The sequence below is a fragment of the Bythopirellula goksoeyrii genome (genome assembly GCF_008065115.1).
In the GTDB taxonomy this organism is placed as follows: Bacteria; Planctomycetota; Planctomycetia; order Pirellulales; family Lacipirellulaceae; genus Bythopirellula; species Bythopirellula goksoeyrii.
The window spans coordinates 5650050-5765392 of the sequence record NZ_CP042913.1 but is presented as its reverse complement, the minus strand read 5'-3'; the positions used below and the strand labels follow the sequence as shown (position 1 = coordinate 5765392).

The following is a 115343-nucleotide window of genomic DNA, read 5'->3' as shown; positions in this document are numbered from 1 at the left end:
AACGATGCGAAAACCAAGTTATACAATTCGAATGGTGTCTGTTCTCTTGACGCTGTTGCTTGCCAATCGTGCCAGCGCCGAAGTAGCGATCGACATTGAAGTTGCCATGGTCCCTGGGGTGCCGATTACTGCGCCGCAAGAATGGGCCAAGCGACTAGGGAAGCTAGGGCTCGCGCGGGTGCAGATTCGCTCGGCTCGCGGTCAGGAAGAACCAGCGGCGACGCTCAACGAGAGTGGCACGCAAGTGTCGGTGGTGGCGATCCTTACTCCGCGCGATGAGTTGTTTGTGCCTCAACATCGTTTTCGGGCCGGTGATGTTGCCAAGTTGCGGGCCTATTTCGAGGGACTGCCGCATGAGTTGGCCGAAGCAGGCATCGATCGAGGGCCGTTTCGCTTGACCGAAGAAGAATTCGGCAAAGTGTTTGTCGATATGGAGAAACCGCTTTCCATTTCGACGAAAGGAAAGACTGCTGCGACTGTGCTTGCGCATTGTGAGCGAGCGTTTCGCTTGCCCACCAAGAAGAATGCGAGCGTTGAGCCATTGCTGGCCACGACCCCCGTGCTGGCGATGGAACTCGAAGGGCTTTCGACGGGGACTGCGCTGGCAATCGCTTTGCGAAGCGGGGGGCTCACTGTTAGGCCTGTCAACGAGCCGGCTGACCAACTGCATTTGGAAGTTGCCGCTTACGAGCGGGGAGCCGATGTGTGGCCCGTTGGTTGGAAGACCGAAGGAAGTCCGCGTTCCTTGGCGCCGCAGTTGTATGAGGCGGTTAATATTGAGATCGAGGGCTACACACTTGCTACGGCACTTGCTGCCCTGGGGCCCCGATTGCAAGTGCCAATCGTCATGGACGAATGGATTCTCGATCAGCAAGAAATCGACCCAGCGGAGATTCAGGTCAAGCTGCCGCGGAAGAAGACTACGCTCAAGAGTGCCGTGGACCGGATGCTAAGTCAGGCGCGTCTGGCAGGCGAGATTCGCACAGATGATTCTGGGGCGCCTTTTCTATGGGTGACGCAATACGGGCCCGATAGTCGGCCCGTGAAGTAGAACGAGAGCGAGCCGGGGCGTCCTCGCCCCCGGTCAGTTTCGGGGGCCGGGTCAAGATCGGGGGCGGGGACGCCCCGGCTCGCTCAGCAGACTCCAGGGGCTTACGCTTCTGGACGCGCCTTTGGTAGGATGAGGGGCTTTCCTGCCGCTTGCTTTCCTACCACTCCAACCGCGCGAAAACCCTGCTATGCAAAAGACGCTTCCCTTTGATTCTGCTACTCTCCAACGCATTTTAGACGAATATCCAACTCCGTTTTATTTGTACGACGAAGCGGGAATCCGAGAGCGGATGCGGGATCTAGTGCAGGCTTTCTCCTGGAACAAAGGGTTTCGCCAGTATTTCGCGGTGAAGGCGACGCCCAATCCTCGGATCGTCTCGCTATTGCGCGACGAAGGGAGCGGAGCGGACTGCTCGAGCATGGCAGAGCTTGTCATCTCGGAGCGTATTGGATTAGAAGGGGAGTCGATTATGTTCACCTCGAACAACACGACTGCCGAGGAATATAAGTATGCTTTGGATTTGGGAGCGATCATCAATCTCGATCATCCCAACCTGATCGACACGCTACTAGCCGCGGGTGACATGCCGAAGACAATTTCCTTTCGCTATAACCCGGGTCCCGAGCGGACAGGCAATGCCATTATTGGCAACCCACAGGAAGCAAAATTTGGCTGCACTCGGAAGCAGCTCTTGGAAGGGTACAAGCGGTGTCAGGAGCTGGGGGCGACGCACTTTGGTCTGCATACGATGGTGGTTTCCAACGAGTTGGGAGTGCAGTCGTTGTTGGACACAGCTCAGATGTTGTTTGATCTGGCGATACTCATCAAGGATGAACTGGGGATCGAAATCAAGTTCATCAATCTCGGCGGGGGGATTGGGGTGGGCTATCGACCCGAGGATGATGAAGTGAACCTGGCCGACTTCGGTGCGGGAGTTCATCAATTGTATGAGAAAGTGCTGGTCCCTGCGGGTCTGAGTCCACGGATTTTCATGGAAAACGGGCGGACCATCACCGGGCCATTTGGTTTCTTGATTTCACGAGTCATCAACCAGAAGCAAACTTACAAAGATTATGTGGGAGTCGATGCCTGCATGTCGAATCTCATGCGGCCTGGAATGTATGGCGCATACCACCACATCACGGTGATGGGCAAAGAAGGTCAATCTGCGACGAAGTCTGTCGACGTGGTGGGTGCGCTCTGCGAGAACAACGACAAGCTAGCGATCGACCGGCAACTTCCAGAGGTGGTAGTGGGGGACGTGCTGGTGATCCACGACGCTGGAGCCCATGGCCACGCTATGGGTTTTCAATACAACGGGCGACTGCGCTGTGCGGAACTCTTGCTGAAACCAGATGGGGAAGTAGAGCAGATTCGCCGAGCGGAGACGCTTGAGGACTATTTCGCCACGGTCAAATTCTAATTATTCGAGGACATCAAGATTCTGAATCCACAGAACCGTGATCCTCAGACACAGCTTGGGTGACTTCAGCACCAAAAAAGAGGACGCACATCGCATAGTAGGCCCAGAGCATGATCGCCAGGAAGGCTCCGAGGACGCCATAGGCACTATACTTCTTGCCAACCACGAAAGCAGAAAGCACCATGCGGCCCAGTTCCCATATCAGCGCCGCCCACAAACCTCCCGCGGCGGCTGCTTTCCAGGAGACTTCTGACTTTGGAACGAAACGATAGATGCAACTAAAGACAGCAAAGTTTAATGCGACTGACACGCCGAGTTGTGTAGCCCAGCGAAGCCATTCACTTGCCTCGGAGTCACCGGCCATGCTCAACATGGTGGTCATAATCATTCCGCTTGCAAAGACCGCCAGCACAACGACCCCCAATGCCGTCAACATAATAAAAGCTCGGGCTCTTTTGAGGACCACATGTGTTATCGACTGCCAGATGCTCCGTTTCTCGATGGGGACGTTCCATATCCGATCGAATGCGGTCTCGATTTGGGCAAAGACGATGATCGCAGTTGCCAATAGCACTAACAATCCAATCGGCCCCCCAATCGAGGCCTTGTCGCGAACTTGTGAGAAGACGGTTTTTACCTGAGAACTCAAACTGGGTGACAACTGCTCTTCGATGATCGTGAGCAACTGGGCTTCGGCGTCCTGACCTGACGCGGTCCATTGGAAAAAGAATCCCAAACCAGACAAGAGCACAATCAGCAAGGGGAAGAATGCTAGCGCCAAGTAATAGGACACCGCCGCAGCTAGAAGCGATCCATCGTCGCGAGACCATCCCTGAAAGGCTTTTCGGAGTGTCTCAATCATGGTCGACCATTCTGTTCGGAAGTGAGACTACTTGTACCAATTTCTTAATGATCTCATTGCCACATTCATCCTGACAGCTACCCCCATGATACCCCTTCCTTACGGGTGCCACAGACGGCGACTTCCATTCCGAGCGACTGGGCCATAGCAGCCTTTGCGAGCATCGCTTTGTCAGCCTCTTCGGCAGAGTTCGCATAGGCAACTTGGATATGGTTGCTCTTGTGGCGTGCCATCATTTGATCACGGGAGACGCCGTAGGTGACTGCATGCATGATGGGCCATTGGGGAGTCGTCTCTTGCCAACGCCGCTCTGTTTCTTCGAGGGGAAGTTCTACGACACCGGCACGCCCCAGGTCCATCTTCAGTCGATTGTCTTCGACGTAGATTCGCGACCAGACGATCTCACCTGGCTTGGAAATCCCTTTGATGGTTCCTCCGCCATTGGGAAAATACATGGCCGGCTGGCGAACGCTGGTCGCACCCTTCCAGCCTCCACTGAAATGAGCCGGGGGCACACTTCCGCTGATCTCGAAGACCCACACATAGTCGTCGACCGTTCCCGAACGATCCCTGTCCCCCCAGCGGAGGTCATGCAGTGTGTTCTCAGGGGGTTGCCCCATCGCCTTATGGAGTCGGTAGGTCATCAGTCCGTCGAGCCCCGCACATTCGTCAACCTCATTGAAGTGTGGGATTGGCTCCCCTTCATAGAGGACTCGCTGACCGTCTCGACTCACGACGGGGGGACGATCGCCGTTGTTGAGCGTTCCCTCAACCAAGTCGCTGGCGGGAAGCAAGTCTTTCAGTCCCTGTTGGTACTGAATCCCGATCGTGTCACAACCGAAATCGTCGGCGATTCGCACCGCAGCGATATACATCTTGCATTGCTTTAGGATTTGCTCGTCTGTGAGATCTTCGGAATGCTTGGGCCCAGTTTGGAAGGTCATGCCCCGGTCTTCCATCCACTTCCGCACATCACGAGCCTGCTCGTCGGAGACTTGAGTTGTTTCGTAGTAGAGGGCCGATTGGCTGAGTCGTTCCTTGAAGACACCGGTGGGGTTAAGCAAATGGTCGGGGATAATCGCGTTGAACATTCCCATGCAACCTTCGTCGAAAACCCCCATAATTGCCTTTTCGCTCTTCAGTTGATTCGCCAGCGCCTCCCCAAGCTCTTTCTCAGGCGAATCGACAGAAACCTTTTCCAAGGGAATGACATGCTCAAGGGGGTGACGAATCGTCTCTCCAGAGAGCCAGCTTGCCAGTTGTTGCTTGAATTGGGCATCGCCAAAGTCCTCTGTCCAAAGTGTGCTGTATTCGGCGCCCGCCTTTGTCAGGGATCCATTCAAGTTCAACATGCCAACTAGCCCTGGCCAGGTGCCTGACCAATTGGCCAAAGTGAGAATCTTCCCGCGATGAGAAATCAATCCTGAGAGAATATGATGGGAGTACTGCCAGACCGCTTCTGCCACGATGATTGGGGCGTTGGGGTCGAGTTGCCGGAAGACATCCATCCCTTCTTTTTGAGAGCCGATGAATCCGTGTTTTTCGTCTTCTTTGTAGGGATGCGCGCGGATGAGCGTCCAACCGAGTGCCTCAACTGCCTGGCGAATTTCCTCTTCCATCGCCTGCTGAGCCGCCCAGCAATTCTGATTGGCCGACAATCGCAGATCGCCGTTGGCCATGAGGTAGACATGCTTGCTGGAGAGTGGAGTAACTGTGCGGGCCGCAGGAATCTGATGACTCATAACGAAATCCTTGCAAAGGTCTGTGCTTGGCGAAAACCAGGCTGCGAACAATTTTGAAGTGAGTGAAAAAAGCGAATTAGCTTGAGGAATGGAGCTCAGAATGTAGCCCAAAAACTGTCGCCGGCTTTCTCTAGGAGGTTCCAGCAGGGGCGATGTACTTACCGACCATGATAATGACTGGCGATCGGATCTACAAGAATAGGAGAGAATCAGTTGCAATGCAGGAAGCAGCTAGATTAGATTGTCTGAATGTGGTCTTGTAGCCACTATGCCGAGTCCCAGTTGTTGGAAGAGACTCCAAGGGTACCTGACCGATGCCAAGTGGAAAGCAATTAAAACGACCTCGGCGCAGTGCATCGACTGCAACGGTAGACGATGTGCTGGCAGATGCCATTCTACGTGCCATTCGTCGAATTCTTCGCAGGACGGCGGAGCACTCCCAGCATGTGTTCAATGAGTCGGGACTGACCGTTCCACAGCTATTGTGTTTGCGACTGATTGGACAAGCGCCTGCCAATGGTGAGCTAACCGCTGTGCAACTGGCGGAGATCATACAGCTTTCGCCGGCTACAATCTCGCGCATTCTTGACCGACTCGAATCCCAGGAGCTTATTGTACGCAATAGAAGTCAGGAGGATCGCCGTCGGGTAAGTTTGAAGCTGACCCGGAGCGGGCGAAAGAATCTCGACAAGCTACCGACGCCGCTGCAAGAAGAATTCTTGCAGCGACTTCAAGAACTTCCCGAGAAAAAAAGGACAGCATTACTCAATTCGCTGGAGCAGATTGTTGAAATGATGGGAGCTGGGGAAATGGACGCCGCCCCGGTGCTTGCGACAGGGGTTCACGTGAAACCAGAGCGATGATGTCCTGAGCCCTGGGGCTATCCTTCCAGGGGAGTGAAGTCGCGTTCGGCAAGAAACTCCGGTCGAGGTGGCCTATTTCCAAATGGCTCCTGCACGGCATTCTCCACACTGTTGAAAACCATAAACAAGTTTGAGCGAGGGTAGGGGCTCAAGTTGCCTGACGATCCATGCATCAGATTGCACTCAAAGAAAATTGCGGAACCGGCTTCTCCCTTAGGAGCCTGAATGCCGCCTTTGTCGACGAGCATCTGCAGGGCCTCTTGATCGGGTACGCCATATTCTTGCTTCTTCAGTGATTGCTCAAAATGTTTCTCCGGCGTCTCGCCGACGCAACGGACAAACCAATGATGCGAACCGGGGACTACCATCAAGGGCCCGTTGAACTCGTTGTTCTCCGTCAACGCGATTGAGACGCTCACAGCTCGCATACGTGGCATACCATCCTCAACGTGCCATGTTTCGAAATCGGAGTGCCAGAAGAACTCTTTACCGTTGAACCCTGGCTTGAAATTGACCCGAGTCTGATGGAGATACACATCACCACCCAGGAATTGTCGAGCAACTTTGACTATTCTTGGATCGCAGCATATTGAGCGAAAGAGATCGCTCTTTTGATGAACGCGAAACACGGAACGTACAGCCCGATTGTTCGGTTCAACAACGACTTCGGCATCGGCAGGATCTGCCAAGTCCGCCAGGCGATTTGCTTCGGCTAGCAGTTCTGAAGACTCAGTTGCTGAGAAGAGATCCTGATCGAAATAAAATCCGTTTTCGTGGTATTGGTCAAGCTTCGAAGTGGATAGCGGTCCATCGGCTTTTCCCCACACAACGGGATCTTCGCGCTCGACACATTCCCAGAAACTTCCCTGACGCGAGTGATAGGGGTCGGCAATAGCTATTGAAGTTGTCATGTTCCTTTCTCTCGAAGAATATAAAATGCTCATGTGAAGGAATCTCTACACCTTTCTAAACGCTAGCCTCACATGGCGTAGCTGCAGTCAACAGAGGATAGGCACCTTCGTCATCGTGGGACTCTGGTCCAACCAAAGGGGGATTGAAGACACATATCATCCGCATCGTCTTCGTTGCGGTTAGCACATGCTTGTCGTTCTGATCGAGTGCATAGATGGTTCCCGCCTGAATCGGGAAGTTCGTCTCTGTCAAGACTGAGAAGACGTTACCTTCACCCTCGACACAGTACACCGCTTCCAGATGGTTCTTATAGTGCATTTCCAAAACAGCCCCTGCCTCGATGATCGTGTCGTGCATAGAAAAACCCATGCCATCTTCTTGCAGCAGAAGACGTTGGCTCGTCCATCCTTCGGCTGATACTACACGTCCCATATCTTGCAAGTCATTGAGTGACCGCACAATCATTTTCTGACTCCTTGAGTAGACGAAGTGGTTTTTGTCGGACTCTCAATTTCCAATGCTGACCAAGGCTTCCTCGACGCTCTCTTGCAAGATTTCGAGTCCCTGGGTCAATGCACTTTCTTCAATTGTCAGTGGTGGCAATAGCTTCAAGACTTCGTCACTGGCACCTGAAGTTTCGATGAGCAGGCCACGGTTGAAGGCGGCAGCACAAATTGCTCCTGCTGTGGCGGGGTCTTTAAATTCAATTCCTTGTATCATCCCTCGGCCGCGAACCTGCTGGGCTTCCTCGGGCACCTGCTCGGCAATTTTGTCGAGCACACCTCGCATTATGTTTGCCTTTTTCTTGATTTGATTGGTCAACGCATCGTCTTGCCAGTACTCGTGGAGTGCGGCAGTGGCCGTCACAAAGGCTAGGTTGTGGCCGCGGAACGTGCCGTTGTGTTTTCCTGGCTCCCACTGATCGAGTTCACGCCGAAACATGGTGACTGCCATGGGAGTTCCATACCCGGAGAGACTTTTGGAGAGACAGACGATGTCTGGATCAAGCCCGGCGGATTCGAAGCTGAAGAAGGTGCCCGTCCGACCACATCCTGCTTGAATGTCGTCCACGATCAGCAACACGCCATGTTCCTTTAGCAGTTTCTCCAAGCGTCGCAGCCAGGGGTTGGTCGCTACATTGACTCCCCCTTCGGCTTGTACCAGCTCCAGGATCAATGCCGCGGGCATATCGACGCCGCTACTCGTGTCTTCCAGATGTTTCGCCAACAGATCGATTGTGTCGGTGTCGTCCAAGTAGCGATGGTAGGGCATGCGTGTTACGTTGCCTAAAGGGACGCCGGCCCCGTCGCGTTTGCTGCCATTACCTGTCAAGGCTAGTGAACCGAGAGTCATGCCGTGGAAGGCGTTGGTGAAAGCAATGACGTTCGTTCTTCCCGTGATTTGTCTTGCCAGTTTGAGCGCCGCCTCCACCGAGTTTGTGCCCGTTGGCCCGGGGAACATGACTTTGTAGTCCAAGTTGCGAGGCGATAAAATTCGTTCGTCCATCGCTTCCAGGAAGTCGCTTTTTGCTTCGGTCATCATGTCCAGCGAATGAGAGATTCCGTTCCCGCTGATATAATCCAGCAGCTTCGCTTTGAGGACCGGGTTGTTGTGTCCATAATTGAGCGCCCCTGCACCTGCGAAGAAGTCGATGTACTCTCGTCCCGATTCGTCAATTACTGTGTGACCATACGACTCTTCAAAAACGACCGGCCATCCACGGCAGTAAGATCGGACTTCAGATTCAAGACGCTCGAATATATTTTCAGTATGCTCCATGGAACAATATCTCCTTAAGAATTAATAGAATCTAGATCAGCCCGAATGGGGCCGATCCGAAAGAGGGATTCCTCTTCGTGGGAAGGTGTGTCGAAGTGCTCGCTCTCAAACCCGGTCACTATTTCGAGCGGAGCATGAACTTCGTCAGCAAAGGACTTAAACAGTCGTTGCGAGGGAACATTCGAAGGCGTTACTGTTGCCTCCAAGAAACGAACACCCTCAGTTGCTGGCAATGCCAACAGGTGACGTAAGAGGTACTTCGCAAGGCCATGTTTTCGGCTGCTCAATGCCACGCCGATTTGCCAGACGAACACGCTTTGAGGGCGGGTAGGAGGACGATAGGCGGCAACAAAGCCCGCAATTTTTTCCTCCAATTCAGCGACCAGGCACGTATTCCGAAAATGGTCACAAAGCAGCAAATAAGCGTAACACGAGTTCTCATCCAGCGTGCCCGATTCGCGCACCAGATTCAGAATCTCTTTTGCATCCCTAGGCGTGGGATTGCGCACAGAGTAATTCGAGAGCCTGGGAGTCGAAGTTGAAGACAGTTGGTCCGTTGGCACGGTTCTTTACTGGGAACTGGGAGGGTAGGAAATCAGAGCGAGATGGGGTGGGAAAGCGCAGTTGCTACAGACAAATCTGCCGCAACTCACATGCTCCAACTACGCTGGAGCCAAGAAATGGCGACAGTAATGTTCGCCAGGACCGCCATTCGCCTAGATACTTGCATATAAAATAGTTACGCTTGCAACTATATTACTATAGGCAGTGCCTGGAGGACGATCAACCCCTGTTTTGCCTGCTTGCTAGCGATTTCTTGAATCAAGAAAATGAATTATTGCTCTCACAATGAAATACATCATCACAACCGTTTCGTCTCTACTTCAAAAGGTTGAAGCGATTATTCTGTCATCCGCGATTCTTGGAATTGCCGTGCTGACAATCGCGAATGTTGTAACTCGCACATTGTTCGGAACGAGTATTGCTTTGGCAGAGGAAGTGTCTCAGTTTCTCATCATTGTCGTGACTTTCGTTGGCCTGAGCTACGCTGCTAGTTTGGGCCGTCATATTCGTATGACCGCTCTGAGCGATCAATTGTCCAGTCGCGGACGGATGAGGATGGCAAATCTTGTCCAAGCGACAACGGCGCTGTTGATGTTTGTACTCTGTGGCTACGCCTGCACCTATGTGCATGCCGTGTACAGGCTAGGGGGCGTCTATCCGGTGACCCGAATTCCCTATTACATGGTCTATCTTATCGTTCCCCTCGGTTTCCTGCTTGCTGGTTGCCAGTTTGCTTTATCGGCAATCAAGGGGTTGACCGGACAAAGCGATGAGCTGCCAGTCACACCTCCCAATCCCCTTGAGCAGAAAGCCGGAGTCTAAGTGTTTGGCATGGCTATGCTCATCGCGGGGCTCTTGTTGGTATTGCTCTTCATGGGTTTTCCAATGATGGTTCCTCTCGCGGCTTCAGCCTTAGCCGTGTTGTGGTGCTACTTTCCGGGGGACATCACTCCGGCGATCCTCATTCAACAGTGGATCGGTGGCGTGACTCCCGCTGCTCTGATTGCCGTGCCCATGTTCATTCTGGCTGCCGACATTATGACTCGTGGTCAGGCCGCCGACCGTTTACTCGACATGGTGATGAGCTTTGTTGGCCATGTTCGGGGCGGCTTGCCGATGACCACGGCCGTTAGCTGTGCGTTATTTGGTGCGATGTCCGGCTCGACCCAGGCTACGGTCGTTGCAATCGGAGGTCCGCTTCGGCCACGGCTTCTTCAGGCGGGATACTCCGAATCCTTCTCAACCGCATTAATAATCAATGCCAGTGATATCGCCTTGTTGATCCCCCCTAGCATCGGGATGATCGTCTATGGTGTCGTCTCGGGCACCTCCATAGGCGAGTTGTTTGTTGCCGGAGTGGGGCCAGGCTTGCTGATACTAGCCATGTTTTGCGCCTATTGTTATTTCCTCTCGGATCCGAGCGTTGTCGAGTCTGCGACCAAAGCCAGCGCAGAGCAAAAGATTCGTGCGGTCCGACGCAGCCTTCTGCCTTTGGGTTTCCCGGTAATTATCCTGGGAGGGATATATACGGGAATCTTCAGTCCCACCGAGGCAGCCGCCGTGTCGGTGCTCTATGCAGCCTTCCTGGAACTCGTCGTCTATCGCGAACTTTCCTGGCGAGATCTGCCGAATGTTGCCCTCTCGACTGGTCTGGTTACAGGGGTTGTTTTCGTCTTGGTCGGCGCAGGGGCCGCCTTTTCGTGGGTCATTTCTTTCGCACAGCTTCCTCAGGACCTGTTGGCAGAAGTTGGCCTGAATGCCAACTCGGGCTATTGGACCATCATGCTTTCTATCTGTGTGGCCTACTTTGTTGGCTGCATGTTTGTCGACCCGATCGTGGTCATCTTGATTCTCACCCCGATTTTTCACCCCATCGCAGTCGCTGCGGATATCGACCCCGTGCTAGTTGGCGTTGTTGTCACGTTGCAAGTGGCCATCGGTTCGGCCACGCCTCCCTTTGGATGTGATATATTCACCGCGATTGCCATTTTTCGACAGCCCTACTGGCAGGTCATCCGTGGCACGCCGCCATTCATCGTGATTTTACTCTCCGCGGCGTTTATTCTGCTTACATTTCCAGGCGTTGCCCTACTATTGCGGGACTTGGCTTATACTCAATAGCTCGCCGAAAGATTTGCTCCAGCTTCACTTCGCATTGTAATTGAACTTTATGGAAACGTTGTTTATTGATTCTGTGGTTTTGATGGCCGTGCTGTTCAATCCATTCTTTATGAGTGCGTGCCTGCGCGACATCATGTCGGAGTTGTCTTTAAGAGAATTCTTTGGCGTATTGCTGCGAGCATTCGCCATGAGTGCGGCAGTATTCTGCCTCTTTGCCTTTGGAGGAGACCAGTTATTTTCACACGTGCTTCAGGTGAGATTTGCCGCGTTCTTGGTTTTCGGTGGAATTTTATTTCTGATCATCTCGCTTCGCTACATGGTGTTCGGTGCCAAGATGATTGAAACTCTTCGCGGCCCACCAGAACATCTGGCCGGCTCGCTGGCAATGCCGTTCATGATTGGCCCGGGGACAGTCAGCGCGAGCGTACTGATCGGAAATCGACTGCCATTAGGGCTAGCCTTTCTGGCAATCGTGGTAGCTATTGTGATCAGTTGCCTGTTCCTCATGATAGCCAAAGTGCTGTTTGACTACGTAAAGAAGCGCAACGAGGCGATTGTCCAAAGATACATGGAAATCAGTGGTCGCGTCGCAGCGCTCCTCATCGGCTCCATCGCAGTCGACATGATCATGCGCGGCATCGAAATGTGGCTGCAAGAGAGTTCGATTCTATAAGGACAATATGTCGAGTTCCAAGCACATACTTCCGTTTCAGTTGGCAATCCTCTTGCTGGCAATTGTTAGTGTGAGCATCGGTTGCGGTCGAACTGCACAGCACCCACCAGAGTCGGATCACCAGATCTGGCGATTTGCCATCGAAGAATCGGAGGGAAGTGTCCAGCATGTGTATGCCACGCAGTTCAAGCGACAGATTGAAGCTGCGACGTCAGGTGGTGTCGAAGTGGTCGTCTACCCCTATGGTACGCTCGGCACCTCGACTCAAATCACAGAGCAGCTCAATCTGGGTGCGTTGGAATTCGCCATGGCTTCACCGGGATCGATCGGCAAGTTTATTCCCGAGACACAGGTGTTTCTGCTTCATTTCGTCTTGTCGAACAGCGACATCGTGAATCAACAAATATTATCGTCGCCAGAGGTGTTGGAAACATTCGATACGCTCTATAGGGATAAGGGATTGAAGCTGCTCTCCATTTTTCCCGAGGGCGAGATGGTATGGACGACGCAGAAAGAAGTCCGTTCGCCCAAGGATTTTCAAGGCGTGAAAATCCGGGTGATGACCTCACCGATGTTGATTGATGCCTATGCAGCCTACGGTGCCAGCCCCACGCCGCTGCCTTATGCCGAGGTTTACAGTGCCCTCCAACTAGGAATGGTCGACGCTCAGGTGAATCCGATTTTTGCCATTGAGCGGCAGAAATTCTTCGAGGTGACCGAGTGGCTCATCTTCCCGGGACACGCTCACTTCGTTACCACAGTCGTCGCGAATCAGGAATTCTACGATAATCTCTCTGAAGAAGATCAAGCTATCGTTGACCAAACGATAGCCGATCTCAACGACTACATATTCGAGCAGCAAGTGCAATTCCAGTCGGATCGACTCAAGGCAATCGTTCGCGAGATGCAGCAAAAACGGGCGAAGCTCAATATCTGCGGCGATCTGTCAGATTTTATTGAAAGTCTATCCACGCAGGAGCGACAGGAACTCATTGACGACAATCCGTTCTTAAACATCACTCCCGCATTAACGCCAGCAGAGCGCGAAAGATTTCAGCAAGCTAGCAAGGAAGCGAGAAAAACGTTTCTCCAAATCGGGGGACCCAAGGCAGACGAGATCCTAAGCCTCATTCGCCAGGTCAAGAACCGTGTGCTAGATAACGCAGCACAAGTTGAGCCTCAGAGCGAAAGCCGCTTACCAGGGCCAGAATAATCCAAAAAGTATCCCCGGCTGGATTCGAACCAGATTGAACTATCCGGGCTACGCCCAGATGCGATTCGATTCTCGCAATAGACTGGATCAGTTACAGGGGGGAAGCCCAGTATTCCAGGTCGGCACCTGCCGAAGTGCGGTAGGTGAAGTCGACAGACTTCGATTCGCGGTGGTCGTTCGAGCTGGTGGTTGGACAAGCCGCCCGCTGGAACGGTTCGGTGCTATCTACGCAGGGCCCACTTAATGCAAAAAAAGGCTGGTCACAGAAGTGACCAGCCTGTGTCATCAAATGAGCTATCGAACCTAGCCGCTTAGGCTACTTGGTTCTTACGCCTTAATACGAGTGCCAAAGTACCGAGACCAAGTAACAACACGGAAGCTGGTTCAGGAACTACCGAGATTTGAACAAACGAGACATTCGTGTTGCCGTCAAAGCTGGGGACCGTGACCAAAAATGCCCCCAGTTTCTTAGGTGCTGGCTCGCTGGTAGTGAAATGAACGCCTTCGGCAATAAGATCACGTGCTGTGCCGAGGCTCAATTGGCTGATAGGACTGCTAGGACCGCCGCTTTCTTCAACTTGAAAGAGGCCAGAGCCATTAATTTCTACTTCACCACGAAAATCGGTGAGCAGCCCATCAACTTCTACTCCAAACTCATTGCTGCGCACGAAACCATCGTTGATCGTCAGCTTTCCGCTGAAGCTGTCATCATCGTCGAATCGAAGCTTGTCATTCACAATCATTGAACCGCCATTGACGGTGATTTGGGAGTTGCCGAAGAAGAAGAAATCGTCATCGGCGAAGATGTCCCCATTACTTAGCACAATCCCAGCATTATCCTCCGTAACCAGTCGATCGCCGATATTAATAGCACCACCGGTCATGGTGAGTGAGCTGTTAGAGTTAATGACGAAATCATCTCCGGTACTTGCTGTACCACCTGACATCGTCATCACACCCACAGAACCATTTCCCAGAGTGATATCGTCGCCGGCCGCTAGAGTGCCTCCAGACATGGACAACAAACCAATATTAATTCCACCAGAATCACTGCCAACATTCATGTCGCGAACTGTTAAGTCTCCACCTGTAATGAAGGCAGAACCATTCCCAGCAGAAGTACCAATGTTTACGTCCAGCGCGGTTTGACCTGGCTGTGTGTTATCAACTAGAACAACGCCTAGTAGTGGAATGTCCGCCGATGTGGTCGGACTCGGGGGTGTAGCAGGGTCACCACTGATGGGATTGCCGAAGGCATCCAGTTTTTGCTCCCAGTTGGCTGCGTCATCCCAGGAAGTGCCATCGCCACCTCCGTCGAATTCATAGAGGCCATCCAACTGGCCATAACTGGCGGTCGTCATAAGAGCGCAAGAACAAAAGAAAATAGAAGCTAAACCAACAATTTTTCTACACATTAGCAAGTCTCCTCTAACGATGAGTGAAGGAACTGATCCAACAAAAAAACCTAATTCCTGGAAATTAGTATAAACTCTTTACAAGCAACTTCCAAGCTTTTTCTACTGTTCTTGGGCATATTCATCATTTAATTCTTGACTGGCCCTCGTTGCATAGGCGTTGTATGGAATCGGGGAAATATCCTCTGAAATGAACTCCACATGGCCATCGGCGAAGAAAAAATTCGCACCCCTCGAATGCCGACTTCCAAATGCGCATGCTGCAAAATACGGTCTGTCGGGCGGGACTCTCTTCCGATGCATCTTGACGAAATCCACAAAATCTGGTCCCGCGGGCGTATTTACGGGATTGTCAGTCGTTCGCATGCCGTCCAAATGACGGACGGCAGAGGACCAAATGTTGCTACTATCGATCACGTGACTATCCAAGGTCTCTCCACCAAAAAACGTATTGCTTGTTCCGTCTTCGATTTCTCGCAACTCGATTTCTCGAATATAGAAAAACAGGCCGGAATTATCCGTTTTCACTCCAAAGAAATCTCTGCCCCAACTGGGACCCCGGTGACCCATGTTGAGGACATAGTCTCCGGTGGCCGGAGGAAGCTCCGCGTTCTGATAAACCAGTGAATCAGTGATGGGTTCAGAACCAGCACTCGGACAAACGAACATATCCGGTCGCGTGTTCAGGGCTTGTTGAATCTGCGGAGTTGCCCAAGAGGTGTAACCGTCGGCCTCTTCGGAGGAGGCTCCAATTGGCCAGATAATTCTATTTTGACTGCTTAGATCAAGTGCGTCATAAATCGCTTGTTGCTCCAAATAGGGGAGTATCTTTACAAACCCACTCATTGACGATCGCAGAATACTTGAGTCTTGCTCACAGCCACTCACCGAAGGCTCTACCGCTCCGTCGCAGCCATGACGCCCGGCGGGTAAATTTCCATTCGTGCCTTCATAGTTCAACAGCGCTAAACCAATCTGCTTTTGATTGTTGACGCACTGAGTTCGCCGGGCAGCCTCGCGCGCAGCTTGGACTGCTGGCAGCAAAAGTGCAACAAGCACTCCGATAATTGCGATCACGACCAGAAGTTCTACTAAAGTAAAGCCCTGGTCTTTGCGTCGAAGTAATTTCACGCCACTGCCAATCCAGCACATCCGCATCTCTCCATAAACTAATTCATGATCTTTAATTAACTGTTGCTGGCAAGAGTCTTAATAATCTTTACCTAACGTGCACGGAGAATCACTCTTACTGGAATTTATTTACCGGACAGGATAAATCAGCGGAGTCGCTCCACAAAAGGTTTCCCCCCATCCCATGTAAGGTTGACCACGAGCGAATCAGTAGGTTCGGTGATACTCTGCTTCAAATCGGATGTTGAGTATCGAAAGTACTTTTTTGGTGCATGCCACTTTTTCTTTTTGGCGCTGAGTTCCTCCGATGCATCTACCTCGACTTTATATACTCCAGGTATGACACCATCATGTTTCGCGTAGGTGGAGAGCGTAAATCGGCCTTCCTCATCAAGCCTAGCGGCTGCTTGGCGTCCCACTTCAGGTACGAATCGGATGAAGCCATGTGTAAGTGGCTGTCCGTCAATTAACACCTGCCCCGACACCGCCAGTCTACCTGGCCGACCGTCACTGCAACCAATTGTTGGAAGCAGGAAGAGTCCTGTCAGAACGATTCCAATTGTGAAAAACTTTTCAACACTTCTAAGCTGATGGAACACACAACGCATATACTAAAATTAATCAATAATTCCTGCAGTAGAGATAGAAAACCTAGTTTCAAACCGATTTATTCAAAACTAATGTGGAACGGGATAGCAGTGCTAGGCTAAGAAAAAAAACAAATACGCCCGCTGCTGGCTCGGGAACAGCGACGACTGCAGTGAGCGGCGGTGCCCCGTAATTGCCTTGCCAATCGGTCAAATCTGCCGCTGATACAGAGACACCTGAAACACCATTAGGTGAGTCACCTCGCTGCCAATGCAGGAAATCACGGCCGTCCACGTCACCGTCGTTGTCGAAGTCACCCAGCAGGCCAGGTGCAGCGCTCGAAACCTGGGTGTAATCGGTCCCGCCAACGTCTACAACGGATACTGACAATGGAGAAGCTCCACTCGTCGTGAAGAACCCGCTGGTGATCAGCCCTTGCACAGCTGCAACACTCTCTTGAGCATTCTTAAATTGTAAAAGGCCATTGCCGTTGATCTCAATGGTCCCCACACTTAAGGCTTCATTAAAACTGCCTGCCCTCAAAATACCGCCATCGACAACGACTGACCCTTGCACCCGGAGAGCATTATTCGCTTGCAGTAGCCCACTCAATATGTTGGCAGACACATTTGGGGTCTGAGTAATATTGGCGTCGGTAAACCCTAAATTTACAGTGTTGGCTACGATAATCGTGCCGCCATCTAGATCAAGGGAAGAATTGCGATACATGCGAATATCACTGCCCACATTGATCGTCCCGGCGGTCATGTTTAGATTGCTGCCTGCATCGAACGTCCAGTCGAAAGACAAATCTCCGCGCGTGTTCAAAATCCCCCCACTCATAGTCACTTGGCCCTTTGAGCCACTACCGATCCACAAAGAATCGGTTGTTACTGTTCCCCCACTCAAATTGAAAGTTCCTGGATGGCGATCGATGTCCAAGGCAACATCGGCAGCACCCACACGCAACCTTCTATTGCAAGTAAAAGGGGACATCGAACAGCTGTTCACCGTGGTGAGAGTTCCGCCGGTCATGGTCAGTAAACCTTCGCCGCCGAAACGAGCAATACGTAGTTCGAATGCTTCAGCAGTATCCCCAGGACCGATGACAGGTGCATTGACGCCAAAAGTAGAGGTCTGAATCTCAACTCGAGTTCCAAAATCGGGAATCGCTGGCCCAAAGGGGGGAAGCGGATCGGCTCCTGAATCACTCCAATTCTCGCTGGTCATCCAGTCGGTGGGATCCGCTGGCTGCGGATCCATATCGGCGACACCATCAAAATCATAGGTTTCGTCCTCCTGGGCAGACGACCGTTGTGGAGATGACAGAATAGCGATAGCAATCAGCGAAGCGATAACAGCAAATTTCCAGTGCATGTGCATCAACTCCCTGGGCTTCACAAGTGGAAGATCTAAAATAGAAGAGATTTCTTTGGACATTGATAACCTGCATTATAAGACTCTGAAGTAATTTTTGCAACGAGAAAGGCCCTTTTTGCCAACAGGCGGAAAAAGTTGGCCTGCAGTGGCTGCAATCTTAGATGAATCGTGCACTACTTCTTCCTGGAATCGTTTCTTCTCAATAAACAGATCGCTAGTTTCTGAATTCACATTTGCGGACAACACCCAGGGTTGGAGAAGCCCGCAAAAGAGATTTATGATAGGATGCGGGAAAGGCAACTATTCTTCAGGCTTCGCTCCCAAACGTCGATTTTGATTACTATTGTCTGATAAGCCGTCTAATGCTCCATACCTTCTAAGGGGGAATGAGTATGCACACGATAAACCGCAGATTATTCCTGGGTGCCGCCTCTGCTTCTGGCTTGGCAGTACTTTCCAGCAAAGTCCAGGCTTCTGAGACAAAAGACATTCGCGTGGCAGTCATCGGAGCAAGAGGCAGAGGCAATGAGCATCTTCAAGCACTTGGCAAGCACGTCGTAGCAATCTGTGACGTGGATGAAAAAATCCTTCACGAGCGGAGCGCAGAAACAGAGCAGAAGCTGGGGCGGAGCATCGAGAGGTTTGTCGATTATCGCCGCCTGTTGGACGAAGCGGACATCCACGCTGTTTCGATTGCCACGCCGAATCATACACATGCTCTTATTGCCATCGCAGCGATTCAAGCCGGTAAAGACGTCTACGTCGAAAAACCCATCAGCCATGATGTTTGGGAGGGACAGCAACTAGTCGCTGCCGCCGAGCTCTACGGGAGAATTGTTCAATCTGGAACACAGGCCAGGTCCAGTTCAGGGATTGCCGAAGCGGTCGAGTGGGTTCAGCAAGGTGGCTTGGGAAAAATTCTCTATGCAGTGGGTACCTGCTATAAGCCAAGAATGAGTATTGGCAAGCTCAGTAGTCCACTAAAGATTCCAAAGCACATTCACTACGATCTCTGGTGCGGCCCTGCCAAGAAGCAGGAGATTTTTCGACCGGAGTTGCATTACGACTGGCATTGGGATTTCAACACCGGAAACGGCGATATCGGCAATCAGGGTATCCATCAGGTGGACATTGCGCGGTGGTTCTTGGGAGAGAATCAACTGCCGCCACGAGTACTTAGTATCGGTGGAAGATTCGGCTACGACGATGCGGGAAATACGCCCAACACTCAAATCGCTTGTTACGACTATCCGCAAGCACCTTTGCTGTTTGAAACTCGTGGTTTGCCACGTTCCCAGCAAGCCCAGGCCGATTGGAAAGCCTCCATGGATTCCTATCGAGGAAGCAGAATAGGGGTATTGATTCAGTGCGAACAGGGGCATGTCCTTGTGCCGAGTTATCACGAGGCAATCGCTTTCGATCTTGATGGCCATGAGGTGAAACGTTGGAAGAAATCCAGCGATCATTTCGCCAACTGGCTCGATGCCGTCGCACGTCAAGACAAGACCGTGCTGAACGCCGAGATACGAGAGGGACATGTAAGCAGCGCACTTTGTCACCTCGCTGGAGTTTCTCATCGAGTCGGCGCTGCGTCCACCTCAGATGCAGTAGCTGAGCAAGTTATTGGCAACGAATTGTTAGCAAATTCCTTTGATCGCATGGTTGGTCATCTCCGCGCAAACGATGTACTGCTTGATGAAGACAATACGAAATTGCGCCTAGGGAAATGGCTAGAACTTGATCCTGCCGGAAACGAAGTGATCAATAATTCTGAGGCGACAGCCCTGCTGCGACCAGAATCGCGTCCACCTTTCGCGATACCCGAAATAACGTGATCGCTGCTTCGGACATAAGGGGCCTCGTCCTGATCGACCAGATCTCAAACTGGCGGTCTCGGATAGAAGTGTGAGCTGTCTATGCCAATCAATCCACCGTAGTTCGTTCGCCGATTGATGTGAGTTCTAGTTCCAGTAACCTCTGCGCAGGCAACTCGACAGAGATACGTTGGCCATGGTTTTCGATGTTTACAGGCTCTTCCTTGACCGGTGAGCCCGAGGCCTTGGTTCGGAAAATGTAATTACCTGGCTTCGCTTGCCAGACACGCATTACGACTGTTTGCTTCTCATTTCCGTGAGAGAACAGTTGAGCTTTCAATCCTGTCTCATGCGTGTCACTTACAAGGGCGGTGAAATGTTCGTCAGTTTGTTCCCAGGAGACAGCATAATAAGGCGAGGTGTTGTTTTGCATGCTATCTCCCGTTAGCATCCCCTTGAGAGTCTCCCACTCGGTTATATACACTCTATCTGTGTAATAGGCTTCGCTTGTCTTTAAAGGTGTGTTGTAGCGCAAATCATCTAGCAGCGACTCGAGCCCATTGATCAGGTAACGTTCGTCTCCGCTTATACGGTATTGTCCGTATGGAGAACCATAACGCATGATCAGTTGATCAAAAGTCTGATTATTTGACACGAATCTCCATTGCTCCACGACGTCCCAGAAGAGATCGCACTTCCTTAATATCTGTGCAGCCCAGGCTGAGGAGCCTTCTCGAGGGATAGCGTCGGTTTGTTGAATTTCATTAGACTGGATCAGCTCTAACGTTAATAGCAAGGGCTGCAAGAGTCGCTCGTCTTTTGTCAGCAAGTAGGTAAAGAAAAACTGATCAAGAAGCAAGCTTCCTGCTGAGTGGTGCCAGTCAAAATAATCCCAGTACATGTCTGCTTGATACCAGTTTTCTCCATCTCCATTAATTGATTCGTCAGTAAAGCGAACAGAGGCTGGCAGAATTCCGTGCGGCTTACCCTTTTCGGTTTTCAAGGCAGCAGCAATCCAAGCCAACGACCATTCGTGGAGAGTCGAGATGACTTCAGGATCGGGCCGACGCCAAACCAAATAGCGGACTGCCTTCACAGCCCGGCAATTGAATTCAACGTCACGTCCTTTGGGTTCTGTGGTCACCATATCCGTGGCGCTAAACCAGGAGGATCGAAAAAAGCGGTTGCCTCTGGGAGTCATGCCCGTCCACAAATCGCGAAACAGATCGGCGGAAGGCTGCAAACGCTCCAAATACTCCGGATCATCGGAATAGACCGCCATCAAAGGGGCCGTGTCGGCGATGAATTCGGAGGCGTGCTCCACGTCGGCCAATTTCCGAGCATACCCTTGGTGAACATGTTTGCTGTGCCACACGCCATCAGCCAAACGTTTCCAACCCTTTATTGCGTTTTGATCGCCAGCCAGGCAGAGGGGGGGCCACCACCTAAGCATTTCCACATCATCACCAAACTTGCCTCCCAATTCTCCATTGGCAAGTTGACGGTGCGAGGTCCACCAGCGAACAATCGTGCGCAAACGGCACAAGGCTTCGTGTTGCAATACTGACCAGGCGGGAGCGACAGAACTTGGCTCAAAACAATCACATTCGTCCTGTAAATCAATTTTCTTGTCAGCATACATCGCCAGTAGGTCGTCTTCCGGAAATTGTTGGTAAAGCAAACTCAAGTCGCGCTCTGCGTTAGCGATTATTTCGCTTCCTCCTCGCTCCTTGCCGAGCCAATAGAGCATTCGACCCCGCAAAAATCGGCCACGATTCAACAAAGGTTCGTCGGCCTTATTTTCTCCAGCCAACAATGCGTCTAACAGCATGATCGCCTGATGATGCCGATCAAACATACTAAGACCGGTTTCTTCTTCAGCCCAGTCCCAGCCGCGCATGTGATAGTATCTCTCAGCCTCGGCTAAAAACTCTATCCGTTGCAGCCAAAGTGCGAAGACACTATCCCCAGGATTGGCAAGAGCTACAGCCTTAGTCTCCTGTTCCAACAAAGCGAGCGATGGAGGGTTGCTTAGTCCAACATTCGAGTTAAGAGTTCTTAAGTGTTTGCGTTGATCAGGAGAGTAGTCATTTACCCCACACAACAGGGTAACACCAAGTAGCCGAACTTCAGATTTTTGCCCGTTGAATTTGAGGATCAAACCATCGCTACCTACTTGGGCTGTCGTTACAAAGACCCGGTATAGCTTAGGCAAGTCCTTACTTGGCTCCGCGGGGGGCGGAAAATCTTGCCAGTCTATCGGCTTCAGTTCTCCTTGAACGTACACCTGAGTGGCATTGCTGTCGAACTCACCAATTTCGAGCCATACAAATACTTCCCACGTGCCGGCATTTACATCAGCTCTAAATTCAAGCGAACTCCCTGATACTCCGTCGATAGTTAAGGGCGAACGTGTTGGCGCCAGGTCATCTCTCACAAATGAAGCAGAAGGGGGCGTTAGCCAACCGAAACCAGTCGTTGACTGATAAAGAGTCTCTTTGCGTAGAGCGATCGACTGGGTAGCAAGCAAAGAATGTTGTGGTCCAGCATCGAACCTGATAACGCCCAATTCTGAAATCGAGTCAATTGCAAAACAGGCTGAGCTACTAAACGCCAAAACGCAGAAAATGGTTCGCTCCCATAGAGCAACACCTTTTGAGGATAAACTGAACAATTGCCGGACCTTTGTGTAATTATCGAGCGTTCCAAAGTATCTCGATACTATTCGAGAGGCGTTCTCATTGCTAATTTGGACTCCGATGGTTTTCTCGCATCCAATTAATGTAGTGTGCAGCGTAGGAATCCAGGTTTTCTATTTTGCCTCCACCCCGAATAGGAGAGCACATTTCGTAGTTGGCGATGCCGGAGAATCCCCCTTCCTGCAGACCACGGAAGAAGGCGGAGTAGTCGATAAAACCTGTTCCAAACTGTACTGCCCGCACAAGATCGGGATGGGCACGCTCGTAATTTATAAGTTCGGGACGGTAGTGATACCGAGGTAACCGAACGTAATCTGCATTTGTTGTTATCACTGTATGGTGAGCCATCTTTTTTGCGCAGTCATAGAGATCCTCTCCGCGCAAAGCAGGTGACCAGGCATCGTATCCCAATTTACAGTTGGGACGATCGATATCGTGGAGCACCTCAAGCAGAACGTCGCTATGTACTCCCACATCGTGATGATTCTGAACTGCCAGTGTAACATCATACTCTGCTGCCCTATCGCACATTTCACGTATTGAGGAAACTACAGATTGCCAAACCTGTTGTGGACCTTGAAATGAGGATTCATAAGCAGTGAAGATTCGTACGTAACCTGCTCCCAATCGATTAGCCATTCTTGCCAAATTAGTAATGTAGTCAATTTGCATTTCCAGGTAGGGTACTTCAGAAGCTGCCAAGGGAGAGAGGTCCGTGTAGCCGGCGATCACTTCGCAAGAGATATTGTTCGCCGACAATGCAGAACTAATCGCGGCGACATACTCTTCGTTCGCATCCAAGGGAGAAAGATGAGGACGTTTTCCAGCGAGCATGACAGATTCAAACCCAAGCTTGGCGGCTTTAGCGATAAAATCAGTCACATTGAGTCGGTCTTGTCCCCAGTAGCCCGCATAGCTTACAGAGAATAGGCTTAGTTTCATGTCAGGATATCCACAAGAAGAAATTGCTTAAACGAAGGAAGAAATGTGCTGACGACTGGTCATTATGGCATGACAGACCAGCTTTCGAACACACTACAATTCCATAATCTATATCAGAAAGTTCAAGCCGAATCACCTACTGACGTAAGGCCTGTGCATCTGCGGCTATGTTGCCATAAGCATTTTTGGCGAGTAAAATGCTTAAAGAATTTGCCCTTGAGCCAGGATTGCCACCTATGAATTTCATAAGAGGAGTTTGGATCGCTTGTTGCCTGATGCTTGGGGGGTTCTTTCACACAGGTTCAGTGAAGTCGGCGGAAGAGTCTACATCACCTTCTACGAAGTTAACAGCTGGTGTAAACGAGACAGACGTTCTAGTCGATTATCTTCAAGACATCCGCCCGATCCTCTCTGACGCTTGCTACGCATGCCATGGCCCTGATGAAGCCAGCCGAGAATCGGAGTTACGGCTTGATCTCCTGGATCAGGCAATCTCAGCAGATGGCCCTGACGAAAAAGTGGTCGTTGCAGGAAATCCCGAGCAAAGCGAATTGCTGCGTAGGATTTCGTGTGAAGATCCTGGCGAAGTTATGCCACCGCCAGAAACAGGGAAGTCACTCACTAATGAACAAGTTTCGCTAATTCGTCGCTGGATTGAGCAAGGTGCTAAATGGGAGCAACACTGGGCCTTTGTAACTCCAAAGCGTCCAGAGTTACCCAGCGTGAGTAGCTCCACTTGGCCTCGCAATGCGATCGATTTTTTTGTGCAGGCAGTTCTCGACCAAAAAGGCTTGAAGCCTTCCCCTGCGGCTCCAAGAGAAGTGATTATTCGACGGGTCACTCTCGATTTATCGGGATTGCCCCCTACGCTTGCTGAAGTCGAAGCATTCTTAGCAGACGAAACTCCCCAGGCCTATGAGCGAGTTGTCGATCGGCTGCTCCAGTCGCCGCAATTCGGAGTTCACATGGCGCGCTTTTGGCTCGATGCGGCCCGTTATGGCGATACGCACGGGTTGCATTTGGATAATTATCGCGAGATGTGGCCGTTTCGCGATTGGGTAGTTAATGCATTCAATTCAAACCTTCCGTACGACCAGTTTGTTATCGAGCAATTGGCGGGTGATTTGCTGCCGGATCCGAAACTAGATCAACTCGTTGCCACGGGCTTCTGTCGTGCCCATGTTACTACCAACGAAGGTGGTTCGATTGAAGAAGAGGTGCATGTCCGGAATGTTGTCGATCGAACTAGTAACACGGCCACAGTTTTTCTTGGATTGACTATGGGCTGTGCAGTTTGTCATGACCATAAGTTCGATCCTGTCACGCAGCAAGAATTCTACGAGTTCTCTGCTTTCTTCAATAGTCTTGATGGACCTGCTTTAGACGGAAACATCAAAGACCCTGCACCAGTGATTAGTGTACCTAGCGAGGACCAGGCTTCCACTCTCGCTTCCCTACGTGACCAGATTACACAATTGACTGAGGAACGGGACGCACGAGGAAAGTCGAGCGATCTTGGTTTTCTCCGTTGGATTGAGCGGCTAGGGGAGCATGATTCATTAATCGCCAAATCAGAGCTTCACATTGACGACCAGTTGGTCGTCCATTGTACTTTTGACGATGAATCCGGCGATCAGATCATGAACCAAGCCGATCCAGCCCGACAAGGCAAGTTGATCGGTGCCAATCGAGTCGCGGGACGCACGGGCAGCGGAATACAATTCCCTGAAGGTGCAGTCGCAGATTTAGGAAATGTGGCCAGCTTTGACGATGATGACTCGTTTAGCTACGGAGCGTGGGTTAAAACCGCTAACGGACGAAACAGCGTCGTCATGGCTAAGACTGATCCAGCACAACTTCATAAAGGCTACGAGCTCTCGATACAAGAGGGCCAGGTCAAGGCGATCATCAGTCGCCGCCGACCGGGCTATATTGTGAAAGTTGTTGTGAAGGAACCTTTGATTACACCTAATGAGTGGCATCATGTGTTTGTGACATATGACGGCTCGAAGTTGGCAAGCGGCGTAGTGATTTATGTTGACGGGAAACCCCAGCAAGTCGACGTTTGGTCCGATGCTTTGAAGTTTAAGGGAGGAATCCGTAACTCGGAACCCTTGTTGCTGGGTCGCCGCGATGCAGATTCTCACTTTCTCGATGGGACGATTGACGATGTGCGCGTGTACGGCAAGCGACTATCAGAATCAGAAGTCCGTGCAGTTTTCTTGGAGAGTGAACTCTCTTTTCTTGCCGATCCTCCCGAGAGCTTGAACGAAGCTCAACGTCATATCCTTCAGCATTTCTATTTAATGCACCACGACGACGAGTTCATTTCCTGCTCGAAAAAACTCGAACAGTTGCAAGATCAATTACGCAAAGTAACACAGTCGGTGCCTACTACTCTCATTTATCGAGAGAGCAAGAATCCCCGTGAAGCTTTTGTTTTGATCCGTGGCGAATACGATAAGCCTAGAGAACAAGTCCAGCGTTCAACACCTTCAGCACTCCCACCCATGTCGGCTGAATTCCCACGAAATCGTTTGGGGCTTGCGCGATGGTTAGTGTCTCCTGAAAATCCACTCACTAGCCGAGTTGTAGTGAATCGATTCTGGCAGCAACTATTTGGCATTGGACTGGTAGAGACGAGTGAAGATTTTGGAAATCAGGGAACAGTTCCTTCTCACCCAGAGTTGCTGGATTGGCTAGCAGTAGAATTCCGTGAAAGTGGCTGGGACATCAAAAGGTTAATGAAGCAGCTTGTGCTCTCAGCAACTTATCGCCAGAGTTCCTATGTTTCACCTACACTTGCGCTGAAGGATCCCAAGAATCGATTTCTGGCCCGTGGGCCTCGTTTTCGTCTTGACGCCGAGACATTGAGAGATCAAGCCTTGTTCTTGGGTGGTGACTTGGTGATGGACTTGGGAGGTCCAAGTGTTAAACCCCCTCAGCCAATTGGACTTTGGAAAGCAGTGGGGTTCTCAAGCTCTAATACCGTTGAATTTGTGCCTGACCAGGAACCGGACAAGATCAATCGCCGCTCTTTGTATGTTTTCTTAAAACGAACTTCTCCTCCTCCCGAGATGAGCACGTTCGATGCCCCCTCGCGTGAGTCGACTTGTGTTCGGCGCGAGCGTACCAACACTCCCCTGCAGGCATTGTTGCTAATGAATGATCCTCAGTACGTTTCTGCAGCACAAGCATTGGCTACCCGTGCCCTATCCGCACATAGGCTTACTCCTGCTGAGCGAGCAGCTTTTATTTACCGTCTTTGTACGGCGCGCGTACCTTCCGAAGCGACCGTGGCCGAACTCGTAGAATTATTCGATGAGCAATTGGAAGAATACGAGCAAAATGATGAGGCTGCTCAGAAGCTGCTGGCTGTACGTTTTGGGAAGTCCAATCGCAAAGAGTTTGATACGCCGCAGCTTGCTGCTTGGACAGTAGTTGCCAATCTTGTGCTGAATCTGGACGAGGTAGTGAACAAGAATTGATTGTTTCTTGGAAGGAAAGTTTATGGAACCAATTCGCGAATACTTGTTGGGAACGACCCGTCGACATTTCTTCAAACAGGGTGCTATGGGTCTAGGTTCTGCCGCACTTTGTTCCCTCCTTCCTTCAGTCGCCTCACCCAGCTCTGCTAACGCATCGCCAACTATCGGATTGCCAGGATTGCCACATTTTGCCCCGAAAGCCAAACGGGCTATTTATTTGTTTATGGCAGGTGCCCCATCGCAAATGGACATGCTTGATTACAAGCCTGCAATGCACCGGTGGTATGACAGAGACTTACCCGAGTCGGTCCGCCAAGGCCAACGGCTGACCACCATGACCAGCGAACAGACCCGATTTCCGATCGCTCCCTCGAAGTTTAGGTTTCAGCAATACGGGCAGCACGGTGCATGGGTGAGTGAACTATTGCCATTCCATGGCCGATTGGTCGATGACATAGCTATCGTCAAATCTGTCTATACCGAAGCGATCAATCACGATCCAGCTATCACTTACATCTGTACGGGGAACCAATTGCCTGGTCGTGCCAGTCTTGGAGCATGGTTAAGCTACGGCCTCGGTTCGCTCAATGAAAACCTGCCCTCCTTTGTCGTGATGACTTCCTCATGGACTGGACCAGTTGAGGCACAAGCTCTTTACAATCGTCTGTGGGGTTCTGGCTTTTTGGCTAGCAAACATCAAGGTGTCGCTCTGCGTAGCCAAGGCGATCCTGTCCTGTTCCTCTCTAACCCGCCTGGCATAGATTCTTCTACTCGAAGGCGAATGCTCGACTCGTTAGGTCGATTAAACCATCAAACGCTTGGTGACTATGGAGACCCGGAGACCGCCGCCAGAATTACTCAGTATGAAATGGCATTCAGGATGCAGAGTTCGGTACCCGACTTGGTGGACCTGAGCAAGGAACCGCAGCATATCCTGGACATGTACGGTCCTGACGTCATGAAGCCAGGTACGTTTGCCGCAAGTTGTCTTATGGCCCGGCGAATGGCGGAACGTGACGTGCGTTTCGTACAAATTTTCCATCGTGGTTGGGATCAGCATAAAAACATTGCAGTCGATTTACCGAACCAATGCCGAGACATTGACCAGCCATGTTGGGCACTGATCCAAGATCTCAAGCAGCGCGGCATGCTCGATGATACACTTGTAATTTGGGGCGGGGAATTTGGCCGAACAATCTACTGTCAGGGAGAATTAACACATGAAAACTATGGACGCGATCACCATCCGCGGTGCTTTACCGTATGGTTGGCCGGAGGGGGCGTCAAACCTGGTATTGTATACGGCGAAACTGACGACTTCAGCTACAATGTTGCTGACCGTCCGGTACACATTCACGATCTGAATGCGACGATTCTCCATTGCCTGGGGATCGATCATCGTCGGCTAACTTATCGATTCCAGGGGCTCGACATGCGACTTACCGGCGTAGAAGAACAGCGCCCTGTGCATGAGATTCTGACCTGAAACAATTTAGCAAATCTCAAACAGTCATGATTTTAGCTAACAGATAAGTCAGAAAAGAGATTGATGAAGAAAAGTGCCCTCTTTTCTGCGAATCAACATGACACAGGTCAACCGGAAGATCTCTCTTTCGATCTTCCCCAAAATCTCAACAATCTAAGTAAGTATTTTTGAATCTCAATAAGGATACTTGTTTTCTTGACCGAACTAGTTGCTGTGTCCAAATGACTCAGAAAAAGTATTCTTTGGGATCTCGGCATCTGGTTATTCCGCCCGGTCTTAATGTGTATTTGTGCAACTAGAGCCGATGGATGCATTTTTCTTGCTGATTCTATCTCCAAAATGGAATAATACCTGATGCACGAAGGTCTTCACTTTCGAAAAGTAGCCTTGGCCTTTCTAGCCCACCCTGACGACGCAGAGTTTCTATGTGCGGGCACTCTATTACGCTTGGTGGAGCACGACTGGGAAATTCACATTGCAACGGCAACACCCGGTGATTGCGGCTCGACTACTCTGTCCGCGGGCCAGATTGCAGAAGTTCGCAGAGGTGAGGCAGCGAATAGCGCTCGGTTGCTTGGCGGCACTTATCACTGTCTGGAAGAGCACGATGTAAACGTGATTTTCGACAAAACGGCCAATCGTAAAGTGATCGACTTGTTTCGCAGTATTGCGCCGTCGATGGTCATCACCCATCCTCGATTAGACTACATGCTAGATCATGAGCAAGTACATCTGTTGGCGCGGAGTGCAGCGTTTGCTTATTCGATTCCTAATGCCTCGAAGTTGCCATTAGTCCCTGGGTCCAAGATCCCTTGGCTCTATTACTGTGATCCCATCGAGGGATGTGATCCCTACTCAGGTGAAATTGTGTGTCCTACCGTACACGTTGATATCACCCGAGTGATCGATCGCAAGAGCGAGATGCTTGCATGTCATGCCTCACAACGCGAATGGCTCCATGAGCACCATGGAATGGATGAGTACATCGAGTCAATGAAGCGTCTTAGCGCAATGCGTGGTCACCAAGTGGGAACGGAATTCGCTGAAGCCTTCGTGCAACACCGTGGACATCCTTTTCCACAAACCGATATTCTTTCTGAAATTTGTGGCGTCATTTGAGTTCACCCAATCAGACTCCACAGCGCCTCCTCCTCAACCGCCACGTGCGGGTAGATGCTGGTAATCCTCACATTTGAGTTCCCGGCGGCATTCCCACCTCCGCCAACGTCCTCCCTCCAGCCAGTGCGTGGTTAAGAACGTATGCCGACCATATGTTAAGTATCCCCGGCTGGATTCGAACCAGCAACCTTCGGCTTCGGAGGCCGACACTCTATCCAGTTGAGCTACGGGGACTAAGGGTTTTTTGGAGCCTTGCACTACATTTCTTGAAAATCATGCACTACAATTGCTCTTGCGTTGACGTACTCCGTAAGGGCTCGTCGTCCAGATTCTTCAATTCTAAGCTCCGAACGCCTTATTGTATCGATGCCTGACAATAGCCGCAAGAAACGGATTCCACAGCTCAAATACACGGCAAACCGGGATATCGGTTGGCATGTCTCCTTTCGTGACCCGAAAACTGGCACTCCCAGGAAACATCGTTTCGCAGCTACGAGCCGAGCCGAGGCGGAGGCAGCTTACCATGAATGGGTAGCCGCCCACTTGCGTGGCGAGACTCCTACATCCAAACCAAAGCGGAGCCGGAGAAAACTGGTCGAACAGATAGCCACTCCCAAACCGAAGCCAACCGGAATTGCCACAGACATCATAGTCGGAAGCCTTCTACATGTCACTTCTGGATTTCTTAGCTACGAAGAGTCACGCGTTGGGGCTGATGATAAAGTTCGCCGAAGAGGGACCATTACACGCAAGACGTTCGAATCGAGGAAACAATTTGCTCAGGAGTTTCTACAGTTCCTGAATTCACGCTACGGCCAAGGAGCGGTTGGTCGAATGAATTTGTCAGAACTCACCATGCAAGACGTGGAGGCCTACAACCGATTGCTAGTGACTGCCGACTACTCCTCTTCCCAAGTCAATAAGCGAATGCGGCTCCTGAAAGCAATCATCGACCGAGCCGGTCGTCCGGAGCATGGGGGCCAGTTGCTCAGCTGGAACTGGGGGTCACGCGATGTGAGCCATGGGAAGCCCGCTGAGTCACGAAAACTTCCCACACTTACCCAACTCAAACTGGTGCTGCAACATTGCGACGCACAACGAACTGCCATGGTGTGGATGGCCATTGGCTGTGGGTTTGGGCAGCGTGACCTCGCCCAAGTGCGAGTGAATCAGTTCGACAAGAAGAGCTACGATTTGCGGCGTGGTAAGACTGGTATCGAGCGATATGGCGAAACGCCTCCAATGGTCTGGCGAGCGATACAAGCTTATCTTCGCGAAGCAAAGCGAAGCGAGCAGGAATTACTGTTTATTACGGAGAAAGGAATGCCGCTTGTGCATGGCAATTGCGATGCAGTTGTACTCTGGTGGACGAGATTGCGAACCAAACTAGGTGTCGATTGTAAGAGCATGGGCGGTTTTTACTCACTTCGCCATCTAGGGGCAACCGAATTCGGTTCACGTCCTGGTTGTTCAATTGGTGAGATGAAAAGATGGCTGGGGCACTCGGCGAGTTCTCAAGTGGCAGACGTTTACATGAAACCTGTGTCCCCGGAGGACCGACCCGTCGTAGAATGGGTCGGCAAAGCACTCAAGTCCGGGAAGGCTAGCCTCGCTATAACTGCCAAGCGTAAGAAGAAGTAATTGCGTTCAATCGTATCAAGGTTGAACTAAAGCTTGGGAAGCCGATGCTGAACACCACTATTTCCCGTAGTTCAGTGGCCTCTGCACTACATTTCCGGGGTACCTTGCACTACAATTCGTGTAACTAAGGCAGCTTCAACGCACGTATTGTAAGGCCCCTAGCCATGCCCAGCAACCAACGCAAGCCACGCGTACCGACCCTCAAGTACACCAAGAGTCGCAACATTGGTTGGCACGTCTCCTTTCGTGACCCAGTGACGGGGACGCCGCGAAAACACCGCTTCGGAATGGTCAGTCTTCAAGAAGCGGAAAAGGCGTACCACGAGTGGGTCGCGGCCCATCTTTGCGGTCAAACGCCGGGCGTCAAGCCAAAACGGCGAAAGAAGCTGGACCTTCATTCGATAACGGCCAAACCAAGTGCCGAAGGGGTTACGGCTGAGATTCTAGAAGGCAGCCTATTGCACATTACGTCAGGACTTCTCCGCTATGAAGAGTCGCGTGTTCGGGGCAGTGGAGAAGGCCGTCGTCAGGGAAGTATTACCAGAGCCGTGTACGACCAGCGAAAGGTTTATGCACAAGAAATACTTGAATTCCTCAACATTCGACATGGGCAAGGAGCCGTTGGTCGGATGATGCTGGACCATCTCGGATTGGATGACGTGGAGGCGTACAATCGAGCGATATTTGAGGCCGGTTATTCATCGTCACAGGTCACGAAGCGATTGCAATTTATGAAGGCGATTATCGACCGTGCGGGGCGGCCTGAGCACGGTGGGCAGGTGCTAGGTTGGAATTGGAGTTCGCGAGACGTTCTTCACGGCAAACCAGCCAAGAAGCGAAAGCTTCCGACTCTCAAACAACTACAGCTCGTTTTAGAAGAATGTGGTCCACGCGAGACAGCGATGGTTTGGACCGCGATTGGCTGCGGATTTGGGCAACGCGACCTGGCCGCCATTCGAGTTGGCCAGTTCGATAAGAAGGGCTACGACCTAAGACGAGGTAAGACGGGTGTTGAGCGATATGGCGAGACACCGCCCTTAGTTTGGAAGGTAATGCAAGATTACATAAAGCAGACGAAGCGAGCTAAAGGCGAATTGCTGTTTCGCACGGTGAAAGGAATGGCAATTGTGCATGAGCACGCAGACTCGGTCACGCAATGGTGGTCGAAGCTTCTCAAACGACAAGGAAAGGCGTGCAAAGGAATGGGCGGCTTCTATACGCTTCGACATCTTGGGGCAACCGAATTTGGGGCACGGCCAGGATGCTCCATTAGCGAAGTGAAACGCTGGCTAGGGCATTCTGCAAGTTCAGACATGGCTGATGTCTACATGAAACCTATATCGCCCGAGAATCGCGAAGTTATAGAATGGATTGGTAATGCCCTCCGTACTGGCAATGCAGACTTTCCGGTCAAAGGCAAAACTTAATCTCTTAGAGAGCGGGTGAAGGGAATCGAACCCTCGTATCTTGGTTGGGAACCAAACGCTCTGCCATTGAGCTACACCCGCTTGGGTAGGCTCTATTTTATCACTGTCCTGCATATTCGCAACGGACGCATTAGTTCACTCTTCGAAAAGAGCCGGGCCGAGCGGCCTGGTTGGGCCGCCCGACTCGGCGAGGCCGACTTAGGTGAACTCGGCGAGGTCCGGATGAACCAAGAAGGTTCCAGGAGTTTGAACGCGACTATGTAGTCGCGATTTCTCCCACGCCTCAACGTCGGATACTCGGGCGTAGCGGATACGACCACGCTGCTCATAGGGGAGTTCTCCCGAGAGCATGGCATTGACTACGACCTGACGACGCATGCGTTGTTGTTTCCGAATGTCCTCTACCGTAAGCCAGCGAACCGGTTGCTTTTGGCACCCGGCGGCGGCCATGAGCCCTCCACAACAAAGAGTGCCTTCAACGCTAAAGCATCCGACGCCGAACGCGACCACCAGGCCCGGATGCAAGCCTACTGTTAATCATCTTATGTGGTACTGTCTTACTAGGTCAAATCCTGGCAGCGCTTATTGGCACGGCGTAGGATTGGCGTTGGCATCCAGGGATCTCAAGCCGAGCCAACACTTTCTAGTTCCGAACTTGCTTACTGACCTATGAATGGCAAGATTTGCCTACTGGAGCGGCTCCAACTAATTGGTAGCTGCAGAGGTGGTGCAACCTCAGCAAGTTAACGGTACGTCGGAACTTTCATCGGACTGGTACTCTGTGCAGTTTAGCCAGTCGCGTTTCGACGCTCAGGAGGGCGTCACCCGTGCGGATTCGCGATTTACAAAAACTACTGAGGTGAAAATCACCTCGTGCAATTCGTGCAGCTCTGGACCGCCGAAGTCTATCCGACCGCCCTCAATTCGAAGAATCACTGGTCAAACGAAGTCTGGTACCCCTCATTCAATTGGCGAGTGGCTTTCGTGTAGTCGGTGATACAACCTCTGCCAGGGGGAAACTTGCGGAACACGCAGCGGTTTCTTGCTTGGACTGCTTGAGCGAGGTAACTCGAATGCATTCGATAGGTGCATGACGATCGTTGGCAATTCCAGCTCCGTCAAAAATCGGGAGGTGCTTTCGCGCTCGACTCCGGAAGCAGGAGCATGTCATCGAATTGATGGCGAATGTACCCCCTCTGTTGGCAGCACATCGTCTCTTGGGCATCGCTGAGAGGAAATTCTACGGTTCACTTTCCAGCGTAGGAGAAACCAACCTCCGCTAGATTGGGCGCAAACGATCTGCAGTGGGAGCTCTCGACATAAGGAGGGACGCCATTACAGCAGCAAACCTACCGAACCACTGTGATTTCAGAGACTTGCGAAGGTAGGATCGGAAACAGCTGTTCTGTCCGTACTGCCGAAGGACCTTCCATTTTGGTTAGACAACAATATCAAAAATGTCGAGCGTGTTGTTGTAGTGGTCCGACCAGATATCGAGGTCATCCCCGTCGACGTCGCCATCGTCGTCCGCGTCGGCGGAATAGGTGCCACCGATAGAGCCGTTTTGCTGTTGCCAAATAAAGTAGTATCCGCCATCGACGTCGCCGTCGTAGGGACTCGAAATCCCATCGTCACTAAAATCACCTAGCAGATCGAATATCGCATCGACCACACCTGGCGTCCAGGCAACACTTGTCGCGCCCGTCACTCCGCGAATGATGAGGCTCTCTTTGCTGTCGAGATCACCGTATAGCACATCTTGACGAGTTTGTCGGCTGGGTCGTAGCACGCGCCCCCACTAAAGGGGGCAGCATACATTCCTGCTGTGTCTTCCTCCGGTGTGATCACCGGTTCCTTGTGGTACTCGGGCTGGTGAAACTTGCGACTTAGGGTGGACTCCTCGACGAGGAAATCATCGACAAAGAGCTGACATCCCACATCGATTGAGATGATCGCAGGCACCTCATCGAGATAGGGAACCGGTATCGGGTCCCACGTTATCTCAGGGTACTTCGGCGGCCATTCGTCTGGCAGCTCGATGCCATTTTAAAGCGTTTCACCCCGACGCGCGGCGCCCGTGAAGCCCCACAGGACGGTGGCGATTGAAATCAGCACTTCCACTTCATCATGAAACTTCGTTTCGGTTTCATTTACAGCAAGATGCACAAGGAGTTCGCTGAAATCAACGATTAGCCGCGTCCTGCATTGGCAGCTGCTTAAGATTTCGCAGGTACGCGAACAAGTTGATGACTTCAGCGTCAGTCAGGTTATTAAGCAGCCCTTCGGGCATCATGGAAAGTTTGGTGATTTCACGATCTAAAATCTGTGACTTGGCAATGGTAATTGGCTCTGCGACGCTGGCAGTACGCATCTGGAGTTGTTGATCATTTTCGCCAATGACAACTCCAGCATAAACTTTCCCGCTGTCGGTAAGGACCATCGTCATCAAATAGTCTTTCCCGATAATGGCACTCGGTGTGAGGATATTGCCGAGCAAGTATGCGAGGTCCGTGCGGTTCGCGCCTGTGAGATCTGGTCCAACCAGGCCGCCTTCTCCATGCATTTGATGGCACGCCGAACACGTTTTCGTGTACAGTTTACGCCCTTTGGCCAGGTCACCCTGGGCGATGGCTTCCTCTGTTAGCAGCGTACGTAATCTTACGAAGGACGCTTCCGTCTCCGACGACAACCCCTCCACGGGCCCCCAAATGTCGAGAAAGCGATTACCGACAACGCGCTGCAACAGCCGCGCAACATAGGCAGGGACATCGCGCCGGGGAACGTCGCCGCGCCCGATGGCTCTCGTAAGGGCCCAGCCAGAACCTGGACGTGATGCCAGGGCGTGAACCACTTCCAGTTTTTCCTTGTTAGAAAAGTCGGCATAGCGCTCAAGGAGCGTTTTAGCGAGTGATTCATCGTCGAAGGAGGACATCGCGCGAATGGCCTCGGTTCGAAGGAAATCATCATCCAGCAACGCGACCAGTTCCGACCTCAGTTCGGGATGTTCGAGTCCGGCTAAACCCCGAATCGCTGCCTGCCGATCTTCGAGGCTATTCTCGCCATCCTGCAGCGTTTCCAGCAGCGCTTGTGCCACATTCAGATCGCCAAACCTGAGAGACAGTTGCATGGCGATAGGCGTGGAATCATCATCGCGGACGCTCAGCTCGCCGAATACTGCCCTCCAGTTCTCGGGTGGTTGGAGGTCGAATCGCCCCTCGAGACCGTCGCGCATGCCCAGCAGCAGTAGCTGCCGAGTCTTGGAATTGCGGCCAATTTCTTCTACGAGTTCCGTGAGCTGGTTTCCCACCGCGAGTCGACGGCCAATAAATTGGGTAAGCATCGGGATGCGCGACTGGTCGGCCAGCTTGAGTGCTTGTTTCGGATTGTCAGTGACAAGCGGCTCCATGCCGAACCAGATTATCTTCGGTATGTTGTGATCCTCGGCATCTTCCCCATGCAAAACAAGATTCATTGCGACCGGCCAACGATATTCGGGAAGCATGCGTTGCAAGGCAGACGCCAGGTAAAGCCGCACGACAGGGGACGCATCCTCCTTCGCCATTGCCGCGAACTGAGTGCGCGCCGCGTCTGTCGGCGTCTTGTCTTCACACAACAATTGAATGGCCCACGCGCGAATGTATTCATCTCTGTCATGCAGGGCTTCCAACAGGCCGGCTTCATCGATACCGCCCGAGACGTGAAGCACCCATAGTGCGCGAAGGCGATGATCGCCGTTCGTGTTCGTCTCGAATATTTCACGCAGCGCTGCCTGCGACTCTTCTCGGACCTGTCCCTGCGCGGCGCGATGCTGAAGCACGACTCGCGCACGGCGGGCGTGCCATTCGCTTTTGCTGAGCTGAAGGTCGACGAGTTCGGCGTTGCTCAGCGACCGAATGTCATCGTAACGACCTTCCCAATCTTGCGCGTTGGATTCCTTGGGGAGAATACGATAGACACGCCCCGTCTCTTTGTTCCGAACGGGACCGCTGCAAATCTCCGCATCATGCCAATCGAGCATGTAGACAGCCCCTTCTGGCCCAATTTCAGTGCTGAAACCAACAAATTGAGCGTTATTGGCCTTGAGGAAATCGTCTCCATGCCTACCCACAAAACCGGAGCCACGCGGCTCAAGGATATCAGTCAACACGGCATGGTCATGAATGTTCCCCATGAATAGTCGGCCCTGGTACGCTTCCGGAAAGGCGTCGGATAGGTAGACGCGGGCTCCGCCGTGGGCGGAGCGGTGTCGGTGGTCGCTGATGGTGCGAATTGAACTGTAGACGTTCTGATTGAAATGACTTCCCGATTGGCGATGGTAAATACCGCCAGGGACGAGGTGCCACAAGTGAGGAATCACACACGCGGTAGCAAAGAGCTGTCCCTTTGCGTTATAGTCGATGCCCCAGGGATTGCTTAGGCCGTGCGCTACAATTTCGAAGCGGTCCTTGATAGGGTGATAGCGCCAAACACCCGCATTGATTTCTGTCGGCTCGTCTGCATATTCAATAACATCCGGGTAGGGCGCGTTCTGACGGAAGATGCGGCTTTCTCCTGCCGGTTTTCCCACGCGCGAATGAGTGAAAACGCCCTGTAGTCCATAGAGCCATCCGTCGGGTCCCCAATTGAAACTGTTGAAGATTTCGTGGAGGTCATCGCGGCCCCAGCCCGTTAGGCGGACTTCAATATCCTCGACATCTGCCCGGTCGTCCCGATCCCGATCAGGAACGAACAGCAAATTCGGTACCGCACCGAGCCATAGTCCGTCGAAACCAACCGCCATCGCCGAGGGGAACACAACACCATCAAGAAAGACTTTCTTGCTATCCGCGACACCGTCGCGGTCGGTATCTTCCAGGATCAGAATCTGGCTTTCTCCTGACAATTCAATGCCGTTTTCGATTCCGTTGTATTCACGGTTCTGGGCGATCCACAGACGGCCGCGGTCATCCCAACAGAACGCCATGGGTTGCGTGATCATCGGCTCGGATGCGAACACATTGACTGCGAATCCGTCGGGTACAGTCATCGCGGCGACGGCTTTCTCAGGTGTCAGAAACTTCGCGCGGTAGGCCTCCTCGACCGTTTCTAGGTCTGCAACGTTTTGCTGGCCAAAGAGATCCAGATCGGTTTGGTCCCATTGAGAGTAGGATAGGACTCCGCGTTCACGCGTATAAGAAGACCACGCCGAAGCGACTCGCACGTTGTCAAATTCTCCTGTGTAAGCGAGCAACCGATGCTGAAGCTGCGCGGTTTCACCTTTGGGGATCTTCCAATCGCCAAGCCGTGCCCGCACAGGGCCTACGCCCATCGCACCATCGACGCGCCAGGGTTGCGGAAAGCCTACATTTTTCGGGTGATCAAATATCGCCAAGTGCGCGAGATCCTCGCGTCCCTCCACTTGCATGCCGATATCCAGCCAGGGGGCGCGCTGGCCCTCAGCCCCATCTTCGTTGACTTGTCCATGACTGTTGACGGCTTGCCCGTTCATGTCGTCCCGCCAGGGCATACGCAGAAACAGACCGCCATAGTCGAACTCGCCGATGGTGATGTCCCGCATCGCCGTGCCGCTCCACTGCAAATCGAGGACGTAGGTGCGGCCGGGATCGTTCATGGTCCACGTTAGCGTCTCGCGCATCACGACCTCGCCTGCTTCGTCAAGCAAGTCATAAATGGTTTGCCACTGAACACGGGGATCCTTTTTCGTTGCCTCGGGTTTTAAAATCGTCGCGGAAACACGACGCCAGTAATCGCCGTTGTAATGATGAAAAAAATCACGCCCGTTGACACTCGTAAAGCCCCAATACAGACCGGTCTGGTGCGGGTGGTTCCCAGGGTCGTACTCGGTCAGAAGGCCCCGGCGATCCGGCGCTACGATCGGGTGGATGTAGGGACGAAAGTCGGGCCGCACGTTTTGGGTCAAGATTGGTTCATTAAAACCGACTTGGAAGACCGATATCGTGTCGCGATCGGTATCGTGCCGAACATACAACTGTTCCGCCAGGGCGGATGGCGCGACGAGAAAGACGAAAAATGTGAATACACAAATAAGGATAGTCCGCTGCATAATGTGCCCTCGGATTTGTGTTGTAATGTGGTAAATCAATACGGGAGATATCACCCAAAGTTGTTGATTGGAGGTTGCAAAAGTCAGCGTACTTTAAGTGAATTGTTTTACTTTTAAACCATCAACTCAAGGAGTACGCTACCAAGCACGTAGTTAGCATGAGAACGGTTGAGTTTCGATCCAACGAGTCGTAAGCACCAATAAACCAACTACAAACAGCGATGTGATGCTGTAGGGAACTAGCTTGCCTATCTTTCGAAGAGTATTCATGCACGGCCACGAAGAGAAGGATTCGAAAAACATCAACTTGGGCGACGATTATACCAGTGTGAATTGAGGCAGCTGCACGATCTCACCACCTTTTTGCGCAGACTCGTGGGCACAGATGCCTACGCATGTCCAGTTAGCGCTGGTCGTTGCATTGGGCCATGGATCGCGATCTTCGTGCAGGGCACTTAGGAATTCGTGCACCAGATGAGGATGGGAGCCGCCATGACCTCCCCCCTGAATAAACGAGAGATGACCGGCGTCTTCAATGGATTGGGTGAACTTGCGAATCGACTCGGGCAGCAAATGGGCATAGTCGGGAATCGTTATCCGCTCAGCGATCTCCGGCTCGGGCTTTTTAGCCGTGTGCAGAACATGCTCTTCACCTTCCACCAGGGTCCATTCGAAACTCTTTTTCGTTCCATAGACGTCAAAGCTCTCACGATACTGACGTGCCGTATCGTAAAGGGTTCGCCACAGGTGAGCTGCCACGTTACTCTCGGCGATTTTGAGATGACACGATTCGACAGCAAACGAGCAGCCAGATTTTTCGCGGATGTCGTCTCGAACTTCACCCGAACCTAGACATGAAACGTATTCAGCGCGTCCGTTGAGCAATCCCAGGACTGGGCTGACAACGTGGGTGGCGTAGTGCATCGGCACCATTCGCTCCCAATAGTCGGGCCAGCCGTCCATGTCCTGAGGGTGCGACGCCTGCATGTATTGAATCTTTCCCAGCTCGCCCTGTTCGTACATCTCTTTTAGGAACAGGAACTCGCGGCTGTAGACTACCGTTTCGGCCATCATGTACTTCAGGCCAGTTTCAGCGACCAGTTCGCAGATCCGTTGGCAGTCTTCGACGCTGGTCGCCATAGGGACCGTGCACATGACGTGCTTCCCTGCCTTGAGCGCTTCGATTGACATCCAGGCATGGTCCCCAATCGGACTATTGATATGCACGAAATCAATTTCTGGATCAGAAAGCACTTCTTCGTATTTTGTATACCGGCGATTGATTCCAAAGGCGTCGCCAATTCTGTTCAACTCGGCTTCGTTGCGCCGACAGATTGCTGCTAAGCTTGCGTTAGGATGGCTCTGATAAATCGGCAAGAATTCGGCCCCAAATCCTAGGCCAACCATTGCCACTTGAAATTGTTTTCCGCTTGATCGCTCAGATAAGCTAGGAGTCATTGCTTCGAACTCTTCTAGTGAATGAACTTCATGTTTCTTACCCGGGGATTCCCCAGATAGTTCAGCCGGGAACCGCTCCCGGCACAATGCGACGTCTATTGTAACCGCTGCGCCCACTCTCGGTGTCTAGCGCGTGACGATTTTTTTGGATTTTTACTTTCCTGTCAGGCGAAACGAAATTCAATACCCGCGCATGGGTTCGCATCCACACTTCGGCGCGCAACTTCACTGAAGCTACACGTCGCACAAGGTCACTGCTTCCTGGAGACCCTCAAGCGGCTTACCAGTGGGAATGAATTCTTGTGCTACGTAACCTTGATAGTTCAATTCAAGAAGCTTGTGCATGACCGCTGGGTAGTTGATCTCCTGACTGTTGTTGAGTTCCCCGCGACCGGGAACTCCTGCGACATGAACGTGTCCTAAAATGTCTTGGTTCTCGTCTAAACGGCGCAAGATATCACCATGCATGATCTGCACATGAAAGACGTCGAATAGCATTTTCATGCGAGGCGATCCCACGCGACGAATGATTGACGCCACGTAGTCCAGGTCATCGCCTTGGTATCCTGGATGCCCTTTCATCGGGTGGCTGTCATCGCGCGTGTTGAGCTGTTCCATGCAGATATTGATGCCGCGCTGCTCAGCATAAGGGACAATTGCTTTTAGCCCAGCAACACAATTATCAGCACCTTCTTCCCGCGAAATCTCTCCGCTAGTGGGATCTTCTGCATCACGCCATTTGTAACCAGTGAAGGCGAGGATGTTGGGAAACCCAGCCTCGTGGCAGGCTTCGATCGTAAGCTTCGATCGCGCAATCAACTCACTGTGATACCGTGGATTGTTGTAGCCTTTTACAAATGGATCACCGGGCATTCCAATCAATGTCATCGCACAGATTAAGCCGTGACGCTTGACGACGGGCCATTCCTGTTGATCAACAAGTTCGACCGCTGGGCAGCACAGTTCTTTAGCGACTTGGCATGTCTTTTCAATGCTCCAGGATTCGCTGGAAGCGTTAAAGCACCAGTGGGCAACCGATTGTTTGATGCGGCCATTAACGACTGTCACAGATTCGATCTCCGCTGCACACATTGAAATAGATAATGCACCTCAGCAACGCCCTTGCTTCCGAATGCATAACGAATTTACTCCGGTAAGCCTAATCCAGCGGCAAGTCCGCCTCGAAGGCTTCCACCGCTGGGAAAATCGTAGTTCCACGAATCAGACGTCCCAGGCGCGGCTTTCGATCATTATAGACTTCGACGGCATCGGCATCGGCATAGCGCAAGAACAAGACACGCCGATCGCGGTCCTTCGACCTATTACCTTCCGAGCGGTGCATCATGTGACAGTGAAAGACGAGACAGTCGCCGGCCTTCATGGGAACAGGAATCGCGTTTTTTTCATTGGCCTTCATTTCGACCGGGCGGAGAGCGGCTCGATCTACTTTGGACCGCGCAAATGCTAACTGGCCCTGTTTGTGGCTGCCAGGAATAATCCACAAGCAGCCGTTGTCGAGGTCCGTGTCGTCCAGCGCCGTCAGGCACGTGAGTGCGTTGTACGGATCCAACTCGCCATAAGCGTTGTCTTGGTGCCAAGGAAAAGGCATCGTGTTTCCGCGCATCTTGAACGTCAATTGCGACGTTGCGCCTTTGATATTTGGCCCAATGAGGTGTTCCGCGATGTCGACTAAGGGCCCGCTGAAATAATACTTGCGCACCGCATCGGAACAATGATGAATGTCCGGGCGCAGGGCGTTCTCTAGCCATGTCTTGTCAGGATTGGCGGGGCCTTTCTCAGCGGTCCAGACGCTCATGACTTCATCGAGCATCTGCCGGACGCCGCGCTCGGTCAAGAGCCGGCCCAAGTTCAAATAGCCTTGATCGGCATAGAAATCTTTTTCTTGGTCCGTAAGTTCCCGGTAGACAAACAAATCGGATTTCGCTTCCACATTATGTCCCGTCATCGGCGCCGTGCGCCCCCATTGTCGCCGCTTCATCTAGAGCCCAATTGCCCCTTTTTCTCTCCTAACAGCCCATTGAATAAATCAACGGGCTGCTAACCTGCAGAGGTGTTAGCATTGCCCAACATTACAGGTCTTATCTATTCCGTATTAGTTCCCGAAGTTGAACGAGTAGATGGTCGCGTGTTGAAACTCGAATTCGATCTTAATTTTCTCCTGCTCCGAGGCGTTGAATCCGTTTTGCCAGCTTATTTCTTCGTCTGACAATAAGCCGTGGAGCGGCTCGCTTTCGGCTATTTGTTCGTTATTCTCGTCGAATACTCTAAGTTTGACATATCCCACTTCGGCAATGTCTGCGGAAACTTGCAAGGGGCCCGTTCCGGGGCTTATTGCAGTTGTCCTAAGCGTCGCGGACTTAATCGTTTCCGTTTGTTTGTACCCTGCGAAACCGTCGGGCCGCAAAGTCGCGAGACAGAAGTAGCCATTGCGCCAAATGTTGTGATGGCCGTCACTACCGCCGTAATACAAGCGAATCTCATCTTCCAGAAATACAGGACCGGCCGCGGCATAAACACAGCCCCAGTCATAGTCGCCTTCTTTGCCGTCGTTGCCAATGAACGGCGTGCCGGGTAATACGCGATTCCACTTTATCGTATCAGGACTCCAGGTCAATTCAGTCCAGACAAGATCATCCTCCTGGTCGTGGATCGCAACCAGTCCAAGATAGATACCGCCATGATAGAAAACAGGCATGGAATATGTCTGATAACGCGGATCTATACCTTCAAGTACGATCTCACATTTTTCCCAGTTGATGAAATCTTCACTGGTTGTGCGTGCAACCTGTCGGCCAAACGGCTCGCCCCACTCGCGTGTTATGCCCACATATTTGCCTAAGGTTGGCGCCCAGAAGGCATTGTTATGTGTATCCCCGGCACTATCGGCTTCGGGACAGGCGATGGCCTCGTCCCAGTGGATGCCGTCGGGGGAAAATGCAACGGAAAGTATCTCATACTTGATAAGGGCCTTGTAGCGGCGATTGGGATCGGGTTCGCGGAGGTCCTTGAAAATCCCTGAACCGTGGGGTCCTGCCCAGGTTCCCGCATCGCCTTTTTCTGACCCTGTCCTTGGTGTGCCACGCCACAGGATGTTATTGGCTTTGCTCCCTTCGAATTCGACAACGCCCAATTCCGGTTTTACCCAGTTGATACCATCTTTGGATGTAGCATAGCAGATAGCCATTTCCCTAGTTGACGCTGCGTACTCACGTTCTTTTCGTTCCGAAATCGTCATGCCCTTCGATGAGATGTCCTTGATGAAGGGGCTGTACCAGCATTTGTAAATCCCCTCCTCCTCGTCAAACATCACATTCGCGTACAGGTTGTCAAAACGCACTTCCCACGGTTTGTCTTCCTCGAACAACGGATTCGAACTGCTCTTCTTAGCTCTACCGAGGGTCAACTCTGCATTCTCAGTATGGCCAATAATGCGCGAGTCGAGCAGAAGATAGCGATTTCGCTCGATCCCTGATAGCTCCGGCTCGTCCGCCACGGCTACGCAGTGGCCCATATTGAGTAGAACAACGAGCGAAGCGACCCATCCCCATAGAGGAACACCGTTGCTTTTCCAGCTGGCAATCATTATTCTTTCTTCCTTTTCCATGCGTTTTTTATTGCTTCATCAATTGGATCCGACAATTCCCATAAATGAGTTCGTTTTTAGCTGATTCTGCACGACGCCTCAGTCCTTCAAATCTACAACACATCGGAATCCGATCGTTGAGCAGCGGTCCAAGCCAGGCCATACCAACAGCATCTTCGTCGCTCGGTTACAGGGCTGCGGCCCGCCGGCTACATACCAGCTTGAATTTTCGGCATTAAAATAGGAGCCTCCTCGAATGAGGCAATAACGTGTTCGCCCATCGTCCGTCTGTCCGCTCTCCGTCCATTCCCAGGTATTGCCGCACATATCGTAGCAGCCAAAAGGCGAGCGTCCTTTAGGAAACGCGCGTACACTTGTGGTGGCGTCACCCGGGTTGACTCGGTCCGATTCCATCGTGTCGCCCCACGGATACTTCAGGCCCTTCGGCCCCTCGGCCGCATATTGCCATTCCGCATCCGTAGGCAGGCGCTTTCCCGCCCACTGGGCATACGCTCGAGCATCGGTTAAATCGACGTACACCACGGGATGATCCTCTTTACCTGCCGGGGGCTTACCGTCGACCCAATGCTTCAGGAAGTTGACCTGATGACGCGGTTTGTAGCCCGATGCGTTCAAGAACTCCTCGTACTCCGCGTTCGTAACTGGAGTCAGATCAATCGCGTACTCAGAGAGTTCCACGTTCACCTCCTCCAACAGTGTGTCGTGGAAACCTTGCGGGAACGCGCCTTCATTGAAAGTTCTTTTGAGTTGAGACCCAGTCGCGGGGATTACAGTCATGTTCCCAGGCTTGTTGTCCACATCGTATTTCTGTGTTCGCGAAACAGGATTGAGGAACTGCTTCTTTCCTTCGGGGAACGTCGGATCCCAGTTTCTCCTCCCGAAAATCTTCGCCTGCCCCTCCAGGAACTCGTTGAGATCCCTTGTGACCGCATCCTCAGGTAGCGCCAGGAATCCGCCGAGCCCCCTCGCGTCAATCTCCCCGTCAATAGAGGCAACGCCTTTTTCGATTTTCACGTTGGCTTCCTCGCCCCTCATCAGATCGAAGTACCGGGTATTCCCATCATGGGGTACGGCCAGCAGGTTCCCGCTGTAAGCTGCCTCCGCCCGGTTGACAAGCGTCCATAGTCTTAAACCATCGCCTTCCCACAGGCTGGCAAACACGTCCTTTCCCCTGTGCTCCACCAGTGGGGTCCACCCCTCTCCGGCAAACAGGTTTACATAACGTCGCTGGATCGGGACCATCGACCGCAGCATGGAACGTGCCCGCTCATCCCATCCGTTCCAGCATCCGAACCGGTTCTCCCATATCAAGGTTCCCGTACCGTTCATCCACGAGGCCTGAAGTTCGCCCGTACGCTCGAGAATCCATCGGTTCGTGGGGCGCACCACGTGCCTGCGTTCCAACCACTTGCTCTTGATCACACTCGGCGCGCGACTGTCCTCGAACAACCAGGTTCTCCACGGTTTCATTTGCCCCCAGGACATCTGGTGCTCTGCAACATACTCGATCGGTACGGGCAGTTCAGTGTCAATTGCCAGACCGGGTCGAATCTTGTCCAGTTCAAGGCGTAACGGCGCGCATTCGTACCACGTGTCAAGATAGATGCCGTCCGCATTGATGGCTTCCGTTGTCGATAGCAAAACTTCCGCATCCGTTTTGTCTTCCTGGCGGGTTCCGCTGTCCCACGGCAGGAACGGCATGAACACCTCAATACCATGCTTGTGGAAGACCTCGGTTATGGCGCGTACACCTTCCAGGCCGCCCGGCATGTCCCGGTAGACATCGGTTTGATTCCGCTTGCTAATTCCGAGGATCGGATAGGGAAGCCATAACACGACGCTGTCGAATCCGCCGAATTCCTTCTTCCCGTGCTCGATGAACTCTTCAACCTTGTATCGTCCTTCATCAGGGTCCAATAGCGCCGTGTCCCACAGCATAAGTAAACCTGACACATAGTTGGACGGGATCCAGGCGAAAGCCTCATCGCTGTAGTACGAGTCGTCATAGTCCAGGGCCTTCCGCTTGTCTAAGCGCCACTGATGCAGCCAATCACGCCAGAGCGGCCATTGCTGCGGATCATCAGGAGCCTGAAACGTGTCGTCGAACGTAAGCTCATCGGTGGTATACTTCCCATCCGGGATGTTCATGCCTCGCTTCTCGGCGAGCTTCTCCTCATGTGCCCCGCGATGAAATCCGTGCTGCTGCTTCTCCTGCTTCACGCGCTCGTTGATCCACTTGGAGAATCTCTCTTGCAGTTCGGCGTTTTCATCCGCCCCCACATTAGCAGCGGAGAACATCAAGATCAGAATTATCACACAACAGGAAATATATTGCATTCGTTCAACCTCCTTCAGGACTTCCAACTTAGGTCAAGATGATGATTCACTTTGAGATGGACTGTCTTGGTCATGAGACCTGGCTTGTTTATGGCCAGATGGACTTCACCTCGTGAACCGTCAATTTCTCGATGCGGGCGGCCCCGCCTTTGGCGTAGACCTTCAGCGACTTGTTATGGAGGTCGCGGACGGCTTGCATCGGCATGTAGATACGACCTCCGTTGGCAAAGATCTCCACTGAAGGCCGGTCGACGAGAATGCGGAGGCTAATTTTGCCGTCGACTGGCTTGAGTTCTGCCTTTGTTTCACCCTGACTGAACTCGTCTCCCTCATTGCCTGTACCACCGATAAGGAGATTCTCTTCAACGATATAGGTCACGGGAAAACCATTGATTTCGAATCCAATCTCGTCCGCGTCGCCTAAATCAATCTCAGCATCTATGTCAAAGAGATTGCCCTTCACCTCTTCCAGCGGATTCTCGCCAGGTTCAAACTCTTCATTCTTCCACTGGTGCCGCTTGCCATGGATCTTCTCAATTTCCTCGACGGGATAGGCAAACATCCGCAGTCCATCTTCAGTTGTGCGTAGCGACAACGAAACCGGGAAGGTCATCATCTGGTTGAACGGCATGTTCGGCAGGTTGACCCGCGCCCAGGCTATCTGAATGGCACGGCCGTCCTCGTCGGGAATGTCGTTGAACATCTGGGAGGCGTAGAACATGTTGCCATAGTTGAAACGGACCGCTTCCGTTTCTTTTGTGTATTCTGTGCCATTGAAATCTCCAATAAAATATTCACCATGTGCAGCATAGTGAACCCACTTCGTATTGCTCTTGTCACCGTCTACGGCCAATTCAACCAGTTCAGGGCACTCATGGTTGGACTGCATCATGCTGCGAAGCTCCCACCGCTTCAGGTTCGGTGATGTGAAGAAGCCGACGTCGGGAGCGCGCAGGTACATTACGATGACCCATTCCCCGAGTTCTTCGTGCCATTGGACCTTTGGATCGCGATTGGCCCTGCGCAGGCGTTCCTGAACAGGGTTGCCTGCATACTTGGTCCAGGTCCGTCCCCGGTCATTGCTGTAGGCAAGGCCCTGGGTAAACGGCTTACCCTCAGACCAGGGGCTGTTATTGCCGGCGATCGTGTAGATGAGAATCATGGGGGGCTCGTCGCCAGTCTGGAATCCTGTGGTGTTGTTCCAGTCAACCACGCCTGACCCGGAGAACATGGTGCCACCCGCATCCGCATGCAGCTTGTCGCCCTGTTCGACCCAATGGACAAGGTCGGTGCTGATGGCGTGTCCCCACGTCATGTTTCCCCATTCCCAGCCAAACGGATTGTGCTGGTAGAACATGTGATACTCGCCCTCGTAGTACATCAGCCCGTTTGGATCGTTAGTCCAGCCTCGCTTTGAGGAGAAATGAAACTGGGGACGAAGTTCTTCCTTATAGAGGTTTTGTTCACCGGGAAAGGTGTCGTCACAGTAGATTGCCTCGAAGCCCTTCGAGTGACTCTCGGGCAGTGTCCAGGCCCATAGAAATCCCGTTTTCCCAATGAACTCCTGTACTTCCAGGTAGATCCAATAGTCAGGCTCGCCCGAAGCCAGACTTACTGTGAATTCGCGCACTTTCTCGTCATCCACCTGAAGGCTGATAAGAACCTTGTCCGCGCCATGTTTGACGGGAATATTCAGGTACTTCTCCGTAATCTCGATTCCCCGGTCAGCGGCAAACGCGCCGACCGCGCCGACCGCGCAGAGACATATGGCAACTGTGGTGACAAGAACTGTCTTGGGTTTGAACATGGAATTCCTCCGATATCTTATGTCGAATTCAGAACACGCATCCTGTGTTCATCTTCACCATCTAGTTTTGGGAACTGCTATCGTTTTGGCCGGGGTCAGCCGGCGTTCGGGTGTTGGGATATTCCTTGAGGAGCGTGTCCAGTTCCTTCTGGGTTATCGGAATCATGCTGCAGTGCTTCGCTCCCAACGGTGTTGTCACAGGGATTTTGGTGTACTTGACAAAATCCGTTGTCTCCCAGGCTTCTAAAGGCGCTGCGAAGGGGTCTCCGTAGATATACCATTTGTCCTGCCCGATCAGCTTAATCACTTCAGGGCCCTCGGTTCCGCCCTTATGTGAATCGGGGAAGACGACCTTGCCTGGCCCGTCCTTTCCGAAGGTCACCTCACCTGGTTTAAGGCTTTTCGAAACAGACAGCCTGTTTCCCATGAAATCCTCAGCAGCGCCCGGTTTGTGGAAGCCATAATAGGTTCCATCATGTTCAACAATGGTCAAATCGATGTCATGCATTCCAATGTTGTAAAAGATGTCTGACCTTTCGGGCGTAATGTCAGTCCAATCCTTTGTCGTTACATAGTGCATGGTATGGAGATCTTCGTAGTTAGATGCCCAGTAGACGTAGAAGAGATCCTCAGATTCTACATAGAAGAACTCTGGAGCCCATGCTTTATTGCCTGACGGGTGGACTACATCTATCTCGCCGCCTTTCCAATTGATGAGGTCCGTAGATTCCCAATGGAATATTGTCGGGTATTCCATCCCTTTTGTGTGAACCATATGGAACTTGCCTTTGACCCTCTTTACAAAGGGATCACGCAGGTAGGCCTTAGCGTCAAATACGGGCTTGCCATTGTTCAGGGCTTTCCAGTTACGCGCGTCTTTACTGTAGGCATAACGCAATCCGTAAGCCCTGTCCGGCGACGGATCGTCAATGTAATCCGTGAAATAGGCCATTAGATACGCACTGTATTCCGTGGATTGCTGCGTTGCTTCGCCGTTGGCCAACCCGGCAACCAGCACAAGAGCCGACGCGATGGCCATCCTGATTAGAAGATGAAAGTTCTGATGTCTGAAGGTAATCAACACTCTTCCTCCCTTTATGCAACCATTGTTATAAGGCTAACGATGCGCGTGTGTACGCCCACCACCGTCAGTCCAGCTCCAAGGCGACAATCGACTTAGACGGCATCCTGATCACTAGCTTCTCACCTTCCCGATCGAAAGCGTCAAAAGCCTCCGGCTTGAGGGCATGCGGCTTGTCGAAGGTGTTGTGCGTGTTCATCTCCGGCGCGGTCAGGATAGTGCCCGATACGTTCTTGATGTCCGCGCCCTGTATCTCACAGTTCACCGTTGCGCCATTGTTCGGATCTACGTTGGTTATAGCTATATGGATCTTGCCCGACGCATCACGGGAAGCAGTGGCTGTGAGGACGGGTATTTTGTTCAAAGGGCCAAAGTGGTCAACATAAGGTCTGTCACGTGAATCGTCCGACATTTCTTTAGTCAATGCCGCTTCATGTGAATAAGTTCCACATTCGATTTGCATTGGAAGGTATGTGGCGTCCTGATGCACCTTGTACATATCAAAGACATGGTATGTGGGCGTCAATATCATCTTCTCACTCTTGGTCAGGATTATTGATTGAATCACGTTAACGGTTTGAGCAATGTTGGCCATGTGAATGCGGTCGGCATAGCGATGAAATATATTGAAATGAATAGCAGCCACCATTGCGTCGCGTAATGTGCTCTGCTGATAGCAATCAAATGGATTCACGCCAGGCATGACCTCCTCATGCCATGCGCCCCATTCATCAAAGATGATTGCAACATTTTTGTCGGGATCATATTCGTCCATGATTTCAACACTTCTCTTTATGAACTCCTCTTGACGAAAGGACCTTCGCAGCAGGAAGAACCAGTCGTCTTCTCCAAAATTGATTGATGATTGGGAGCGTTCCCCTGACCACACATAGTTATGAAGTGCGATTCCATTCATGTATCCAGTGGCCTTGTCCATGAGAACATCCAGCCAATTGAAATCCGTACCGATTGGACCACATGCAACTTTGTAGAGCTCATTGCCTGAGTATGAGTTCATATAGGTCTGAAAACGACGGTAGAGATAGGCGTAGTATTCAGGAGGCATGCTTCCGCCGCATCCCTCGTTTTCATTGCCGACAGCCCAGTACTTAACCTTCCAGGGTTTGTCACGTCCGTTCTTTCGCCTTAAATCTGCCATGGTGCTGGAGCCGCCGAAGGTCATGTATTCCACCCATTTGGACAACTCTTCCACCGTTCCACTTCCAACGTTTCCACAAATGTATGGTTCACATCCGACCTGCTCACAGAAATCCATAAATTCATGTGTGCCGAAATGATTATTCTCGGGTCTCTTACCAGACTGTGTATTGAGAATAACGGGGCGGTCTTCTCTAGGGCCTATACCATCCATCCAGTGGTACTCATCAGCGAAACACCCGCCTGGCCAGCGCATGACAGGGACTTCTATTTGCCTGAGGGCCTCGACAATGTCATTGCGAATGCCCCGTGTATTTGGGATAGGACTATCTTCCCCGACCCAAATGCCGTCGTAGATACAGCGGCCCAGATGTTCCGCGAAGTGCCCATAAATGTAGCGGCTGATCGTCTGCTCTCCGCGGTCCGCGTGAATGATAAGTCTGGCTTCGGCAGCTTGACCAGCGGCGGTAGCTCCGAATAGGCCGCCACACAAAAGGAGGCCCACAAGATAAGCCGAGATTAAGGTTCTATGTTGAGTTGTTCCCACTTTGGCCTTCGGTGAACAACCCGCGTGCTTGCTACCCATCTTCTTTTTCTCCGAAGCTAACTCTTCTTCATTAATCCAGCACCTTCATTCCTAATGGAATTAAAGCGACCGTGATAGAACCAGCCCAAAACCGGTGATTGCGCGCCATTTGCACAGTCCAATCGATTTCGAAATACTGCGTTCTTCAGGGTTTCCGCAGCCTTGGTCGTCGTCCGCTCTGCTTGCTCTCATAGCGCCCTCCGTGCGTCGTCCGTCAACCGCTTCCCAACTCGATCTGGAATGACGCTCGTAAAACTAGTCCACGGTCATTCGTTCCGGACGGGCCGTTCGATGATTCGTCGTGGCCGCGCCACGACAATCTGGAATTCGTTCTCGCCTTCGTCGACGTTCAACTCCAGGCCCGATGTTTCGTAGGCTTCGAACCGCTCGTCGATCACCGGCCGCGGGATGATCCCCCGTTTCAGGTAGTCGTCTGCGTCCCGCTGGGCGCGCACGAGTACGCGATGTTTGCCGACCACCGCCCCGTCGCCCCTTTCAAACGTGAACAGTTCGTAAGTACCGTCTTCATTGATCTTTCCACGTGAGTTGACTCCCATGCCCTCCGACCGAGTATCCACGGAATCGCAGAGAACCACTCCGCCGGTGGTCAACGGCTGGCCGTCCTCAAACACGACTTTGCCGGAGACCGGATAAGTCGGCAAGTCGCCGCCGCCGCAACCGCACACGACAGTCGCTGCCGCGGCGACGAGTACTAGAGCGTAGTGTTTGGACATTCTATTGCTGCTGGACAGGGGCATCTCTCTATCCGCTAAAAGGCTGCTTCGGGGAGCACCTGACCATCGGCGCGGTCCGCCAGATAGCCAAGCACCGTCGTGTTGATGGTCGACGATATTGCCTGAACGCTGCCATCACACATGACGAATTGGCAGATGCCCGGGTGCGGACCGCCAAAGGGCATATGGATCGGGTCATCCAAGACGGTGTCGTCCAAGTCAGAGCTGGATAGCCAGTAATTCTCCCCGCCCACGCGGACAGTCGGGCTGTGCAAGTCGCTGTTCCAAAACGTGCCGTCGCCCTTCGCGGCATCTCCTTGGAAATCGGGATGGACGAATTTCTCCCCAATCAGCAGCGTCTGCGTGAGTCCGTCGGTCACGTGTTTGAAGCCCAGCAAGTGCTGCCAGTTCTTGAACACGTTGCCGCCGTCGCTAAACTGCCCGCTTTGAAAGTCGGGTCGATAGCCCACCCCGGAACCAAGCCCGTCATCGACATCAAACCACGGATAGCGTTCGCCGCTGCCGCCGTTGATCGCGTAATCGTTCAGCGCGCCGCCCTCCCGTTGCCGGCAACCGTATCGGAGCGACAGGGTATGGCTTAGTGTGACCTCGCGAGGGCGCGAAGGACAATAGTAGCCGGGGATCTGTAACTGTACGGCCTCGGGCGGTTGGCAGTAGTAGGACACGGTCAGATCGAGCGAATCGACCAAGGTCGACAATTCCATATACGGCATGATCAACACTGGCCAGCAGACGCCGCCTTGACCATTGATGTGACCGGGCGGGATCCCCTCTTTGGCGCCGTGATAATTGTGTACCGCCAGCCCCATTTGTTTGAGATGGTTGCTACACTGGATCCGCCGAGCCGACTCCCGCGCCGCCTGCACCGCCGGCAGCAATAGCGCGACCAGGACACCGATGATTGCGATTACGACCAAGAGCTCGACGAGAGTAAAACCAACGCGGCGACCGTGGTCGGTCCGGGCCGTTTGACTCCAGGCCGTTTGACGTTTTCGCACGATGTAGCCCTCCTATGCCAACTAAACAGAATCAAAGGAAAAGTTATTCCGCATGCGGATGACTCAGTCGCTAAAACAATCAGTCGCCAAGACAATCAGTCACCAAGACAAAAAAAGTTTGCTCCCAGCTGCCCCGGCTGGGGAGCAAACCCAACAGCGGATCTGCTGTCGTGATTCGTTCTGTCACAACACGTCGCAATGGGAGGGCGGAGGCCAGGAGCCGCCCGGCGGCGGACCCTGGCCCCGTGATTACCCTCTGTAACCACCCTCGCTAGAAATGTCGCCTGAATCTACATGAGCTTGCGTCGACGGCGAGCAACCATTCCGACCACGGCGACCGCCGCCATGGCCCAGCTTGCCGGCTCGGGGACGGCCGTGCTGGCCGCGAGGGCTGCCGCAGTGAGACCAGTTACATAGACGCGTCCTGAAAAGTCCGACAAAATCTCGTAGTGAACCGTCCCGCCGGTGAAATCGGTGGAGTTCACCGCGACGTTCATCACATCTCCAGTCATGTTCGCGCCCATTGCCGTTATGTTTTCGCCGTTGATCACTAAATCGATCAAATTATTCCAGGTGAACAGATCGTACTCCGCGCCGGCGGTGACCAGACCGCTAACATCGTTGAGCGCCTCGAGTTCTAGATTCCACACGTCTTCGGCTCCCTCGCCCAACATGATTTGAGCGAATACCGGGCCGGCAAGCACCCCATCGACGTTAACCGAATCGTGTTGCAGTCCGCCGTCGTTGATGAACTCCATTTCGAAAGTCGACTCGGTAAGCATTAGAAGTCGACTGGTTTCAAAATCGCCTCCGTTTCCCGGCTCTTCCAACACGAACTCGAGCGTGCCGACGGCATCGAAGTCGGGGCCCGGTCGCAGGGTACTGCCGGGGGCGATAAGCGCTAACCCGCTCAAAGTCAGGCTGCCGACGGAGATCTTTCCGTTTCCGCCCAAGCTGGCGCCCCCGGCTTCGACGAACAGGCCGCCGGCGACATCAAAATTCTGGGTGTTAACGAACAAGTTGGCCGCATCAAAAACACCAGCGTCGGTCCCGATAGAGACGTTGCTGGTGGCGCTTATCTGCGACGTCATGGGCACAAAGGGTCCGAACCCCCCAAACGTCCCCCAGAAGCCAGAGGTGGTCATGTCGCCGCTGAAGACCACTCGCGAGTTTTTGCCAAAATGTAACAACTCATTGAACCCGTCGACGAAATCGCCCGTGATGAGGATTTCGTCGGATTCGGAGAGCGGGTTGCCAAAGGTCCTGATGAAGCGGTCGGCAGGTTCGGCTGCACCGTTGAAGCCGGTGGCGGAGTTGGTGAACGTCGTCGTCCCATCGGAGTGGTTGGAACCCAGTTGCAACTCCGCCCCGTTGAACCCGGTGTCGGCGTCCTCCCAGGCCAACGTCGCGCCCCCTTCCAGCGTCACGGTCAGATCTCCGCCGCGTGCGCCGAAGCCGCCCGGACCGGCCCACGACGCCTCGCCGCCGGCAGATCCGATGTTGAGGTTGGCCGTGCCGGAACCAACCAAGACGGCGGGACGATCGCCCTCGTTGCCGCCGAACTCAAGATTGGTCCCTGCCGGCAGGCTGACGTCGACCGACCCGTCTTTGATACGCAGCTTCGACATGCTGTTTGAGCCCGACAGGACCAGCAGCCCATTTTGGAAGGCCCCTTCGCCGTTTTCGGCAGTGACCGTCAGTACGTCGGCTCCGCCGGCGGTGGAGGAGATGTCCCCGGAGATCTCCACAAAGTCCTGATCGCTGTTGGGATTGTCGGCGATTTGGACGACGCGTTCGGCGTTCTCCAGATTCAGATCGTTGGTCAATTCTACCTTGCCGTCGGCGGTCGGCGATCCCAGTTGCAACGCATGGCCGTTGAAGCCCGCAGTGGCGCTGCTAAAGCTCAGCGCGGCGCCACCCTTGAGCGTGACGGTCAGTCCGCCCGCGCCCCCTCCTTTGGAGGCGAAGCCGCCCGAGCCGGCCCAGGTCACTTCGCCGGCCCCCGTGCCGATGTTGCGCTCAAACGTCGCGTCGGCGCTTTCCAGCACAGCAAGGTCGCCCGGAGTTACGCCTTCGAATTGCAGAAGGCTGGCGGCGGGCAAGCCTCCGCCTCCGCCTCCGCCGCCGTAGTTCGCTTGCCAATCACCGAGATTGCCAACGCTTGGATTTCTCTGCCAGAGCAAAAAATCGGCGCCGTCGACATCGCTATCGACGTCGAAGTCGCCGGCAATCGGACCGCCGCCCCCACCGCCGGTGCGGAACGTGCCACGCCGAATGATCGTCGTCCCCGTATAGCTTGAATCGCTTAGGGCCACCGAGCCGTTGACCTGTCCCTCGACGATCACATCGGAGTTGCCGCTGATGGCGAAGCCAACTGACATCTCGGACACGTCCTCTGTGGGCGCGAATAGATACGCCTCGCCCGGCGCGACATTCCCTATGCCGGTAATGCCGCTCGTGTCTCCCGAGAATTGGACGACCTTAGCAGTGACGGCGCCGGTCACATTGACCTGGGCGCCGGAGGCGAAGGCGAGCCGCCCGTCGCCGGCGACGTCGCCGGCCAGGTTGAGCGTATAGCCGTCGGCCGTTTCGAGCGTTGCCACGACATCGGTGGCCAAGGAAACTCCGTTGGTCCCGCCAAGGGTCACCGTCTCGTTAGCCAGCGCCCCGGTGCCGATCTGCGCGGCGCGGATGGCGCCGTCGGAATTGACCGCAACGGCGACGTCGAACGCCGCCGCGCCGGCCTGGCTACTGCTGAGCACGAGATTGCCACCGTCCATATTCACGGCGGCCGATCCCAGCGCGTTGTTGGTCGCGTCGCTGACTCCCGCCAGGGCGCCACCCTCAACGTTGATCGACGAGCCGGCGGCGAAACTGTTGGCGCCGCCCGATTGATCCAAGATCAACGTGCCGCCCGATTGTTTCACGAGCGCATCGCCGTTGCCGACGGTCATTTGGCCGACCGAGAGCTCTCCGCTGTTTTGGATCGTCGCGTCGCTGCTGGTCGCAGCTGCGGCGATCGTTCCGTCACCGACGGCGAGCACGCCGTCGGCGAACGTGACGGTTCCTTGGGCGTCGATGGTCGACGCAGTGAGTGTGCCTGCCACGGTGATCGAGCTGGTCGCTGCGGTCGTCACGTCCTGGAGGACGAGCAAGCTGTTGCCGCTCGCCACGTTGAGGCCCGCCCCCGCGTCGATCTGCAGCGACCATGCGCCTTGATCGCCGGTGTCTACGGAAACCGTGCCCATGAGCACCTGAACGGGGTCGGAGAATTCCTCCCCACTCACTGGAATATCAGCCGTATCCATAGGAAGGGCTGGCGGGTCTTGGCTTTGCCAGCCGCCCGAAACGCCCCAACTGCCGGTAAGCCCCCGATTGCCCCACAGGAAGAGCAATTCCGAAGACGCTGCCACATCCCCGTCGCCGCCGTTGTAGATCTCCGCGACTTCCGCAGGGGTGAGGGCGACGTTGTAGAGGCGGAATTCGTCGATGATCGCATTGATGTCACTGTTCGGGGGAGCGGCCCCATTTTCGCCACCGATACCAAAAGGACCAGGGATGCTCAGGCTGCCACTACCGTCAAATTCTCTGGCAACTTCGGCACCGTTGTGAAATATGGCGATCGTTGGGTCTTCTCCTACTGGCCTGTCACGCACAATCGTTATTAGGTTCCAGCCATTAAAATCAAACGCCCCGCCATAGTCGGTGCCGACCCCGCCTTCGCCGGTTGGGGTCCGGATGCCGACGCCCGTAATGAAATTAGGTCCTTCGAAAAAGACCTCAGATTCATAAAATAGTTGATCATCGCTTGGGTCTCGTGCAGCAAAGAACTTTACGAACTGTTCGTTGTCCTGGGAAACCTGGGTCCAAAACGAGATCGAGAAGGGACCATCAGCAAAATCGAGGGATGCATTGGTGTCAAGGTCAGCTGTCTGGGTGATCAAAGCGTCACCCCCGCCGGTGAAATCGACCCCGTTGAACCCCCCGTCGAAGTGCGTCGCAAAACCCCCGGGGTTGAAACCCGGGACGCGCTGCGGATCGTTCGTGCTCAGGGTGTGATCAGCATCGATAAGTTGCGTGAGGGTGTTTTCCAAGTTGCCCGTCGCGTCTGGGACGGAAATCACCTCGACGCCCGTGACGCCACCGAGCGTGGCGTCCTCGCCCAGCTTCCAGCGCGCGGCGAGGGCGTCGTCGCGCGTGACGGCATAGGTTGGAATACTGCAGACGGCTAAGAGAACGAAAGTGGATGCAAGAGCCAAGGCCGTTGCTAGGTAGTTACGGTAAGTCATCGGGATTCCCTCTGCTTGAGTAATGGTGCTTCAACAAGGGCGAGCGTCGCGATTCACTTCTCCGCACACGCGGCGGTCAATTATGAGTCGTTTGGATTCAACGCGCTCTTAGAAAAGTCAGTGTGATCGTGATCGAAAAGTCAGTGTGATCGAGGTATTTGAAAGCGTAATGACAAGGCGTCCGGCCAGTCAACAATACTTCCGAGCCAAAACGGACAAGCTCGCGTTGACAAGTCGCATGCGACCGACAACGTTCGCTTTCATAAGCCAGAGTAACTAGATTGCGGGGCTGGGTCGCACGAAATCGTCCAGAAAAATGTGCGCGATGTTGATGCGTGTGTCACACGCCCTCGGTGGGGCGGGGCGTTGCACGTGGTAAACGCGTGGGCGATCGGGTTGCGCAGGGGGGCCAGCACCTCATAATGGCCGACGCACTCAATTCCCAGGGTACAGCATCACCCGAAATTCGAGGATCGGCGCCCATGGCTTTCTCGGCGGATTATCGATTTGCCATCGAAAAGAGATTGGGGGGATGCGATCTGGTGCTCTGGCTCAACCGGCTTTAGGACAAGCCCATGAGTCTTGAGGTTCTACAATCATGACCAGAGATCGACAGGAGAATCTGTCACCCCTGTCAAAGGGCGTAGATCCATTCGACTGACTGCTGATCAATCCCAAATGGACTTTAGTTCGCGGGCCTTGAGTGAGTTGACGGTTGTGCTGCCACCGTCCGTGAACACCTCGAATCCCCGGCTGCTATCCATGTTGAGTGCCCGGATGGGCATGTAAATCCGCCCGTCATTGGCGAAAACCTCGACGGAGAGACGATCTACCAGGAGTCGGAGCTTGATGCTGCCATCTTGGGGCTTGAGAGGCGCTTCAAGCTTACCGCTGGAGAGCTTGCCATCTTCCACGTCATAGATTACCGGAACACCTTGAATCAAGAATCCGAACCTCGGTGCATCACCGATAGAGAATTCTGCCTCGATGTCGTAGAGTTCTCCCTTCAATTCTGAGAGGAGATTCTCACCAGGTTGAAGCGTCACGCCGGCCCAGGACTGCTCCTTGCCGTAAAGGATCTCGATTTCGTTCACCGGATTCGTGTACAGCCGCGGGCCGTCCTCTGTGCTGCGCAAGGTCAGATCAACGGGAAATGTGATCTGCTGATTAAAGGCCATACCGGGGATCGGCTCGAACTCCATCAACCCCCAGGCCACTTCGATGCAGCGCCCATCGGGCGCATTGCTAAAGGCTTGCCCTGCGTAGAAACAGTTGCCGTAGTTGCGCGTAATGAGTTCGGTCTCCGGGGTGAATTTCCTGCCGTCGAAATCGCCACAGAAGTAATTGCCCGTGCCGTCATGGATGACCCACTTCTTATTGTTCTCGTCGTCTACAGAGAGTTCAAACATTTCCGGACAGTCGTGAAAATGACCGTCCAACAGGTTACTCTGCATCTCCCATTTCTTAAGATCCTTCGAGGTAAAGAATCCGAAAGTTTCATCAAGCTCCAGAATGACGACCCATTCCTGGCCCTCCTCCCACCAGAGGACCTTGGGATCCCGATTGATAGGCGCGATATTGGGCAGAACAGGGTTGCCTGCATATTTGGTTAAGGTCCTGCCCCGGTCATTGCTGTAGGCAATACTCTGGGTAAAGAGTTTTCCCTTCGACCATTGATTTACGCTGCCGGCGCTGGTGTACGCAAACACGAGGGGCGGTTCATTCCCGGTTTGGAACCCCGTAGAATTGTTCCAATCCACCACCCCCGATCCCGAGAATATGGTTCCCAGCTCATCCGGATGAACCGCATCGCCCAGCTCGGTCCAGTGCACGAGATCTGTGCTGACGGCATGTCCCCAATGCTGGTTGTCCTGGGCGCCTTTGCAGCCGAAGGGGCCGTGCTGGTAGAAGAGATGGTATTCCCCGTCGTAGTACACCAGACCATTGGGGTCATTGAGCCAGCCCCGCTTGGAGGTGAAGTGGAATTGCGGACGCAGCTTCTCTTTGTAGAGTGCCTGCTCACCCGGAAATGTATCGGCCTGAAAGATAGCATCGAAACCGCGTCTATCGTTCGAGTTCAATTGACTCATCTGGAGAATCGCGTCCTCCCCTTGGAATGCGTCGACCTCCAGATAGACCCAGTACTCGGGATCCGCGTCTGCCAGGGTGATCAGGAACTCCCGAACCGGCTTTCCGTCGATCAACAATCGCATAAGGCTCTCGCGGCCCGTTGACACGACGGGAAGATTCAGATACCTCTTCTCCAGGTGGAATTCGCGGGCGGCATTCTCAATTGCCACCATCTTGATGTCGCTCTGGTAGACATAGTCCACTGCGATATAACCCCATTCACCCTCACGATTATCGACAATCTGTATCCGCGCCTTCTTGCCCTTGAGGAATCCAACGTCCCAGGAGCGCCATTTGAGCGCCTTGGTTCCGCCCGCCCCCGTGTTGGGCCCAACTGCCGTGCGGACGATCTCGCCGTCCACAACCAGGTTCATGCACGTTTCAGCTTCGAAACCACCCCCGCCAATGAGGAAATTGAGATAGTCGCGCTCGATCAGAAACAGGGGAGAGGTCAACGTGCCGCGGGCGCCATTTCCGGCGGCCAGGGCCGTGTAGACGAACCCCTCGCGTTGATAGCCCGTAACTCCTGTCCCGCTCGTCAAGTTCGAGATATCTCCGAATCCCTCGTCTCCTTCTATTGTCCAGCCGGAATCGTGCAACTCCTGCTCAAAATTCTGAATCAGGACGTCTTCTGCCGCAAGCGCTACACCGCTCATGAGCGTAACCACGAGTCCGAGAACGCGAGGCAGTGTTTTTGCAGACAACTTTGTTTTTGCAGACAACTTTGTTTCTCCTCAGATCCCTTGGCCTTTTGTCCCTCTTATGGCGCACTCTTTCCGACGGTGTCGGTCGGTCCGCTGAATCCTGGCCCTCCGGCGCCGACGTATCCATGGCTTGCGGCGGAATCGTCGGGACTCACCCAGAAGGCATACAGCGAACCGCTGCTCAGATGGAACCGGAATCGCACGGGCTTGCCGGCAAGTGCGGCGAGATCCTCGCTTTGCTGCCAATTCACCTGCACCAGTGTCCTATCGACTGAGACGGGCTCACAGTGGTCGAGGGTAAACGGCTCGATTACATTGTGGTTCTCGTCTAGCACTTCCACTTTCAGCTCGCCCTCGGGACAATCCACGTTGACGAACAGGTGTTCGCCCTCGAAAGTCAAAGGTCGCGTCGTCAGTGCTCCTGCTTTTCCGCTGGCATCCATAGAAGCGAAACCATCACGACGCAACATCGCCAGACCGGTTACTGCATCCGTATCCCAATCCTCACTTCGAGGCGCCGGGTGGGCGCTAAAATAGAAGTAAAGTTTGTCGCCTACCACCAGGCAGCCCGAGGCGCATGATTGAACGTTGCCGTAGCGCCAATTTCTTCTATCCCATGTAGATCCAATAAAGCGTTCACGGGACGGGCGGTCCCAGTGGAAACCGTCACGGCTGTAGCCCAACAGAATATCATTTCGCTTCTGTATGTTATGCTCGCCGCAGATGTCGTTTTCCGGCCCCTGCCAAATAGAAAACTGCCCGATCATGATGCTTTCGTATGGAAAGGCATCAAGGGTGTATAATTGTGGCTCTACATCTGCGAACCTGGCGTCGGTGTGATGAGGATCAAGTTCATCAGCGCCGGTCCAAAGCACGGACTCTCCCTCAACATTTTCAAACTCGTTGTAGGTGACCTTTTCCACCATGTCCATGGCTGTTGCACCTTCCAGGTAGGAACGGCTCCTGCCTACTGAATCATCTCCTTTTCCCTCGGTCCGCTGGCTGAGCACCCACACCTTGCGAAACGGATTGTAGAAAACGGTCGACCGGTCGCCCCAGATGTCATTATTGCCCATAGGTTCGGACCAGTGGATGCCATCTGCGCTGATGCGATAGCTAAATCCCCAGACTCCACCGTCGGCCCGGGTGCCGAAATACTCAGATGCGAAATATTTGAACCTTTCATTGGGATTCTTGGTCGACTGATCCAGCATGATCGACGTGCTATTGAATCCCTTCTCAGGATTTACAACGATATTAGTACCGGCCTCGACGTCGAGTTCGGGCTTGGTCCAGTTAATACCGTCTTTGCTGGTTGCGTAACAGGTGGCACTCGGCCTATAGCGGGTATACCATAGTTTGAATAGATTATCGGCCGGATCGTAGCAAACGCCTCCACTGAATGGTGCTGCGTACATTCCAGGGCTTTTTTCCTCCGGTTTGATCACCGGTTCCCTGTAAATCTCCGGCTGGTGGAAGCTGCGATGCAGCGTGGTTGTCTCAATGAGAAAATCGTCCACGAAGAGTTGTCTTCCCACGTCAATACGAATGACGGCGGGAGGGGCGTCCAGGTAAGGAACTACCATTACCTCGCGGGTCAGTTTGTCGTTCTGCGGCGGCCACGGATACGGCAGCTCGATACCATTGTAAAGAATCTCACCGTCGGGAAAGTCGTTTTCAAAAACAGTAGCAATCACACTATTCTCGCCCACGAAGTTTGCATCTGTGGGATGGCCGGGATAGGAAGATACAAGGTGTATTGTATGCTCTTCCGACAATCGGGGCCGGTCATTGGGTTCTGCGATGTCATCGTCAATAGCTTTGAAGACAACCGTTTGCGGAACGTTCCAGTTGCCCGAATTGAAAGTCAAGTCGATACTGCCATTGGGGCCGCTGCCACCGATGAGTATAAAATCTTCACTCGGTCCACCGATATTGGGGTCAACCGTAACTGTGATCGTATGTCCCGATGGTGGTTGATTCACCAGCGATACGTCAAAGTCACCTTCAGTCTCGCCTTCTTCATAAACGGTCATCACATTCGGGGTAATAATGATAGGATTAGGTAAAGGGGCGGCTGCCAAGATCTGGCCCTCGCAGGTGCCGCCGGCCGCGATGGCCTCGGCAACTGTTTCGAATGGCCCGTCTCCCCCGGCTATGCGGAACGCTGCATCCTCTCCCCCGGGAACGCAGAGGAAGTCCCATTCTTCGACATCCTCGCTCAACATTTCTTCGATAAGCTCAAACACAACTCTGCCGGCCACAATATCTATGTTTGTCAGATCGTCGCCGACTTTGAGTAAGGAATAATAAGGATCTCCTATGCCATGAAAATTACTCTCGATAACATCCAAAGTCGACAAGTCAAAAAAATCACCATTTTCGTCATAACCTGTCACAGTAATTTCATCGCCCGCAACGGCATTGGTGGGGCTAATCGTGAGGCAGACAGGCTGAGCGCTTGTAATACCTGAAAAGACCAATACGAATGCATAGGCTAATGTTGTTTTCATTACTTTCCGATTCTTCATTACGTTTCCTCTCGACTCAATAATCCTGCCCTAGGCTTTGTTTCAAAACACGTTTGTAGCCTGCAGCACTAGCGAGAAAAAAGGAGTTTTGAACCAAAGCCTAGCCTGTCATCCTGTCAAGAAAATAATTGTCTATCGTGTCAGTGGATGTATCTTGGCGAACGTACAGCTTTTCCGCCATCGCCGATGGCACGATAAACAGGGCAATTGCCGATAGTATCGAAAACTGCTTCATCTTCAAGTCTTTCCTAACTATTGGTTGGAATCTTCCCTAGGGTCCGCCCATGTTCGTCACAGGCAGATTGAACCTTGCCTGCGATTGTTGCTACATGCCTGCGTTAGCCTAATCTTTTCCCACGGTGTCCTTGGGGCGTGTAAATCCCGATCCGCCAGCCCCAATGTGACCATGGCTGGCGCCGGATTCATCAGGGCTTACCCAGAAGGCATATAACGAACCATTCGTCAGATTGAAACGAAAGCGAACAGGTTTACCTGAAAGGGCAGCCAAGTCTTTGCTCCCTCTCCAGTTCACCCGCACCAGCGTCTTGTCTACTGAGATGGGCGTGCACTTCTCCAGGGTAAAGTTCTTAAATGCCTCGCCGTTTTCATCAAGTATTTCGACTTTCAATTCGCCCTCGGGACAATCCACGTTCACGAACAGGTTTTTGCCCTCGAAAGTCAAGTGGGTCGTCGTCAGTGTTCCTGCTTTTCCGCTCGCATCCATAGAAGCGAAACCATCACGGCGCAACATTGCCAGACCCGTGACTGCATCCGTATCCCACCGCCTACTCTTCGGCGCGGCGTGGGCACTAAAATAGAAGTGAAGTTTGTCGCCTACGACCAGTGGGCCTGCGGCACACGACTGTACGTTGCCATAGCGCCAACTTCTTCTATCCCATGTGGAGGCTATAAACCGTTGACGGGACGGGCGGTCCCAGTGGAAACCGTCACGGCTGAAGCCCAACAGAATATCGTTTCGCTTCTGTATGTTGAGATCGCCGCATGGGCCGTTCTCCGGCCCCTGCCATATCGAGAATTGCCCAAGCATGATGCTCTCATACGGCGACGCATCAAGGGTGTACAATTGCGGTTCTATATGGGCGAACCTGGCGTCGGTATGATGAGGATCGAGCTTGTCGGCACCGGCCCACTGCACAGATTTCCCTTCCACCGTATCCAACTCGTTGAATCTGATTTCGGCCAGCATTTCTTCGGCTGTGGGCCCTTCGACGTAGGACCTGCTCCTCCACCCATTTTCGTCTTCCGTCCGCTGGCTGAATACCCATACCTTGCGAAAGGGATTGTAGAAGGCCGTTGACCGGTCACCCCAAATCCTTGGTCTGGTCTCCTTAAGCTCGGACCAGTGAATACCATCGGCACTGGTACGGTGCCCTGCGAACCATCCGTCGATCCCCTCGGCCCTTTCGCTGGCGAAATATTTGAATCTTTCATTCGGATCCTTGGCCCACTGATCCAACATGATCGCCGTGCTGTTGAATCCTTCTGGATTTAATACAATGTTGGTACCTGCCTCGACATCTAGTTCGGGCTTCTCCCAATGAATTCCATCTTTACTGGTTGCGTAACAGGTGGCATGGGGTCTTGTGCGGGTGTACCACATCTTGAAGAGATTATCGGCCGGGTCGTAACATGCCCCTCCGCTAAAGGGCGCAGCATACATTCCAGCTCTCGTGTCATCTGGCTCAATCACCGGCTCCTCGTAGTACTCCGGCTGGTGAAAGGTGCGACTTAGCGTGGTCTCCTCAATGAGGAAATCATCGACGAAGAGTTGGCGCCCCACGTCAATGGGCATGACCGAAGGCGGATCCTCAAGGTACGGAACGGGCATCGGATCCCGTGTTATTTTGGGATACTCAGGCGGCCATTCATCGGGCAATTCTATGCCATTGTAGAGGGTTTCCCCTGCACTCGCCAAACCCGATAGGGTCAACAGACCCACAAATACCAATGTTGCAATCTTCCAATTCTTCATGTCTTTTGTCTCTTTCTCTAGTTTCAAAATACTCTTTCCTAATTCACTTGTTGTTTATGAGGCGACCCTATGGCATCAATGATGCACATCGATTATGGACCTTAGATTATTCAGTCCCAGATAGACTTCATTTCGTGGATGGTCAGTTCTTTGATGTGGGCGCTGCCGCCCTTGACGTTGAGCTCATCTTCTCCGGGGAAGGTATCGTCCTGGTGTGCAGCCTTGAAACCCTTCATTTGGTCGTTGGATATCTTTGAGGCAATCAGCTTGCCCTTCTTTCCCGCAAATTCTTTAAGCTCCAGGTAGACCCGGTAGTCAGGTTCTCCAGGCGCGATATTGATGGTGAACTCACGGACTTTTTCGCCTTCGACTTCGAGACTTACGAGGCATTCGGGGGCTTCGTTTTGTACAGGCAGATTCAAATACTTCCGATCGAAGGTGAATTCGCGCTGGGCGGCAAATGATCGAATTGCGCAAACGGCAACAAAGGCCGTGATAAGAAGAGTTTTTCTGATACCGGACATGGGACGTCTCCTCTAGCGGCGCGCGAGCTGTGATTCCTATGTGTGACTTTTCGTCTGCTCAGAAGTCACGATTGATGATATAGGTTCCGGCTGTTTAAGCAGCGTCAATCCCTCGATGTCGTGCGCCGGCGCCGGCAGGAACAGGCTTAGCAGGTAGCCGACGCCGAAACAGACGGCGATGCCGATGGCAGCGTAGAGAAAGCTGTTAATGTTCGAATAGATCGGCAGCAGGCCCATGACCGCGGCGCCGAACACCGCGCCCAGCAGCGCGGCCCATCCCGAGACGCGGCGGGTCAGCACGCCCAACGCGAACAGGCCGCCCAAGACGCCCATGAACAGGCCGATTACCTTGAGGAATTGATCAAAGAGCGAACGAATCTCGGTGCTGACGAACAGCAGACCGATGACGGTTCCCAGGACGCCGAAGCCAAAAGTCAGCGCCCGTGCCGAGTTGAGGTAAGCGCGTTCCGATTGCAGGAGATTGAAGGGCCGCAGGAAATCGGTGACGACGGCGGTCGCGGTGGAGTTCATGCTTGTGGAGACGGTGGACTGGGCCGCGGCGAAGATCCCGGCGACAATCAGGCCGGCGACGCCCATTGGCAGCTCGTTGGCAATAAACAACGGCAGGATTTGATCGGTCATGAACGTCGGATCGAGCCTCTCGGGGTGCGACTTATAGAAGACGTAGAGTCCCGTACCCATGTAGTAAAACAGAAAAGTAGCGGGAATCGACAGCAGTGCGGCGAACCAGATCGAGCCGGCGGCGCGCCGCTCATCGGGGGTGGTCATGTAGCGCTGCACGACTGCTTGATCGGCCGTGTAGGAAGAAATGTTCTGGCCGATGCCGCCGATCAGGACGACCCAGATTGCCAGCGATGCGCTGGTCGGGTCGAGGTGGAAGTTGGCGAAGTGGAGCTTGCCGTCGCCGAGCGCGGTAGAGAAGAAATCGCCGGCCCCGCCGTCAGATCCGGCGATCATCACGGCGAAGCAAATCAGCGCTCCGCCCAGTAAGACGACCGTCTGAATCGTATCGGTCCAGATGACCGCCTCGACGCCCCCCAGAGTGCAGTAGATGACGCTCAGCACGCCCATGATGAGTACGCTCTGCGTCGGCGTCAGGGGCGTGATTGTCGCCAGCGCAAGCGCCGCCAGCGACATCACGATCCCCATGCGAAAGATGTGGAAAAGCGTGAACGACGCGCTGGCGAACAAGCGGACCGGTCGGTTGAAGCGTTTTTCAAGGTATTCGTACGCGCTGGTGGCGTCGATGCGACGGAAGAACGGCAGGGCCAGATAGACTGCGATTGGCGCAACGACCGGGATCATCAAATTCCCCAGCAAGTAGACTTGGTCCTGCGCGTACGCCTTGGCGGGGATTGCCATGAAGGTGACCGAGCTAAGCATCGTTGCAAAAATGCTGCAGCCCGACGCCCACCACAGCATCTTTTTGCCGCCGCGGAAATAGTCGTCGGTGTCCTTGTTCTTGCTTGCGAAATAAACGCCAACGCCGACCATCGCCAGCAGGTAGAGCGTTAACACGGTGAAGTTCACGCTGCCAAAAGGCTCTGCGCCAATTGTGGGGGCGACGGCCCAAACCTCGCTCGTGCACACGCGAGGCTTGATCTCGCCGGAGGCTAATATGAAGCGATCGCCCCATCGCACCACAGGCGTGGCGACCGGATTGGCCGGCGTCTCCCCGGCGTCAATCCACGTGTCGGTAATGGTATGGTACGCCAACATCCGCTTCGGGAAGCCCGGGTGATCGAGCTTGAGCGAGTCGGCCCTGGTCATTAGCGTTCCGTCGGCCCCGCTGAGCGCGAACAGGTGCGACTGCCCTACGGCCACAGCGGTCCCGGCCATGAGCGGCTGCGGCAGATCGGCGCGGCGGCGCCAGAGGTTGAGGTGGGGATTGTACTCGTACAAGTCGTGCAACGGCTCGACGCCTGAGGGGCCGGCAACGTCTGCTTTCTGGCGTCGTCCGCCAAAGACGTAAATGCACGTGTCAAAACCGTTATGCTGCGCAACGGTCATATTAAACGCCCGCGGAGGGCCGGGGCACGGCGGTAGGACTTCCCACTGGGGGCTATCCGCTGAGGGATCGAGTCGCCAAAGGTGGTTGCTCGCCGTATCGAGCGTGGCGCCGCGCTGCCCGCAGGCCAAATAGACGACCTCCCCGATTGCTGTCGCGGCGCCGTAGGCGCACGGCTCGGGCAGTTGCGGCAGGGGGCGTTGTTCGATTGTCTCTTGGGCAGCGTCCCAGACGATGACAAAACATCGCTGAGCGACCTGCTGTCCGTCGTCGCCGCCCATGCACACGACGCCGCGAGAAGTGGCCGCTACGGCTCCGTAGGCGACGGGGTGATCGAGCGCCAGGCCTGTGCGCCATTGGAGGCTGCCGTCTGCCTCGCGAGTCATTACCCAGGCGTCTGCGTGCCAGGACTTGTCGTTCTCCCAATGCGGCTCAGGGAAGTTCGCACCTCCCGCCACAATGAGCGTATCGCTGTGCACGCCGACAAATGGACCGGCCACGCCTAGCGCGTCCGGCAGATCGGGAAGCGATTGCCACTGCAACGTGGCTTTGAGCGTTGCCGACGACGAGGACGTCTGGGCGATGGCCGTTGGTAGGCTGGCCGTCGCCGCCAGCAGGTACGTAAACAAAAGCGAGATGCGCACGAGCGTGATGGTTTCCCTTGCGTCTTAAGTTTAGCGGAGCAAGGCGTCGGTCGTGCGGCGGGCCCAATCGAAAAAGCCGATTGCTTCAAGTTCGGCGCAAAGCTCTTGCACCTCGGCGTCGCGCAACTGTGGCTGCGGAGCCCGACATGTCCCGCACGGCGCGCCGATGACTGCCAGCACCGCCTTGACGGCCGGCAGGAACGGGAAGCGGGACAACGTCCGAATCATTTGCACCGCCCGAAGCTGGTCGGCGCGGGCACGGGCCAGGTCGCCGGCGTCGAAAGCCTCGATGATGCGGCGGTAGAGCGGCGCGGCGATATTGTAGGTGCAGCCGACCGCGCCCCGAGCGCCCACTGCCAACGACGGCAGCAGCAGTTCGTCGTAGCCGTACAGCACGTCGAATCGCCCGTCGTCCAGCGCGACGCACTGCTGATATTCGTCGAGCGAGTTGGCGGTGTATTTGATCCCGGCGAAGTTGTCGATACGATCGCCGGCCTGTCGCAAGAACTCGATCATGTCGAGGTCGACGCCGGTCATCGCCGGAATGTGATAGTAATAGAACGGCAGTTCCGGCGCGGCGGCGGCGACCGTGGCCATCGCGTCCACCAGCACCTCGACGCTAGCGATCGGGAAATAATTCGGGGCGACCGCGGAGGTAAACGTGGCGCCGGCGCGTTGCGCGTGTTGGGCCAGATCGCGGGCGTCGGCCAGAGAATTGTGGCCTACGTGGACGATCACAGGCACGCGCCCGCCCGCCGCGGCGAGAAACGCTTCGGCGACCCGTTTCCGCTCGTCGGTGGTCATCGACACGCCTTCGCCGGTGCTGCCGCAGACGTAGAGGCCCTCGACCCCGTCGGCCACGAGCTGATCGGTCAGCGGGCAGATCGCGTCCAGGTCGATCGCGTGGCCGGGACGCATCGGCGTGCAGGTCGCGGCGATAAGACCGGTAAGGCGTAGGGGCATCGGCAACTCCGGGATTCAATAGCGGATGAGCCGGAGTTCTCAGATCCGGCCGACCGCGGGCAACTCTTCCTTGAGACTCTGCTGGTAAGTGGCGTGGGCCCGCTCGTCAGTCCGCGCCGACGCGGAGAAGCTGTATTCCCCTGCACAAGCTTTGCGACGCTCGCTCGGCGGCGCACTCTTCAAACGCGATGAGTGCGAATGAGATATGTATAGTAACGTCCAAGCAGCGCATCTGCCTACTAAATCATCCATAAATATTTGCGCAATGTTGACACGGTCACGAATGGGGCGTCGCTGCGGCCTCGTCTCGTGGCAACTGCGCGGGGGCGGGGCGGGCGATCGTAGGCAAAGTCCACCGCCGGTTATTCGCGGTGGCTTGAATGCGAACGATCGTCGATCTCGCGAGATCGCGGCATGCGTTGCGAGACGCGTGGTCTAGGCTCGTGCAGCTTCGACACGGATCCGTTTGAAACGCAAAGATGCAAAACAGGGGGCGGCAAATAACCCCCCCGGATCCTGCGCGCGAGGACTCGCCGCTAAGCGGAAGAGCGGGACCTCTTGCGATATTCAATCGGAGTTGCGCCGACGGCAAGGCGGAAGGCGCGACAGAAAGCTCCGACGCTGCGATAACCGCAGTCGTACGCCACGCGGGGAATCTGCAGTTCGGTGGTAGAGAGCAGCTTTTCGGCCCGAGCTAATCGGGCGCGCCGAATTTCTTCGTTGGGCGTGTGTCCCAAGGCGGCCATGAATCGTTTGTAGAGCCCGCTACGCGATACACACATCAGCTCGGCCAGCTCAGCGACAGTAAACGGTTCGCTAGACCGCAGCCGTATCTGGTCGATCGCCTCGGCGACCAGTACGTCCCGCGTAGCTAGGACATTGGTAGACCGACGTACGGCGACCTCAAGGGGCGGCAGGTGAAGATGCCGTTCAGCCAGTCGTTCGCCACGGAGCAGTCGATGCAGCACAGCGGCCGCCTCGAAGCCGACCCGTTGGCCCGATTGCACGATGCTGGAAAGGGGCGGGTCGCACGACGCGCAGATCAGCCTGTTGTTTGTCACGCCCAGTATCGGCGCATCGTATGGCAAGCTGGCTCCAAGCGAGCGTAATGCGTTGACCGAAGCGGCTGAGAACTCGTCGTGCGTAGCAAAGATGCCTACCGGCCGTGACAGTTTGTCCAGTTTACGGGCAAGCTTCTCGATCTCGACTTCCGGCCGTTCGGTTTCCAAGCGTTCGACCGATTGGCAGAATGAAACGGCGACTGCCTCCACGGGGAAACCAGCCCGGCTAACTCTGTCGCGAAACGCGGCCATCCGCGCCTCGTCGTTGGCCCAGCGCGGATAATACACGCAGACGAATTTCTTCAATCCGCAGTTGAGGAGATGATCCGCAGCGAGTCGTCCGACGGCCGCGTCGTCGGTCGTCACGCTTGCCAACTCGTCCTGGTGAATCTGAGACGAGACATTGACCACCGGCAGCCGCAGCTGCACGAGTCGCCGCACAGCGCGGCGAGTGTGGGCCATGGCAATCACTCCGGCGCCGCGGAACTTCCCCAGTTCATCCCACGGGACGTAGGGCACCCCACCGAAGGTAGCCAACCGCAGCGACGGCTCGCGACGGACGTAGTCGACCACGCCGTGTATCACGTCGAGGCGGTAATCCTCGTCGGGCAATAGGTTTAGACCGATCAGTTCGGGCATAGGGGTCGGAAAACGCTGGCGGACATGTAAAGCTCACGCCACACGGCGCGAGTGGTGATTCGCGGAAGCGGCGGCGACCGCCGCAACCCTTTGATTATACTACGCATTTCAACATATCAATCATGAATACGCCCAAATGATCAGCTGCGCTCGCGCAAGAAGGCATCGATCTCCTGGCGACTTGGAGCGGAGGGCTGGGCGCCAAGCCTGGTTACTGAGATGGCCGCCGCGGCGTTTGCGAAATGGACGGCCTCTCCTAGCGGAGTGCCTTCCGCCAATGCAACAGCCAGGGCCCCATTAAAGACGTCCCCCGCAGCGGTCGTGTCAACAGCTTCCACCTCAAAACCTGGGACGAGGTCGTGCACCCCGTCGCCATGGACAAAGACTCCGCGGGCTCCCAGAGTGATGAGAACGACGCCGACGCCTTTTTGAGATAAAGCGTTGGCCGCCTCTGCGGCGTCCGCGTCGGTGTTGATCGCCAAGCCGGTGAGGAGTTCCGCCTCGCTCTCATTGGGCGTCAGAATAGAAATTCGACGGAGGAGCTCGTCGTCGAGTGCTTGGGCAGGCGCAGGATTGAGAATCGACCTCACGCCTGCCCTAGCGGCGATCGCGGCTGCTTCGCTGACGGTATCAAGGGGCGTTTCTAGTTGCATGATAAGCACGTCGGCCTCGGCGATTGCCCCTGTGGCGGCCTGTACATCCGCCGGGCTAAGACGACCATTCGCCCCGGACGCGACAGCGATGCTGTTTTCACCTTGGTGATCGACAAAGATCAGCGCAACGCCCGAAGGCTCGCCGCGATCCCGCAGGACGTGGCTGACGTCGATGTTGTCACCGACGAAGCCCTCGACGGCCTGATTGCCGAACATGTCCGTCCCCACACGTGCGACCAATCGCACCGCGCCGCCCGCCCGCGCCGCCGCAACCGCCTGATTAGCGCCCTTTCCGCCGGGGGCAGTTGTGAATTCGCCTCCCAGGATGGTTTCGCCCGGCTTGGGAATGCGCTCCATTTTGATAATCATGTCGGTATTAGAACTACCGACGACTGCAATCTTACTACCCATGCCTGCTGCTCCTTCGACGCGCATCTCGCGCAGAGAGTCCGGCGGTTCAAGTCGCTGCGCCGCCAAACACTTCCTTGTTAGCTCCAATGATTAAGCCGAGACCAATAATGTAAAACACGAACATGGCGGCGAGATACGTATTGGTTCCCTCCGGCGCGGACTTGAATTCGCGCCAGATAAACACTCCCCAGAAAGCGGCTACGAGCGTAGCGCCCTGACCCAATCCGTAGGAGATCGCGTAGCCTGCAGCGTCCCCAGCGATCATGCTGAACGACATGCCAATCCCCCAGATGCAACCACCTAAGATCCCGACCAGATGAAGCCGGGGATTGCCTTTCGTGAAGTAATCGATCGCGTTGACTTTCTCACCGCTGACGGTCCACTTCATCGCGACCCAATTGAATAGGAAGTTACTCAGCAGCAGGCCGAGCGAGAACAGCACCAACGCCGTGTACGGCGTCAATTTCCCGGCCTCGGGATTGACCATGTCGCCTGAGATCGCGGCGGCCACCCGTCCGTAGAAAAAACCCATCGAGACGCCGCAAACTACGGAGATGATCACTCCTAGCGCGGTCGCTTTTTTGTCCGTCGAAAGCCGGCGATAGGCCAGCGCGTTGACGACGATCGCAGCCGCCACGCACGCCACGCCTGCGAACAGCAGCTCCATGGTGTAGGTGTCCGGCTGATTGCGGTAATTGTCGATCACTCCCAGCGCGAGGGCCAGGCCAATCCCTACGGGAAATGCGACCGACATGCCTGCGATATCGATGGCGACGACGAGTAAGATGTTTGCAAAGTTAAATATGACGCCGCCGACAAACGCGCTCTGTAGGTATTGAGCGTCTGCCTGGCGAACGTCCTCCATGAACGGCCGGCCCTGCTCGCCAACGCTGCCCAAGGTGAAGGCCAAGAGCAGCGTTGTCAACAGGATTCCGATGCAGTAATCCCAGTAGAATAGCTGGAACTTCCATTCCTTACTGGCAAGTTTCTGCGTATTTGCCCACGAACCCCAGCAGAGCATAGTGATGACGCACATCAGCACTGCAACAACGTAAGACTCGACAGTGAACATGGTTAATCCGTTTCGTTCTTGTTCTTCGTTAGTAGGGCCCTAACCATGCGCGCGGTGGAGCGGTCATGGCAGTTCGGCGGTGACCGCCAACACGATCGGCACGGTGGAGTCGCTTGCCGTGACGAATTCGATGTCGACGATCTGCTCCTCGCGTTCCGGCTTGATCGCCAGATAGCGCATCTGCTGGTTCCGCATGGCGAATGCGAACTCCGATCCGGGCACATCGACGCGACGGATGTAATCGGCAAAATGGACGCCGTTTCTTAATTCGTGCTCCTCGGTCCGACCGCCCTGGTAATGCAGGCGAATGATCAGCGACGGCGTCTTTTCGCTCTCGGTGGGAAATCCCCAACCGCTCACGCCGCTTAGCAAGTGCAAGGTCTTGGCCTGGTAACCGCACCGAAGACGCACCGCCTCGGGCATGCGCTGCGTGAGCGGCGAGCGATCGCTGCGAAACAGCAGTATGTTTCGCACAGCGCCTTGCTGCGGATCGACGAGCGTGAACGGCACCCCGCCGACGGTTCTGGGTTTCCAGTCGGGCAGCACCAGTCGATCAGGACCGTCCGCCTGGCCCTCGAACAGCGGCTTGGCGCTGCTTGCTGTCGCGACGCGTGCCAGGGAGAGCGGGACGTAACGCTGGGGCGTAGCGAGGAATTCCAGCACGTTCGCCAGTTCGGTTGGCGAAAGCTGTTTTTCGAAACCGTCGGGCATTAGAGACAGGTCGTTAGAAAACACTTCGTCGACGTCGCTCCGCTGGATGACATGGCGCTTGCCGCTAGAGTCGACCATGGTGATGGTCGTGCGCGACTCGCCGGCGAACAGTCCGGCATAGACTCTTCCATTGGCGATGACCGAGTAGCTGCGGTAGTTGCCTTCGACGTCGCGGCTGGGGTCGATGATGTTGCCGAGGACGTCCCGCTTGGGATGCACGAACATGCCGGTGAGATCAGGACCGACTGTGGCGCCCGTGCCTCCGTGCGAATGGCATACGGCGCAGTGCTTGGCGAACAGTTTTTTGCCCTCGGCGGCGTCGCCGGCGATCTCGGCGACCGGCAGTAAATCGGCCAGCACTTTCTGCCGGTCCGGGTTGGGGTTGACGCCGCCGGCGACGATCAACTCGGCGGCCCGGTTGCGAATGGTCTCGACGGGATGTGCTCGTAGAGCGGCAATCTGCTCAAGACTCAGAGCGGCGACGTCGATTTCGTTGGCGGCGACCGCGTCGAGCAGCGCGTTAGTCGAATCAGGCTGCTGAAGCAAAAGTTCCAACACCGCTTCGCGGCCCTGTGGAAGCAGGCCGTCGTAAAGCAGGACCAGCTCTGCGCCGAAATCGTCGTAGCGACTCTCAGCGGCCGCCTGAAGTAGCCCGACCAGCAGCGACGGCGACGTCTGGGGGGTGATTGTGCTAAGCAACTCTTCGACGATGGAACCGTCGTCCGGGTCCAATCGCACCCACGCCTGCGCGGCGAAGATCCGCTCGCTGTCGGGCAGATCAGCGTTGGCTACCTGCGCGCGCAGCATTTCGCCTTGCTGTTGATGCAGTTCTTCCATGTCGCCGGCATGCCACTGTCGAGCTAGCCGCAACAGGTCGCTCTTGGCGTCGAGCGAAACGTGCGTCAGCAGGCGAATGATCGCTCCTTCGGCTGAGCGCGGCAACGACGCCGCCCGGTCCTCAGGCCAGTGCTTGGCGACGGCGGCGATGACCGTCGAGGCGAGGCCCTCGTCTGCATCGGCAAGTGCATTGAGCAACGCTTCCAGATCGCCCGCATCCAAGTCGCCGCGAGCCAGGTGTTCACCCAAGACGCCGGCGAGCCGGGAAATGGCGGCTGGCAGCGATCGCCGGTCGGTCGAATCACGCGGCAAGCTGCTGGCCAGTTCTTGCAGGAACTGCACGCCGTGCATGGCCGCTGCGCTGGTTAGCGCGTCGGCAATCCAGCGGTCGCTCCCAGCCCCGTCGGCTAGAAGCGCAACAAGCGCCTCGGCGCCCTGCCTGCTTGGCGGCATGTCGGACAGAGCCAGGACGGCGGCCAACTGCACTTGCGCGTCGTCGTCGCGCAGCACGTCGCATTCCAGCAGCGCAGTACGCGAGGTCTCGTTGTGCGGCAACGCGGCAATCGCAATGCGGCGCACGCCCGCCGACGGATGCGCCAGCGCGGTGTGCAGCGCCTCAACCGCCGCGGGCAGGGCGTGCTTGTCGAACGCTCCCAATCCGCGTAAGGCGCCCAACGCGTGGATGGCCCCCACATTCAGTCCGATCGCGTCGATGCTGCCGTCGCGCACCATCTCGATCAACGCCGGCGCCACATCGCGGTTTCCCCGCTCCACCAGCAAACGCTGTGCATGCAGTCGCCATAGCTTCGTCGGGTGGCGCAGCGTCGCCGTCAACTCTGCGGGACTCGCGGCCTGAAGCGGCGGGGGCGCGGACGTCTGTTCGCCGTCGTCGTATCGCAGTCGGTAGATGCGCCCGTGTCGCTTGTCGCGGAGATCCGATTCGTAGGCCTCGCCCTTGCCGGTGGTGAACCCCACAGGCGTGGGATTGTGTTGCACGATGTAGTTGTACCAGTCAAGAACCCACACGAAGCCGTCAGGCCCCACCTCGGCCATGATGGGCGCCGACCACTCGTCCCGGCTGGCAACCAGGTTGCTCGGGCTGGACGACCGGTATCCGGCGCCGTCGCGCCGCAGCACAAACACCCCCACCAAGTGTCCTGTCGGTCCGCAGACAAAGGCCGTCTTGTTCCACCACTGCGGCGGATAGGCCCGCGCTGTATACAACGCGTGTCCCGTGCCGGCCGTGTAGGCGCCGAAGTGGTCGACCTGGCGCACCTTGTCGGTGAGGGACGAAAACTTTGGCGTATCAGCAATCGTTCCCAGCATGTCAGCCGAGAAGCCAAGGACCCGTTCATAATAGCGATTGGGAATGGGCATGAAGACGCTCGGATTGTTATTGGCGGTGGAACCGAACACGAGACCTTCTTCGCTGATTCCCAGTCCCCACGTGTTGTTGTCCGTCGAGCGCAGAAACTCCAGGTCGACTACCCGCGGCGGATCGCTCTGGTCGAGCCGAAACCGGAAGAACCCCATGCCGAAGGACTGTCCTTCGCGCATCACGCCTTCCGGGTCTCGATACCGCGGGGTGGATGGATTGTAGCCCTGCATCGCCCAGATCCAGTTGTCCAAGCCATAGTGGAAATTGCTCACGCCGCCGTGCGTGTCGTTCATATCCCAGCCGGTGATCAACGTCTCGCGAAGGTCGGCGCGATCGTCGCCGTCGACGTCTTTGAGATAGATCGTTTCCGTGCCGTTCTGGACGATCGCCCCGCCGCGATAGAAGGTGATTGCGGTCGGAACGCTTAGCTGCTCGGCAAACACGGTGAACTTGTCTGCTCTTCCGTCGCCGTCGGAATCTTCGCAAATCCGAATCCGGTCGTTGCCCGTCCCGGCAGGCTGCAAGTCGTTGGGATAGTCGATCGATTCGCACACCCACAGCCGGCCCCGGGCATCCCAGTTCATGGCGATCGGCTTAGGCCCCAGAGCCGGTTCGGCGGCAAACAACTGTAAAGAAAAGCCCTCAGGCGTCGCGTAGTAGTTTAGCGACTCTTCCGGCGGCTGCGGACGCTGCATCAGGTGGCGGGCCTGCCCCCGACCGTCCTCGTCACTTTCGGGCATGTAATGGGGAACCTTGGGTCCCACGTCGTCGTATTGCATGGCGTCGAGGCTGCCGGCGCCGTCGACCATCCTCGGCGGCTCGAACGGTTGCGGATTGACAAAATCGGGAACCAGGCCCGGGTCGCCTGTGCAGGCCCAGCGAACGCCGCGTTCGATGAGATTCTGGAATCCGGGGTGGCTCCAGGTGCGCAGGTCATGGCCCCATGCCGTGTAGAAAACGCGTCCCTTTCCCTGTCGGCGGATCCATGTCCACGGCTCGCCGGAGCGTCCTTCGGCCTGGGGACCTTGGTCGCGGTACTCGAGCACAATTCGGTCGCGCTCGTTGTGGCGGTGATGGATGTAGGTTTCGTCCCAACTTTCGAAACCGCCGAAACCGTCAAACACCGGCTCGCCACGCGGCGTCAGGCGAGTCGAGAAGACCTCGGCGCCGTGGTCCTGAAACTGGGCGCCAACCAGGTCGACAAACTTCTGGCTGTTGCGAAAGCAATACGAGGCGCAGTGCAACGGCACAAAGCCCTTACCCCCTTCGACAAAAGCCAGCAATCCCGCTTCTTGTTCAGGGGTAATCGCGTCGATGTTGGCATAGAGTATCAAGCCGTCGTATTGGGCCAGATTGGGGGAGGCGAGCAAATCCGGGTCTTCGGAGTAGTCGACGGCGATGCCGCGCCCGCGCAGCGCCGGAATCAAGACCGCGGCGCGCGCCGCCGGCAGATGGGGGCCGCTGTCGCCCAGAAAGATCAGCCGGTGATCAGGTCGCCCGTTGTCGCGCGACAGCTGTTCGGCGCCAACCGCCCAACAGCCGAGCTCGCCCAAAAGGGCGAACAGAGTGACAGACAGCCAACCAAGCGCCAAATGGCGGAGTCGGTAAATTTGCATGGCGTCGAGAATCCCAGGGAAAATGATTCGCAGCTCACAGTGCGCCGTTTACTTCGCCGCCAGCTGCGGAGGTCAGCGCGCGCCATTCGAATTCGTCGATGTCGTCTGACACGAAAGCCACTGATCCGTCGCAGCGCGAGGTATTGACGCCGCCGGGATGGTGGCTGCGCGCGACCATGGCCTGCATCTTCGTCTCTGTGAAAACAACTGTGCGGTCCGAAAAATCGAAGGGCAGAGCGCAAGGAGACCTACAGGGCGGGGGAATGTTGTTGGAGGCCAGATCCTCCAGCGGCGGGATGAGGCGAGCCACAACGTCTTGTCCCGAGTTGGGGGAGTTCCAGCCAGTAAACACGTGACCGCCAAGAGCGGTCTGGATGTCGGACATGGGACCTCCCCACTCGATGGACTCGGGCACGACCTTGATCTCGCTCATCAGGAGCGTGTTGGAAGTGCCGTCGGTGATCTTGCGCAGCGGCGTGGGGTCGCGGGGCCCGAACGGCGCACCAAAAAACGGATTGTCTATCATATCGTATTGGCCGTAGCTGGTGTTGCCGGCGTTAGCCACGTAATTGCCGCGAATACGCGCCCACGTGCGTTCGGGCCACTCGTTTCTCTGCAACCCAATGTCCGAGGGGCAGGCGTATATCGGCATGAATGCTTTGCGCGCCGCTTCATTGCTCCAGTCACTCAACGAAAGGTCGATGTTGAGTACGTTGGTGAAACCGGCTTGCTCGATGTAAGGCGCTACATAGGTGTACCAACCGTGGTCGTCAAACCAACTTCCCGGTCCGGTGCCGTCGTAGCGCTCTTCGTATTCCTCCTGCGTCCACGTAAGCGCCATCGGAGGAAATCCCCCCTGGGCCGATTCGTAGTTGAGCATGGCGAGGCTCAGCTGTTTCAGGTTGTTGACGCAGGAGTTGCGCCTGGCGGCCTCGCGCGCCGCCTGCACCGCCGGCAGCAATAGCGAGACCAGGACGCCGATGATTGCGATTACGACCAATAGCTCGACGAGAGTAAAACCAACGCGCCGACTGTGGTCTGTCCGGGCCGTTTGACTCTGGGCCGTTTGACTCCGGGTAGTTTGACGTTGTCGCACGATGTAGCCCTCCTATGCCAACTCAAGGGGATCAAAGGAAAAGTTATTCGGGATCAGGATCAAAGGAAAAGTTATTTCGCATGCGGATGACTCAGTCGCCAATGCCTGCGAAGTTCGATCCAGTACGTCCAAGATAACGAAGATGCCAATCCGAGTCGCACGAATTCGTCCATAAATATGCGCGCAATGTTGAATTGGGATACCAGTGGTCGTAGGGAACTCACGGTTTGCGGACCAAACGATTGGGCGCGCGGTCCCTTCGTCCTGGCTACTTCAGATCGAAGTCCAGGTTCAGATTGTCCTCTGCGATCTCCATGTCGATGCCGCCAGCGTAGCTGGCCGGAACCAGACTGCGCATTTCGGCGGACTCAGATCCCCCATCCTCACTGATCATCCTTCCGGTTGGTTGCTGGATCGAGAGATAGATTTTCACCGGTCCTTTGGGCGTGTCGGGCGAATCGTACACGCCGTCGTCGATCGTCGAGAAGGTTGTCCGTCCCTGGCCGCTGCGGGTCGGCTTGAAGGTAATCGAACCGGAGGCGTCGGACGGAATTGGTTGTCCATCCAGGGTGATCTTGCCTTTCAAGTGGGCGGTATTCGCCGAGCCCTTTGCCCCGCCGCACCCCATCAGCAAGGTCGCCGACGCAACCATCACGACCACTAACGTCGGCAAGACGACAAGGCGCTGCCGTTGCGACTTCAGACGTAAACTCGCTTTCGAATGCAACATTTTTCTGAAACTCCTTGGTCAGTGACTTAGAGAAACCGAGCTGCCTCGCGGGCCCTAGCCAGGACAAGAGACAGGACGAGATGGCTGCACGTTTTGAGCAGACCGTGCGTTGCCGACAAAGCTATCGCGGAACGGTTTCCATGTCAACTTGGAGAGCCCAATCACCAAGGCACGGGGATGATTGGACTGGATGGTGGATTGACCTTGTCTGTAATCGATAGACGATTCTCCATGCACACGCACGCTACAACGCCATTGCCAATCGCATCACCGCGGGCTTTGCGATTGGGACTGAGCGAACAACCATTCAATCAGGCCCGGATCCCGGTAGGCTCTGTCCCAACTGTAGTGGTCGACGCCGGGGTACTCCGTGTACTTTGGGTTTCCGCCGGTGTCCCGCAACGCTTTGACCGTCTTTCGCGAGGAATCTACCGGCACCGTGTCGTCCGCATTGCCGTGGAATATCCAAACTGGCAACTGGGCGAATTTCGTTGCTCGTTCGGCGGCGGCCATGCCGATGATCCCGTCGGTTGCGCAAATCGGCACAGCCGCAGCAAACCGATCCGGCCGTTCGACAATGGACATCCAGACGCATTCGCCTCCAAATGACAGGCCCGTCACATATTCGCGGCTCTTGTCGATGGAAAACTCCGTTTCCAGACTGTCGAGAATTTCATGCATGGTCCGGAAAATGACGTTCATGAACTCGGTCGCTGACTCAGTGCTTCTACTGCGAAAGGTCTCCTTGTCGGGGAATTGAGGTGCAACGATGAAGCACGGATTCTTCGCCTGCACTTCCGGCAGAATCCATTCTCGCACGCAGGCACTTTCGAGGTTGCGCCGGTTGTCACTGCCGGCTCCTCCGCCACCATGGTGAAAGAGTACGATCGGATATTGCTTATCTGGGTTGTAATCTCGAGGAACAAACAATCGATACGGCAGCGTGTTGCCCTCTGAACTCGTGAAGCTCCGCGCCTCGTAGCAATCGAACACCGATCGTCGGGCTGACGCCTGCTGGGCAGACGCTGCTTCTGCCTCGGCCGCGGAGAGAGGGGCGCCGATGACAACAGCGTGCTTCCCCGCTATGGTGAATCTTCCTTTGATCTGGTCGTCGACGAGCGTGCCTCTGAAGCCGATCTCATACTCTTCGGTTTCACCGTAGAAAAAGCTGAAGCTCACCGCGCCGCCTTCCGACTTGACGTTCCGAAGTTTCGACGTCCAACCGACCTCCAAGTCCTTGACGGTCCCCGTGAGGTCCGGATTCATGGAGACGATGTGCTTTCCCTTCTGCTCCCCCTTCCTCCAAACCGACGTCAGCTCCCACGTGCCGACGATGGGATTCTCCTCTGCATTGACGCCGACAGCGAATGCCGCCACGAAAATCACAACTACGGTGAATCTTAGGAAGTCAGACCTTCGCGTTTTCGAAGCCATGGCGTCTGTCTCCTGCTCTAACCTCTACAACTTCAGTTCTTGGAATCGGGGTCTTCTACCAATACGGCTATCCCACATTCGCCAGCATCAATAATCCTGGCTAATGGCAAAATTCGCAAGTCCGTGGCGTTGTATCTCAGCGATGGCGCATTGCAGCGCCCAGTCGCTTTGTCGGCGAACCGTGAGTTCCGTACGACCATGGGCACCCCAATTCAACATTGCGCGCATATTTTTGGACGCATTCGTGCGCCCCGGATTGGCGTCTTCTTTATCTTAGACGCACTGGATTGAACCTCGCAGGCATTGGCGAACGAAAATCCTGATACGCCGCACGACGCCGATACGGATTCAAAACGGCTACTCGATAGAAGCTATTGACGAAACGCCGTAGACGAATTTCCATTCGCTCGGTTCGAAGATGATTTCGCAGTCGAGGACCGGGCACTCACGGACAAGTTGGCATAGATACATGATCTTCTCCGCGATGATCGAGTACACGTTCAAACAATTCAAAAGTCGCTCCAACGTTTCGAAGAGCCTGTTCTCAATTTGGCACCCCGATTTTAACGTTCGAAAATAGATTTCGATTTGCCAGCGGATGGCGTAATTCGTTGCGGCGCAAGAAACCACTTACGAAGCTGGGGAGAAGCGTCATGAGTAGCTGGAAATTGTTAGCATTTCTGTTCTTGGCACTACTGGTTTCGGCTGGTTCGGCGAGTGCTGGGGAAAGGCTCTACAACGGTATCGAACTGCCGGACCAATGGCCGCCGGATTATGGTGCAATTTCACGCGACCCGATGCCGGTTCCCTACCTTGAGAATCCGCCTGAGGTTATTCCTATTGATGTGGGACGCCAACTCTTTGTTGATGATTTCCTTATTGAAGTAACTACGCTGCAGCGTTCTTTTCATCAGCCCGAATATTGCCAGGAGAATCCCGTGATCGAGCGGGGGAATCCCGGGGAGTCAAACAAATATGGATCGTACGCCAAGACCTTCAGTGGAGGGGTATGTTACGACCCGGCTGATGAGCTCTTCAAGTTGTGGTATACGGGCGCGCGACCCCATTCCACCCGCTACGCTAGCAGTGAGGACGGCATCCACTGGGAGAAGCCCGAACTTGACATCGTGCCGGGCACCAACATCGTGATCAAGCCCAGCTTCTTCGACTCCTCTGCCGTCATGCTGGATCTCGCGGCCAAAGATCCCCGGGAACGATTCAAATACTTTGCCTCCGAGAATCCCCACTCAGTGAACAGGCGAAGTCCATCAGGATCTACTTGGGACGATTCAGGTTGGTCTTTCGTCTACCGTTCAAGTCCTGATGGCCTTCACTGGTCCGAGCCGAAGGAGCAGGTAGACATCTGGGGTGACCGATCAACGGCTTTTTACAACCCGTTTCGCAAGGTGTGGGTACTTAGTCAGCGGACTGAAGGCCCAGTTGAGGACAGGGCACGCTCTTACATCGAAGGTGCGACTATTTCGGAGATGATGAAGGAAGTCACTTTCAATGGACCTCGTATCGAGTTCGAAAATGGTAAAGAAAAGATCTATCGTGGTGAGGCTGGGGGGAAGTCCGTAAACTGGACTGGTGCCGATGACCTTGATGTTCGCCATACCGATTCAAGGTTCTCGAACATAGCCCCCCAATTATATAACCTTGATGCTTCACCTTACGAGAGCATCATGATCGGGCAATTCTCGATCTGGCAAGGGCCGACGAACGGAGACTGCGGCCCACTCAACCTACAAAAACGCAATGATATTATGCTCGGATTCAGCCGAGACGGTTTCCACTGGGACCGCCCCTATCGCGGGCGGTTCCTATCCAGTGCCTGGGAAGAAAAGAGCTGGCGGTTTGGCAATGTGCAATCGTGTGCCAGCGGGCCTCTGGTCGTGGGTGACAAGTTGTACTTCTATTTCTGTGGTTACGCCAAACCACGTGAAGGCGATAGTTGGGACAAGGATGGTTCAACAGGCATGGCTATGCTGCGTCGCGACGGCTTCGCGTCAATGGATGCGGAATCGAACACCGAAACGCTCACCACGAGACCAGTAACTTTTCAGGGCAAGCATCTGTTCGTCAATGTGGATTGCCCCGAGGGCGAGTTGAAAGTCGAAGTGCTGGATGAAAACGGCAAAGCAATCGAGCCGTTTTCAGTCAAGAACTGCACGGCGGTCACGGGCGACAAAACACTTGTGAAGGTGAGTTGGCAAAACAACGACCTCGCGGCGCTCGCAGGCAAACCCGTTCGGTTCCGGTTCCATCTGACCAACGGTTCGCTCTACGCCTTCTGGGTCAGCCCAGACGCCTCCGGCGCAAGTCACGGATACGTGGGCGCCGGAGGTCCGGGATTCACTGGACCCACGGATACTGTTGGACGAGATGCAGCGGGGATGTAAAAGTAACAGAGAGGCCAAGCGTAGCGGCTTGGCGATAAGGCGATACGGTCAACCGAGAGACGAAAGGAATACTATGAAAACGAATAGTGTGGCAGTAGCAAAACTCTGGGGATCAGCAGCAGGGATCGGACTGGTGGCGTTCGCCTTGCTCAGGGCGTGGACACCGGTCGCACAAGCAATGCCCGCGGATGTTGTCAAACCCGCCATCGCGGACAAGGTGACGTTTACGTTTGAGCCGGCAGACATCCAGGCAACAACCTACAGCGACAGTTGGCTTCACGATCGCATGCAAATCAACGTGGAGAAACGTCTGCTCACCCTGGATCTAGATTTGCTGCTGGAGCCTTTCAAACATCGCCCGGGAGTGCAGTGGTGGGTGGGCGAGCACATTGGGAAGTTCCTCCACGCCGCCAGCCATGCCTATAGTTTCACGGGCGATGATCGCCTCAAACAGCGCATGGAGTACGCCGTCAAAGAACTTATCTCCTGTCAGCTTGACAACGGATATCTCGGCACCTACGTAGAGAAAGATCACTTTTACCAGGGTGATGGCGTGGATTGGCGTGGCCCCATCTGGGACGTTTGGATGCACAAGTACAACCTCATCGGTTTGCTTTCGTACTACCAAGTAACGGGTGACGAGAAAGCCCTCGAGGCAAGTAAGCGCGCCGCCGATCTACTCCATGAAACTTTTGTCGTAAAGGGGAATAGCCTGCGGCGTGCCAGTGCCCATGAAGGCATGGCCGCCACGAGTGTGCTCGAGCCCATGGCCACACTGTACCGGTTAACAGGCGAGCAGCGCTACCTTGACTTCTGTCATTACATCATCGAATCCTGGGATCGAAAAGAGGACCCTTCAACGGAAGCAAAAGAAGAGGGCAGTGGAATTCTGAAGAGCCTCTTGGATCACGGAAGCGTATTCGATACGGCCAATAAAAAAGCCTATGAGATGACGTCAAATCTTGTTGGACTTCTTGAATTGTACCGCGTCGATCCAGATGAACGTTACCTTGCCGCCTGCAAAAACGCGTGGAATGATATTGCTAGTAACCGTCTCTATATTACGGGTACGACCAGCTATAATGAGCATTTCGATGAGGACCACCTTTTGCGTCCTGGCCGTGAGTGTGCAGAGGGCTGTGTTACCGTTACCTGGCTTCAACTGACCACCCGTCTCCTCGAGCTTACTGGAGAGGTCAAGTATGCAGATGCGCTCGAAAGCACCATCTACAACGCACTCACAGGTGCTGAATCCCCCTTTGACGGCGAAGTGACCTATTACACGCCGCTCATTGGATATAAGGGATTTGGCGAATCGAGCCACGACCCGTCTCTGCCGGGCATTTCCTGCTGCTCGAGCAGTATCCCGCGTGGCATCGCCATGATTCCTGCTCATGCATCCGGTACGCTCAACGGCAAGCCGGCTTTGCTTCAATACATCCCCGGGAAGCACGCTCTACACTGCGCTGAAGGTGATGTAACTTTGAATGTGAGCGGAGATTATCCTGACTATGGCGACATCGAGATTGAAGTAAATCCAGAGAAAGCCATGAGCTTCCCGCTTGTACTTCGTGCGCCCGAGTGGGCTGAAGGATTCCAGGCTTCTATAGATGGGAAGACCTACTCAGCATCGGATAATCGTCTTGTTGAGATTGAAAGAGAATGGACTCCGGGCGACAAGGTTCAGGTTACCATTCCCATTGAAGTTCGCCTTGTGGACGACACGAATGCAGAATCGGAAATGGTTGCCTTCGTGCGCGGCCCGCAGGTCCTTGCGCTTGACGAATCTATCAAAGCACATGGCGGCCTCCCCAAAGAGGGTTGGTGGCCAAAAACAGTCATTTACTCCTGCGCCGTTCAGCAGTGGGACTATCAGAAGGTATTCCCGCTTGTGCCCTTTGCCGACGTCGGACAGACCAAAGCAGAATATGCCGCACTACACCACGGAATAGAGGGAGTGCGGGGAGCAGCACGGCCAATAGACATCAGCGCAGAGGTTGCAAAGTTTGCCCCCGGATGGTCCGCAAGGAACTGTCTGGAAGATAGTAATCCTGGCATTAACGCTGAAGTCTATGGCAAGCAGAATGTCCTAGTCACACATCCGTTGAATGAAGCTATCGGATGCGAGTTGTTTGCCGAAGTCGATGTCCCGAAAGGCAAGCCGGTTTTACGGCTGGTAGTAGGCCATCATCCTGAAGGCGACTGGACCCTGCTAATCAAAGGCAACGGCGTATTTCTAAAGGAAACCGATATTGGCAAGGAAGCCTCGACGGATGGATGGATGGAAGTGGAGGTTGACCTGTCGAGTTTTGCCGGGCAAAAAACCAAGCTGTCACTTTCCAACTTGGCTAATGGCTGGGCTGATGAGGCCGGCTACTGGGCAAGTATCGAGGTGGTTGCTCAATAGCTGCCAGAGCAAGAAGAAGACGAGGTGATGTTCTCTATCCGCTGCGGGCGTAGTGAAGACTAACAATGCGGGAATCACAGGCAATGCGGGAATCACAGGCGTACCAAGAACAGAAAATGTACGATACAAAGAGGTTGTCGATCATGATTCTTCTGATGCAGTTCTGTGTGCTTGGATTTGCCACCGCGCCCTTCGAAATCGAAACGCCCGCCATGCCGGACCCGATTCCCGCACCCTGGTTGACCTATCATCTGGCGCACCCCGGTCCAAGCAAGGCGGTTCCCGCGGATCCGAATTGCGCTATCTATTACGGCGGTAAATATCACCTGCATTATATCTATCAGAGTCACGGCGCTTCCTTCGCACACGTGACCAGTGATGATATGGTGCATTGGGAATGGCAGGAGACGATATTGACGCCCCCATTGGCGGGACACGGAATGTTCAGCGGTACGGCGCTGCTCACCAAAGAAGGCAAAGCGGCCATCATCTATCATGGCGCGGATTCCGATAGAAACCACATTGCATTCGCGAAAAATGATGCATTAAGCCAATGGACGAAGCCCATGGCCGTCGAACCTAGAACCGCCGACGGCAAACCGGCCGACATGCGGCACTGGGATCCCGACTGCTGGCGCATAGGCGACACCTATTACGCCCTCAGTGGCGGAGAGGATCCGACAATAGCCACCTCGAAAGACCTCAAGAACTGGCTCTTCCAGGGCGTACTGTTTCATCCGGATTTCCCCGCAGACCTGGGCGTGGCAAGGGAAGAAGACGTTTCCTGCGCCAACATGTTTAAGCTCGGCGACAAATGGATGCTGCTGTGCATTAGCCATGGACTGGGCGCCCGGTATTACTTGGGCGATTTCCAAGACGGACAATACCTGCCAGATCATCACGCCCTCCTGAACTGGGCCGGGTGGGATCTATTTGCGCCGGAATCGCTGCTCACCCCTGATGGGCGCCGAGTGATGTGGGCCTGGTCGACACCCGGGGTATTCGTCGACCAGCGTGTTGCGCGGACGAAGAAGTTTGACCGATTGATGGAAGAACTTCAGTCGGGTATTCAATCGCTGCCCCGAGAACTCAGTCTTGACGATGACGGCATGCTAGAGATTAGGCCGTTGAGAGAATTGACCCAACTTCGCACCCATCAAAAAGAGGTAGAGGACATCACCATTAAGTCTGGGGACACCCAGGTGCTGGAGGATATGGAGGGCGACACGATTGAGCTGGAAGTTGTCTTCGATGCTCCCCAGGCCAGCGAATTTGGGCTACGCATTCTCGCCAACGCAAAGGGTGAAAACGGGTTCAAAATCGCATCGGGTACGGATCGCGACACGATCACGCTGGATTATGTTGAACTACCCTTTAGGCTGAAAGATGGCGAGGACCTCACGTTACGCATATTCATCGACAAAGGGATGATTGAAGTGTTCGCCAATGACCGCCAGGCCGCAGTCGCCTGGCATGAATACGAACCCGAAAATCAGCATATTGCCCTGTATGCCAACGGAGCCGACGTCAAGGTGAATAAAGTAACCTGTTGGTCTATGAAATCCATCTACTGATGGTTAGTCACTCGTCAGTTGCGATCTATCAATGGAATTATCTCTCGGGAACTTTATTCTATTTGGAATTAAGGTGCTGGATTAATTAAGAAAAGTCAGCCTAGGTGTGAAAGAAGATGTGTAAAAAGCACGCAGAATGTTTACCGTCAGCAAAAGTGAAAACAACTCAGCATAGAACCTTACTCTCGGCTCTTCTGGTAGGCCTCCTTCTGTGCGGCGGCCCATTCTGTGCTACCGCCGCTGAACCAGGGGAGAAGACCCTTGTCTCCTGGGTGATGCTCAATGAGAGTGAATACCGTGCAGGCAGCGCGCTGACACTGCAACGTGGCACGCAATTCGACGCCATTGTCTTCGGCGAGATCCAGGACGGGAAATGGATGGCCGGCAGCGAAAATTTCACGCGAACCCACGAGGAGCAGGACTACCCCACCGAGGAGATTGGTGCAGACGCCCTGATCCAGATGGCCGTCGTATACGGCGGCGGCAAGGTCGCCATCTACCGCAATGGTGAGGAGTTGACCTCCTACAACGCCGAGCTGCTTGACCTCTTCGAGGAGGACGGTCAGATCGTTGTCTTCGGCCGCAGGCACATCGGAGGTGGGGGAGCCATTGTCGGGGCCATCGAAGACGCCCGTATCTATGCGCAGGCGCTGACCCCGGACCAGCTCAAGACGCTGAAGCCCAATAAGGCATCGGACATCAAGCCATGGGCATGGTTCGACTTCGAAGGCGACGAGATGAAGGATAGTACCGGGCGCCTCGTCTTCACGGAACTGAGGGAGAAAGCCTGGTTGGAGGATGGCCGCCTGTGGCTCGGTGCGGGCGGGGCCGCCATTGCCGCGGAGAAGGAGGAGGCGTTGGACTTCGATGGGGATGGCTGGCGGGAATTGGCAGAGTACTCGGCATGGACGGGCGAAACGCCGGCCATGCCGGAGGTGATACCCGAGCACTGGATGACCTACCACATTTTTCACCCTGGCCCCAGCGCTGCCGATCCGGGCGATCCAAATGCGGCCATCTACTACAAGGGTCGCTATCACTTTCACTACATCTACAGAAACAGCGTCGGATGCTGCTTCGCTCACCTCTCGAGCAAGGACATGGTGAACTGGAAATGGCACGAAACCACCCTCGCACCGCCCGTGAACGGCGGCTACGGGATGTTCAGCGGCACGGCTTTTCTTACCAAGGAAGGCAAGCCAGCGATCATCTACCACGGCGAAGGACGGGAGCGGAACGTGGTGCAGATCGCCCTCGACGACACGCTCAATTCGTGGAGTGAGGCGATTCCCGTCATCCCGATGGGGCCCGATGGCAAAGAGGCCGACAGCAACAACTGGGACCCTGATTGCTGGCTCAACAACGACACCTATTACGCCATCTCGGGTGGGGGGCCGCCGCAACTGATGAAGTCCGGCGACTTGAAGAATTGGGAGTTCATGGGCAAGCTCTTCCACGATGATACACCCTGGGAAGACTTAGGCCTCGATCCCGACGAAGACGTTTCCTGCGCCAACATGGTCAAGATCGGCGACAAGTGGATGCTGCTCTGCATCAGCCACCGCCTGGGCTGCCGCTACTTCCTCGGCGATTTCAAGGACGAAAAGTACCTGCCCACGGAGCATCACCTGATGAACTGGCGCGATGCCGATTTCTTCGCGCCGGAATCGTTGCTAACTCCCGATGGGCGCCGCGTCATGTGGGCCTGGATGACGGACGGCATGTGGGAGGACTTCAGCGGCCGCCAGTCGCTTCCGCGTGAAATAAGCCTCGTCGACGGCAAGCTGCTGCAGAAACCCCTTCAGGAACTGCAGGGTTTGCGCTATGACGAAGCCGACGAAGGCGCTGTCTCGGTTGCCGCGGGCCAGCGGAAGCAGCTCGAGAGGATTGCGGGCCCGGCAACCGAAATCAGTGCGGTCTTCGAGCCTACGGATGCGGAGGCCTTCGGCCTCAACGTCTTCTGTGGCGACGACGGAGACCCCATGCGCATCGGATACCTCGCCGACGAGAAAAAGCTCGTCGTGGGTGAGGTAAAGGCGCCCTTCGAACTGGAGGACGGCGAATCGCTCGAACTGACGGTCTACCTCGACAAGGGTATGGTCGATGTTTTTGCGAACAGCCGCCAGGCTGTTACCACCGGCATGGAGGACGGTTACAAACGCCTCGGCGTCGAAGTCTTCGCAGATGGTGCAGACGCCAAGGCCTCGGTCAGGGGCTGGAAGATGCGGTCGGTCTACGACACCGCTGCTGCCGCGGCGGAAGGGACGGTGAAAGAACCGCCGGTCGGTAAGCGTGCTATTACCCGCCAGGATCGTTGAAGGCCTTTGCACTAAGGAGATATAGGACATGAAGAATAGATACACCGGATTGAAATTAGGATTGGTTCGGATTGCATTGACAGGGGCCATGTTTTCAACACTGCAGGTCTTCGCGCAGGAAAATGCCCTCGAGGGTGTCGCGCGGGAACTTGTTCTTGATGAGAAGTACATAATTTTTCCCGTAGCGAGCGAGATTAATGAAGATGAATGCGAAACTCAAGTACTTGAACTTGAGGTGGATGGCGAGAAAGTTCGCGAATTTAAGATTCGACTTGCCCAAGGTGAGCCAGCTTATTGGTTTTTCACGGAGACGCAGGAATTCAGTGGAAAGCGGGCCACTCTCAGAGCGTTGCGACTCGCCGATGACCAGTTGGACAGCTTCTTTGCCATTCGTGTTGATAATACGTTTCCAGGTGAAGACGAAGTTTACACCGAGAAACTGCGCCCCCAATTGCACTTCTCTTCAAGGCGGGGATGGAATAATGATCCGAACGGCATGATGGTTTACAAAGGTGAATATCATTTGTTCTATCAGCACAACCCCTATAGCGCGCTCGGGGGAAATATGACATGGGGCCACGCGGTTAGCAGAGACCTGCTTCATTGGGAAGAGTTGGGAGATGCTGTACATCTGGATGAGTACGGAACCATCTTCTCCGGTTCGGGTGTGGTTGACTGGAATAACACAACCGGTTTCCAGACCGGTGACGAAGCTCCTTTGATTTGCATCTTTACCTATTCCGGCGAATGCGACGCAGGCCCATGGTCTGAAGGGCAGCCCTTTACGCAAGCTATCGCCTATAGTAACGATCGTGGGCGCACCTGGACCAAGTACGAAGGCAATCCTGTACAGGGCCATGTGAAGGGCAACAACCGGGATCCGAAGGTGATTTGGTGGGAAGAAACGCAGGAATGGGTAATTGTATTGTGGCTCGATACCGGCGAGATGGCTTTCTTCCGATCAAAAGACCTCAAGCGCTGGGAACTGCAAAGCATTCTGGAGACCGGAGAGGCGAACGAGTGTGCGGAATTATTCCAGTTGGCCGTGGACGGCAATGAAGACAATAAGAAATGGATTTTTTACGGAGGGACCGGCGATTACTTCATCGGTGATTTCGATGGAAGTCACTACACACCCGAAGGTAAATTGACCCGATACTCTTATGGCAACTGCTTCTATGCATCTCAGACCTTCAACAATGTTCCCAAGGAGGATGGCCGTCGCATCCAAATCGGATGGGGCTTAAATCATGCTCCGGGCATGCCTTTTGATCAGATGATGACCTTCCCCGTGGTGCTGACCCTGCACACAACTGAGGAGGGTCTTCGCATGTTTGCGAATCCTGTGAAGGAAATCGAGAAGCTGTATGCAAAAGAGCATGAGTGGACCAATGTCGCTATCCGTGCAGACGATAGCTTCCCCGCTCCTGGCGTCGAAGGTGAACTCTTCGACATTGAAGCGGTTCTCGATGTCGGCGATGCGGGAGAACTTGGGTTGAGTATCCGTGGTGAAGAAATCGTCTATCACCCCAAAGAAGAGCAACTGGTTTTCGGTGAGCAAACTGCACCCCTCAAGGCAAGCGATGGCAGCATTCGCCTGCGGTGTATCGTGGATCGCACATCTGTAGAGATTTTTGCGAACGGCGGACAGATCTACATGCCATGTAAATTACGCGCTGATGATGACAACAAGACGATAGCAGCCTTCGCACGAGATGGTGCAGCAGAAATCAGATCCATCAAGCTCCGGGAACTTGAGTCCATATGGAAATAAAGAAACTCAAACCGAGTGCTTTGACAACTTTCATGTTTAGGGTTGGCGTCGACGCAACCTATTTCTGCAATTTTAGATGCGTAGACACCAACCCTAAAACTAGCCAATGACAAAGCACTAGCCTTCGATTCCCTGCGACTATCCCGCGGTTTCGGAAACGCAGGCCGTCGTAGGCGGGCTGCAGGGCCAGGCGGTTCCGAAATAGGAGGAGTTTCATGAAATTCAGCTTTATGTATTTTTTATTGATGACTGCGCAGCGAAAGAACCCGTTGCTAGCGTTTTACTCGCTAAATACCGGGCTTCCGCTGGGCGCCCTAGGCCCATTGGCTGCGCTGAGGTCAATAGTTGTGTTTTTTGTGGGCGCATCGTGCATGCCATGTTTTGCGGAGACCACACTTTTCGACATGGATGAAATCCGCGACGCGAGCACACTCGCAGTCGAGGTCATCAAAGACTGGCATGTCGTTGAAGGCAATCCGCCGACACGCCAGAAATGTGTCACTATTCGTGTCGGTGAAGCCTGGGAGGGGCAGGAATACCGTGTGCCTCTTCGTATGGTTGTGCCAGTAGATTGCAAAGCGAAGGGATTCCATCTGACTACCGACTATGAAGAACCTGAGGTATTGAAAAACGATGCTCGCATCAGCAGTTTAGACGCTGCTCTTATTGCCGGCGGCGTTGGCTTGGTCCAGACAACCATCGGCGGTGAACCGCGGGACTTTCGTGAAGGATTATCCAGGCGCTTTATTGAGACACTCAATCCTCATTATGCCGTCCAATACTGGGGATGGCCCGCAACGATCATGCGTGCAGTTACTGCGGCCTATGCTGAGAAAGACCATTTCGAAAAGGGCAAGGTTGCTGCATCGGGCGGATCTAAGCATGGCTCCTCGCCAACGGTCTCACTCATCAGTGATGAACGAATCACAGCACTTTACTCAGAGGTCGGAACAATCTCTGATTCACCAATACGCCTATGCGATAGAAAGGCATGGGACGCATTGGAAGCGGACAATAAACGCTTCTTTGAAAAGGTGGAAAAGGGCGAGATTCGTCTCGAGCGCGAAAAAGAATTCTACACGGGATTCATTGGTGGAACCTTTGGGTCCAATTACAACTACGAGGCCCTGGAAGCCGGGCACAGTTGGGATGACATCCGTAAACTCGCACTGGAAATGGCAGACTATATCTTCGTAACAAGAAACATGGATCAGCTAAGGGAAAGAGGCGTGGAGATGCTTTTTGATCCTACAACCCACGATTTCAATTCATATAGCATTCTGCAGGCGGCGCAAAACTTCCCAAGAATCCCCACGTATTATCAGCCAAACGGCGGACACGGGCAGGAACTACATCATGCAGCTCAAGAGAATGATAATTTACCGGCATTCATACTCGGGCATTTCTTCGATGACTTAGAACCCATGTTGGAACCACCTTCAATAAGCCATGAGATTTCCGACGACAAACTTCTAGTAACCGTGCGTTTCGAGGACGGTCCAAAAGCGGAGAGCGGCAGGATATGGTGGATCTACGACCGGGGCTCCGAAGCCAGTGCAGCTTTTCTATGGCAACGAATCGGAGAAGACCACTGGAGTGACATGAAGTTCGATGCAGAGCAAGAAGCATGGACAGCAGAAATCAAGATCGACAAGCACGCTGCATCTCACATAGATTTCTTCAGCAATCACGGAAGGGTAGTCAAATACAAATCACGGAGTTTCAACACTTATCTTTCCAGCCCCTACACTCGCGTCTATCTCGAACCCTAGGCAGGGGGCACACAGCGTAGAACTGGGACAGCCTTCCGAAGCCGGATGGAAATATTGAGCCATAAGAAGAGTACAGTGGCTGGTCAGAGCAAGATGAAGGAGAAGAAGAGAATGAAGAAAAAACACGAAGTAATGCGGGCAGGATTCGTGGCCGCAGGTCTGGCTGCAATGCTCTCTCTAACAGCGCCGGTCTTCGCTCAGGAAGATGTCCATGAGGGAATCGAACGGGAAGTAGTGCTAGATGAAAAGTACATCCTACTGCCCGTTGAGAATGAAGCTCCGGATAAAATCCTTTCACTGGTGGTTGACGGTAAGAAGGTACGCGAACTGGTGATTAACCTTGCCAGAGACAAGACAGATTGGTGGGCATTTATCGAGACAAAAGAATTCGCAGGTAAAAGGGCTACACTAAGAGCGGAACGACTCACTGCCGAGCAGTTGGACAGCTTTTTTGCCATTCGTGTGGACAGTACTTATCCCGGGGAGGATGAAGTCTACCAAGAGAAATTGCGCCCGCAGCTTCACTTCAGTTCCAAACGAGGCTGGAACAATGATCCTAACGGCATGATGTACTACGGTGGAGAATATCATTTGTTTTACCAGCACAATCCATACGGTTGGGATTGGGGCAATATGACGTGGGGCCATGCTGTCAGCACCGACTTGGTCCATTGGGAGGAAATTGGTGATGCCCTCCAACTTGATGAGTATGGAACCATGTTCTCAGGCTCAGGCGTTGTCGATTGGAACAACACGACCGGTTTCCAAACAGGTGATGAACCGCCATTGATTACCATTTACACCAATGCCGGTGACGCAAGTCCGTGGTCCGAAGGGAAGCCTTTTACGCAGGGCGTCGCTTATAGTAACGACCGTGGTCGCACGTGGACAAAGCACGATCAACCGGTACAGGGCCACATCAATGAAGGCAATCGCGATCCGAAGGTCATCTGGTGGGAAGAAACAAAAGAATGGGTAATTGTCCTTTTCTTGAGCGACAATCGCATGGCGTTCTTCCGTTCTCCAGACTTGAAGCGATGGGAGCTTCAGAGTGTACTCAAGTCCTTTCATGAGTGCCCGGAATTGTTCCAATTGGCAGTGGATGGCGATGAAGACAACAAGAAATGGATCCTTTATGGGGGTGCAGGAGATTACTTCATCGGTGATTTCGATGGAAGTCATTACAAACCAGAAGGCGGAGAGATTAAGTTCAATTATGGCGACTGCTTCTACGCTTCTCAGACATTCAGTGATATTCCCAAGGAAGATGGCCGACGCATTCAAATGACATGGGGAACGAACGACTCACCAGGCATGCCATTCAACCAGATGATCGGTTTTCCCGTAGTATTGACGCTGCATACTACGGATGAAGGTCTTCGCATGTTTGCGAATCCTGTGAAGGAAATCGAGAAGCTGTATGCAAATGAGCATGAGTGGACAGATGTCCCTATCCCTGCAGACCAAAGTGTCCCGGCACCCGGCATTGAAGGTGAACTCTTCGACATCGAAGCGGTTCTCGACATCGGTGATGCGGAAGAAATTGGATTGAGTATTCGAGGTGAAGAAATTATCTACAACGTCGAAGATGAGGAACTGGTTTTTGGTGAATCAAGAGCCCCCCTCAAGGCAAAAGATGGGAGCATTCGCCTGCGGTGTATCGTGGATCGCACATCGATAGAGATTTTTGCGAACGGCGGACAGATCTACATGCCATGTAAATTACGCGCTGATGATGCCAACAGGAGTATTGCGGCCTTCGCACGCGGTGGTGCTGCTACGGCCACATCAATAGAGTTACGGGAACTTAATTCCATTTGGAAATAGGAGCCTATCCCAGAACGTGCGCAAAACTGAGCGTGAACCACGCGAATGAGAGATACAGGAAGGCGAAATAATTGTCAGCTTACTTTTCCCTTGGCATGCGCGGCGGGCAAATCGCACCGCCCGGTTGATGAGTTGATCGCTGCACCAGTTGTTGTGGGCGACCGCGCTGAGAATCGGGTGCAATTAAACAAACGTACAGAATCCGTCATAGCCAACCACGTCAACTAGAACAGCAAAAAGGACTTACGGCGGAAATCATACTCCCAAATCTGGGAAGCTCAAACCAATCTGATTTTGGGAGCGGTTCGAGATGGCGGTCGTGGACACCTCCGTCTCGAAGAAAACAGCGAAAAATGGGATCGCACAACTGACAGTTGGACCATCTTCGGCGGATTTGGCGGGCCGCAGGCGCGCAGAGGTGTCCTTGGCGAAATGACACCTCGTTCAGTTCGGCGAACGCCTTAGCCGCTGAAGTTGCACCAACCGCCTTCAAACCCTCAGCTTGTGTCCCGCGGCTGCGAGTTAGGACGGCAGCTATCTGCAGAGGCCGTTTAGACCTCTGTACTTAGCGATCCACCGGAAACGTGTACGGGTGGTCCAACCTCCTTGGTATTTTCTCTCCACATCAAGAGGCTTCAAAGCGGCTGAGTTCTCGTTCCGGCCCTGGTCTCATTTTAAGGGACTAAGGTCCATCTGCCTTAATCGAACTACGCGTCTTGTCTTGTATGTCGTAGCAAAAGACGTACTCCAGGTCTCGGAGATAAAGTCGACCGTTGGCAATTACAGGGTGGGTCCAGATCTTGCCTTCTGGCTTACGCAGCTCGGTCTGTGGCGAAAGGCGAAAACGCCCGCGTTCTTCCCACCCGTCGGGCGATGGTTCAACCAAGGCGACCTCACCGTCATCTTCGCTGAGACAATAGAAATGTCCGTCGGCATAACTGATGGCCCCCTTACCGAAGGCTTCTCGCTCACGCCATACCCGCTTGCCATTGGCGCAGGACTGACATAGCCATCCCTTGCCATCGGCGTACCCGTAGACGTAATCGTCCAACCGAATAATTCCACCGTGGTGATTGCTCATCAGTTTGTTGGAGAAAATTACCTCCGGCTCGGCGGAGCCATTGAGGCGGATTAGCATACAGCCCGCTCCATATCCAGAAGACGCATAGACTTCCTTGCCTCTGACAGTTGGCGTAGGGACGACAGCCACCGTACCGCCCCAAGGCAGGCTCCAAAGCAGCTCGCCATGCTCAGGGTCAACACCCACTAACTGCGAAGCCAAGAGCTGAACCGCGATACGACGCCCGCCATCCTCCGCCAGGACTAGCGAAGAGTAGTGTGCTTCTTCAGAGAGGTCTTCGCACCTCCAAATGACCTGCCCATTTGCACGGTCGAGCGCGACGATCGCTCCATCAGATCCGCCCGGAGTACAGAGTACTCGGTCCTCTAGCACCAAGGGTGATTCGGCATATCCCCACTCAGGGATCTTGCCGCCAATATCTAGTAGCGAGGTCGACCATATTTCCTCGCCGGTGCTGGCGTTTACGCACGCCAGGTTTCCCCTGGCGGCAAGCGCGTAGATTTTGCCGTCGACGACTGTTGGTGTACCTCTAGGACCATCGCCCCAGTCGTTCTCGTACAATGCCCCGATCTTTGTTTTGAATAGCTCACTTCCAGTTTCGGTGTCTAAGCAAAACAAGAATTCTTCACCATGACGCGTGCCCATGATATAGAGGCGATCGCCGACAATTGCTGGGCCCCCGAAACCGTACCCGCAGTCTTGATAGAGCCATTGACGTGGAGGTCCCCCCTCGTCCCACGAGGTGAGCAGTCCCATCTCGTTCGATTTGCCATCGCGAATGGCCCCCTGCCACTGCGGCCAATCCTCCGCATTTGCTACGATTACAATCGCGGCTTGAAGCACCCCGGCTAAAGTGACTCTCAATACCCCGTTCATCTGGACATACTCCTAATCTGCTTTTGCCTTTGACGGAATCGAGTAGACGTGCAAGATAGCACTATCAACCACAAGTTAATAGAGAACAATATGTCTTCACGCCGGCCGGCACTGGAGGGTTTACTGCCACTAGCCGTAGCATGTCGAATGTAGGCAACAAAGAGACTGTCGCCGTCTTTTTGGAGGCTCCTTGGAGTCCCGATTCCGAATAAGTGGCGCATTACCAATCCCAAATTGCGCGCCATCCCCAACATGAGGTACCGCTTGCGAACCTGAGAATGACAAGAAGAATCACGCACGAAGATTTCATGTTTTCATACACCTTGAGTAATCGTTCAGCGGCGACATATGCGGCGTGGCGCCGCTTTGTGAACAAACGAAGGCTGCCGCCGAACACGCCGCTTCATTGATTTCTTGCAAGTTGCTTCGGTCAAGCAGTCCAAGAGACAACGCAGCCGTGAACGCGTCACCTGCGCCCACAGTGTCAACGACGTTTGTCTTCACCCCAGCGTGCTCGCTGACTTGGCTACCCCGCAACAAAACCGCGCCTTCTGCTCCACGGGTGAGAGCAACCGCGCGAAGTTCAAAACGCTCTGCAAGCTGCCGCATCACGTCTTGGTTCGTTCCCGACAAACCACAAAGCTCCGCAACCACCGGCAGCTCTTCGTCGTTCAACTTCAAAACGTTTGCAAGCCTGAGCGAGTCAAGCAGAACGGCATCGGAAACGAATGGCGGTCGTAGGTTCACGTCGAAGACACGTAGCTTGGATGACGCCGTGGACGAAACGAACTTCTGGATCGTTGCACACGAGCGTTCGCTACGCTGGCCAAGTGTGCCGAAGCAACAAGCGTCCGTTCGCCGTGCAAGCTCCGCCAAATCATCTGACCAGATGAGATTGTCCCAGGCCGTATCAGACGCGAATTCATAGTTCGCGCGGCCCATTTCGTCTAACTCAACTCGAACTTGTCCCGTTGGTTTGTCCTGCGATTCGACGTATGAAGTACCAACGCTACGATGGCCAAGTGCAGCCACCGCGCGAGTCCCTAAGTCATCCGTGCCGACGCTACTTACCATATGAACGCCAACCCGTTCGCGTCCAAGTCCAGCCGCGCTGCAAGCAAAATTCGCAGGCGCTCCACCGAACCGCGAACAATCCGGAAAAACATCCCACAGGATTTCACCGATTCCAACGATCGTGTGACGTTTCAATGTTGATTCTCCTCTGCGATGCCGAGTTGTGCCTGCATCTCTTCCAGTGGAATGCCTTTGGTTTCCGGAACCATGAACGTCACCCAGGTGAGTTGCAGTACCATCATGCAGGTGAAGAACCCAAAGAGCTGTCCAGGCACGAAGTGTTCCATGGCAATGGGGAACAGGAAGCTCAGGCCCGCGGCACAAACCCAGTGCGTAGCGCTGCCGAGTGCCTGACCGGCGGCTCGATGATCGTTTGGAAAGATCTCGCCGATAAACACCCAAATCACCGTGCCCTGGCCGATGGCGTGAGCGGCCATAAAGCCGATAAGACAGAACAGCACGAGCGTGCTCTTGAAACCCAGGAACTGCTTGGCCTCGGTTGTCGCTTCCTCGGCGAGGGCTTTGGTCTCTTCATAAGATGCTTCCTCAGGGATCACTGCCGGCTGCCCCTCGTAGGCAGCCAGCGAACTGGCCTTACTCAGCGCTGCCTTGGCGTCGTTGTAAGCAGCGTAAACGCCTGGACGATCCTTCTCCGCCACGAATCGCTCACCAGCTTCGATCGCGATGACCGTATCGGCCGCGTACTCTAAATCACCAGCAGCGGAAACGACGTTGAAAGCCGGCGTACTCAGGAAGGCCCATGCACAGATGCCGAGCGACGCGATGTAGCCGACTGAACCAATGTAAAGGAGGGTTCGACGGCCGAGCTTGTCGATCAGGGCCAGCCCCGCAAAGGTGAAAATCAGCATCGTGATTCCCAACAAAATGGAAGCCATCAGTGGATCTGATAGACCCGCCAGACCCAACAGGCGCGGCGCAAAGTACAGGATAATGTTGATGCCAGAGAACTGGTTGAAGAATGCGATTAGAAACGCCAGCATGATCGGAACTTGTAAATGCCGTGTCCAAAAGTGGGCCGTCTTCTGCTTGTCGGCGACAGAAGCCTCGACTTCGTCCACCAGCGCTTCAAGTTCGGCGTCCGTCATGTCCGGATTGATCTGACTGAAAACCTTCCTGCCGTCGTCCCGCCGATTCGCATGTGTAATCAGCCAGCGCGGACTTTCCGGCAGCGTGAAGGACAGAATGGTGTAGACCAGAGCAGGCACGGCCTCAAGACCGAGCATCAGCCGCCAGGCAATGGCCTCGCCAACCGTATTGCCGACTAACCAGTTGGAGGCGAAAGCCACCAGGATGCCGAACACGATGTTGAACTGAAACATGCCCGCCAGCTTGCCACGGTTATTCGCAGGCGAGATTTCAGCGATAAACATCGGTGCCGAGATCGTCGCTGCTCCTACGCCCAGCCCACCGATGAACCGTGCAATCATGAAGGTCCACGGTTCCGGAGCAATGGCGGACGCGACCGCTGAAATGAAATACAGGAATCCGACCGCGATCAGGCATTTACGACGCCCGAATTTGGCCGCAGGCATACCGCCAAAGATCGAGCCGATGACCGTCCCCCACAGGGCAGCACTCATACACAGTCCGTGCCAGAAACCGTCTAACTGCCAGAGCCGCTGGATGTCTTCTTCCGCGCCCGAAATAACGATCGTGTCGAAGCCGAAAAGGAACCCCGCAAGTGATGCAGTAATTGACCAGAATAGCAGGCGGCTTTTCATACGATCCCCGATTTCAATCCTCAGGTAGTGTCCGTCAACTCAAGGGGATCAAAGGAAAAGTTATTCCGCATGCGGATGACTCAGTCACCAAGACAATCAGCCACCAAGACAAAAAGTTCGCCCCCAGCTGCCCCGGCTGGGGGCAAATCCAACAGCGGACCTGCTGCCGTGATTCGGTCTGTCAGACGTCGCTTCGGTAGACGAAAACCGGATGCCAACCGCAGCGAGCGGCCGCTTTGCGTTACGTCAATAGATTCTAGCGAGTAGCCGTTTTGAATCCGTATCGGCGAAGTGCGGCGTATCAGAATTTTCGTTCGCCAATGCCTGCGAAGTTCAATACCAGATACGCTTAAGATAACGAAGATGCCAATCCGAGGCGCACGACTTCGTCCAAAAATATGCGCGCAATGTTGAATTGGGATGCCCCTGGTCTTACGAAACTCCCGGTTCGCGGGCATAGCGATTGGGCACAGCGGCCCCTTCGTCCTTGCTACTTCAGATCGAAGTCCAGGTTCAGATTGTCCTCTCCGATTTCCATGTCGATGCCCCCGGCAGTGTAGCTGCCTGGAACCAGCTCGCGCATTGCCGTCGCTTGGCGGTACCTCGGTGGCACTCGTTAGTTCGCTCCTTGGCAGACGAGTGCGCCGCCAAGGCCTGGAGTTGGTAACCCGGTACTCCAACCGGGAATAGCCGAGGAGACGGCAGGATCTCCCAAGTTCCTGGGGAACCCCTATTGTCCGTTTGCACATGTTCCATTCCGACGCCGGCAGGACTGTTGATACCAGACCATAACGGTACCGCAGCGTGGCCCTTGGTGGTACAAAGGCAAAGGCTCCCACGAATGGTCTTTCGACGCTCAATAGCATGGCTTTCGGACTCGATATCTACGCTTCGCAGGACAGGTTACCCTGCCACCACGCAAGACTCTCTTCCAGTTGCTGGTCAGGCTCTACTGGACGGGCTTTCCACCCGCAAGGTTCCGATGAAAGGTTTCAAAGTTGTATCCCTACATCTCTTCCCCCTTTCCCAAGCTTTGCTTGGCGCAATGTACCAGACCGCATGCATCTTGCGGTCACTGAAATTCAACGCGGTTGCATCAACCTCTCCGTTCGAGCAATTGTCCGAAATGCGTGAGGTGTTCCTCACCCGTGCGAGTTTGAAGATTTCGTACGTGCACCAGGATGCCCCCTCCGCAGCGTCGAAACGCGACTTGCTAAACTGCACAGGAGTACCAGACTTCCAACAGAAGCGGTTTTCGCGAATCCGCGTCGGTCGAAATGACCGCTGTGAGTTCGATAAATTGACTTCTCCAAACTCTGGGACCGAAGCCTATTTAGGCCCTATTATCTAGCGGCAGTGCTCTTGACTGCACTGCATGTCGGCGTGCAAACTTTGGTCTCATTAAACTGAGAGGCCGGTGGTGCATGGTGGCCTCAAGAAACCTTTTACTGGCCAGCAGAACCGTTCTGCTCGTACAGATAACTGTGGACTTGGTCCGCTACTTTTATCAGCAGCGGCAAATCCTCACGAGCAAAACTAGCTGAACCTCGCCACTCCTCTCCTTCTTTGTAGAGGGCGGTGAACTGGACCTTGCGAGGAGCGTTGTCGCCGTTCTCAAAAACAGCGGCCTTAATCTTACCAATACGAACTTGATGAACGGGTCGATTGTTTTCCGACATCGTATCATCTCCTTTCTTGCCTAAATGGAGGACAGAGAAAAAGGACCTAAGCAGCCAAGCTCAAGAGCGAGGCTGCCTTTTGGTCCACAAATAAACGGTCACCGGCGTTTTCATAACGACCGGCAATCCGTGTCAATGCGTCCACAATGCCAAACACCGAAAACGATGCCTGTTGCTCGGCAAGCTGAACGACTTGCTCCCCTAGTCGGGAGCTAACGCCGTGCTTGCTGAGCACATTGCGGACTTCTTCGGCATCTTTGCCGAAGGGGGTTTCCATTGCGAGCTTGATGCCGCTAGCAAAAGAGTCGCGACGTTCGTCACGTTTCTTCACTAACTGAGCAATCGTCTCGCGGACATCGCTTTGCGTGGGAACCACTCAGCAGTCGAATTACAACTCGTAGACAATCTGCGATTCTAACGCAGCTGTAGACCGCCAGCCAAGAGCTACGGAACTACACGCAGTTCTACATTCACTCTCCCTGGAAAGTGCAATCAAAACCTAATTTCTACATTACAAGCGTCTGCTACGCTGCTTGCGATTGACATTGCTCTGCCATCTGAGCTGCTCGCAGTGCAATCCTCCGTAGTTCAGCGTCGGCATGGCATGCAAAATGTCCTTCCTTCAATTTCAAAGCCTTCTCTGGTCTTTTGATTTCTGTTTTAGGATTCCCGTTTATTAGAGTTGCCCGCATCTTGAAGGGGGTGTTGCCAATACCTTCAAGAGGAGTTGTCATTTTCTGCGGTGGCGGCGTATTGGCTTTTATTCGGCCTCGACGGCGGCGGCAATTTGATTGTCTCGGTCGCACTAGCGAAAGCATCGGGCCGTCGATGTAGAGCTGTCCGTAGACATTCTCATTTTGTTTGTGGACCTCTTCCGTATTGAGGAATCCCCTATCCAGTATTCGCTGGAGAAGCCGTGACTGTGAGGTACGCAGCACGCCTGTCCATTCCTGAAAGTCCGCATAGCGGAAGCGAGCATAGTGTTCTTGTGGACGAAGGCGTTGCATCGGCTTGCGTTGTGGAATGCGACACATGAAGAAGGCAAAATAGAACAGGGCCTCAACGGTCGTCGCACCTCCGCGAGCTACGTGTCGCAGAACTCGTCGAGCAACCGGCTTTGTGGTTGCCGACCACTGGCAGTCGTCGTTGCATTCTGCGAGTTGCTGCTCCAATTTAGGAAGTTGGGTGGCGAGCTTGCTCGCAGCGGAGTCGATTTCCACGTGGGACATACGCCGATGGCGTGGATGATGCTTCGCGTTGCAGTTGAGGATTCGATAGAGCGATACTTTGCTGTCCCTGTGTAGGGCGGCGGCCTCCCAGGTGGCTGCGAACACACGCACCTCGTCACGGCGGAATATTCGTTGCCGGTAACCTTCAAGCAGTGCTCGAAGTTGGACGGCGGGCACTTTAGCGTAGCCTTCTTGGAATTGCCGATAGCGAACCGATTGTTTGTCGCTGCGTGATAGATGCACCATTTCTGTTCCTCCGTGAAAAGACGCGAGAAGCCTGATTGCCAGGGCGTACCGGTCCTGTGCGACATTTGTCGATTGACCGTTGACTATGCGTGAGGAAGTGGGTTAGTGTCGATTTGGGAAAATCACAAGAACACACAATTCTTCAAGCGAGTCATTCCGCACTAAAGCGGATGCTGCTGATTCAGGGCTTTCGCCGTCGGTTCACATACTTAACTCCGTTAATAAGTTCGAGGCGACGCGAATCGTCGGCCCGCACAAGTTAGCAGAGCTACACTATCAGGCTTTGGCAGCAGTTGTCACCAACCGAATTTGGCGGACTACCGGTCAGCTAGGGTTGGTCCGTAAGCCGTCCTAGGATTTCGTGTGACGCCACTCGTCTTGTGAAGGACAACCAGCTCTCGCCCATGACCTGATTTCATCGCAATTCCACCGCACGGCCCTGCCGATTCGAACGGGATGAGGGATTTGTCCAGAACTTAGTATTCGCCACACGGTCCTAGTCGACACATTGAGAAATGAGGCAACTTGCCTCGCATCGATAAGCGGTTCATTGCTGCTCGTCGATTCTGGTTCGCCGCTCGGCTTTGGTGGGTCTGGCAGCGGTTCTATTGGTGTCGGTGGTACACGCTGCTCGGATTCACGCATCACCTGGATGGCTGCCATGAAAAGCTCAGTCAGGTGAGCAGTAGAAGTTGAATCGAGCGTTAGAGTGAATCGTAACTCCAGAGATTGAGTCTTCATTTTGGTGCTCCTTTGGCTGAGGCAATTCCTCATTTACCAAAGAGTCCAATTAGAGAATCAAGGGCCTCGCCAGAAAATCTCGCACTACATTTCCGGTCGAACTGGGACGACATAGGTAGATTTATCGACCCAAACGCCAATCGAGAGAATGTAGTTTCACTCTGTAAAACAAGGTATTTCTCTCGTTGCCGCAAGTAGCCTAAGTAGTCACGAGGTAGCTTCGGAGGCCGACACTCTATCCAGTTGAGCTACGGGGACGCGGTCACAATAAGGTCTACGATATTAGCGTATTTGATCCCTTTTGGTAATGCCCTTCACGCTTTCGAGCCGTGGCTCAAAGTGTTCGATTGGCCTATACTCGGATTACAGAAGATATCGACTAAGCTTTTTGTTCAAACGGAGAGGAATCTCATGCGTTTCAAGTATCTGATTCTCGTACTTCTGCTATTCGTGTTCGGTCCAGCTTGTGCCATGGGCGAGGAACACACATTCAGCATGCCTGAGTATGCCGAAGGGGAAGTTCCTCCTGCTCGTTCCCATGAGGAGGTCGAAAGACTTCTGGCCGGAGCGAAGCCTCTTGTAGAGGAGGAACCTCTTCGCGTCGTGTTGGTGGCCGGTCCGAAAGATCACGACTTAGGTGAGCACGATTATCCGAATTGGCAAAAAGTCTGGTCGCGCATGTTGGCCTGCGTTAAGCATACCAAGGTCGATACTGCATGGGAGTTTCCCGACGAGAAACAGATCGACGCGGCGGACGTGCTCGTCTTTTACCAACGTGGACGTTGGAACGACGAAAGAGCAGCGGCAATCGATCCTTTCCTGGCGCGTGGAGGAGGAGCCGTCTACATCCATTGGGCCGTCGATGGCCGGGGTGGCGAACAAGAGATGGCCAAGCGAATTGGTCTGGCGTCTCTTGGTGGTTCCATCGGATATCGTCACGGTCCGATTCACGTCGACTTCAGTCATAATCCCCATCACCCGATCGCGCGGAATCTCACCGAAGTTGATTGGGTCGACGAGAGTTATTGGCGCCTTCGAGGGGATCCTTCACAAATCTCTCTCCTGGGGACAGGTGTTGAGGAGGGAGAGCCCCGCCCCTTGTTTTGGACCGTTGAGCACGGACGCGGACGGGTGTTCGTTTCGATCCCTGGGCACTACATGTGGACCTTTGACGATCCAATTTTCCGGGCAGTCCTCTTGCGCGGCATCGCTTGGGCAGGAAGGAGAAACGTTGACCGTTTCAATGAACTGGTTACTCTCGACGCACGGATTGACTGATTCCAGTTTGCAACAAGAATAAGACTTTATGATCTCTTGACTACGAGCTATCTAATCAAAAATCCTTCAGGTCGGGATGCGTCCTTCGAGATCAGAGGGAATTTCCTCCGCTTTCCAGTTCCAATTGTTTGAAAGAATGAAACCTACTCTCAGCTTCATACTGCCAGTTGGGCTGTGCTTGCCTTTGATTGCTTCTGAACCAAGCAGACCCAATATCGTTCTAATCATCAGCGATGATCAGGCTTGGACCGACTACGGATTCATGGGACATCCCTCGGTTCAAACTCCTCATCTTGATGAATTGGCGAGTCGTAGTTTATTGTTCGATCGCGGTTATGTGGCGGCTCCCCTCTGCCGGCCTTCGTTGGCTACTATGCTGACGGGGCTTTATCCATTTCAGCACGGAATAACGGGAAACGACGTCGACGGGCACAATAATCGAGCTGTGCTGGATAAGTCATTACGCGAAAGCTTCTACAAGCAGCCTAACTTTATCCAGATGTTATCTTTAAACGGTTACTTGACCCATCAATCAGGCAAATGGTGGGAAGGATCTTATCAGGATGGTGGCTTCACTCATGGCATGACTCATGGTGACCCGGCACGCAATGGCCGTCACGGAGACATGGGTCTCAAGATCGGACGCGAAGGAATGCAACCAGTGACAGACTTCATCGATTTGGCACTCGATCAGCAGAAGCCTTTCTTCCTCTGGTATGCACCTCTTCTGCCACATGAGCCGCACAATCCGCCTCAGCGGCTGCTTGAAAAGTACAATAAACCAGACCTCGCTGCAGACGTTGCCAAATACTATGCCACGTGCGAATGGTTCGATGAAACTTGCGGAGAGTTGCTAGGTTACCTTAAGAAGAAGGGGGTCGCGGATAACACTGTGGTACTTTACATCTGCGATAACGGCTGGGCAGCGCCGAGTACCAATGCCGACGATCCGAATCAAAAACTCTGGAAAGCCTATGCACAGCGATCCAAGAGTTCACCCTACGAAAAAGGTATCCGCACTCCCATCATGATCTCATGGCCGGGACACTTGGAGGCGGGGAGGATGGTAGACTTCGCCCATGCCATCGACCTCTTCCCTACCATAGCCGCGGTGGCAGGCATCGAGATCCCCGCAAACCTGCCTGGAATCAATCTGTTGGATGCCGAGGCCCGAAAGGACCGCAAGCAAGTCTTCGGCGTCTGTTATTCGACCCACAATGTGACGATTGGCAGTCCTGACGACACTTTGCAATATCTGTGGTGCGTGGAGGATCAGTGGAAATTGATTGTGCGGTACAATGGCAAGGACACGACTCAATACCGTAACCTGCACGAGTGGGACAGTGCTCCATTTCATCTCTACCATTTGCGAGATGATCCGCACGAAGAAAAAGATCTTGCCGGAGAACATCCGGATATTGTAGATCGCTTAACACAAGCGATCGAAGACTGGCGGAATCGAACCCTTCCACTCGCAGAAACAAAGAGGGATTTGACTCCGAGAAAATGAGTCATCGCCAGCCGATTCTGCAGGGCACCCTCAAACCAAATGCTTCGATATTCAAGGTCATCAGGTTACTGGAGGCAGAGACGGAAGTCCTCCGAATTGTGTCCGCACCCTTTCAACTTTTTGCCTGTTACCCTGGTGGCCATTGGAGAGGTCGGCCACCAAGTACATGAAAATGCAAGTGGTCGACAGTCTGGCCGCCATCTTGGCCACAGTTGACAACTACGCGGTAACCCCCTTGCGCGATCCCTTCTTGCCGGGCAACATCGCGGATCACCATCCACAGATGGCCCAAGAGGGGCGCATTGGTTTCAGCGAGGCTTTCCAGCGACGGGATCGGCTCGCGGGGGATTACCAGCACGTGCGTAGGGGCCTGAGGATTCACATCGCGAAAGGCGACACATTGATCGTCCTCGTAAACGATCTCGGCGGGTATTTCCTTGTCGGCGATTTTCTCAAAGAGTGTTTTTTCCATGGCAAACAAATCTGCAGTTATGCGAGTTGAGTGACGTCGATCGCTTCATCGTGAAGCATCACCGGGATGCCGGAGATAATGGGATATAGCAAGTCGCCCGCAGCCCGCAGAATACCCCCGTCAATCGGCTTCTTCACCGGTTGACCACCAACATTCGAAAGCTTACCGGCGAGTATCTCTTGATTCACTTTCTCAACCAAATCGGTGTCTGCAAGTGTGAGCGTCGAGCGATCATCGGGGCACCGAAGGATTTCAAGTAGTTGGGGATCGATCAAAGGAGTGGCCTTATGCAGGAACGAACTTTAACTTATCAGAGATACCTGGCCGGACCGTCAAGCGGTCCGGGAATCCCGGAGGCAAGTGTGCCTCCGACTATGCAGCAATTTTAGAGTCTCTACACTTTCGATGCTAGCAGTCTAGCTTGGGACTGATGATTCTGGCGCTCGTTGGCCGATGAATAACGAAGAAATCCTACCTATCGAGATTCGGTTTTCTCGATTGATATCGTGGCCGACCCCCACGAACTTGCCAAACTACTGAAAATCTGCAATCGCCGAGGTATGAAATGCCTGTCGCTCGACGATGGACTGTCGTGCTTTCCTCCATGTTTGTTGGATTAGGATCGCTCGCTTCTACTGCCCAAGAGACTGCCGCTCCCCAGGTGACTTACGAAGAACGCGACGGAGTGCGCTATCAGGTAACTCGGCAAATAGTGCGGCAGTCGGTCCCTACCACCGTGATGCAGGATCGTCAGCAAACGGTGCTTGTCCCCAAGACGACCACCGAAAACATCACGCATCAACAGCGATATCGTGTCCCTGTGACTCAGAATCAGACGACCCAAACGCTTGTCGGGCGGTGGAATCCGTTTATCACGCCTTATTGGGAACAATCGGTCCATCCAGTGACCACCTGGCAAGAGCAAGTGGTCGACGTGCAGATCCCCGTGACTCGTACAACCTGGGTTCCAGAGACCAAAACGGTTCAAGTTCCCGTCACGGAATTTCGCACAGCCGAACGTGAAGTCATCACGCGAGTGGCCGTGAGTGGCGATGCCACGTCCGGCAGCAACCAAGCCCTTGCCAGCGCTCAGCCGCTTGGGAATGTTCAACCGATGACGGCCGGTTCACCAACTTCGTCTTATCGCAGCGCAACCATTGCAGCACGACCGGCAGCCACAAGCAACTCAGGGTACGGGGGACAAGTGATGCCGAGCGATCCACCGCGACAAGCCACAGGCAATTGGCAAACACCGGCAGTGAATTCGCGGTATCGGTAGGTAGAGTTGAGGGTGTAGTGTTGAAAGTTGAGTGACAGGACCTGACTCTCAACCCTCAACTTTCGTTCGACTCTAGACCGTCTTGCGTCGACGGGAACGGCGGCCGGCGGGAGTGGCGCCCCATTCTTTGGTGAGGGCTTCGAACACTTCGGGGGTTTCGTAGCGGACGATCCCTTTGGTTTCGGGCATGGGACCGATCAGCCCCCGAAAAACCGGCATACCCCGCAAACTCAAGTCGGTGCTGCAATCGTCGATGCCGATCTGCGTGTGCATCTTCAAAATGGCTTCTTCGTGCTGATAGTCGCGGGTTCGCAACTCGCCGTTCGTGCCGCGAGTAACGACACGGATCGTTTTTGGGGCCGCCATAGGGGTTCTCACTACAAACGCTGGAGGGAAGTCAGGATACAGCAAGTATCGGCGCCCCCTGCTAGCATCTGCGGTTTTTCACACCCGCCGTGCATACGTGGCATAGGGTGAAGAACCCGCACAATTGGTTGAATGTGCAAGGTCTAAGTCACAATGACCCATAGCGAAGAAGAAATGGAACGCAGATAAACACAGATTGGGCGGATGATCGCGGATCAGATTGAACTATTTTCATTGGGCCATTATCGAAATGAAACGAAGCTCAGCCAATCTCGGTCATGAGTAGTCTGCGCAAATCCGCTAAATCCGCGTTTGTCCGCGGCCTATTTCTTCCTCTCATTGCCTGCGGGGCCGAGAGCGATTAAATTGGAATATTCCTGTCGCTCCGCGCGAGAGGAATACGCTGGAGGGTATGCGAATTGGCCAGCAGTCTGACTCGAAATCAGATGCCCCGCAAGGGGTTGAGGGTTCGAATCCCTTGCCCTCCGCTTGGCGGACTGGATTGCCGTTCTTTGTACATTTTTTCCACTTTCGAAGTTTCTCAGAAAGACAGGTTAAGATACCGTGATTACCAACTTTGCTATATATCGCCGCGGATTTGCCTCGAGTCCCGAGGTCAAGCACATGCTCAAAACCCTCTGTCTGCCAATTCTCCTTGTCGGATGTAGCGGTGGGCCGAACAGCGTTCAGCTTCCCTCTTTCGATCCGGGCGATGCTGGGGATCGGGCAATGGCTATATACGATACCGATGGCGATGGGTTTGTCGCTGGCGAGGAGCTAGAGAATGCCCCAGGGCTCAGTGCTGCGTTAAAGAACCTCGATACGAATACGGATGGAAAGGTTTCAGCCGAGGAAGTTGCAGAACGGATCCGCACATGGCAAGCTTCACAAATCGGCTTAATGAGCTTTTCTTGCGATGTCCTACTAGACGGCAGACCCCTCGAGAGTGGAACAGTTACCTACGATCCCGAGGAGTTTCTCGGTGGTGCGGTTCAGCAAGCGGTCGGCGAGATTGCGACGGGAACGGCCTACCCGCTGATCCCAAAGGAGAAAAGGCCTACTCCGGATACGCCGCCGGGTATTCAAGCGGGCATCTACAAGGTTCGGATTTCACGAATTGAGAACGGAAAAGAAACGATACCGGCCAAATACAATACCGAGACCACACTAGGACATGAAGTATCGCGTGATGATCCAGACATTGTCAACAAGCGAGTCATCTTCAAGTTAAAGAGCAAGTAGGCTGCTCGATTTACCAAACTGAGATACCCAGGGCTTCTGCCGAAGCATTTTTGTGGATTTCACTTGTCTCGGACTCTGGCAGAGATCCATAGAAGGGACCTAGTGGTAGGTCACACCTATTGGGGAATCACTTGGCCATCCAATCGACTCGCCGAGTAACTGTGGACAAACTTGTCCACGTCATAGCTGATCGAGCGAACTGATCCATCGCAGTAAACCATGTTGAATGCCCCAGGATGAGCACTACCAAAGATAGAGGTGGACTCAAAATTATCCGTATCGGCACGAGGTTGACGCAATTCAGCGAGATTGGCGGCTTCCACAATTGGATCCGGATTCCATGCTTTGCGCTGATTGTCCCATTCATATCCACAGTAGGCAGATTGGTTTGAGCTGAGTGAATATCCCGGATCACTCGAACTAGCGGCTCCATTGTATTCTGCTGGTTGCATATACCTTTCACCGATCAAGTAAGTATTTGAGGTGCCATCCTCAATTTGATTCAGGGAGATCTCGCTACGAACGTGGATGACGCCACTCTGGCAGCGCTTGTAAAGAAGCCCGGCAAATCCGGTAGCTGGTTCACAAGAATTAGTAGGTAGTTGAGACATTCTAGTACTTATATATGCATCGACAGCTGTGTAGTCACCGTTGGTTGCAGAGGGGGCACTACCGAACCACTCGGCACCGTCCCAAACAAACGATGTTCCCGAATTACCCGCATAGTCACCTCTCATGATACCCGAGGTAGTAGACATACTCCGCACCCAGGAACCGACATTCTTCACGGTTGGATTCCAAACTGAAAGAGGCAAAGCCGCACCGCCGCGCGTGGGGCATCGGTACCCAGCAACATTCGTTTGAAATAGAGAAGTCATTGCTGCTTGATGGGCGGCGGAGCCGATTGTCGTTCCCGATCCCAAATTGCGTAAGTTTTGTTGTTCGATAAACGGCAGAAGTCCGTACATCCATCCAGCAGGCTGGTCTTCGCCAAAGCCACGATCCGGATCAGGCCCCCAATCGTAACTCCATCCCCCCGTGGGATAAAAACCGTGAGTACTCTCATGGTTGAGCGAACCCAATCCCAATTGCTTGAGGTTATTCAAGCATTGGCTTCGTCGGGCAGCCTCTCTAGCGGCCTGGATGGCGGGTAGCAGAAGTGCCACCAGCACCCCGATGATGGCGATTACCACCAATAGCTCTACCAAGGTGAAACCGGTTCGGGGAGTAAACAACTTGGTGGATTGCTTCATGACAGGGACCTGCAATAAATGGATCGAATTAATAGCTTAGCGCACGTACGCCCCTAGTTAAATAGAGGGGCCATCCTCCATTGTTACCCCGCGCTGCCAAATCGACAACAACAGAGAGCGCAGTTTTTACTAGCAATTGCGCATACCACGGCTCGAACGAGGCATTTTGCCCTCTGCGGTTCTCCGCAACACTCTGGATTCTGCTTGGGTCGATACTTTGCGGAAACAAAAAAGGCCCAGGAGGAAACTTGTCTCCTGCCTGGGCTTTAGGTTATCGAGGTAACAAGTGGAACTTAGCTGCGTTTGCGTCCTGCGGCAACCAAACCGAACAGGCTCAAGCCCAGCAGGGCGAAAGAGGCTGGTTCAGGGATGGCATCAACATTGACATTGTCGATCAACGTGAACAACAATGCCGCGTCATTCGCATCAGAGGACGATGTGGCGTTAATATCGGAGTGACCGAAGAAAATGTTATCACCACCAAGTGTGACAGTGGTCAGGTCAATGGTGGCGATCAGAGTTCCGTCAACACTCCAAGTGGCTGTCGTTCCCAATTTCTTTATCGAGACTTCATGCCATGCCATGCCAAAAGTTCCGACTTGGGTATTGCCAGTCTGTTGAGGAAACAAACCAAGTTGCGCGGCAGGCGAAGCAAGATTCCCAAAACCGGCGTAGTAGGGGTCTGGGGCATTACGACTTGCCGCCGCATAAATGGGATCGCCCTCAGCGTATGAAGTGGAAGCAGCCGTCGAATAGGCGCGCCAATCGGCCGATGAGCCGCCATCGCCAGTAGCAGCAAACCAGACACTATCTTGGACGCCGCCGGCCCATTGAGCAGTTGTTCCAGTCGTACCGATTCCAAAGGTCGCTAGATTGGTCGAACCACTGCCGCCACCAGGGAAAGGACCATTGAAGTTGGCCCAAGCATCAAATTCCACCACGTAATCGCCGGAGAAACTTTGTCCATTAGGCGATACGCTCATGCCGGAAAATATGCCATCGGTAAGATTTGCTTGCAGCTTCATTCCGCGGGTCGTGCCGGCAGAATTAGGTGCAGAAGGGATACCGACGGTACTGTAGTCGAAAAAGATGTCGTGCGCCTCATCGCTTGGGCCGTTGTTGACGGTCCAGTTAGCAGTGTCATCGACATCAAAGTTTTGGGTAAAAAGCGCAGCCCATGCGGAGCTACTGGCCGCTGCAACAAGCATTGCACTAAGGATAGGTACAAATCGATTCTTCATTAGACGGGTCCTTTCAAACAAACACAGGTGATAGATTCAAAGATTGAACTAAACGAAAGTAAAGCAATTTCCATATTTACGCACGATGCGAGGCAAACGCTCGACGTGGGGAGAACCATACAGAGGCCAACATTGCGGCAACGGCTAAGGAGGCCCAAGTAGTCGGTTCGGGTACGGCGGCAGCGTTTACTGAAAGTGGCGTCCCATATTGTCCCTGCCAAACTACCAGGTCGTCACCATTAACGTTTCCATCACCCGTGGCATCGCCATCGGCAAGTTGGGCCGACCCATCATTGATGCCAAAGCCGCGCTGCCAGGAGATGAAATCCTTGCCATCGACATCGCCATCTTCATCGAAGTCCGCATCGTCCATCGCCGTGAGGGCCGTGACTTCGATATTGTCCACCAAAGAGAATAACAGATCCATGGCACCGAGTTCGGTCGACGAGGTGTTGTTAAAATCGGTATGGCCAAATGAAATATTTCCCCCACCGACTTGATCTGCGAAAGGGGTAATGTCGACCGTGACGAGCTTGATTCCATTCACAAACCAGTCAACAATTTTACCGACTTTCCTGATTTCCACTTCGTTCCACTGAAAACCAGCGGTACCACCATTGATTACCCCGGTTTGGTCCGAGATTCCCGCGAAGAGATCAATCTGGGCCTGAGGAACCGTGCGTCCTGTGCCAACAGCATCGTTGTAGAGTGGCACACCTATGCCGGGCACGCCGTTCTCCGAACCAGGAACATTCTGTACGCCCGCATGGAAGGTGACGTTGGGACTTGAGTCGACTGTATAGCCGGACTGATCCTGATCCTCAACGGAATGAGCGCGATAGTCAAGGGATGATTCCCCTTCACCAGAGTAGGAAAAATGCAAGCCGTCCGAGGAGTAATTGGTCTGACTAAATGTACCTGCAGTGAGGATTCCGAAGGTAGTAAAGTTCGTCGAGCCGCCCCCGCCGATAGGGAAGGGGCCGATGGTATTCGCCCAGGAATCGAATTTCACGGAGTAATCCCCAGTCAGATTCAAGCCGTTGGGCGATGCACTGACACCACCCATGGCATCCGAGAACAGATCTGCTTGAAGTTTCAGGCCAGTCGTTGTGCCGCCCGTTGAATTAGGTGCCGATGGAATGCCTACCGTGCTGTAGTCGAAAGCGAAGCCCGAGAAATCGTCATTGACCCCATCTACGGGAAAAGGGAGTCTATCGAAATTCGTATCTATAGCCTTGGGGAAAATACCACCCGTATCTGCAAAGCCCACTCCAGCGTTTGCCGTCCAACGATTCATTGCCAGTCCATCGTCAAAGCTCTCCGAATAGAGTTGGGCGAACGTGGTACTCCCCGATGAAGCCAAGACGACAAACAAGACGAAAGAAATCGCAAGTTTCATTTTCGTACTCTTCATTATAAGTATCTCTCCATAAAGTTGGTTCTCTAGCCAAGGTCACAACCAAAAATCCCCCTCCCTGGATTACCAAGGAGGGGGGCTAAGGCCGTATCGCTATGTTCGACTTGTCTGACGTCGGAGCCAGACGAGGCAGAACTCTTACCGTCGCTTTCGTCCAGCAGCTACCAGACCCACCAAGCTAACACCCAGCAAGGCAAACGTGGCTGGCTCCGGGACACTGACAATGACGTTATCAACGAGGCCAAAAGTCACTGCAGGCGAAGGCGAAATCGAGCTAAAAAAGTCCGCGTAAAAAATCGAAATATTTCCGTCGGTAGGTACGACGTTCCCTGGATCAAGAACCGTCGTATCGTAGACGAGTATGTTTCTCCGCAGACCACTGTCGTTCACTAATTGATGGCGAACTTCGTTACCGTCGACTGAAATAATGTGGGTGAACCACTGGAAACCTGGGGAACCAGGTCGATTGTCGTTGGGAACTCCCGTTTGACCCTGGACGGCGGGAGGAACGCCTGAACCATCTGGGAAGAGGGATTCGTACTGGCCGGTTGGACCACAGCAAGTCGCATTGCGGCTACCAGCGGCCATATCTGCACCGTCGATAAACAGGGTGCCTTTGAAGCCGCGATAATCGCTGCCGGATCCTCCTTCGTTGGTGTAGATAAGCTGATGGCCCGAGCCGGCTAAACCGACATTATCAGCTGCCCCATCATATCCGATTCCCCCACCCAAGAATTCCGTGGTACCAGCGCCACCACCTTGCTCAGTATCGAACGTAGAGTAATTCATCCAGGCATCGAACCGCAGTTGATATTTTCCGGTAAAGCTTTGCCCCAGGGGATACAGGGTCAACCAAGCAGCAATGTCACCGGCATCGCCATCATTGGCAGTAAGCTTGAGGCCTGAGGTGGCAGTATCGCCTCCTTGGCTATTCGGTGCTTCGGGAATTCCATCTGCACTATAGTCATAGCCAAACGTTGCCGAGCTGTCGGCCTGGCCAATTCCTCCAGGCTTAACGATGCCCCAGCCAGCGCCACTTTCCATGGGATCGCTAAAAAGTTGTGCCGACGCCGAGTCGGACAGCAAGGCTACACAAAATGCAGCTGCTAGAAGTGATAGGGTTCGTTTCATTAGTTCGGTCCTTTCAATAAATCAAGGGTGAAGAAATCCAAAGTTAAACGTTACAGTAAAAAAACATAAACAATTAGATTCGAGATGTAGCAAGACACCTGCGTGGAGTGACCAGCACAAATCCCAATATAGCAGCAACGGCCAACGAGGCCCAAGTTGCTGGTTCCGGAACAGCAGCAAGATTAGCCGAGAGCGGAGTCGTATTATACTGATCCTGCCATACTACCAGGTCGTCACCATTAACATTGCCATCACCCGTGGCATCGCCGTCGGCAAGTTGGGCCGAACCATCGTCAATGCCGAAGCCCCGTTGCCAAGCAAGGAAATCCTTGCCATCCACATCACCATCCTCATCGAAGTCGGCATCGTCCATCGCAGTGAGTGCCGAAACTTCGACGTTGTCAATCAACCCAAACAGCAAGAACTGGGCATTGAAGTCCGTAGATGAACCTTGACCGGTATCGGAATAGCCAAACAAGATATTCCCACCACCAGGCTGATTAGTCACAAACTTCGACGCATCAACCTGAATTAAATCAAACCCATCCACAGACCACGTGATAATATCGCCACTCTTGGTGATCTCGTGATGTCGCCAGGCCATGCCTAATGCCCCCGCTTTCACAGCACCAGTCTGTTGAGGATACAGGCTTAATTGGGCAGCGGGTGCAGTAACCCCCCCCGTGAAAGGATCTCCCACAGGATCAGGAGCAGGATTGATGTTCAATCGATACAGGTCAGCTGTATTGTTGCGACTGTCGGCGAAATATACCGCAGCATCATCTTCAGGTGTAGTCCCTGGAACCTGATAGCTAACCGCACGATCCTGCGAGTAGGCACGATAGTCCGCCCCACTGTCGCCATCGCCCGTAGCGGCAAACCATACTCCGTCGGCCGTTCCAGGGAAGTTGCTCACTGTGCCAGAAGTCATGATGCCACCATAAGTCAGATTGGTCGTACCATTGAATCCTGAATCCAGCGGGCCATTGTAGTTTTGCCACATGTCGTAGCTGAGCACATAATCACCTGTAAAGTTCTGAGTGAGCGGAGAAACACTAAACCCACCAAAAGCATCACTGAACAGGTTGGCTTGCAATTTCATGCCAATAGTCGTACCCCCTGAGTTCGGTGCTGAAGGAATACCGACACTACTATAGTCAAAGGCAAAATCCGCGACAGTATCCATCGGCTTAGCGACTGCCGGATCCACTGTGAGATCAAGCCCCATGCCGGTAGTATTGTCCATCCACCGAGTGGATGCATTGAGATCGTCAAAAGTTTCCGTATAGAGCTGGCCAAGAGTTGCTTCTCCGGAAGACGCCAACACAAGGCCACACACAACGCAAGAGAGAGTAAGCTTCATATTCACAGTGTCCATCCCTTTATTCTCTTAAAATCATGATCCCACGGAATTGGTACAATCTCTTGAAATAACTTCACAAAACCAATTCAGTGCTTGAAATACCCAAATCTGTCCTGAGGCGGAAGAATTGATTGTAGCTACGGAGACTAATGCGAGAGCATCGCGAGGAAAAGTTATCCTGGGCGATAACAAGCATCAGACTCTATTCAACCTAACAGTTTATGCCACCGCCCAAAATCGGCACAAACCGCAAATTCTTTCGCACACACTTCCCATCATAACCCCAAACCCCAAAAATTCTAATTGATTGTGCGCATAAGTTTCTTTTTTCTGCGCACTTTTCCCAGATTCTGCTGCCAACGAGGGGATTGGCTGGCAGGATAAGCGTCGGGTTGATCTTGA

At 54.0% G+C, this 115343-nt stretch carries 80 protein-coding genes and 3 tRNA genes; 25 read left to right on the top strand and 58 right to left on the bottom strand.

Annotated features, from left to right (window positions below):
* Positions 1-4: 4 nt before the first annotated feature.
* Positions 5-1051, top strand: coding sequence for a hypothetical protein (locus tag Pr1d_RS22710; RefSeq protein WP_148075675.1), 1047 nt, complete (start codon positions 5-7; stop codon positions 1049-1051).
* A 187-nt stretch (positions 1052-1238) separates the two neighbouring features.
* Positions 1239-2474 carry a diaminopimelate decarboxylase gene (gene lysA, locus Pr1d_RS22705; RefSeq protein ID WP_148075674.1) on the top strand — a complete coding sequence of 412 codons (1236 nt, stop codon included), beginning with the start codon at positions 1239-1241 and terminating at the stop codon, positions 2472-2474.
* A gap of 13 nt (positions 2475-2487) precedes the next feature.
* On the opposite strand, the gene Pr1d_RS22700 is transcribed toward lysA, so the two are convergent.
* Both Pr1d_RS22700 and Pr1d_RS22695 read right to left on the bottom strand, forming a co-directional pair.
* Positions 2488-3336, bottom strand: a complete 849-nt coding sequence (locus Pr1d_RS22700; RefSeq protein WP_148075673.1) for a YihY/virulence factor BrkB family protein — start codon at positions 3334-3336, stop codon at positions 2488-2490.
* A 77-nt stretch (positions 3337-3413) separates the two neighbouring features.
* Positions 3414-5078: a fucose isomerase gene (locus Pr1d_RS22695; RefSeq protein ID WP_148075672.1), complete on the bottom strand. Its 1665-nt coding sequence runs from the start codon at positions 5076-5078 to the stop codon at positions 3414-3416.
* Positions 5079-5392: 314 nt separating this feature from the next.
* Here Pr1d_RS22695 and Pr1d_RS22690 point away from each other — a divergent pair, with 314 nt between their 5' ends.
* Positions 5393-5941, top strand: coding sequence for a MarR family winged helix-turn-helix transcriptional regulator (locus Pr1d_RS22690; protein ID WP_148075671.1), 549 nt, complete (start codon positions 5393-5395; stop codon positions 5939-5941).
* 17 nt (positions 5942-5958) lie between these two features.
* On the opposite strand, the gene thpD is transcribed toward Pr1d_RS22690, so the two are convergent.
* Genes thpD through ectA form a run of 4 tightly spaced genes read right to left on the bottom strand, consistent with a single transcriptional unit; the run spans position 5959 to position 9141 of the window.
* On the bottom strand, positions 5959-6852 hold the full coding sequence (gene thpD / locus Pr1d_RS22685) for an ectoine hydroxylase (RefSeq protein WP_148075670.1): 894 nt from the start codon (positions 6850-6852) through the stop codon (positions 5959-5961).
* 55 nt (positions 6853-6907) lie between these two features.
* The gene (locus Pr1d_RS22680; protein WP_148075669.1) at positions 6908-7318 is read right to left on the bottom strand and encodes an ectoine synthase; all 411 of its coding nucleotides are present in this window, start codon (positions 7316-7318) and stop codon (positions 6908-6910) included.
* 42 nt (positions 7319-7360) lie between these two features.
* Positions 7361-8632, bottom strand: coding sequence for a diaminobutyrate--2-oxoglutarate transaminase (gene ectB / locus Pr1d_RS22675; protein ID WP_148075668.1), 1272 nt, complete (start codon positions 8630-8632; stop codon positions 7361-7363).
* 14 nt (positions 8633-8646) lie between these two features.
* Positions 8647-9141, bottom strand: a complete 495-nt coding sequence (gene ectA / locus Pr1d_RS22670; protein WP_168205436.1) for a diaminobutyrate acetyltransferase — start codon at positions 9139-9141, stop codon at positions 8647-8649.
* Between the two features lie 340 nt (positions 9142-9481).
* Between ectA and Pr1d_RS22665 the strand changes: the two genes are divergently transcribed.
* The 4 genes from Pr1d_RS22665 to dctP are packed head-to-tail and all read left to right on the top strand — an operon-like array spanning position 9482 to position 13203.
* Positions 9482-10018: a TRAP transporter small permease gene (locus Pr1d_RS22665; RefSeq protein WP_148075666.1), complete on the top strand. Its 537-nt coding sequence runs from the start codon at positions 9482-9484 to the stop codon at positions 10016-10018.
* 9 nt (positions 10019-10027) lie between these two features.
* The gene (locus tag Pr1d_RS22660; RefSeq protein WP_148075665.1) at positions 10028-11317 is read left to right on the top strand and encodes a TRAP transporter large permease; all 1290 of its coding nucleotides are present in this window, start codon (positions 10028-10030) and stop codon (positions 11315-11317) included.
* A 49-nt stretch (positions 11318-11366) separates the two neighbouring features.
* On the top strand, positions 11367-11990 hold the full coding sequence (locus tag Pr1d_RS22655) for a MarC family protein (RefSeq protein WP_148075664.1): 624 nt from the start codon (positions 11367-11369) through the stop codon (positions 11988-11990).
* 7 nt (positions 11991-11997) lie between these two features.
* Positions 11998-13203, top strand: coding sequence for a TRAP transporter substrate-binding protein DctP (gene dctP / locus Pr1d_RS22650; protein WP_148075663.1), 1206 nt, complete (start codon positions 11998-12000; stop codon positions 13201-13203).
* Positions 13204-13514: 311 nt separating this feature from the next.
* On the opposite strand, the gene Pr1d_RS22645 is transcribed toward dctP, so the two are convergent.
* The 4 genes from Pr1d_RS22645 to Pr1d_RS22630 all read right to left on the bottom strand — a co-directional run bounded on the left by Pr1d_RS22645 (position 13515) and on the right by Pr1d_RS22630 (position 17714).
* Positions 13515-14618 carry a PEP-CTERM sorting domain-containing protein gene (locus Pr1d_RS22645; RefSeq protein WP_148075662.1) on the bottom strand — a complete coding sequence of 368 codons (1104 nt, stop codon included), beginning with the start codon at positions 14616-14618 and terminating at the stop codon, positions 13515-13517.
* A 102-nt stretch (positions 14619-14720) separates the two neighbouring features.
* Positions 14721-15749, bottom strand: coding sequence for a DUF1559 domain-containing protein (locus tag Pr1d_RS22640; RefSeq protein ID WP_168205435.1), 1029 nt, complete (start codon positions 15747-15749; stop codon positions 14721-14723).
* A 146-nt stretch (positions 15750-15895) separates the two neighbouring features.
* Positions 15896-16222, bottom strand: a complete 327-nt coding sequence (locus Pr1d_RS22635) for a hypothetical protein (protein WP_148075661.1) — start codon at positions 16220-16222, stop codon at positions 15896-15898.
* A gap of 184 nt (positions 16223-16406) precedes the next feature.
* Entirely contained in the window at positions 16407-17714 is a 1308-nt protein-coding gene (locus Pr1d_RS22630) for a hypothetical protein (RefSeq protein ID WP_148075660.1), read from the bottom strand.
* A 395-nt stretch (positions 17715-18109) separates the two neighbouring features.
* On the opposite strand from Pr1d_RS22630, the gene Pr1d_RS22625 reads away from it, so the two are divergent.
* The gene (locus Pr1d_RS22625) at positions 18110-19552 is read left to right on the top strand and encodes a Gfo/Idh/MocA family protein (protein ID WP_168205434.1); all 1443 of its coding nucleotides are present in this window, start codon (positions 18110-18112) and stop codon (positions 19550-19552) included.
* A gap of 88 nt (positions 19553-19640) precedes the next feature.
* Here Pr1d_RS22625 and Pr1d_RS22620 read toward each other — a convergent pair whose 3' ends face one another.
* Together Pr1d_RS22620 and Pr1d_RS22615 are read right to left on the bottom strand one after the other, a co-directional pair.
* Complete coding sequence (locus Pr1d_RS22620; protein WP_148075658.1) at positions 19641-22061, bottom strand: hypothetical protein; 2421 nt, start codon at positions 22059-22061, stop codon at positions 19641-19643.
* Positions 22062-22275: 214 nt separating this feature from the next.
* The gene (locus Pr1d_RS22615) at positions 22276-23172 is read right to left on the bottom strand and encodes a sugar phosphate isomerase/epimerase family protein (RefSeq protein WP_148075657.1); all 897 of its coding nucleotides are present in this window, start codon (positions 23170-23172) and stop codon (positions 22276-22278) included.
* Between the two features lie 236 nt (positions 23173-23408).
* On the opposite strand from Pr1d_RS22615, the gene Pr1d_RS22610 reads away from it, so the two are divergent.
* The 3 genes from Pr1d_RS22610 to Pr1d_RS22600 all read left to right on the top strand — a co-directional run bounded on the left by Pr1d_RS22610 (position 23409) and on the right by Pr1d_RS22600 (position 29265).
* Positions 23409-26660 (top strand): DUF1553 domain-containing protein, encoded by a 3252-nt coding sequence (locus tag Pr1d_RS22610; protein ID WP_168205433.1) that lies wholly within the window; start codon positions 23409-23411, stop codon positions 26658-26660.
* 22 nt (positions 26661-26682) lie between these two features.
* A complete protein-coding gene (locus Pr1d_RS22605; RefSeq protein ID WP_148075655.1) occupies positions 26683-28146 on the top strand; it encodes a DUF1501 domain-containing protein in 1464 nt (487 codons plus the stop codon).
* Between the two features lie 354 nt (positions 28147-28500).
* Positions 28501-29265 (top strand): PIG-L deacetylase family protein, encoded by a 765-nt coding sequence (locus Pr1d_RS22600; protein WP_148075654.1) that lies wholly within the window; start codon positions 28501-28503, stop codon positions 29263-29265.
* A gap of 160 nt (positions 29266-29425) precedes the next feature.
* On the opposite strand, the gene Pr1d_RS22595 is transcribed toward Pr1d_RS22600, so the two are convergent.
* Positions 29426-29499, bottom strand: a tRNA-Arg gene (locus Pr1d_RS22595).
* A 132-nt stretch (positions 29500-29631) separates the two neighbouring features.
* Between Pr1d_RS22595 and Pr1d_RS22590 the strand changes: the two genes are divergently transcribed.
* Together Pr1d_RS22590 and Pr1d_RS22585 are read left to right on the top strand one after the other, a co-directional pair.
* Complete coding sequence (locus Pr1d_RS22590) at positions 29632-30906, top strand: tyrosine-type recombinase/integrase (protein WP_148075653.1); 1275 nt, start codon at positions 29632-29634, stop codon at positions 30904-30906.
* A 164-nt stretch (positions 30907-31070) separates the two neighbouring features.
* On the top strand, positions 31071-32333 hold the full coding sequence (locus Pr1d_RS22585; RefSeq protein WP_148075652.1) for a tyrosine-type recombinase/integrase: 1263 nt from the start codon (positions 31071-31073) through the stop codon (positions 32331-32333).
* Between the two features lie 10 nt (positions 32334-32343).
* Here the strand turns inward: Pr1d_RS22585 and Pr1d_RS22580 are convergent.
* The 29 genes from Pr1d_RS22580 to Pr1d_RS22445 form a co-directional block, all read right to left on the bottom strand.
* Positions 32344-32414: transfer RNA gene (locus Pr1d_RS22580), tRNA-Gly, on the bottom strand.
* Positions 32415-32531: 117 nt separating this feature from the next.
* Positions 32532-32783, bottom strand: a complete 252-nt coding sequence (locus tag Pr1d_RS22575; protein WP_148075651.1) for a helix-turn-helix domain-containing protein — start codon at positions 32781-32783, stop codon at positions 32532-32534.
* A 988-nt stretch (positions 32784-33771) separates the two neighbouring features.
* A complete protein-coding gene (locus Pr1d_RS22570; RefSeq protein WP_148075650.1) occupies positions 33772-34122 on the bottom strand; it encodes a hypothetical protein in 351 nt (116 codons plus the stop codon).
* Positions 34123-34515: 393 nt separating this feature from the next.
* Positions 34516-38397 (bottom strand): PVC-type heme-binding CxxCH protein, encoded by a 3882-nt coding sequence (locus tag Pr1d_RS22565; protein ID WP_148075649.1) that lies wholly within the window; start codon positions 38395-38397, stop codon positions 34516-34518.
* A 318-nt stretch (positions 38398-38715) separates the two neighbouring features.
* Positions 38716-39855, bottom strand: a complete 1140-nt coding sequence (locus Pr1d_RS22560; RefSeq protein ID WP_238476567.1) for a Gfo/Idh/MocA family protein — start codon at positions 39853-39855, stop codon at positions 38716-38718.
* A 234-nt stretch (positions 39856-40089) separates the two neighbouring features.
* Positions 40090-40923 carry a TIM barrel protein gene (locus tag Pr1d_RS22555; protein ID WP_210417806.1) on the bottom strand — a complete coding sequence of 278 codons (834 nt, stop codon included), beginning with the start codon at positions 40921-40923 and terminating at the stop codon, positions 40090-40092.
* A 91-nt stretch (positions 40924-41014) separates the two neighbouring features.
* Complete coding sequence (locus Pr1d_RS22550; RefSeq protein WP_148075647.1) at positions 41015-41854, bottom strand: phytanoyl-CoA dioxygenase family protein; 840 nt, start codon at positions 41852-41854, stop codon at positions 41015-41017.
* A gap of 114 nt (positions 41855-41968) precedes the next feature.
* Positions 41969-43459, bottom strand: coding sequence for a glycoside hydrolase family protein (locus tag Pr1d_RS22545; protein ID WP_148075646.1), 1491 nt, complete (start codon positions 43457-43459; stop codon positions 41969-41971).
* 99 nt (positions 43460-43558) lie between these two features.
* The gene (locus tag Pr1d_RS22540; protein WP_148075645.1) at positions 43559-45817 is read right to left on the bottom strand and encodes a formylglycine-generating enzyme family protein; all 2259 of its coding nucleotides are present in this window, start codon (positions 45815-45817) and stop codon (positions 43559-43561) included.
* A gap of 88 nt (positions 45818-45905) precedes the next feature.
* Positions 45906-47624 carry a GH32 C-terminal domain-containing protein gene (locus tag Pr1d_RS22535; protein WP_148075644.1) on the bottom strand — a complete coding sequence of 573 codons (1719 nt, stop codon included), beginning with the start codon at positions 47622-47624 and terminating at the stop codon, positions 45906-45908.
* Between the two features lie 61 nt (positions 47625-47685).
* Positions 47686-48708, bottom strand: coding sequence for a glycoside hydrolase family 43 protein (locus Pr1d_RS22530; RefSeq protein ID WP_148075643.1), 1023 nt, complete (start codon positions 48706-48708; stop codon positions 47686-47688).
* Positions 48709-48772: 64 nt separating this feature from the next.
* Positions 48773-50449, bottom strand: coding sequence for an alpha-N-arabinofuranosidase (locus Pr1d_RS22525; protein WP_148075642.1), 1677 nt, complete (start codon positions 50447-50449; stop codon positions 48773-48775).
* Positions 50450-50715: 266 nt separating this feature from the next.
* A complete protein-coding gene (locus tag Pr1d_RS22520; protein WP_148075641.1) occupies positions 50716-51183 on the bottom strand; it encodes a hypothetical protein in 468 nt (155 codons plus the stop codon).
* Between the two features lie 35 nt (positions 51184-51218).
* Positions 51219-52202, bottom strand: coding sequence for a DUF1559 domain-containing protein (locus tag Pr1d_RS22515; RefSeq protein ID WP_148075640.1), 984 nt, complete (start codon positions 52200-52202; stop codon positions 51219-51221).
* 290 nt (positions 52203-52492) lie between these two features.
* Positions 52493-56491 carry a LamG-like jellyroll fold domain-containing protein gene (locus tag Pr1d_RS22510; protein ID WP_148075639.1) on the bottom strand — a complete coding sequence of 1333 codons (3999 nt, stop codon included), beginning with the start codon at positions 56489-56491 and terminating at the stop codon, positions 52493-52495.
* A gap of 668 nt (positions 56492-57159) precedes the next feature.
* On the bottom strand, positions 57160-59343 hold the full coding sequence (locus Pr1d_RS22505; protein ID WP_148075638.1) for a GH32 C-terminal domain-containing protein: 2184 nt from the start codon (positions 59341-59343) through the stop codon (positions 57160-57162).
* A gap of 38 nt (positions 59344-59381) precedes the next feature.
* Positions 59382-61838, bottom strand: coding sequence for a hypothetical protein (locus tag Pr1d_RS22500; protein ID WP_148075637.1), 2457 nt, complete (start codon positions 61836-61838; stop codon positions 59382-59384).
* A gap of 118 nt (positions 61839-61956) precedes the next feature.
* Positions 61957-62091 carry a hypothetical protein gene (locus Pr1d_RS26540; protein WP_261343803.1) on the bottom strand — a complete coding sequence of 45 codons (135 nt, stop codon included), beginning with the start codon at positions 62089-62091 and terminating at the stop codon, positions 61957-61959.
* A gap of 108 nt (positions 62092-62199) precedes the next feature.
* Positions 62200-63849: a glycoside hydrolase family protein gene (locus Pr1d_RS22495; RefSeq protein ID WP_148075636.1), complete on the bottom strand. Its 1650-nt coding sequence runs from the start codon at positions 63847-63849 to the stop codon at positions 62200-62202.
* Positions 63850-63959: 110 nt separating this feature from the next.
* The gene (locus Pr1d_RS22490) at positions 63960-64373 is read right to left on the bottom strand and encodes a DUF4980 domain-containing protein (RefSeq protein ID WP_148075635.1); all 414 of its coding nucleotides are present in this window, start codon (positions 64371-64373) and stop codon (positions 63960-63962) included.
* A 36-nt stretch (positions 64374-64409) separates the two neighbouring features.
* Positions 64410-67046 (bottom strand): sodium:solute symporter family transporter, encoded by a 2637-nt coding sequence (locus tag Pr1d_RS22485; protein WP_148075634.1) that lies wholly within the window; start codon positions 67044-67046, stop codon positions 64410-64412.
* 30 nt (positions 67047-67076) lie between these two features.
* Positions 67077-68009, bottom strand: a complete 933-nt coding sequence (locus tag Pr1d_RS22480) for a dihydrodipicolinate synthase family protein (RefSeq protein WP_148075633.1) — start codon at positions 68007-68009, stop codon at positions 67077-67079.
* 536 nt (positions 68010-68545) lie between these two features.
* A complete protein-coding gene (locus Pr1d_RS22475) occupies positions 68546-69532 on the bottom strand; it encodes a substrate-binding domain-containing protein (protein WP_168205432.1) in 987 nt (328 codons plus the stop codon).
* Between the two features lie 317 nt (positions 69533-69849).
* Entirely contained in the window at positions 69850-70773 is a 924-nt protein-coding gene (gene rbsK / locus Pr1d_RS22470; protein WP_148075631.1) for a ribokinase, read from the bottom strand.
* Positions 70774-70819: 46 nt separating this feature from the next.
* The gene (locus tag Pr1d_RS22465; protein WP_148075630.1) at positions 70820-71845 is read right to left on the bottom strand and encodes a multidrug DMT transporter permease; all 1026 of its coding nucleotides are present in this window, start codon (positions 71843-71845) and stop codon (positions 70820-70822) included.
* Positions 71846-71908: 63 nt separating this feature from the next.
* Positions 71909-76387: a PVC-type heme-binding CxxCH protein gene (locus Pr1d_RS22460; protein WP_148075629.1), complete on the bottom strand. Its 4479-nt coding sequence runs from the start codon at positions 76385-76387 to the stop codon at positions 71909-71911.
* Positions 76388-76421: 34 nt separating this feature from the next.
* Positions 76422-77483, bottom strand: a complete 1062-nt coding sequence (locus Pr1d_RS22455) for a DUF1559 family PulG-like putative transporter (protein WP_148075628.1) — start codon at positions 77481-77483, stop codon at positions 76422-76424.
* Between the two features lie 268 nt (positions 77484-77751).
* Entirely contained in the window at positions 77752-78213 is a 462-nt protein-coding gene (locus Pr1d_RS22450; protein ID WP_148075627.1) for a hypothetical protein, read from the bottom strand.
* Positions 78214-78480: 267 nt separating this feature from the next.
* The gene (locus Pr1d_RS22445; protein ID WP_148075626.1) at positions 78481-79647 is read right to left on the bottom strand and encodes a carboxylesterase family protein; all 1167 of its coding nucleotides are present in this window, start codon (positions 79645-79647) and stop codon (positions 78481-78483) included.
* A gap of 653 nt (positions 79648-80300) precedes the next feature.
* Here Pr1d_RS22445 and Pr1d_RS22440 point away from each other — a divergent pair.
* From Pr1d_RS22440 to Pr1d_RS22410, 7 genes are all read left to right on the top strand, one after another.
* A complete protein-coding gene (locus Pr1d_RS22440; RefSeq protein WP_148075625.1) occupies positions 80301-82049 on the top strand; it encodes a hypothetical protein in 1749 nt (582 codons plus the stop codon).
* Positions 82050-82122: 73 nt separating this feature from the next.
* Entirely contained in the window at positions 82123-84456 is a 2334-nt protein-coding gene (locus tag Pr1d_RS22435) for a glycoside hydrolase family 127 protein (protein ID WP_168205431.1), read from the top strand.
* A gap of 116 nt (positions 84457-84572) precedes the next feature.
* Positions 84573-86030 (top strand): glycoside hydrolase family 32 protein, encoded by a 1458-nt coding sequence (locus tag Pr1d_RS22430; protein WP_168205430.1) that lies wholly within the window; start codon positions 84573-84575, stop codon positions 86028-86030.
* A 116-nt stretch (positions 86031-86146) separates the two neighbouring features.
* Entirely contained in the window at positions 86147-88348 is a 2202-nt protein-coding gene (locus Pr1d_RS22425) for a glycoside hydrolase family 32 protein (protein ID WP_148075622.1), read from the top strand.
* Between the two features lie 28 nt (positions 88349-88376).
* On the top strand, positions 88377-90122 hold the full coding sequence (locus Pr1d_RS22420) for a glycoside hydrolase family 32 protein (RefSeq protein ID WP_148075621.1): 1746 nt from the start codon (positions 88377-88379) through the stop codon (positions 90120-90122).
* Between the two features lie 371 nt (positions 90123-90493).
* Positions 90494-91894 (top strand): hypothetical protein, encoded by a 1401-nt coding sequence (locus Pr1d_RS22415; protein ID WP_168205428.1) that lies wholly within the window; start codon positions 90494-90496, stop codon positions 91892-91894.
* A gap of 111 nt (positions 91895-92005) precedes the next feature.
* Positions 92006-93721, top strand: a complete 1716-nt coding sequence (locus tag Pr1d_RS22410) for a GH32 C-terminal domain-containing protein (protein WP_168205427.1) — start codon at positions 92006-92008, stop codon at positions 93719-93721.
* 682 nt (positions 93722-94403) lie between these two features.
* Here Pr1d_RS22410 and Pr1d_RS22405 read toward each other — a convergent pair.
* From Pr1d_RS22405 to Pr1d_RS22375, 8 genes are all read right to left on the bottom strand, one after another.
* Positions 94404-95678, bottom strand: a complete 1275-nt coding sequence (locus Pr1d_RS22405) for a PQQ-binding-like beta-propeller repeat protein (protein WP_148075618.1) — start codon at positions 95676-95678, stop codon at positions 94404-94406.
* 306 nt (positions 95679-95984) lie between these two features.
* Positions 95985-96887, bottom strand: a complete 903-nt coding sequence (locus Pr1d_RS22400) for a carbohydrate kinase family protein (protein ID WP_168205426.1) — start codon at positions 96885-96887, stop codon at positions 95985-95987.
* Positions 96884-98494, bottom strand: coding sequence for a sugar porter family MFS transporter (locus Pr1d_RS22395; protein WP_148075616.1), 1611 nt, complete (start codon positions 98492-98494; stop codon positions 96884-96886). Before Pr1d_RS22395 ends, Pr1d_RS22400 begins: the two co-directional genes overlap by 4 nt.
* 490 nt (positions 98495-98984) lie before the next feature.
* A complete protein-coding gene (locus Pr1d_RS26535) occupies positions 98985-99107 on the bottom strand; it encodes a hypothetical protein (RefSeq protein WP_261343802.1) in 123 nt (40 codons plus the stop codon).
* 832 nt (positions 99108-99939) lie between these two features.
* Positions 99940-100173 carry a hypothetical protein gene (locus tag Pr1d_RS22390; RefSeq protein WP_148075615.1) on the bottom strand — a complete coding sequence of 78 codons (234 nt, stop codon included), beginning with the start codon at positions 100171-100173 and terminating at the stop codon, positions 99940-99942.
* Positions 100174-100219: 46 nt separating this feature from the next.
* Positions 100220-100549, bottom strand: a complete 330-nt coding sequence (locus Pr1d_RS22385) for a hypothetical protein (protein WP_148075614.1) — start codon at positions 100547-100549, stop codon at positions 100220-100222.
* A 148-nt stretch (positions 100550-100697) separates the two neighbouring features.
* Positions 100698-101648 (bottom strand): hypothetical protein, encoded by a 951-nt coding sequence (locus Pr1d_RS22380; protein ID WP_148075613.1) that lies wholly within the window; start codon positions 101646-101648, stop codon positions 100698-100700.
* A gap of 351 nt (positions 101649-101999) precedes the next feature.
* Positions 102000-102389, bottom strand: coding sequence for a helix-turn-helix transcriptional regulator (locus Pr1d_RS22375; protein WP_168205425.1), 390 nt, complete (start codon positions 102387-102389; stop codon positions 102000-102002).
* A 411-nt stretch (positions 102390-102800) separates the two neighbouring features.
* Here Pr1d_RS22375 and Pr1d_RS22370 point away from each other — a divergent pair, with 411 nt between their 5' ends.
* Positions 102801-103667: a ThuA domain-containing protein gene (locus Pr1d_RS22370; protein WP_148075611.1), complete on the top strand. Its 867-nt coding sequence runs from the start codon at positions 102801-102803 to the stop codon at positions 103665-103667.
* A gap of 136 nt (positions 103668-103803) precedes the next feature.
* The gene (locus tag Pr1d_RS22365; RefSeq protein ID WP_148075610.1) at positions 103804-105177 is read left to right on the top strand and encodes a sulfatase family protein; all 1374 of its coding nucleotides are present in this window, start codon (positions 103804-103806) and stop codon (positions 105175-105177) included.
* 127 nt (positions 105178-105304) lie between these two features.
* Here the strand turns inward: Pr1d_RS22365 and Pr1d_RS22360 are convergent, their stop codons facing one another.
* Both Pr1d_RS22360 and Pr1d_RS22355 read right to left on the bottom strand, forming a co-directional pair.
* The gene (locus tag Pr1d_RS22360; RefSeq protein WP_148075609.1) at positions 105305-105649 is read right to left on the bottom strand and encodes a histidine triad nucleotide-binding protein; all 345 of its coding nucleotides are present in this window, start codon (positions 105647-105649) and stop codon (positions 105305-105307) included.
* Positions 105650-105666: 17 nt separating this feature from the next.
* Positions 105667-105924 (bottom strand): Trm112 family protein, encoded by a 258-nt coding sequence (locus Pr1d_RS22355; protein WP_148075608.1) that lies wholly within the window; start codon positions 105922-105924, stop codon positions 105667-105669.
* 290 nt (positions 105925-106214) lie between these two features.
* On the opposite strand from Pr1d_RS22355, the gene Pr1d_RS22350 reads away from it, so the two are divergent.
* Positions 106215-106928, top strand: coding sequence for a hypothetical protein (locus Pr1d_RS22350; RefSeq protein WP_148075607.1), 714 nt, complete (start codon positions 106215-106217; stop codon positions 106926-106928).
* Between the two features lie 72 nt (positions 106929-107000).
* Here Pr1d_RS22350 and Pr1d_RS22345 read toward each other — a convergent pair whose 3' ends face one another.
* Positions 107001-107294, bottom strand: a complete 294-nt coding sequence (locus Pr1d_RS22345; RefSeq protein WP_148075606.1) for a hypothetical protein — start codon at positions 107292-107294, stop codon at positions 107001-107003.
* A 405-nt stretch (positions 107295-107699) separates the two neighbouring features.
* On the opposite strand from Pr1d_RS22345, the gene Pr1d_RS22340 reads away from it, so the two are divergent.
* Both Pr1d_RS22340 and Pr1d_RS22335 read left to right on the top strand, forming a co-directional pair.
* Positions 107700-107782: transfer RNA gene (locus Pr1d_RS22340), tRNA-Ser, on the top strand.
* 136 nt (positions 107783-107918) lie between these two features.
* Positions 107919-108536: an EF-hand domain-containing protein gene (locus Pr1d_RS22335; protein ID WP_168205424.1), complete on the top strand. Its 618-nt coding sequence runs from the start codon at positions 107919-107921 to the stop codon at positions 108534-108536.
* A gap of 116 nt (positions 108537-108652) precedes the next feature.
* Here the strand turns inward: Pr1d_RS22335 and Pr1d_RS22330 are convergent, their stop codons facing one another.
* From Pr1d_RS22330 to Pr1d_RS22310, 5 genes are all read right to left on the bottom strand, one after another.
* Positions 108653-109789, bottom strand: a complete 1137-nt coding sequence (locus tag Pr1d_RS22330) for a DUF1559 domain-containing protein (RefSeq protein ID WP_148075604.1) — start codon at positions 109787-109789, stop codon at positions 108653-108655.
* 293 nt (positions 109790-110082) lie between these two features.
* Positions 110083-111030, bottom strand: a complete 948-nt coding sequence (locus Pr1d_RS22325; RefSeq protein WP_148075603.1) for a PEP-CTERM sorting domain-containing protein — start codon at positions 111028-111030, stop codon at positions 110083-110085.
* 76 nt (positions 111031-111106) lie between these two features.
* Positions 111107-112429, bottom strand: a complete 1323-nt coding sequence (locus Pr1d_RS22320; RefSeq protein WP_148075602.1) for a hypothetical protein — start codon at positions 112427-112429, stop codon at positions 111107-111109.
* A 156-nt stretch (positions 112430-112585) separates the two neighbouring features.
* Complete coding sequence (locus Pr1d_RS22315) at positions 112586-113578, bottom strand: PEP-CTERM sorting domain-containing protein (protein ID WP_148075601.1); 993 nt, start codon at positions 113576-113578, stop codon at positions 112586-112588.
* Between the two features lie 73 nt (positions 113579-113651).
* Positions 113652-114956, bottom strand: coding sequence for a hypothetical protein (locus Pr1d_RS22310; RefSeq protein ID WP_148075600.1), 1305 nt, complete (start codon positions 114954-114956; stop codon positions 113652-113654).
* Positions 114957-115343: the final 387 nt, after the last annotated feature.

Excerpts from the sequence above, each read along its gene's own strand:
- Pr1d_RS22550 (WP_148075647.1), bottom strand. The coding sequence starts at position 41,854 with ATGAAGCGGCGACAATGGGGGCGCACGGCGCCGATGACGGGACATAAT.
- dctP (WP_148075663.1), top strand. The coding sequence starts at position 11,998 with ATGTCGAGTTCCAAGCACATACTTCCGTTTCAGTTGGCAATCCTCTTG.
- Pr1d_RS22560 (WP_238476567.1), bottom strand. The coding sequence starts at position 39,855 with ATGACTCCTAGCTTATCTGAGCGATCAAGCGGAAAACAATTTCAAGTG.
- Pr1d_RS22320 (WP_148075602.1), bottom strand. The coding sequence starts at position 112,429 with ATGAAACTTGCGATTTCTTTCGTCTTGTTTGTCGTCTTGGCTTCATCG.
- Pr1d_RS22475 (WP_168205432.1), bottom strand. The coding sequence starts at position 69,532 with ATGGCCCACACTCGCCGCGCTGTGCGGCGACTCGTGCAGCTGCGGCTG.
- Pr1d_RS26540 (WP_261343803.1), bottom strand. The coding sequence starts at position 62,091 with ATGAAGCAGTTTTCGATACTATCGGCAATTGCCCTGTTTATCGTGCCA.
- Pr1d_RS22605 (WP_148075655.1), top strand. The coding sequence starts at position 26,683 with ATGGAACCAATTCGCGAATACTTGTTGGGAACGACCCGTCGACATTTC.
- Pr1d_RS22625 (WP_168205434.1), top strand. The coding sequence starts at position 18,110 with ATGCACACGATAAACCGCAGATTATTCCTGGGTGCCGCCTCTGCTTCT.
- Pr1d_RS22335 (WP_168205424.1), top strand. The coding sequence starts at position 107,919 with ATGCTCAAAACCCTCTGTCTGCCAATTCTCCTTGTCGGATGTAGCGGT.
- Pr1d_RS22645 (WP_148075662.1), bottom strand. The coding sequence starts at position 14,618 with ATGTGTAGAAAAATTGTTGGTTTAGCTTCTATTTTCTTTTGTTCTTGC.
- Pr1d_RS22680 (WP_148075669.1), bottom strand. The coding sequence starts at position 7,318 with ATGATTGTGCGGTCACTCAATGACTTGCAAGATATGGGACGTGTAGTA.
- Pr1d_RS22430 (WP_168205430.1), top strand. The coding sequence starts at position 84,573 with ATGTACGATACAAAGAGGTTGTCGATCATGATTCTTCTGATGCAGTTC.
- ectB (WP_148075668.1), bottom strand. The coding sequence starts at position 8,632 with ATGGAGCATACTGAAAATATATTCGAGCGTCTTGAATCTGAAGTCCGA.
- Pr1d_RS22370 (WP_148075611.1), top strand. The coding sequence starts at position 102,801 with ATGCGTTTCAAGTATCTGATTCTCGTACTTCTGCTATTCGTGTTCGGT.
- Pr1d_RS22700 (WP_148075673.1), bottom strand. The coding sequence starts at position 3,336 with ATGATTGAGACACTCCGAAAAGCCTTTCAGGGATGGTCTCGCGACGAT.
- Pr1d_RS22330 (WP_148075604.1), bottom strand. The coding sequence starts at position 109,789 with ATGAAGCAATCCACCAAGTTGTTTACTCCCCGAACCGGTTTCACCTTG.
- Pr1d_RS22585 (WP_148075652.1), top strand. The coding sequence starts at position 31,071 with ATGCCCAGCAACCAACGCAAGCCACGCGTACCGACCCTCAAGTACACC.
- Pr1d_RS22525 (WP_148075642.1), bottom strand. The coding sequence starts at position 50,449 with ATGGGTAGCAAGCACGCGGGTTGTTCACCGAAGGCCAAAGTGGGAACA.
- Pr1d_RS22440 (WP_148075625.1), top strand. The coding sequence starts at position 80,301 with ATGAGTAGCTGGAAATTGTTAGCATTTCTGTTCTTGGCACTACTGGTT.
- Pr1d_RS22365 (WP_148075610.1), top strand. The coding sequence starts at position 103,804 with ATGAAACCTACTCTCAGCTTCATACTGCCAGTTGGGCTGTGCTTGCCT.
- Pr1d_RS22445 (WP_148075626.1), bottom strand. The coding sequence starts at position 79,647 with ATGGCTTCGAAAACGCGAAGGTCTGACTTCCTAAGATTCACCGTAGTT.
- Pr1d_RS22480 (WP_148075633.1), bottom strand. The coding sequence starts at position 68,009 with ATGCCCCTACGCCTTACCGGTCTTATCGCCGCGACCTGCACGCCGATG.
- Pr1d_RS22615 (WP_148075657.1), bottom strand. The coding sequence starts at position 23,172 with ATGAAACTAAGCCTATTCTCTGTAAGCTATGCGGGCTACTGGGGACAA.
- Pr1d_RS22415 (WP_168205428.1), top strand. The coding sequence starts at position 90,494 with ATGCCATGTTTTGCGGAGACCACACTTTTCGACATGGATGAAATCCGC.
- Pr1d_RS22450 (WP_148075627.1), bottom strand. The coding sequence starts at position 78,213 with ATGTTGCATTCGAAAGCGAGTTTACGTCTGAAGTCGCAACGGCAGCGC.
- Pr1d_RS22405 (WP_148075618.1), bottom strand. The coding sequence starts at position 95,678 with ATGAACGGGGTATTGAGAGTCACTTTAGCCGGGGTGCTTCAAGCCGCG.
- Pr1d_RS22490 (WP_148075635.1), bottom strand. The coding sequence starts at position 64,373 with ATGTCCGGTATCAGAAAAACTCTTCTTATCACGGCCTTTGTTGCCGTT.
- Pr1d_RS22695 (WP_148075672.1), bottom strand. The coding sequence starts at position 5,078 with ATGAGTCATCAGATTCCTGCGGCCCGCACAGTTACTCCACTCTCCAGC.
- Pr1d_RS22410 (WP_168205427.1), top strand. The coding sequence starts at position 92,006 with ATGAAGAAAAAACACGAAGTAATGCGGGCAGGATTCGTGGCCGCAGGT.
- Pr1d_RS22545 (WP_148075646.1), bottom strand. The coding sequence starts at position 43,459 with ATGATTGCCAGCTGGAAAAGCAACGGTGTTCCTCTATGGGGATGGGTC.
- Pr1d_RS22710 (WP_148075675.1), top strand. The coding sequence starts at position 5 with ATGCGAAAACCAAGTTATACAATTCGAATGGTGTCTGTTCTCTTGACG.
- Pr1d_RS22630 (WP_148075660.1), bottom strand. The coding sequence starts at position 17,714 with ATGCACTGGAAATTTGCTGTTATCGCTTCGCTGATTGCTATCGCTATT.
- Pr1d_RS22345 (WP_148075606.1), bottom strand. The coding sequence starts at position 107,294 with ATGGCGGCCCCAAAAACGATCCGTGTCGTTACTCGCGGCACGAACGGC.
- Pr1d_RS22660 (WP_148075665.1), top strand. The coding sequence starts at position 10,028 with ATGGCTATGCTCATCGCGGGGCTCTTGTTGGTATTGCTCTTCATGGGT.
- Pr1d_RS22310 (WP_148075600.1), bottom strand. The coding sequence starts at position 114,956 with ATGGACACTGTGAATATGAAGCTTACTCTCTCTTGCGTTGTGTGTGGC.
- Pr1d_RS22360 (WP_148075609.1), bottom strand. The coding sequence starts at position 105,649 with ATGGAAAAAACACTCTTTGAGAAAATCGCCGACAAGGAAATACCCGCC.
- Pr1d_RS22395 (WP_148075616.1), bottom strand. The coding sequence starts at position 98,494 with ATGAAAAGCCGCCTGCTATTCTGGTCAATTACTGCATCACTTGCGGGG.
- Pr1d_RS22600 (WP_148075654.1), top strand. The coding sequence starts at position 28,501 with ATGCACGAAGGTCTTCACTTTCGAAAAGTAGCCTTGGCCTTTCTAGCC.
- Pr1d_RS22520 (WP_148075641.1), bottom strand. The coding sequence starts at position 51,183 with ATGTCCAAACACTACGCTCTAGTACTCGTCGCCGCGGCAGCGACTGTC.
- Pr1d_RS22590 (WP_148075653.1), top strand. The coding sequence starts at position 29,632 with ATGCCTGACAATAGCCGCAAGAAACGGATTCCACAGCTCAAATACACG.
- Pr1d_RS22380 (WP_148075613.1), bottom strand. The coding sequence starts at position 101,648 with ATGGTGCATCTATCACGCAGCGACAAACAATCGGTTCGCTATCGGCAA.
- Pr1d_RS22565 (WP_148075649.1), bottom strand. The coding sequence starts at position 38,397 with ATGCAGCGGACTATCCTTATTTGTGTATTCACATTTTTCGTCTTTCTC.
- Pr1d_RS22510 (WP_148075639.1), bottom strand. The coding sequence starts at position 56,491 with ATGACTTACCGTAACTACCTAGCAACGGCCTTGGCTCTTGCATCCACT.
- Pr1d_RS22575 (WP_148075651.1), bottom strand. The coding sequence starts at position 32,783 with ATGGCCGCCGCCGGGTGCCAAAAGCAACCGGTTCGCTGGCTTACGGTA.
- Pr1d_RS22465 (WP_148075630.1), bottom strand. The coding sequence starts at position 71,845 with ATGTTCACTGTCGAGTCTTACGTTGTTGCAGTGCTGATGTGCGTCATC.
- Pr1d_RS22390 (WP_148075615.1), bottom strand. The coding sequence starts at position 100,173 with ATGTCGGAAAACAATCGACCCGTTCATCAAGTTCGTATTGGTAAGATT.
- Pr1d_RS22535 (WP_148075644.1), bottom strand. The coding sequence starts at position 47,624 with ATGTTCAAACCCAAGACAGTTCTTGTCACCACAGTTGCCATATGTCTC.
- Pr1d_RS22610 (WP_168205433.1), top strand. The coding sequence starts at position 23,409 with ATGAATTTCATAAGAGGAGTTTGGATCGCTTGTTGCCTGATGCTTGGG.
- Pr1d_RS22425 (WP_148075622.1), top strand. The coding sequence starts at position 86,147 with ATGTGTAAAAAGCACGCAGAATGTTTACCGTCAGCAAAAGTGAAAACA.
- Pr1d_RS22540 (WP_148075645.1), bottom strand. The coding sequence starts at position 45,817 with ATGCAATATATTTCCTGTTGTGTGATAATTCTGATCTTGATGTTCTCC.
- Pr1d_RS22495 (WP_148075636.1), bottom strand. The coding sequence starts at position 63,849 with ATGAAGAATTGGAAGATTGCAACATTGGTATTTGTGGGTCTGTTGACC.
- Pr1d_RS22460 (WP_148075629.1), bottom strand. The coding sequence starts at position 76,387 with ATGCAAATTTACCGACTCCGCCATTTGGCGCTTGGTTGGCTGTCTGTC.
- Pr1d_RS22420 (WP_148075621.1), top strand. The coding sequence starts at position 88,377 with ATGAAGAATAGATACACCGGATTGAAATTAGGATTGGTTCGGATTGCA.
- rbsK (WP_148075631.1), bottom strand. The coding sequence starts at position 70,773 with ATGGGTAGTAAGATTGCAGTCGTCGGTAGTTCTAATACCGACATGATT.
- Pr1d_RS22500 (WP_148075637.1), bottom strand. The coding sequence starts at position 61,838 with ATGAAAACAACATTAGCCTATGCATTCGTATTGGTCTTTTCAGGTATT.
- Pr1d_RS22690 (WP_148075671.1), top strand. The coding sequence starts at position 5,393 with ATGCCAAGTGGAAAGCAATTAAAACGACCTCGGCGCAGTGCATCGACT.
- Pr1d_RS22350 (WP_148075607.1), top strand. The coding sequence starts at position 106,215 with ATGCCTGTCGCTCGACGATGGACTGTCGTGCTTTCCTCCATGTTTGTT.
- Pr1d_RS22325 (WP_148075603.1), bottom strand. The coding sequence starts at position 111,030 with ATGAAGAATCGATTTGTACCTATCCTTAGTGCAATGCTTGTTGCAGCG.
- Pr1d_RS22375 (WP_168205425.1), bottom strand. The coding sequence starts at position 102,389 with ATGAAGACTCAATCTCTGGAGTTACGATTCACTCTAACGCTCGATTCA.
- Pr1d_RS22655 (WP_148075664.1), top strand. The coding sequence starts at position 11,367 with ATGGAAACGTTGTTTATTGATTCTGTGGTTTTGATGGCCGTGCTGTTC.
- Pr1d_RS22315 (WP_148075601.1), bottom strand. The coding sequence starts at position 113,578 with ATGAAACGAACCCTATCACTTCTAGCAGCTGCATTTTGTGTAGCCTTG.
- Pr1d_RS22435 (WP_168205431.1), top strand. The coding sequence starts at position 82,123 with ATGAAAACGAATAGTGTGGCAGTAGCAAAACTCTGGGGATCAGCAGCA.
- lysA (WP_148075674.1), top strand. The coding sequence starts at position 1,239 with ATGCAAAAGACGCTTCCCTTTGATTCTGCTACTCTCCAACGCATTTTA.
- Pr1d_RS22665 (WP_148075666.1), top strand. The coding sequence starts at position 9,482 with ATGAAATACATCATCACAACCGTTTCGTCTCTACTTCAAAAGGTTGAA.
- thpD (WP_148075670.1), bottom strand. The coding sequence starts at position 6,852 with ATGACAACTTCAATAGCTATTGCCGACCCCTATCACTCGCGTCAGGGA.